The 109,544-nt window shown below is 60.7% G+C and carries 87 protein-coding genes, 7 tRNA genes and 2 pseudogenes; 13 read left to right on the top strand and 83 right to left on the bottom strand.

Features of this window, described 5'->3' with window-relative positions; all coding sequences use genetic code 11:
- Positions 1-12: 12 nt before the first annotated feature.
- The 6 genes and pseudogenes from DXC90_RS02725 to DXC90_RS09685 all read right to left on the bottom strand — a co-directional run.
- The gene (locus tag DXC90_RS02725) at positions 13-1,452 is read right to left on the bottom strand and encodes a PTS transporter subunit EIIC (RefSeq protein WP_117635881.1); all 1,440 of its coding nucleotides are present in this window, start codon (positions 1,450-1,452) and stop codon (positions 13-15) included.
- A 118-nt stretch (positions 1,453-1,570) separates the two neighbouring features.
- Positions 1,571-2,416: a PRD domain-containing protein gene (locus DXC90_RS02730; RefSeq protein WP_117563639.1), complete on the bottom strand. Its 846-nt coding sequence runs from the start codon at positions 2,414-2,416 to the stop codon at positions 1,571-1,573.
- Positions 2,417-2,664: 248 nt separating this feature from the next.
- Positions 2,665-3,249 carry a histidine phosphatase family protein gene (locus tag DXC90_RS02735; RefSeq protein WP_117563640.1) on the bottom strand — a complete coding sequence of 195 codons (585 nt, stop codon included), beginning with the start codon at positions 3,247-3,249 and terminating at the stop codon, positions 2,665-2,667.
- 242 nt (positions 3,250-3,491) lie between these two features.
- A complete protein-coding gene (gene mobB, locus DXC90_RS09810; protein ID WP_117734658.1) occupies positions 3,492-4,793 on the bottom strand; it encodes a molybdopterin-guanine dinucleotide biosynthesis protein B in 1,302 nt (433 codons plus the stop codon).
- 109 nt (positions 4,794-4,902) lie between these two features.
- A pseudogene (locus DXC90_RS09680) lies at positions 4,903-5,226 on the bottom strand (hypothetical protein); the annotation flags it as partial.
- 154 nt (positions 5,227-5,380) lie between these two features.
- A pseudogene (locus DXC90_RS09685) lies at positions 5,381-5,755 on the bottom strand (radical SAM protein); the annotation flags it as partial.
- A 363-nt stretch (positions 5,756-6,118) separates the two neighbouring features.
- Here DXC90_RS09685 and DXC90_RS02750 point away from each other — a divergent pair.
- Positions 6,119-7,465 (top strand): MATE family efflux transporter, encoded by a 1,347-nt coding sequence (locus DXC90_RS02750; protein WP_117734659.1) that lies wholly within the window; start codon positions 6,119-6,121, stop codon positions 7,463-7,465.
- A gap of 74 nt (positions 7,466-7,539) precedes the next feature.
- A complete protein-coding gene (locus tag DXC90_RS02755) occupies positions 7,540-8,388 on the top strand; it encodes a MerR family transcriptional regulator (RefSeq protein ID WP_117734660.1) in 849 nt (282 codons plus the stop codon).
- A 67-nt stretch (positions 8,389-8,455) separates the two neighbouring features.
- Here DXC90_RS02755 and ligA read toward each other — a convergent pair whose 3' ends face one another.
- From ligA to kdpA, 10 genes are all read right to left on the bottom strand, one after another.
- Complete coding sequence (gene ligA, locus DXC90_RS02760; protein ID WP_117734661.1) at positions 8,456-10,684, bottom strand: NAD-dependent DNA ligase LigA; 2,229 nt, start codon at positions 10,682-10,684, stop codon at positions 8,456-8,458.
- Positions 10,685-11,132: 448 nt separating this feature from the next.
- Positions 11,133-12,593 (bottom strand): S1C family serine protease, encoded by a 1,461-nt coding sequence (locus tag DXC90_RS02765; protein WP_117734662.1) that lies wholly within the window; start codon positions 12,591-12,593, stop codon positions 11,133-11,135.
- Between the two features lie 208 nt (positions 12,594-12,801).
- Positions 12,802-13,464: a response regulator transcription factor gene (locus DXC90_RS02770; RefSeq protein ID WP_006234733.1), complete on the bottom strand. Its 663-nt coding sequence runs from the start codon at positions 13,462-13,464 to the stop codon at positions 12,802-12,804.
- A 50-nt stretch (positions 13,465-13,514) separates the two neighbouring features.
- Positions 13,515-14,852, bottom strand: coding sequence for a glutamine synthetase family protein (locus tag DXC90_RS02775; protein ID WP_117734663.1), 1,338 nt, complete (start codon positions 14,850-14,852; stop codon positions 13,515-13,517).
- 141 nt (positions 14,853-14,993) lie between these two features.
- Entirely contained in the window at positions 14,994-16,016 is a 1,023-nt protein-coding gene (locus DXC90_RS02780; protein WP_158550209.1) for a LacI family DNA-binding transcriptional regulator, read from the bottom strand.
- Positions 16,017-16,140: 124 nt separating this feature from the next.
- Positions 16,141-16,833 carry a GntR family transcriptional regulator gene (locus DXC90_RS02785; RefSeq protein WP_117734665.1) on the bottom strand — a complete coding sequence of 231 codons (693 nt, stop codon included), beginning with the start codon at positions 16,831-16,833 and terminating at the stop codon, positions 16,141-16,143.
- A gap of 205 nt (positions 16,834-17,038) precedes the next feature.
- The gene (locus DXC90_RS02790; protein ID WP_233502117.1) at positions 17,039-19,033 is read right to left on the bottom strand and encodes an NAD(P)/FAD-dependent oxidoreductase; all 1,995 of its coding nucleotides are present in this window, start codon (positions 19,031-19,033) and stop codon (positions 17,039-17,041) included.
- Between the two features lie 203 nt (positions 19,034-19,236).
- Positions 19,237-19,827, bottom strand: coding sequence for a potassium-transporting ATPase subunit KdpC (kdpC, locus tag DXC90_RS02795; protein WP_117734667.1), 591 nt, complete (start codon positions 19,825-19,827; stop codon positions 19,237-19,239).
- A 12-nt stretch (positions 19,828-19,839) separates the two neighbouring features.
- Positions 19,840-21,894: a potassium-transporting ATPase subunit KdpB gene (gene kdpB, locus DXC90_RS02800; protein ID WP_117734668.1), complete on the bottom strand. Its 2,055-nt coding sequence runs from the start codon at positions 21,892-21,894 to the stop codon at positions 19,840-19,842.
- Between the two features lie 15 nt (positions 21,895-21,909).
- On the bottom strand, positions 21,910-23,733 hold the full coding sequence (kdpA, locus tag DXC90_RS02805) for a potassium-transporting ATPase subunit KdpA (RefSeq protein WP_117734669.1): 1,824 nt from the start codon (positions 23,731-23,733) through the stop codon (positions 21,910-21,912).
- A 333-nt stretch (positions 23,734-24,066) separates the two neighbouring features.
- On the opposite strand from kdpA, the gene DXC90_RS02810 reads away from it, so the two are divergent.
- Both DXC90_RS02810 and DXC90_RS02815 read left to right on the top strand, forming a co-directional pair.
- Positions 24,067-26,802: a sensor histidine kinase KdpD gene (locus DXC90_RS02810; RefSeq protein WP_117734670.1), complete on the top strand. Its 2,736-nt coding sequence runs from the start codon at positions 24,067-24,069 to the stop codon at positions 26,800-26,802.
- Positions 26,795-27,499 carry a response regulator gene (locus DXC90_RS02815; protein ID WP_117583373.1) on the top strand — a complete coding sequence of 235 codons (705 nt, stop codon included), beginning with the start codon at positions 26,795-26,797 and terminating at the stop codon, positions 27,497-27,499. Before DXC90_RS02810 ends, DXC90_RS02815 begins: the two co-directional genes overlap by 8 nt.
- Before the next feature lie 298 nt (positions 27,500-27,797).
- On the opposite strand, the gene DXC90_RS02820 is transcribed toward DXC90_RS02815, so the two are convergent.
- From DXC90_RS02820 to aspS, 6 genes are all read right to left on the bottom strand, one after another.
- On the bottom strand, positions 27,798-27,998 hold the full coding sequence (locus tag DXC90_RS02820; RefSeq protein WP_117637971.1) for a hypothetical protein: 201 nt from the start codon (positions 27,996-27,998) through the stop codon (positions 27,798-27,800).
- 205 nt (positions 27,999-28,203) lie between these two features.
- Positions 28,204-30,534: a ferrous iron transporter B gene (locus DXC90_RS02825; RefSeq protein ID WP_117734671.1), complete on the bottom strand. Its 2,331-nt coding sequence runs from the start codon at positions 30,532-30,534 to the stop codon at positions 28,204-28,206.
- Positions 30,535-30,657: 123 nt separating this feature from the next.
- Complete coding sequence (locus tag DXC90_RS02830) at positions 30,658-30,879, bottom strand: FeoA family protein (RefSeq protein ID WP_006234774.1); 222 nt, start codon at positions 30,877-30,879, stop codon at positions 30,658-30,660.
- Between the two features lie 39 nt (positions 30,880-30,918).
- Positions 30,919-31,161 (bottom strand): FeoA family protein, encoded by a 243-nt coding sequence (locus tag DXC90_RS02835; RefSeq protein ID WP_040358815.1) that lies wholly within the window; start codon positions 31,159-31,161, stop codon positions 30,919-30,921.
- 213 nt (positions 31,162-31,374) lie between these two features.
- A complete protein-coding gene (locus DXC90_RS02840) occupies positions 31,375-31,623 on the bottom strand; it encodes an HPr family phosphocarrier protein (protein ID WP_035136856.1) in 249 nt (82 codons plus the stop codon).
- Between the two features lie 305 nt (positions 31,624-31,928).
- Complete coding sequence (gene aspS, locus DXC90_RS02845) at positions 31,929-33,716, bottom strand: aspartate--tRNA ligase (RefSeq protein ID WP_117734673.1); 1,788 nt, start codon at positions 33,714-33,716, stop codon at positions 31,929-31,931.
- A 256-nt stretch (positions 33,717-33,972) separates the two neighbouring features.
- On the opposite strand from aspS, the gene serB reads away from it, so the two are divergent.
- From serB to DXC90_RS02865, 4 genes are all read left to right on the top strand, one after another.
- A complete protein-coding gene (gene serB, locus DXC90_RS02850) occupies positions 33,973-34,608 on the top strand; it encodes a phosphoserine phosphatase SerB (protein WP_117734674.1) in 636 nt (211 codons plus the stop codon).
- Between the two features lie 116 nt (positions 34,609-34,724).
- Complete coding sequence (gene larB / locus DXC90_RS02855) at positions 34,725-35,507, top strand: nickel pincer cofactor biosynthesis protein LarB (protein WP_117734675.1); 783 nt, start codon at positions 34,725-34,727, stop codon at positions 35,505-35,507.
- 10 nt (positions 35,508-35,517) lie between these two features.
- Complete coding sequence (locus tag DXC90_RS02860; protein ID WP_117734676.1) at positions 35,518-36,429, top strand: LarC family nickel insertion protein; 912 nt, start codon at positions 35,518-35,520, stop codon at positions 36,427-36,429.
- A 2-nt stretch (positions 36,430-36,431) separates the two neighbouring features.
- Positions 36,432-37,013: a TetR/AcrR family transcriptional regulator gene (locus tag DXC90_RS02865; RefSeq protein ID WP_117734677.1), complete on the top strand. Its 582-nt coding sequence runs from the start codon at positions 36,432-36,434 to the stop codon at positions 37,011-37,013.
- A gap of 307 nt (positions 37,014-37,320) precedes the next feature.
- Here the strand turns inward: DXC90_RS02865 and larD are convergent, their stop codons facing one another.
- The 21 genes from larD to DXC90_RS02970 all read right to left on the bottom strand — a co-directional run bounded on the left by larD (position 37,321) and on the right by DXC90_RS02970 (position 65,832).
- Positions 37,321-38,052 carry a D/L-lactic acid transporter LarD gene (gene larD, locus DXC90_RS02870; RefSeq protein WP_117734678.1) on the bottom strand — a complete coding sequence of 244 codons (732 nt, stop codon included), beginning with the start codon at positions 38,050-38,052 and terminating at the stop codon, positions 37,321-37,323.
- 49 nt (positions 38,053-38,101) lie between these two features.
- Entirely contained in the window at positions 38,102-39,379 is a 1,278-nt protein-coding gene (gene larA / locus DXC90_RS02875) for a nickel-dependent lactate racemase (RefSeq protein WP_117734679.1), read from the bottom strand.
- 459 nt (positions 39,380-39,838) lie between these two features.
- Complete coding sequence (locus DXC90_RS02880; protein ID WP_117734680.1) at positions 39,839-40,483, bottom strand: ATP-binding protein; 645 nt, start codon at positions 40,481-40,483, stop codon at positions 39,839-39,841.
- Between the two features lie 180 nt (positions 40,484-40,663).
- A complete protein-coding gene (gene istA / locus DXC90_RS02885; protein ID WP_233502118.1) occupies positions 40,664-41,971 on the bottom strand; it encodes an IS21 family transposase in 1,308 nt (435 codons plus the stop codon).
- 364 nt (positions 41,972-42,335) lie between these two features.
- Entirely contained in the window at positions 42,336-45,149 is a 2,814-nt protein-coding gene (locus DXC90_RS02890; RefSeq protein ID WP_370446326.1) for a phosphoenolpyruvate carboxylase, read from the bottom strand.
- Positions 45,150-45,406: 257 nt separating this feature from the next.
- Positions 45,407-46,720 carry a histidine--tRNA ligase gene (gene hisS / locus DXC90_RS02895; protein WP_117734682.1) on the bottom strand — a complete coding sequence of 438 codons (1,314 nt, stop codon included), beginning with the start codon at positions 46,718-46,720 and terminating at the stop codon, positions 45,407-45,409.
- Between the two features lie 304 nt (positions 46,721-47,024).
- Positions 47,025-47,240 carry a hypothetical protein gene (locus tag DXC90_RS02900; protein ID WP_117734683.1) on the bottom strand — a complete coding sequence of 72 codons (216 nt, stop codon included), beginning with the start codon at positions 47,238-47,240 and terminating at the stop codon, positions 47,025-47,027.
- Positions 47,241-47,436: 196 nt separating this feature from the next.
- Entirely contained in the window at positions 47,437-48,738 is a 1,302-nt protein-coding gene (locus tag DXC90_RS02905; RefSeq protein ID WP_117734684.1) for a M20 family metallopeptidase, read from the bottom strand.
- Between the two features lie 116 nt (positions 48,739-48,854).
- A complete protein-coding gene (locus tag DXC90_RS02910) occupies positions 48,855-49,838 on the bottom strand; it encodes a DMT family transporter (protein WP_117734685.1) in 984 nt (327 codons plus the stop codon).
- A gap of 339 nt (positions 49,839-50,177) precedes the next feature.
- The gene (locus DXC90_RS02915) at positions 50,178-52,367 is read right to left on the bottom strand and encodes a YhgE/Pip domain-containing protein (RefSeq protein WP_117734686.1); all 2,190 of its coding nucleotides are present in this window, start codon (positions 52,365-52,367) and stop codon (positions 50,178-50,180) included.
- A complete protein-coding gene (locus tag DXC90_RS02920; protein WP_233502119.1) occupies positions 52,368-55,133 on the bottom strand; it encodes a YhgE/Pip domain-containing protein in 2,766 nt (921 codons plus the stop codon).
- A 508-nt stretch (positions 55,134-55,641) separates the two neighbouring features.
- Positions 55,642-57,666 carry a molecular chaperone HtpG gene (htpG, locus tag DXC90_RS02925; protein ID WP_117734688.1) on the bottom strand — a complete coding sequence of 675 codons (2,025 nt, stop codon included), beginning with the start codon at positions 57,664-57,666 and terminating at the stop codon, positions 55,642-55,644.
- Between the two features lie 202 nt (positions 57,667-57,868).
- Positions 57,869-58,372, bottom strand: coding sequence for a GNAT family N-acetyltransferase (locus tag DXC90_RS02930; protein ID WP_117734689.1), 504 nt, complete (start codon positions 58,370-58,372; stop codon positions 57,869-57,871).
- Positions 58,373-58,412: 40 nt separating this feature from the next.
- On the bottom strand, positions 58,413-59,063 hold the full coding sequence (locus DXC90_RS02935; RefSeq protein ID WP_022094060.1) for a tyrosine-protein phosphatase: 651 nt from the start codon (positions 59,061-59,063) through the stop codon (positions 58,413-58,415).
- 17 nt (positions 59,064-59,080) lie between these two features.
- Positions 59,081-59,818, bottom strand: coding sequence for a CpsD/CapB family tyrosine-protein kinase (locus DXC90_RS02940; RefSeq protein ID WP_117734690.1), 738 nt, complete (start codon positions 59,816-59,818; stop codon positions 59,081-59,083).
- A gap of 2 nt (positions 59,819-59,820) precedes the next feature.
- Positions 59,821-60,477 carry a YveK family protein gene (locus DXC90_RS02945; protein ID WP_117734691.1) on the bottom strand — a complete coding sequence of 219 codons (657 nt, stop codon included), beginning with the start codon at positions 60,475-60,477 and terminating at the stop codon, positions 59,821-59,823.
- Between the two features lie 195 nt (positions 60,478-60,672).
- On the bottom strand, positions 60,673-62,097 hold the full coding sequence (locus DXC90_RS02950) for a cell wall metabolism sensor histidine kinase WalK (protein ID WP_117734692.1): 1,425 nt from the start codon (positions 62,095-62,097) through the stop codon (positions 60,673-60,675).
- A gap of 3 nt (positions 62,098-62,100) precedes the next feature.
- A complete protein-coding gene (locus DXC90_RS02955; RefSeq protein ID WP_089572665.1) occupies positions 62,101-62,829 on the bottom strand; it encodes a response regulator transcription factor in 729 nt (242 codons plus the stop codon).
- A gap of 64 nt (positions 62,830-62,893) precedes the next feature.
- Positions 62,894-63,769, bottom strand: a complete 876-nt coding sequence (gene pstB / locus DXC90_RS02960) for a phosphate ABC transporter ATP-binding protein PstB (protein ID WP_117734741.1) — start codon at positions 63,767-63,769, stop codon at positions 62,894-62,896.
- Between the two features lie 103 nt (positions 63,770-63,872).
- Entirely contained in the window at positions 63,873-65,111 is a 1,239-nt protein-coding gene (locus tag DXC90_RS02965) for a sensor histidine kinase KdpD (protein ID WP_117734693.1), read from the bottom strand.
- 25 nt (positions 65,112-65,136) lie between these two features.
- Positions 65,137-65,832 carry a response regulator transcription factor gene (locus DXC90_RS02970; RefSeq protein WP_117734694.1) on the bottom strand — a complete coding sequence of 232 codons (696 nt, stop codon included), beginning with the start codon at positions 65,830-65,832 and terminating at the stop codon, positions 65,137-65,139.
- Between the two features lie 197 nt (positions 65,833-66,029).
- On the opposite strand from DXC90_RS02970, the gene DXC90_RS02975 reads away from it, so the two are divergent.
- Positions 66,030-67,370 carry a D-alanyl-D-alanine carboxypeptidase family protein gene (locus DXC90_RS02975; protein ID WP_117734695.1) on the top strand — a complete coding sequence of 447 codons (1,341 nt, stop codon included), beginning with the start codon at positions 66,030-66,032 and terminating at the stop codon, positions 67,368-67,370.
- A 323-nt stretch (positions 67,371-67,693) separates the two neighbouring features.
- On the opposite strand, the gene DXC90_RS02980 is transcribed toward DXC90_RS02975, so the two are convergent.
- From DXC90_RS02980 to serS, 8 genes are all read right to left on the bottom strand, one after another.
- Positions 67,694-67,784: transfer RNA gene (locus DXC90_RS02980), tRNA-Ser, on the bottom strand.
- A 92-nt stretch (positions 67,785-67,876) separates the two neighbouring features.
- Positions 67,877-70,318 (bottom strand): lipopolysaccharide assembly protein LapB, encoded by a 2,442-nt coding sequence (locus tag DXC90_RS02985; protein WP_117734696.1) that lies wholly within the window; start codon positions 70,316-70,318, stop codon positions 67,877-67,879.
- A 352-nt stretch (positions 70,319-70,670) separates the two neighbouring features.
- Positions 70,671-70,747 (bottom strand) — tRNA-Arg (locus DXC90_RS02990).
- 347 nt (positions 70,748-71,094) lie between these two features.
- Positions 71,095-71,171 (bottom strand) — tRNA-Arg (locus DXC90_RS02995).
- Positions 71,172-71,709: 538 nt separating this feature from the next.
- Positions 71,710-71,786: transfer RNA gene (locus DXC90_RS03000), tRNA-Arg, on the bottom strand.
- Positions 71,787-72,141: 355 nt separating this feature from the next.
- Positions 72,142-72,218, bottom strand: a tRNA-Arg gene (locus tag DXC90_RS03005).
- Positions 72,219-72,295: 77 nt separating this feature from the next.
- A complete protein-coding gene (locus tag DXC90_RS03010; RefSeq protein WP_117734697.1) occupies positions 72,296-72,673 on the bottom strand; it encodes a hypothetical protein in 378 nt (125 codons plus the stop codon).
- 173 nt (positions 72,674-72,846) lie between these two features.
- Positions 72,847-74,130, bottom strand: coding sequence for a serine--tRNA ligase (serS, locus tag DXC90_RS03015; protein ID WP_117734698.1), 1,284 nt, complete (start codon positions 74,128-74,130; stop codon positions 72,847-72,849).
- A 111-nt stretch (positions 74,131-74,241) separates the two neighbouring features.
- Here serS and DXC90_RS09575 point away from each other — a divergent pair, with 111 nt between their 5' ends.
- Positions 74,242-74,415 carry a DUF6724 family protein gene (locus DXC90_RS09575; RefSeq protein ID WP_199406594.1) on the top strand — a complete coding sequence of 58 codons (174 nt, stop codon included), beginning with the start codon at positions 74,242-74,244 and terminating at the stop codon, positions 74,413-74,415.
- 156 nt (positions 74,416-74,571) lie between these two features.
- On the opposite strand, the gene proC is transcribed toward DXC90_RS09575, so the two are convergent.
- From proC to DXC90_RS03145, 26 genes are all read right to left on the bottom strand, one after another.
- Complete coding sequence (gene proC, locus DXC90_RS03020; protein ID WP_117734699.1) at positions 74,572-75,342, bottom strand: pyrroline-5-carboxylate reductase; 771 nt, start codon at positions 75,340-75,342, stop codon at positions 74,572-74,574.
- A gap of 73 nt (positions 75,343-75,415) precedes the next feature.
- Complete coding sequence (gene rlmH / locus DXC90_RS03025) at positions 75,416-75,886, bottom strand: 23S rRNA (pseudouridine(1915)-N(3))-methyltransferase RlmH (RefSeq protein ID WP_117734700.1); 471 nt, start codon at positions 75,884-75,886, stop codon at positions 75,416-75,418.
- A 6-nt stretch (positions 75,887-75,892) separates the two neighbouring features.
- Complete coding sequence (locus DXC90_RS03030; RefSeq protein ID WP_117734701.1) at positions 75,893-76,831, bottom strand: SPFH domain-containing protein; 939 nt, start codon at positions 76,829-76,831, stop codon at positions 75,893-75,895.
- A 577-nt stretch (positions 76,832-77,408) separates the two neighbouring features.
- Positions 77,409-77,495 (bottom strand) — tRNA-Leu (locus DXC90_RS03035).
- Between the two features lie 43 nt (positions 77,496-77,538).
- Positions 77,539-78,456 carry a TatD family hydrolase gene (locus tag DXC90_RS03040; RefSeq protein ID WP_117734702.1) on the bottom strand — a complete coding sequence of 306 codons (918 nt, stop codon included), beginning with the start codon at positions 78,454-78,456 and terminating at the stop codon, positions 77,539-77,541.
- Complete coding sequence (gene rsmA / locus DXC90_RS03045; RefSeq protein WP_117734703.1) at positions 78,446-79,306, bottom strand: 16S rRNA (adenine(1518)-N(6)/adenine(1519)-N(6))-dimethyltransferase RsmA; 861 nt, start codon at positions 79,304-79,306, stop codon at positions 78,446-78,448. The genes DXC90_RS03040 and rsmA overlap by 11 nt, the downstream gene beginning before the upstream one ends.
- Before the next feature lie 107 nt (positions 79,307-79,413).
- Positions 79,414-81,015: a methionine--tRNA ligase gene (gene metG / locus DXC90_RS03050; protein ID WP_117734704.1), complete on the bottom strand. Its 1,602-nt coding sequence runs from the start codon at positions 81,013-81,015 to the stop codon at positions 79,414-79,416.
- 69 nt (positions 81,016-81,084) lie between these two features.
- Complete coding sequence (gene rsmI, locus DXC90_RS03055) at positions 81,085-81,963, bottom strand: 16S rRNA (cytidine(1402)-2'-O)-methyltransferase (RefSeq protein WP_117734705.1); 879 nt, start codon at positions 81,961-81,963, stop codon at positions 81,085-81,087.
- Between the two features lie 6 nt (positions 81,964-81,969).
- Positions 81,970-83,031, bottom strand: coding sequence for a glycoside hydrolase family 5 protein (locus DXC90_RS03060; protein ID WP_117634285.1), 1,062 nt, complete (start codon positions 83,029-83,031; stop codon positions 81,970-81,972).
- Between the two features lie 391 nt (positions 83,032-83,422).
- Positions 83,423-83,495 (bottom strand) — tRNA-Phe (locus DXC90_RS03065).
- Between the two features lie 123 nt (positions 83,496-83,618).
- Complete coding sequence (locus DXC90_RS03070) at positions 83,619-83,903, bottom strand: ribbon-helix-helix domain-containing protein (RefSeq protein ID WP_117634287.1); 285 nt, start codon at positions 83,901-83,903, stop codon at positions 83,619-83,621.
- Positions 83,903-84,169, bottom strand: coding sequence for a hypothetical protein (locus tag DXC90_RS03075; protein WP_117734706.1), 267 nt, complete (start codon positions 84,167-84,169; stop codon positions 83,903-83,905). The genes DXC90_RS03070 and DXC90_RS03075 overlap by 1 nt, the downstream gene beginning before the upstream one ends.
- A 58-nt stretch (positions 84,170-84,227) precedes the next feature.
- Positions 84,228-84,587 carry a DUF192 domain-containing protein gene (locus tag DXC90_RS03080; protein WP_233502120.1) on the bottom strand — a complete coding sequence of 120 codons (360 nt, stop codon included), beginning with the start codon at positions 84,585-84,587 and terminating at the stop codon, positions 84,228-84,230.
- Positions 84,584-85,060: a TadE/TadG family type IV pilus assembly protein gene (locus DXC90_RS03085; protein ID WP_117734708.1), complete on the bottom strand. Its 477-nt coding sequence runs from the start codon at positions 85,058-85,060 to the stop codon at positions 84,584-84,586. Before DXC90_RS03085 ends, DXC90_RS03080 begins: the two co-directional genes overlap by 4 nt.
- A complete protein-coding gene (locus DXC90_RS03090) occupies positions 85,060-87,120 on the bottom strand; it encodes a hypothetical protein (RefSeq protein WP_117734709.1) in 2,061 nt (686 codons plus the stop codon). The genes DXC90_RS03085 and DXC90_RS03090 overlap by 1 nt, the downstream gene beginning before the upstream one ends.
- 64 nt (positions 87,121-87,184) lie before the next feature.
- Positions 87,185-87,721 carry a TadE/TadG family type IV pilus assembly protein gene (locus DXC90_RS03095; protein WP_117734710.1) on the bottom strand — a complete coding sequence of 179 codons (537 nt, stop codon included), beginning with the start codon at positions 87,719-87,721 and terminating at the stop codon, positions 87,185-87,187.
- On the bottom strand, positions 87,657-87,875 hold the full coding sequence (locus tag DXC90_RS03100; RefSeq protein ID WP_117734711.1) for a hypothetical protein: 219 nt from the start codon (positions 87,873-87,875) through the stop codon (positions 87,657-87,659). The genes DXC90_RS03095 and DXC90_RS03100 overlap by 65 nt, the downstream gene beginning before the upstream one ends.
- 1 nt (position 87,876) lies before the next feature.
- Positions 87,877-88,107: a hypothetical protein gene (locus DXC90_RS03105; protein WP_117734712.1), complete on the bottom strand. Its 231-nt coding sequence runs from the start codon at positions 88,105-88,107 to the stop codon at positions 87,877-87,879.
- A gap of 296 nt (positions 88,108-88,403) precedes the next feature.
- The gene (locus DXC90_RS03110; RefSeq protein ID WP_117734713.1) at positions 88,404-88,637 is read right to left on the bottom strand and encodes a hypothetical protein; all 234 of its coding nucleotides are present in this window, start codon (positions 88,635-88,637) and stop codon (positions 88,404-88,406) included.
- A 10-nt stretch (positions 88,638-88,647) separates the two neighbouring features.
- A complete protein-coding gene (locus DXC90_RS03115; protein ID WP_117734714.1) occupies positions 88,648-89,289 on the bottom strand; it encodes a type II secretion system F family protein in 642 nt (213 codons plus the stop codon).
- The gene (locus tag DXC90_RS03120) at positions 89,286-90,212 is read right to left on the bottom strand and encodes a type II secretion system F family protein (RefSeq protein WP_117734715.1); all 927 of its coding nucleotides are present in this window, start codon (positions 90,210-90,212) and stop codon (positions 89,286-89,288) included. The genes DXC90_RS03115 and DXC90_RS03120 overlap by 4 nt, the downstream gene beginning before the upstream one ends.
- Positions 90,185-91,513 (bottom strand): CpaF family protein, encoded by a 1,329-nt coding sequence (locus DXC90_RS03125; RefSeq protein ID WP_117734716.1) that lies wholly within the window; start codon positions 91,511-91,513, stop codon positions 90,185-90,187. The genes DXC90_RS03120 and DXC90_RS03125 overlap by 28 nt, the downstream gene beginning before the upstream one ends.
- Positions 91,510-93,159, bottom strand: coding sequence for a P-loop NTPase (locus DXC90_RS03130; protein ID WP_117734717.1), 1,650 nt, complete (start codon positions 93,157-93,159; stop codon positions 91,510-91,512). Before DXC90_RS03130 ends, DXC90_RS03125 begins: the two co-directional genes overlap by 4 nt.
- Entirely contained in the window at positions 93,159-93,818 is a 660-nt protein-coding gene (gene cpaB, locus DXC90_RS03135; RefSeq protein WP_233502122.1) for a Flp pilus assembly protein CpaB, read from the bottom strand. The genes DXC90_RS03130 and cpaB overlap by 1 nt, the downstream gene beginning before the upstream one ends.
- Before the next feature lie 252 nt (positions 93,819-94,070).
- Complete coding sequence (gene rsgA, locus DXC90_RS03140) at positions 94,071-95,024, bottom strand: ribosome small subunit-dependent GTPase A (protein ID WP_199406598.1); 954 nt, start codon at positions 95,022-95,024, stop codon at positions 94,071-94,073.
- Between the two features lie 471 nt (positions 95,025-95,495).
- Positions 95,496-98,177 (bottom strand): cation-translocating P-type ATPase, encoded by a 2,682-nt coding sequence (locus tag DXC90_RS03145; RefSeq protein WP_117734719.1) that lies wholly within the window; start codon positions 98,175-98,177, stop codon positions 95,496-95,498.
- A 441-nt stretch (positions 98,178-98,618) separates the two neighbouring features.
- Here DXC90_RS03145 and pyk point away from each other — a divergent pair, with 441 nt between their 5' ends.
- Together pyk and DXC90_RS03155 are read left to right on the top strand one after the other, a co-directional pair.
- Complete coding sequence (gene pyk / locus DXC90_RS03150; RefSeq protein WP_089572705.1) at positions 98,619-100,079, top strand: pyruvate kinase; 1,461 nt, start codon at positions 98,619-98,621, stop codon at positions 100,077-100,079.
- A gap of 420 nt (positions 100,080-100,499) precedes the next feature.
- The gene (locus DXC90_RS03155; RefSeq protein WP_117734720.1) at positions 100,500-101,573 is read left to right on the top strand and encodes a hypothetical protein; all 1,074 of its coding nucleotides are present in this window, start codon (positions 100,500-100,502) and stop codon (positions 101,571-101,573) included.
- Here the strand turns inward: DXC90_RS03155 and DXC90_RS03160 are convergent.
- The 6 genes from DXC90_RS03160 to pheS all read right to left on the bottom strand — a co-directional run bounded on the left by DXC90_RS03160 (position 101,570) and on the right by pheS (position 109,064).
- Positions 101,570-102,418, bottom strand: a complete 849-nt coding sequence (locus DXC90_RS03160) for a hypothetical protein (RefSeq protein WP_117734721.1) — start codon at positions 102,416-102,418, stop codon at positions 101,570-101,572. The genes DXC90_RS03155 and DXC90_RS03160 overlap by 4 nt on opposite strands.
- An 80-nt stretch (positions 102,419-102,498) precedes the next feature.
- Positions 102,499-103,266 carry an energy-coupling factor ABC transporter ATP-binding protein gene (locus tag DXC90_RS03165; protein ID WP_117734722.1) on the bottom strand — a complete coding sequence of 256 codons (768 nt, stop codon included), beginning with the start codon at positions 103,264-103,266 and terminating at the stop codon, positions 102,499-102,501.
- A 44-nt stretch (positions 103,267-103,310) separates the two neighbouring features.
- Complete coding sequence (locus DXC90_RS03170) at positions 103,311-104,147, bottom strand: energy-coupling factor transporter transmembrane protein EcfT (protein ID WP_117734723.1); 837 nt, start codon at positions 104,145-104,147, stop codon at positions 103,311-103,313.
- Entirely contained in the window at positions 104,125-105,207 is a 1,083-nt protein-coding gene (cbiM, locus tag DXC90_RS03175; protein WP_117734724.1) for a cobalt transporter CbiM, read from the bottom strand. Before cbiM ends, DXC90_RS03170 begins: the two co-directional genes overlap by 23 nt.
- Before the next feature lie 166 nt (positions 105,208-105,373).
- A complete protein-coding gene (gene pheT / locus DXC90_RS03180; RefSeq protein ID WP_117734725.1) occupies positions 105,374-107,827 on the bottom strand; it encodes a phenylalanine--tRNA ligase subunit beta in 2,454 nt (817 codons plus the stop codon).
- Between the two features lie 160 nt (positions 107,828-107,987).
- Positions 107,988-109,064 (bottom strand): phenylalanine--tRNA ligase subunit alpha, encoded by a 1,077-nt coding sequence (pheS, locus tag DXC90_RS03185; protein ID WP_117734726.1) that lies wholly within the window; start codon positions 109,062-109,064, stop codon positions 107,988-107,990.
- Between the two features lie 278 nt (positions 109,065-109,342).
- On the opposite strand from pheS, the gene DXC90_RS09690 reads away from it, so the two are divergent.
- Positions 109,343-109,544: hypothetical protein (locus DXC90_RS09690; RefSeq protein WP_233502123.1), on the top strand; the 202-nt coding region annotated here is incomplete at its 3' end.

Below are 109,544 nucleotides of genomic sequence, written 5' to 3' on the forward strand. Positions count from 1 at the left end.
TTGTCGTTTGGGCTACTTGGCAGCCTCGGGCTTGTAGGTGGCAAACTCGATCGCAAAGCCCACGGCAGCACCCACGAAAGAGGCAACGATAGCCCAGATCATGTGGTTGATGCCGTTAACACCGGAGGGGTCGATGAAGGACAGCCAGTTGAAGACGCCCAGACCACCGGACATGTACACCACGGCGCCGGAGAGACCAATGATGAGGCCGCCCACAGCAGAACCGATGCTGGCGTTGATGAAGGCCTTCTTATCGGGCAGGGCGACACCGTAGATAGCGGGCTCGGTGACACCAAAGAAGAAGGCGGAGATCATGGCCGGCAGCGCGATACCGCGGAACTTCTCGTCCTTGTTCTTGAGATACATGGCGAAGAGCACGGCGCCCAGCGAGAAGGAGTGGGCGATAACGGAGCCCAGGATGTAGTCGTGGCCCAGAGTGGACAGGTTGACCAGCGCGATGGGCACGAGCGACCAGTGGAAGCCAAAGATGACCAGGCACATCCAGAAGGCACCGACGAGGGTGCAGCCCAGGAGGGAGCCGATCATGGGCAGGCCAAACAGCAGCGCGAAGAACTCACCAAGCAGGTTGGTGATGAGCGTGGCGATGGGGCCAATGACCAGATAGCCAAGGGTGACGGTAACGGTGACGACGATCAGCGGGGTGAAGAACATCTTCATAGAAGCGGGCATCCACTTCTTAACCCAGTGCTCGAGGGTGGAGCCAAACCAGACCATGAGCAGGATGGGGATAACGGAGCTGGTGTAACCCGAGGCAGGCATGATGAGCGGCAGGCCCAGGAACGTGGTGTACCAAGAGAAGGTGCCAGCAAAGCCGAGCTCGACGGAGCCGACAACCTCGCCCGAGGTCAGGGCAACCATGGTGGGATACACCAGGGCAAAGGCGATGGCCATGCCGTTGAACTCGCTCATCTTGAACTTCTTGGCCGCGGTAAAGCCAAGCACCACGGGCAGGAAGTAGAACATGCCGTCAGCGACGGTGTAGAGCAGCGTGTAGGCGCCGTCGTTGGCAAAGCTCGGGACCAGGAAGGTAGCGAGCGCCAGCAGGCCCTTCATGATACCGGCAGCGGCGAAGGTGCCGAGCATGGGGGCGAAGATGCCCGAGATGAGGTCGATGATCACATCGGTAACGCCCTTGGGAGCGGCATCGTCGTCATCGGCGTCGACGGCGCCGCCGTCGCTAAAACCGCCGGCCTTGAGAACGGCGTCGTAGACGTCCTCGACGATGTTGCCCACAACAACCTGGTACTGGCCGTTGGCGTGCATGACCTTGATGACGTTGGGCAGCTCGGAGATTGCCTCGTCATTGGCCTTCGACTCGTCCTTGAGCTTAAAACGAACACGGGTAATGCAGTGTGCGACGCATTTGACGTTGGACTTGCCGCCAACCAGCTCTACGATCTGGGCAGCAAGATCGTCATATTTACCTGCCATGATCTGTCCTCTCTTTTCCAAATTTCGACAAAAATATCCCCTACCGCGAGCCGGTACCTTGCCCGCAGTTAGAAACCAAAAAGAATTGTTGCGATTGCCGCCGGGCTGGCGGCTTTACTCACTCGGTCTGCGAAGCCGATCGCAGACGGTTGATATGCATCATCAGATACAAGAGCTCCTCGTCCGAGCAGCTCTGCTTGAACTCTTTCTCGAACACGCGGTTGATGGCGTACGCACACTGGTAGGCCTCGGGAAAATCGCGGGCGGCCTGCATAAACAGTGAGGAGTTCTCGGTCTGCGTGCAGCTGCCCTTAACAAGGCGGCGAACCAAAAAGCGCAGGTGCGCAAGAAAGCGAATGTAGCAGTACGACGCCGTGTCGAGCGAGCAGCCGAGCTGCTTTTCCACGGAATGGGTTACCTCGTCAAGCACGCGGGTGCTCTTCATGATGAAGTCCATGTCCTTGGCGCGGCCCATGCCGTCGACCTCGGCGTTAACGATGTGGAGCGCGATGCTCGTGGCCTCGTTCTGACCCAGCTTGGCGCCGGTGTGCTTTTGCACGATGGCGAGCGCGGCCTGACCGATTTCGAGCTCACGCGGGTAGATGAAAGCCACCTCATGCTCGAGCGGGTTGGGAGCGCTGATCTGGTCGTCGTCGCGCTGAACGGCAAACTGCAGGTGATCTGCCAGGATAAAGGGCAGGCCACCGGACAGCTTGCAACCAAGCTGCTGGGATGCGAAGCAGGCAATGTCGCTTGCCGCGAGCAGAACGTCGTCGGGAAGTGTGCCGACCATATCCTGCAGGCTCTCGGGAACGTTATAGAATTTGCGCTGGATGAGCGACTCATCGGCAAGCTCGTAGGGCATCTCGTGAAAACCGATGCCCTTGCCAAAGACAACAACCTCTCGGCCGTCATCGCTGGCGGCGAGAGCAACGTTATTGTTGATCTTCTTTAAAATGAGCATGAAAAAACTCCTCGGACATCGGCGCTAGACGACGGGGCGATATTCCTCGTCTTCTATTATGCGCAAGTGATGCCTCCCGAGGAGTAACAAACTTGTGAGCACGTGGGCGATTGTAGGATGAAACTTGCATGCAGCGTAAGCCCCATTGGTGCGAAAGTCCGCTGAACGGTAGGAAATCGCCTGTAAACGGCAAAACCACCACAAAGGTGCCTGGCCCCTTTGTGGTGGTTTTGGCTGATGCCCCGATGTTACTCGCGCGGGGTGCCGTAGGGGTTGTACAAATCTGCAAGAGCAAATGTGCCGGTAGTAGCATCAAAGTCGAGTTCGAGCACACAGCAGTTGCCAATGCGGTGCTTCATCTTGAGCGGCTCCACGCCCACGCCGCGCATGACCTGAGCCGCTGCGGCGCCATGGCTCACGCACAACACGCTCTCATGTCCAGGGCGCTGCATGAACTCGGTGATGGTCGCCATCATACGCTCGCGAAACTCGACTTCGCCCTCGCCGTCATACTGCTTGTAAAAATCGCCGTACGGCAGGCGCGGATTCAAATCCTCGCTCGCGCCCTCAAATTTGCCAAAGTTCCACTCCTTAAGGCCCTTGACGCGCTCGTAAGGCTGACCGGGGAACGCAAGCTCAAGCGTGTCGCACGCACGCTCGGACGTCGAACTGTACGCATGGTCAAACGTAAGGCCACGCCCTCGCAGGGTCGCACCGACAGTTTTAGCCTGCTCGATTCCCAGCTCGGTGAGCGGCGAGTCACACCAGCCCTGCTTGCGACGAAGCAAGTTAAAGAGCGTTTGACCGTGACGCATAAAGTACAGTTTTGACATGAGGCCTCCGTGATCGCAATCGTTTGTCAGCGATTATGACACCTTGAGCTAACTTTAAGTCAAAGCTTTTTTGCAAAAACCACCACAAAGATGCCTGTCCCTTTTTGGCATGTTATGGCAGCGCAGCGAGCCGGTTCCAAGTGCCCCAGGTCGCCCCGAAAGAGGAGCGACGCGTACTTTGGTACGCGAGCGACGGCTTGAGGGGCGAGATGGGGTGCTTGGGGCCGGCGCAGCGTCAAGCCTTAAAGGTGATCTTGGATGAGGTCGCAGATGGCCCGGGCGTCGTTTATGTTGATGGCTCGGGTTGCAAAGCCCGCATCGAAGGCCTGACGCGCCAGGGCCTCGTTGCAGGCGAGCGCCAGCGTGCGGCCGTCGACCAGGTCGAGCGAGCTCTTGCCGCGCAGGCGATCGACGCCGGAGCGCGCGACCACGATGTTGTCGAAGCCCTCGGTCTTGTAGCCCTCGATGATCACCACGTCAACATCGCCGTAGCGCAACAGCAGCTCGCGCGCGGGCATCTCGTCCTCCTCGCGCGTATCGGCATACTCCGCCCAGCGCGTGGCGCAGATGAGCCCCACGTGCTTGGATCCGGCCTGGTGATGGCGCCACGTATCCTTAGCGGGAACATCGATATCAAAGCCATGATGCCCGTGATGCTTGAGCGAGCCCACGCGCAGGCCGCGGCGGGTGAGCTCGGCGATAACCTTCTCGACGAGCGTGGTCTTGCCCGAGTTCTGGTAGCCGATAAATGCGATCGCGGGGACGGCCGGGGCCGGAACTGCGGACGCGATGGCAACGGATGCGCTCGCGGGTGCAGCGCTGTCGGCGGTCACGGACTCAACAGCAGCGGCCTGACGCTCGGCGCGATCCCACACGCCCGAGTGGCCGCCTTCCTTGTGCAGCAGGCGTACGTCGACGATCTCCATGCCGCGGTCGACGGCTTTGCACATGTCATAGATCGCCAGGCACGCGGCGCTCACGCCAGTCAGGGCCTCCATCTCAATACCGGTCTTGCCCGTCACACCGGCTGTGACCAGCACGTGAAAGCCGACCTGCCCGTCTGCGCGTGACGGCGCCCAGCCCTCGGGCACGTCCTCGACGGGCGTCCCCGCCGGCGCGATAGGCTCGATATCGCACTTACTCTTGGTAACGAGCAGCGGATGGCACATGGGGATGATGTCACTCGTGCGCTTGATGGCCATGATGCCCGCTACGCGCGCGCAGGCAAGCACATCGCCCTTTTTGGCGCGATCCTGCAGCACCATGGCCTGCGTCTCGGGATGCATGAGGATGGTGCCCTCGGCGATGGCGATGCGATGGGTCTCGGCCTTGTCGGACACGTCGACCATACGAACCTCGCCCTTGGCATCCACATGCGTTAGCTCGTCGCGGCGGGCGTCGCGAGCGGGCTCGGCAGCAGCGCCGGCAGACGGCTGTGCGGTCGCGTCGGCGTTGCCAGCATTCGCCGCAGCCGTGACTTTGTGGGCAGACATCGCGGCCCTGCGAGCGGCCTTGGTGGCATCGGCGTACCTGCTCTTGGCCATATGATCCTCCTCCGATTTGGGACATAAATCGTTGCGTGCCCTCAATTATCGCGTGTTCCTGCGGTTTGTGGGCCACGGCATCGCGCCAAATCGAAAGCACCTGCATATCATCACCACGGCGCAGCGCCTCACGCACCGAATACTCGGCATCGCCGAACAGGCACGGACGCACGTTGCCGTCGGCCGTCAGGCGCAGGCGGTTGCAGCTCGCGCAAAATGGTTGGACATGGCGCTGATAAAGCCGACCGTTCCCGCCGCACCCGGAAAGCGCCAATAGCGCGCGGGACCCGTGCCGGCAGGAGCGTCGGTGATGTCGAGCGGCTCGAGCTCGCCCAGGCCCACCGTGGCGGCCCCGCATTGACGCGCGCCCGTAGCTCGTCGCTCGGCACGGTGTCGCTCGCATCCCACAGCGCCGGATTGAGCGTGGGCGCATGAGGGTCCACGGCGCAATGCGAGCTCGTACGCTCGTCGCCGATGGGCATGTATTCGATGAAGCGCAGGTGAATGGGACGGTCGACGGTCAGGCGCGCGAGGGCCGCCACATCTTGGTTGAGCCTGCGCACAACAACGCAGTTGACCTTGACGGGCTCAAAGCCCCAGGCCAGCGCCGCGTCGATGCCGGCCATGGTCTGCTCGAGCCAGCCCAGGCGGGTGATCTCTTCAAACAGCACGGGGTCGAGCGTATCGAGTGAAATGTTGACGCGGTTAAGCCCGGCGTCTTTGAGCTGCGACGCCAGCTTGGGCAGCAGGGCGCCATTGGTGGTAAGCGAGATGTCCTCGATCTGCGGAATCGCGCGGATGTCGCGAATGAGCGGGATGATACGGCGGCTGACCAGCGGCTCGCCACCCGTCAGGCGCACGCGGCGAATGCCCTCCCCCGCCACCAAGCGCACAAAGTGGGCAATTTCCTCGGCACTGAGCAGCTCGTCGTGCGCGCGGGGTGCCACGCCATCGGCCGGCATGCAGTAAATGCAGCGGAAATTGCACTTGTCGGTAACGGCAATGCGCAGGTAGTTGATATCGCGGCCAAAGCCGTCATGTTGCACGTGCCCGTCCACGCAGCCCTCCCCTCACGCTGGTCTTTATTCTTTAGGGAATATAGTACCGCACGGGAAGAATAGGTCGACATGCGTACGACACGACGCAGGGCGAATGGCGTTTTCTAGCGTGAACTCGACATGGTTCAACGCACCTGCATTCAATTGGAAATGCCTACGCACGCAACTTTTTCGCCCGGTCCTCAACTCAAACCTTGACTCTACAATCGTTGTAGGGTTTTCACTACACTGGTAGCTAAACGACCAAAGCCAGAAAGTGCCCCGCCCATGGAACACGACCTCACACGCGGCAATGTCCTTAAGACCATTGCGGTCTTTGCCCTGCCCTATATGCTCTCGTACTTTTTGCAGATGCTCTACGGCATGGCCGACCTGTACATGATGGGACAGTTTAGCGGCGCGGCCGGCATCACCGCCGTGGGCAATGGCGCGCAGACGCTCTATATCATTACCGTGACGCTCGTGGGCCTGGCCATGGGAACGACAGTCATCGTCGGCCACGCCGTGGGTTCGCGCCGCTTTGACCGCGCCGAGGCCGCCATCGGCAACACCATCACGCTCTTTATGGGCGTCTCGGTGGTGCTGGCCGCCGTCTTATTTGCGTTGTGCCCGCAGATCGTGGCGCTCATTGGCACGCCGGCCGAGGCGGTCGAAGGCACCGCTGCCTACCTGCGCATCTGCTTTGTCGGCATTCCGTTTATCGCCGCGTACAACATCCTCTCGGCCATCTTTCGCGGCCTGGGCGATTCGCGCTCGCCCATGTACGTGATCGGCGTGGCGTGCATCATTAACATCGCGCTCGATTTTTTGTTTATCGGCCACATGGGACTCGGCCCCGTGGGCGCGGCGCTCGGCACGGTAACCGCCCAGACGGCAAGCGTTGCCCTCGCGCTCGTGTGGCTCAAGAGCCGCCGCACGCACATTCACCTCAAGCGCAGCGACCTGCGTCCCCAGCCCGAGGTGCTCAGCAGCATTCTTAAGATCGGCGTGCCCGTGGCCGTGCAGGACGGCTGCATCCAGGTGGCGTTTATGTTCATCACCGTCATCGCCAACCACCGAGGGCTCGTCGACGCCGCCGCCGTGGGCTTGGTCGAAAAGATGATCAGTTTTTTGTTTATCGTGCCGAGTTCCATGGGCGCCACCGTCAGCGCGCTCACGGCGCAAAACGCCGGCGCGGGCAAGGGCGACCGCGCGCGTCAGGTGCTCAAAGATGCCATGACCATCTCGGTGATATATGGCTGCCTGATCACGGTGCTGATGTGGCTGGTGGCACCGGCGTTTCTCGGCTTTTTTGCCAAGGACGCCGCGGTCGTTGCGGCCGGCACCGGCTATATGCGCAGTTATATTTTTGACGCGATCTTTGCCGGCATCCACATTTGCTTTAGCGGTTTTTTCGCTGCGTATGGCAAGAGCTACATCGGCTTTGCGCACAACGTGCTGGCAGTGGTGCTCATTCGCGTGCCCGGCGCGTGGCTGCTGTCGAACGCCTACTCCGACACGCTGTTCCCCATGGGCATCGCCTCGCCGTGCGGGTCGATTCTGTCGGTGATTATTTGCGTGGTGGCATTTACCGTACTCAACCGTCGCGGAGCTTTTGACAAGCTGATGGCGTAGCGGCTCGTTCGTGTCATACGACGGCCGCGCTGCATGGCCCCAGCGTTCCCCCGCCCACCGAAAGGAGCGGTCCCATGACCGACACGCCAACTGAACATACCGAGGGCCTGCTCCGCATTGGCGAAGTGGCGCGCATGTTTAACCTGAGCGTGGGCACGCTGCGCCATTACGAGCAGATGGGCTTGCTGGACCCGGCGCACATCGATCCGGCGAGCGGGTACCGCTACTACGGATCACGGCAGCTCTCCACCCTTAACACCATCAGCCACCTGCGCGTTCTCGACTTGCCGCTCGCACAAATCCGTGAGTTTGTGACCACGCGCGATGTGAACCTTATGCAGCGGCAGCTGGCTCAGCAGCAGGAGCTCATCGAACGCAAGCGCCGCGAACTAGAGCGCGTGTCGCGCAAGATTGACAACCGGCTTGCCCTGCTTCACGATGCCTTGAACACCGAGCTCGATACCATTTGCGCAATCGATGCACCCGAGCTTCGCTGCGCCGTGCTGCGCGAACGCGTCAACCCCACCGACGCCTATGCGCTGGAGTGGCAGATTCGTCAACTGCAGAAGGGGCAGCACGAGACCTTTGTCTTTCTGGGCAACTTGGGCGTCGGGATTGGCGCCGAGCGCCTCGCCGCCGGTGATTTTGATGGCTACGACGAGGTCTTTCTGCTGCTCGATGACACCGATGATTACTTGGGCAACGTCGAGACGCGACCTGCCGCGCGTTGCCTGACCATCAGCTTCCGCGGCACGCACGGGCAAGCGGGCCCGCGCTACGAGCGGTTGCTCGGCTATATGCACGAGCACGGCATAGTACCCGCCGGCTCCTCGCGCGAGATCGCGCTCATCGACGACATTATCAGCGACGACCCAGCAACCTACGTGACGCAGATCACGGTGCCAGTTGCCGTGGCCGAATAAAAACCTCCCGGATAGCATCGGGCCATCCGGGAGGCTCTTTAATTTGATTAATTTGGCTATCGGCGCCTTAAGCCTGGGGCACCTCACCAGTCGCAAGAATCTGCTCGAGTGCGTCCTCATCCAATACAGGCACGCCCAGCTGCTCGGCTTTGGTGAGCTTGGAGCCCGCTTTGGGGCCGGCGACCAGATAGCTCGTCTTCTTTGACACGCTGCCCGAAACCTTGGCACCGAGCACCTTGAGCGCCGCGCCCGCCTCGTCGCGGGTGCGGTTGACGAGCGTGCCGGTGAGCACGAAGGTCAGACCCGCAAGCGGCTGTGCGTCAGCAAGCTCACCCGCCACGCCAGCGTCGGCTGCGGCCTGCGCGTGCGCGGCGCCCAAGTCGACCTCGAGCGACAGGCCCGCCTGGCGCAGGCGCTCCAGCACGGCAAGGTTCTCGGGCACGGCCAGGAACTGTTCGATGCTCGCCGCAATCTTGGGACCGATGCCCTCGCACTCGGCGATGTCCTCTTCGCTTGCCAAGATGAGCTTGTCAATCGACAGGAATCGTTCGGCGATGACCTCGCCCACACTCTTGCCCACGTGGCGGATACCCAGGGCAAACAGTACGCGACCGAGCGGCCGGCTCTTGGACTTGTTGAGCTCGGCGATGATTTTCTCGGCCGTCTTGAGGCCCACCGGGATGGGGTCACCCTTCTTGACGCCCTTTTTGCTGTTGGAGCTGGCATACACGCGACCCGTGTCTAGGCCGGCGATGTCGTCGACCGTGAGCTGGTAGAAGTCGGCGACATCGTGGATCAGGCCAGCAGCGATCATCTTGTCGACAATCTCGTCGCCCAGGCCGTCCACGTCCATGCAGCCGCGGCTCACCCAGTGGAGCAGGCGCTCCTTGAGCTGCGCCGGGCAGTCGATGGACACGCAGCGATATGCCACCTCGCCATCCTCGTGGACCACGGGGCTGCCGCACACGGGACAGACCTCTGGCATGTGCCAGTCGACCGAATCGGCCGGGCGTTTGTCGAGCACCGGCCCCACGACCTCGGGAATCACGTCGCCCGCCTTGTGCACGATGATGGTATCGCCCTCGCGCACGTTTTTGCGGCGGATCTCGTCGATGTTGTGCAGCGTGGCGCGCGCGATGGTGGAACCGGCGACCGTCACCGGGTCGAACTCGGCGACCGGCGTGAGCACACCGGTGCGGCCCACCTGGATGCGAATCTCGCGCAGGATGGTCTGCTTTTCCTCGGGCGGGAACTTAAAGGCAATGGCCCAGCGCGGTGCGCGGGCGGTAAAACCTAGGTCGAGCTGCTGCTGGAAGCTGTCAACCTTTACGACCACGCCGTCGATGTCGTAGTCCAGGTCGCCGCGGTGCTCGAGCGCCTGGGCACAGAACTCGTGGACCTCGGCCGGCGCGGCGCAACGAGCCACGTTGGGGTTGACGCTAAAGCCGGCGTTGCGCAGCCAGTCGAGAAATTCGCGCTGGCTGTGGACGTGCAACGGGTCGGTATCGGCAATGGCATAGATAAAGGTGGCCAAGTCGCGACGCGCCGTGACCTTGGGGTCTTTTTGGCGCAAGGATCCTGCAGCGGCGTTGCGCGGGTTGGCGAAGGGGTCGCGGCCCTCGGCATCGGCCTCTTCATTCAGACGTACAAAGCTGCCTTTGGGCATATAGACCTCGCCGCGTACCTCAATGGTGCGCTCGCGGTCGGCGCCCATGTGGGCGAGCGCCGGCTCGGACAGGTGCATGGGCACATCCTTGATGGTACGGACGTTGAGCGATACGTCCTCGCCCGTGGTGCCATCGCCACGTGTGGCCGCGCGCACAAAGGTGCCGTTTTGATAGGTAAGCGCCACGCCCAGACCGTCGATCTTAAGCTCGCAGGTATAGGTGACGCTGCCGGCACCGAGCGCATCCTCGGTGCGTTGGAGCCATGCGTCGAGCTCGTCCAGATCCATGGCATCGTCCATGGAATACATGCGCGCCATGTGCGTTACCGGCGTAAACTGCTCGCTCACGTAGCCGCCCACGCGCTGGGTATAGCTGTCGGGCGTCACCAGGTCAGGATAGGCCGCCTCGATCTCCTGCAGCTCAACGAGCATTTTGTCAAAGGCGGCGTCCGTGATCTCGGGCGCATCGAGCATGTAGTAGCGATAGGCATGGTAGTCGAGCTCGTGGCGCAGCTCGGCCGCGCGTGTTGCCGCTTGGGCACGGACATCGGTCGGTGCGGTGGCTTCCGCGGTCGTGGGCGTTTCGGTATCGATGTCCACGCCGTCACCAAACAGGCTCGATTGCTCCATAGCGGCACTCCTTCGCTCGATTTCAAACGGATACTAGAGTACCACCGGTCGCAATGAGGCCGAATAGCGGTCTCGCACCGCACCGAATCGGCAGCCGCCAGACTGGGGTGGACAGTTAGTTCAGATACGTATAAATCCTAGAGCTGGATCAGGCACGAACACCCCTGTTTCAACTAATTTGGGCTCCCTGAGACCATGTAAACGTCCCGCTCTCCCTCCCAAACGCCCATTCAAGCCCCATCCCAATCAAAAATTGCTCAAAACGCATCCCAAGCTGCCCCAGATTTATACGTATCTGAACTAACTGTCCAGGCCATTCCGAACCAAGTCTCTTACCAGCCACAAGTGATCCGTTTTCCTCGTCCCCAAGGGATCATCGCGAAAAGAGGGGGCTGCCCCGCGTTGGCGGGACAGCCCCCTCTGGCTTCGATATGTGTGGAGTGGCTCGTTAGTAACCCTGACCGTAGCCCTGGCCCTGGCCCTGCTGGCCTAGCAGCTCCTCCAGGTACTGGCGCAGCTGTTCGTCGGTAATACCGCCGTTGCCGGTGTCGGTCGCGCTGTCGTCCTGCTGCTGGTTCTGCAGCTCCTCGTCGGAGCCCAGTTCAACCGTGACCTTCTTCTCTTCCTTGCCGCGCATGAGCGTGATCTCGACCTTCTCGCCCACCTCGTGGCTGCGCAGTGCGATGATCAGGCCATCGGCGCTCGTGATCTCATCGTCGCCCAGCTTGGTGATGACATCGCCCTCCTGAATGCCGGCCTTGGCAGCAGGACCATCCTCAACGACGCTCGCCACATACGCGCCGCTATCGGTGCTCAGCTTGTTGGTGCGGGCGTTGAGCGCGTTGACGCTCGAAAGCGTAGCGCCCATGTACGGATGCACCGGCGTCTTGCCGTCGATGATCTGGTCGGCAATGTTCTTGGCATAGTTGACCGGAATGGCAAAGCCCACGCCCGAGCTGGAGCCCGAATAGCTCTCGATGAGCGAGTTGATACCCACGAGCTCACCATTGTCGTTGACGAGCGCGCCGCCGGAGTTGCCCGGGTTGATAGCGGCGTCGGTCTGAATCATGTTGGCATAGATGGTATTGCCGCTGGTAGAGCTCATGGCCGTGGAGCGATACAGCGCCGACACGATACCCGTGGAGACAGACTGCTCGTTGCCAAACGGCGAACCGATCGCCATGACCCACTCGCCCACGTTGAGCTTGGAGGAGTCACCGATCTCGATCGGGGTGAGCTTGGAGGCATCGGCATCCTTGAGCTTGATGACGGCGAGGTCGCTCGAGGCATCGCTGCCCACGAACTCGGCCTCATAGGTGGTGCCGTCGTCCATGGTCACCACGTACTGGTCGTAACCATCGACCACGTGGTTGTTGGTGAGGATGTGGCCCTCGGTATCGAGCACCACGCCCGAACCGACGCTGCCCGAGCTATCCGACTCGTCGGCAGACTGCGAAAGCGAGCCATTCTGGCTGCCGCTCGAAGTTGCGGTGATGGAAACGACGGAGGGCAGCGCCTTGGCAGAGACGGCCTCGGCCAGCGTGGTGTCCTCGGAGTCGATGGTGATCTTTTGCGTCGACGAACCCGAAGCGCCCGCCGTCACGGCATTCTTACCGCCGCCGATATCGAGCGTGCCACTCATAATGAGCGCAATGACCAGCAAGGCTCCGCAGGCACAGCCGGCGAGTGCCGTAATAAAGATCGGCAGCTTTTTGGTCTTGGTCTTGACCACCGTATGCTTGTTCACGACCTGCGCACCGCCCAGCGGCTTGCCGGTCTGCGTGTCGTAGGCCTGCACGTAGGGAATGTTGCTGTCGGCAGGCGTCGACTCTACCTGCACGCGCGGCTGCTGCTGGGTCTCGCCGGCATTGCCCGCATCCTGAGGACGCTGGGAATCGTTCTCGCTCATGGCTGCGATCCTTTCGTCAAATAACCAAAGGCCCGCCAAACATGTGGCGGGCCATCATTGTTCACGTTGAGTTGTACCCCAATATGCGGGCGAACGTGTATGAGAACGCAATCCTTTAGGAAGGCTTAAGTTCTGTTGCAGACCCGAAAGGGACCCCCACCTGTGGCAAAGCCACCACAAAGGCGCCTGCCCCCTTTGTGGTGGAAATCTAGTCCTTAAACAGATAGCCCACGCCGCGGACGGTGGTGATGTGCGCCGCGATCTGCGGGCCCACCTTGGAGCGGATGCGTCGGATATGCACATCGACGGTACGCGTACCGCCGCAGTACTCAAAGCCCCACACGCGGTGCAGCAGCACCTCGCGGCTGTAGGCGCGGTTGGGGTGCGTGGCCAAAAAGCTCAGCAGCGAGTACTCCATCAACGTCAGGTCGATGGGCTCGTTATCGAGCGTCACCTGGTAGGTAGCCAGGTTGATCTCGAGGTTATCGATGTTGAGCACATCGTCGGCGGTGACGGTCTCCTCCTCGCCCATCAGGCGCTGCGCGCGAGCCTTGAGCTCGTTGGGCGTCGCCGTGGGGCATACAAAGTCGGCATGCGCGTGATTGGGCAGGCGCAGGGTGCCGAGCGCCTCGTCGTCGACGATCACCAGCATGGGGACGCCACCGCGGTCGTCAAGCCACTTGGCAATCTGATCGATGCGGTCGCTGCGGATGCCATCGGAATCGAGGATCAGCAGGTCAAAGTCGTGCGCCGCAGTCGGCGAATCGGGGGTGGCCAGGCTCACCTCGACACCCAGGGTGGTCGTCAAGCTGCGGGCAAACTCGTGGAAGCGCGTCGTGCGCGCCATGAACAGGGCACTCTTTTCGGACATATCGGCCTCCATAAAAATGAGCTCAATCGTACTGGGACAAGCCAGCGCGATTAGGAGTTCGCCAGGTAGTGCTTGATCTCCCATTCGGTGATCGTGGATTCGAACTTATGCCACTCGTCACGCTTCTTTTTGAGGAAGAAGCCGTGGATGTGATCGCCGAGGGCATCCTTCATAAACTGCGAGTCCTCAAAGACGTCGAGTGCCTCTTTAAGCGAGCGCGGCAGCGGCGTGTAACCGGCCTCGAGCATCTGGCGGTCGTTGAGCTTAAGCGTCTCGGCCGTGGCCTCGGGCGGGAGCTCCAGCTTGCGCTCAATGCCGTCGAGACCAGCCGCCAGCGTGACGGCGTTGACCAGATACGGGTTGGCCATGGGATCGGGGCTACGAAGCTCGATGCGCGTGGACAGCTGCTTGCCGGGCTTGTAGACCGGGATGCGAACCATGCTTGCGCGGTTGCGCAAGCCCCACGTGGCGTACTGCGGCACGGAGTCGCCGCTCGTGGTGATGCGCTTGTACGAGTTGACGGTGGGGTTGGTGATGGCGCTGATCTCGCGCGCGTGCGCCAGGATGCCGGCCATGTAATGCTTGGCAATATCGGAGAGGTGGTACTTCTCGTCGTCCTCGCCCCAAAAGACGTTGTTGCCGTCGTGGTCGAACAGCGACTGATGCAAAAACATGGCGCTGCCGTCCTCGCCCGCCAACGGCTTGGGCATAAAGGAGGCGTGGCAGCCGCTCTCGTAAGCCTGCTGCTTAATGATGAGCTTGGCCGTGGTAATGGCGTCGGACATGCTCAGGGCCTCGGCGTGGCGCAGGCTCATGCCGTGCTGCGAGCGACCGGCGGCATGGAAGGTGTACTCCACGGGCACGGACATCTTCTCGAGCGTAAGGACCGTGTTGCGGCGCAGATCGCGAGCGGCATCGCTCACCGAAAGATCGAAGTAGCCCACGTTGTCGAGAGGCTCGGGCGTGTGCTCGTCGGGGAAGTAGTAATACTCCAGCTCGGCGCCCACGTTGAGCAGATAGCCGGCTTTCTCGGCCTTGCGGAACATGCGACGCAACGCATCGCGCGGATCGCCGGCGAAGGGCTTGCGGTCGGGGGTGCACACATCGCAGAACACGCGGGCAACGCCGTTATGGCTCGGACGCCACGGCAGGATCTGGAAGGTCGAAGCATCGGGAAACGCCAGCATATCGGCTTCCTCGGGCGTGGCAAAACCCTCGATGGCGGAGCCGTCAAAGCCAATGCCCTCCTCAAATGCGACCTCGAGGTCCTCGGGGCTAATGGCAAAGTTTTTGAGGCGGCCGAGAATGTCGACAAACCACAGACGCACAAAGCGGATGTCACGCTGCTCTACGGAGCGGAGTACGTAATCGATGTTCTGCTGGTTCATGTCGCTCCCCTTTCTTTCGGGCGGGTTTCGACTGGTCTATACCGCAGATACTATCGCAGAAAAATGTTTCCGCAGGGTTAAAGCGTATCAAGCGCTCAAAAAACGTGCGCGAGCAGGCGGGTGCCAAGCACGAACGAATGGTTAGCGCGAGGTCGAAGCGCGGTGTTCAATGTGACCGGGGATCTCGATGCGCTTGGGGGCGAGCCTTGCGGCCTCGCCCACCGTGGTGGTGACCACATCGATGCGATCGGACAGACGCTCGACTACGCGCTTGGCAATGGTGACGGTGTCCTGCGCGGCCGTGGTCACGCCGCCAAAGAGCACGTGGTTCCAGGGATAGTCGTCAAACGTTGCGATCTTGAGACCCGCCGGCAACGAGGGTCCCAACTGTGCCAGCGCCTCGGTCAGACGCAGAAAGACCAGGCCGTTGACGGCGATAAGGCCGAGCTTTTTGCCCGCATAGTCGCGGATGGCCTCGTCCAGGCGGCCGACACCCGCGGCGCCACCGTCGGCCAGGGTGACGACCTCGCCGGTCAGGCCGAGACGCGAGAGCTCGTCGGCAAAGGCCTCGGCGCGCTCGCGACGCACGGGGCTGTCGTCGCTTGCCTCGGTGAGCAGGCACAGGTGCTCGCTGCCCGCGGCGACCAAGGCGTCTACCAGGCCGGCGACCAACTCGCGGTTGTTAGAGGTCACCAGATCGATGCCGCCATTGGCAACATCGCGGTCGAGCAGAACGACAGGCAGGCGCCCCGCGGCCGCGGCGATCGCCTTGTCGTTGCCACCACAGGTGTTGACGATCAGGCCGTCCACGCCGGCATCGATAAGTCTGGTGAGCGACTCTGCCTCCTTGGCGGGGTCGTTGCCGCTAATGGCCGTCATGAGCGAGCTGCCGCGCGCGGCGGCGCTGGCGGAAAGCCCTTCGAGCATGGCGCTGGAGAACGGGTTAGCAATGTCGGCCAAGATCACGCCGATGAGGTTGGTACGCGAGCTGCGCAGATTGCGCGCGGCGGCACGTGGACGATAGCCGGTGCGCTCGATAACCGCCGCGATGCGAGCGCGGGTTTCCTCGGTCATCTGCCCGGGACGGTTGTTGAGATAGCGCGAGACCGTGGCCGGGCTCACGCCCGCCTCGGCGGCAATGTCCTTGATTCTCATCTGCGCCATAGCGCACCCCGTTTCCCAATTGTCGGCAGTCTGAGCCATTTTAGGCATTTTTTAAAAATCTCGCTTGCAAAACGCTGTAGGTGGGCAGCATCGTTTTTACGTCTTGAGCAGATGCGGTGATGGGCTAGATATTCGAGTCTTTAGGCAGCTCAAAGTAGTCGGGATGCAAGGCGATAACCGGGCCCTGCTCCTCGGGCATCAGATGCAGATGTGTCTCTGCCAGGTAGCTCGCCGTGTCGGTATCGCCCCTCTTAATGGCCTCGAGAATCCGGCGATGCTGCCGACGAATCGGCTCCCAATCCAGATCCTGCGACACCATACGCAACCAGTTGTAGCGCTCAAAATGTGTGTTGACGCTCTTCATCCAATCCCACAACATGTGGCGACCGGCAATCTCAAAACACGTCTCATGGAACAGATTGTCCAGATCGAAAAAGCGACGCGTTTCGCTATGGTCGAGCGACTCGGACTCGGCAAGAATCTGCTCGAGCCGCTGCTTTTGCTCGGGCGTGGCGGCAGAGCAGCATTTAATGAGCACGCTTCTCTCGAGTTTCTCTCGCAAGAAACAGGCGTTTTCGGCGCGCTCCATGCTGATTTTTGAGACATAGGTGCCGCTTTTGGGACGCGTTTCCACCAGCTCCTGCTCACGCAAGCGCACAAAGGACTCGCGAATGGGCGTGCGCCCGATTCCCGTCTCCTTTTCCAGACCAATCGCCGAAAGGCGCGTGCCGGGCTTGAGCTCGGCATAGATGATCTTGGAGCGCAATGCGTTGTATGCCTGATCTTGCAGGCTCTGATAATGCTGGTGCTGTTCCATAAAGCCCTCGAATGAAGCTCACGGTTTGTCGAATATCACCACGTAATACTATCGCATCCCCCATTCCCTCAGTTGCGGTGAAATAGGGCGCGCTCACGTCGCCAGGATCACAAGAACAAGCGGCGGCATCCCGAAACCCGGGACACCACCGCTGTTTTGCTATCGGATGGCGCAGAGACGCCCCCCTCATGCGCCAGGGGATTGATTAGAGCTCGCAGGCGACCTTGTAGCCATCGCCGATGGCGTCGCGGATGTTGCCGCACTTCTGGGCATCGCCCAGCACGTGGGTGACAACGCCGGCAGCGGCAAGGTCATCGGCAAGCTTGGTATTGGGGCGGTAGCCCATGGCAAGCACCAGCGTATCGGCATCGGCGATGGTGTGGATCTGGCCATCCTTTTCGTAACTGATGGTGTCCTCGGTAATCTCGGTCACCTTGGCCTCGGTCAGCACGTGAACGCCCTTGGAGAGCATGCGCGTGATGAGCACCGCGCGACCGGCACCGCCCTCGTTGGCGGCGAGCGTCTTGGTCATCTCAATGACGGTGACATCGCGATTGGCCGGCGACAGGTCGTTGACCAACGGGGCCAGGTAATCGGCCGTCTCGCAGCCGACGGTGCCGCCGCCCACGATGACGATCTTCTTGCCCGGGAAGGCCTTGCCGCCCAGCAGGTCGTCAGCCGTCATAACCTGCTTAAAGCCCTGCATAAAGGCTGGAGCGATGGGCTCGGCGCCATAAGCCAGGACAACCTCGTAGCCCGCGTAATCGCGCTGAATGTCCTCGGCCGAAAGCTCGGTACCAAAGACGCACGTGACGCCGGCCTCGGTCAGGCGACGGTACTGATACTTGATCACGCGGGTGAGTTCCTGCTTTGCCGGCGGAACGGCTGCGATGCGCATTTCGCCGCCCGGCTCATCCTGCTTGTCCACGAGCACCACGTTATGACCGCGCTTGGCGGCAATGTAGGCCGCCTCCATGCCCGCGGGGCCGGCGCCCACGACGAGCACGTTCTTAGCCTCGGCGGCAGGCTCGTAGCCGGCCTCGTCGCGCTCCACGTCCGGGTTGACGGTGCAGGAGATGCGCTTGCCGAACATGATGCCGTTCAGGCAGCGCAGGCAGCCGATGCAGGGACGAATCTCGTCGGCGTTGCCGGCAGCCGCCTTGTTGCAGAACTCGGCATCGCACAGATTGGCGCGGCCCATCATGCAGATGTCGGCAGCGCCGTCCTCGATCAGCTCCTCGGCAATCCATGCCTCGTTGATGCGGCCCACGGTGGCAACGGGAATGTTCACATGCTTTTTGATCTCGCGCGAGCAAGCGGCGTGCGAAGCCTGCTGCGTGCCAGCGGCGGGAATTGCAGAGCCGCGCTTGATGGTGGTACCGCCCGACACGTGAATCATGTCGACGCCGGCCTTCTCCAGGCGACGCGAGACGTAGATCATGTCGTTGAGGGTCAGGCCGCCATCGGTGTACTCGTCGCCCGAGATACGGACGTCGATGATGAAGTCCTTGCCGCAACGCTCGCGAATCTCGGCGATGACCTCGAGCAAGAAGCGCATGCGGGCGTCGAGCGAGCCACCGTACTCGTCGGTACGCTTGTTATAGAGCGGGGTCAAAAAGCCGCCGAGCATGCCATGGGCGTGCGCCGCATGGACCTCGACGCCATCGACGCCGGCCTTCTGCATACGCACGGCGGCGTCGCCGAACTGATGCGTGAGCTCGTGGATCTCATCGACCGTGATGGGGCGCGGCGCCTCGCGGGCATAGGAGGGGCCCACAAAGGACGGAGCGATCAGGCGCGGCGTGCCCGGAATGTTAAAGGCCATGTAGGCGGGGTGGAAGAGCTGCGGCATGATCTTGCAGCCGTACTCGTGGACGGCCGCGGCGAGCTTTTCCCAGCCGGGGATAAACGAGTCGTCGTAGCAGCACATATCACCCGGCAGATAGGTATAGGTGGGCTCGACCGTCACGACCTCGGTGATGATCAGGCCCACGCCGCCCTTGGCACGGGCGCGGTAATGATCGACCAAGTCTTCGGTCACATAGCCATGATCGGCCAGGTTGGTAGACACCGGCGGCATAAAGACGCGGTTCTTGACCTCGGTCGTACCGACCTTGATCGGGCTAAAGAGCATCGGATAGGCGGAGGACTCCATGCAGGCTTCCTTTCGTTTGAGCCGCTCGGCGGCAGTTGCTGACATATCTATCGTATCAGCAACCGCCATATCTGCACTCGCTCGCATTCCTCACCTTCAATCCCAACCCTCACAAAAAAGTTGCGGTGGAATACGGAGTAGATGAGGCTTCTGACAGCCAAAACGGTCCGTATTTCACCGCAACTGATGGGCGGGGTGGAATTGAGGGCTCAGATAGTCAGTCATGCCCTCATCCGCCACTCCCTCACCTACAGCACGCCGTCCAGCATAAGGTTCACCTTAAGCACGTTGACCGTGGGCTCGCCGAACACGCCGAGGAAACGGCCCTTGGTGCACGCGGCGATGATGTCGCGCACCTCGTCCTCACTTTTGCCCGTGGCCTTGGCAAGGCGCGGAACCTGGTACTCGGCGGCATCCGGAGAGATTTCCGGATCAAGGCCTGAACCCGAGCACGTCACCAGGTCGACGGGCACGGCGTCCATATCGGCATCGGGGTTGGAGGCGCGGATCTTCTTCACACGCGCATCTATCAGCTGCCGATACTCCTCACTCGCCGGGGACAGGTTGGACGGGGCACCATACGCCATGAGCTCGCCGTCTTCGCCTTCGACAATTGACACGTTCTGGATACGACCCCACATGTGGGCTTCGTCATCGAAGTTCTGGCCGATGAGCTCGGAACCCACAACCTTGCCGCCGACCGTAATGAGCGATCCGTTCGCCTGGTACGGAAACGCAAGCTGAGCGATGCCGGTCACGACGAGCGTGTATCCCAGGCCGCAGACGATGGTAAACAGCGCGAACACGCCAAGTGCGCGCGATGCGATACCTTTGAACATACAAACCTCCACTTACATAATGCCGCAGAACGCGAGCAGCATGTCGATGAGCTTGATGAATACGAACGGGGCAACGATGCCGCCCAGACCCCACACGAGCAGGTTGTGGGTCAGCAGCTGTCCGGACGGGACCTCGCGGTATTTAACGCCCTTCAGCGCGGCCGGGATTAGCGCGACGATAACGAGCGCGTTATAGATGATGGCCGAAAGAACCGCGGACAGCGGGCTTGTCAGACCGAGGATGTTGAGTGCGCCAAGGCCCGGGTAGATCGGCGAGAACAGCGCCGGGATGATGGCGAAATACTTGGCGACGTCGTTGGCGACCGAGAAGGTCGTGAGCGAGCCGCGGGTCATGAGCAGTTGCTTGCCGATACGCACGACCTCGATGAGCTTGGTGGGGCTGGAGTCGAGGTCGACCATGTTGCCGGCCTCCTTGGCGGCCTGAGTGCCGGTGTTCATGGCCACGGCGACGTCCGCCTGGGCGAGCGCCGGCGCATCGTTGGTGCCATCGCCGGTCATGGCGACCAGGTGGCCCTCACGCTGGAACTCGCGGATCTTCTCGAGCTTGCCTTCAGGGGTGGCCTCGGCCAGGAAGTCGTCCACGCCCGCCTCGGCGGCGATGGCGGCCGCCGTGAGCGGGTTATCGCCCGTCACCATGATGGTCTTGATACCCATGCGGCGCAGGTCGGCGAACTTCTCCTTCACGCCGGACTTGATGATGTCCTTAAGGTAGACGACACCCAGCACACGTCGGTCCTTTGCCACGACCAACGGGGTGCCGCCCACCTTCGCAATGCGTTCGACGGCCTCGTCGCACTCCTTCGAGAACACTCCTCCGGCAGCCTCCACATAAGCGCGAACGGAATCGGCCGCACCCTTGCGAATCTCGCTGCCGGCGTAGTTCACACCGGACATGCGGGTCGCCGCGGTGAAGGGGATGAACTCCATGCCCTTATCCTCGAGCGTGCGGCCGCGCAGCCCAAACTGCTCCTTGGCGAGCACGACGATGGAGCGGCCCTCGGGGGTCTCATCCGCCAGAGAGGACAGCTGCGCGGCATCGGCGAGTTCTGCCGGATCGACACCGTCGACCGGAATGAACTCAGCGGCCTGTCGGTTGCCCAAGGTGATGGTACCGGTCTTATCGAGCATGAGGATGTCGACGTCGCCGGCGGCCTCGATGGCGCGGCCGGACATGGCCAGCACGTTGGCCTCGTTCAGTCGGCTCATGCCGGCGATGCCAATGGCGGACAGCAGCGCACCAATGGTGGTGGGCGCCAGACAGACGAGCAAGGCAACGAGCGTGGTCACAGCGGTGGGGTTCGCCATACCGTTGAGCCCTGCAGAGAAACTCGAGTAGCAGTACAGTGCGAGCGTCACGAGGATGAAGATGACGGACAGAGCAACCAGAAAGATCTCGAGCGCGACCTCGTTGGGGGTCTTCTTGCGGGCGGCGCCCTCGACCATGGCGATCATCTTATCCAGGAAGCTCTGGCCAGGCTCGCTGGTGATTTTCACCACAATCCAATCGGAAAGCACGGTAGTGCCGCCAGTGACGGCAGAACGGTCGCCGCCAGCCTCGCGAACCACGGGTGCAGACTCGCCGGTGATGGCCGACTCATCAACCGAGGCGGCACCCTCGATGACATCGCCGTCTCCCGGAATCTGCTCGCCGGCGCGCACGACCACCAGATCCCCGCGTGAGAGCTCGGTACCGGGAACGACCGTGAAGCGGTCCTTATCCTCGACGGACTCGATGCGATGGGCCTCGACGTCCTTTTTCGCCGCGCGCAGGGAGTCTGCCTGCGCCTTACCGCGGCCCTCGGCAAGTGCCTCGGCAAAATTTGAAAAGAGGTCGGTCAGCCAGAGAATGACGGCAATGGCGATCACATAGTACGTGGGGACGCCGGCGTCCTGTACCCCAAAAATAGAGGCGATGGCCAGAATGGAGGTCATGGCGGCCGAAAGCCACACCAGGAACATAACCGGGTTTTGGACCTGGACACGGGGGTCAAGCTTGGCAAATGAATCGCGCACCGCGCGGCTCATCATGTCTTTTTGCATAGCCATAAATCTGCGACTCCTTTACGCAACCATCTGGAAGAATTCGGCAACGGGACCAAGCGCCAATGCCGGGAAGAAGCTCAGGGCGCCAATCAGCAGAACGACGAATACCAGCAGAAACACGAACATGGCATTGGTGGTGGAAAGCGTGCCGGCGCTCTCGGCGACCTTGCCCTTCCCGGCCAGCGAGCCCGCAATGGCGAGCGTGCCCACAATCGGCAGGAACCGCGCGAACAGCATCTCGATACCCAGCAGCACATTGATCCACGGGGTGTTGCAGTTCATGCCTGCAAACGCCGAGCCGTTGTTGCCGCCGCATGAGGTGAAGGCATACAGCACCTCGGAGAAGCCATGCGCCCCGCCGTTGTTGAGTTGGTCGACAAGACCGGGCACTATGCAGGCGATAGCGGAGCTCACCAGAATGGCGAACGGAGTGGCGAGACACAGAACCACCGCCCAGCGCATCTCGGTCGGCTCGATCTTCTTGCCCAGGAACTCGGGCGTGCGGCCGACCATAAGGCCGGCGATAAACACCGTGAGGATGGCGAAGCCGATCATGCCGTACAGGCCGCAGCCCACGCCGCCGAACACCACCTCGCCCAGCGCTATCTGGAGCATCTGGACAAACCCGCCGAGCGGGGTGTAGGAGTCGTGCATGGAGTTGACCGAGCCGTTGGAAGCAGCCGTCGTGAAAGCGGACCAGGTGGAAGAGGAGGCGATGCCAAAGCGGCTCTCCTTGCCCTCCATGTTGCCGCCGGCCTGGCCGTCGGTCATCTCGATATTGACCGCTCCGCCATCGGCCAGCTGCGGGGTGCCCGCATGTTCGTTGACGGCGATGATGCCGGTGAAGATCACCAGCAGGATGAACATGGCGGCAAAGATAGCCTTGCCCTGCTTGGTGTTCTTGACGCCGATACCGAAGGTGAAGCAGCAGGCGGCCGGGATCAGCAGCAGGATGGTCATCTCGATGATGTTGGTGAAGGCACTGGGGTTCTCATACGGATGGGCGGAGTTCACGCCGAAGAAGCCGCCGCCGTTGGTGCCGGACTGCTTGATGGCGACCTGAGGAGCCGCGGGACCCTGGGGCAGGAACTGCTCGGTGACCACGCGCGCGCCCTCGACAACCTTGCCGTCGACCTTGACCGTGTCGCCCTCGATCTGGGCGCCGTCGATGACGCTCCAGCCGCCGTCTGCATTAGGCTGGACAGCGACGGGCTCTACGAGCTCAGCCTTCTGAGCCGGCTGGAAGTTGGAGATGACGCCACCGGCAGCCAGGCAGATGCCGAACACGAGGTTCAGCGGGATGAGCACATACAGGACGGTGCGGGTGAGGTCGACCCAGAAGGAACCCAGACCCTGCTCCTTGACCTGACGGAAGCCGCGGATCAGCGCGAACATGACCGCGATACCGGTGCCAGCGGAAACGAAGTTCTGCACGGTGAGGCCCATGAACTGCACAAAGTAGGACAGGGTGGTCTCACCGGAATAGGATTGCCAATTGGTGTTGGTTATGAAGGAAGCGGCCGTATTGAACGACAGATCCCACGGCACACCCGGCAGGTGCTGGGGATTGCCTGGCAAGAAGGACTGAAGCGCCTGGAGTGCCACAAGAGCCACGAGGCCGATCCCCGAAAAGACCAGCACGCTCGCCAGATAGCGCCTACACCCCATCTGCTCTGCCGCGTCGATGCGAAGCAGACGATAGACGCCACGCTCCACAGGAGCAATCACAGGCGACAGGAACGTATGCTCACCATCCATGATATGGGCCATGAATCGACCGAGCGGAACGGCCAGGACGACGAGCACGGCAAAGTACAAGATGTACTGAATCGCAGCGTCCATAGTTTACGAATCACTCCTCATCAGAATGTAGATGTCATAGATAAAGAGTCCAATGCAGACGACTCCGATAATGGGAATGAGGATGTCCATTACCGCCCCTTTCACGCGCGGTCCGATGTCTCGGACGCCTGCTCTCGCAAGCGTCTGGGGACAGTAAACGCTTCTAGGGATTAAAGAGGCGTGAGGGCTGGGGCTCACGACCTTAAGATGCCGTAAAGATGCAGGTAGAAAGCACTATTGCGGCTGCAGTGCGCCTATACTCGACCTCGCGAGCATACAGTGGCGCCCTCGCCGCGTATGCACGCATGGACAACGCTTCAGAAAGGCTACGCTATGCAGCGCGACGCATCGGACACTCGCGTCAATCCAGACCTCATCCTAAAGGCAATTGAGAAAGACGAGGTCGCCGATGACGCTCGAACCAGCCGGGGACACCTCAAGATTTTCTTTGGCTACGCTGCTGGCGCAGGCAAAACCTATGCGATGCTTCAAGCCGCCCACGCCGCCAAGCGGCGAGGTGTCGACGTCGTCGCGGGATACATCGAGCCGCACGAACGTCCGGCAACTGCCCATCTTGCACAAGGGCTTGAGAACGTGCCCTGTAAACTCATCGAGCACAACGGCATTGCGCTCAGCGAGTTCGACCTAGATGCGGCTATCGAACGCGCCCCTCAGCTCATCCTTGTCGACGAGCTCGCCCATACGGATGCACCGGGGTCTCGCCACGACAAACGCTATCAAGACGTCGAGGAACTTCTACATGCGGGCATCGACGTCTATACGACCGTGAACGTTCAGCATATCGAGAGCCTAAACGACATGGTTGCATCCATCACCGGCGTTGTCGTGAGCGAACGAATCCCCGACCGTATCTTCGATGATGCCGACCAGGTCGAGCTCGTCGACATAGAGCCCGAAGATCTACTTGAGCGCCTTCGCGCCGGCCTCGTCTACCGTCCCGCACAAGCCGACCGAGCGCAACAGCATTTTTTTACCGTCGAGAACCTCACCGCACTCCGAGAAATCGCGCTGCGCCGCTGCGCCGATCGCACCGGCTACCTCACAGACGCCGCACGCGTACTGGGAAACCGTGACTACTACACCAGGGAGCGTATCTTAGTCTGTGTCTCCCCGGCGCCGACCAATCCCCGCATCGTCCGTGCCGCCGCACGCATGGCGAAAGCGTTTCGCAGCGAGCTCGTCGCCCTGTTCGTAGAGAGCCCGCGCGCGCAGGCCATGAGCGATAATGAGCGCGCCAAGCTTGCAGCCAATATCGCCCTGGCCGAACAGCTCGGAGCACATATGGAAACCGTCTATGGCGACGACATCGCGTTTCAGATCTCCGAGTTCGCGCGCCTGTCGGGTATTTCGAAGATCGTCATGGGGCGCACGGGCGAGCGTAGCAGCGTCCGTCAGGCCCTCTTCGGCCGCAAATCTCTCGTAGAACAGCTCATAACATTCGCCCCGAACCTCGACATTTACATCATTCCAGACCAGTCGACTCCGCCCTCCCGGCCCGAAGAACGCCGCCGTGCGCTCGCCCTGCAGCCGCCCAGCAGCCGTGACGTGCTTCGCACGCTGGCCCTCTCTCTTGTCGCCACGGCGATCGGCACGGCTTTCCGCCATCTGGGTTTTGCCGATTCCAGCATCATATCCCTCTATATCCTCACGGCCCTGCTGACCGCCGTCACCACGACGGGGCGCATCTGCACGATCGTATCGAGCGTGCTCTCTGTAGTGCTTTACAACTTCTGCTTCGTCACGCCTCTGTTTTCGCTCGCCAGCTACGACCGAAGCTATCTGGTCACGTTCGGCATCATGTTCGCTACCGCTATGGTCGCCGGCGAGTTAACTGCGCGCATCGCCGACAACGCCCGGACCTCCGCCGAGAACGCATTCAAAACGCGCGTACTCCTCGAAACGAACCAGCTCTTGCAGCAAGCCCATAGCGCGGAGGAGTGCGCCCGCGTCGCCATGAACCAACTCATCAAACTGCTAAAACTCGACGTGGTCTTCTACACCGCCGAACACGGCACGCTCGGCAAGACGCTCTATGAGTCCGCTGGCACCGAAAACCGATCCGCGTCGCTGCTCACCGACTACGAGCGCGCCGTTGCAACCTGGACCTACACCAACAACAAGCGCGCGGGCGCAAGCACGCGGACCCTGCCTGAGGCGCGCTGTCTCTACCTCGCGGTTCGCACCGGCGACAAGGTATTCGGTGTCATCGGCATCGCCCTGGAGGGGCGCGAGATCGAAGCCTTCGAGCATTCGATCGTCCTATCTATCGTAGGTGAATGCGCCTTGGCGCTCGAAAGCGACCGAGCAGCGCAAGAGCGCGAAGAAGCTGCGGTCTTGGCGAAAAACGAGCAGCTGCGCGCCAACCTTTTGCGCTCCATCGGCCACGATTTGAGGACACCCCTCACGGCTATATCCGGATCTGCGGCAATCCTTCGGAAGAGCGACGAGAAGCTCAGCCTCGAACAACGCTGCGATCTTGCCGATGCCATCTACGACGACTCCCTCTGGCTTATCGATACCGTGGAGAACCTCCTCGCCATCACACGCGTCGAGGACGGCACCATTCGCCTCAACTTCACGTCCGAGCTCATCGACGAGGTCATCGAGGCCGCCCTCAGCCATGTCGCCCAAGCATCGCATGGACGTACCGTCACCATCGAGCACACTGACGACATCCTGCTGGTACGCATCGACGTCCATCTCATCATGCAGGTGCTTACGAATCTCATCATGAACGCCTTCAAATACACGCCCGAGGACTCGACTGTCACCATCAGCGCACGTCGCGAGGGCGCGTTCGTCGTGGTGGACGTCGCAGACGATGGGCCGGGTGTGGCAGACTGCGACAAGCCTCATATCTTTGAGCGCTTCTTCACCTCAAGCAATACGCAGCCCGTGGATTCGCGTCGAAGCATCGGCCTTGGGCTGTCGCTTTGCCGCTCCATCGTGGAGGCGCATGGCGGCGTCATCGAAGCTCGCGACAACCACCCCCATGGGGCCGTCTTCCGTTTTACCCTGCCCGCCGAGGAGATCGAGATTCATGAATAATGCCGCTAAGCCACGCATCCTCCTGGTCGAAGATGACCTGACCGTTCAAAACCTCGTTTCGACCGCGCTTGACCTCCACGGCTACGTCGTGAGCAAAGTTTGCAACGGCCAGGCCGCCATCATGGATGCGGTGTCGCACGGCCCCAGCCTCATCATGCTCGACCTCGGCCTTCCCGACATTGACGGTATCGAGGTCATCACGAAGATCCGAAGCTGGTCGGCAGTCCCCATTATCGTCATTTCGGCGCGCACCGAAGATTCCGACAAGATTGCAGCACTTGACGCAGGGGCAGACGACTACCTCACCAAGCCCTTTTCTGTGGATGAGTTGCTCGCGCGCGTCCGTGCGAATTTGAGGCGCTCCTCGATGGCGTCGAGCGAGTCGACAGAAGCGAGCACGTTCGACAACGGTCCGCTGCATATCGACTACGCCGCGGGATACGCGACGAAAGACGGACGCGAGCTCTCGCTCACCCCAACCGAGTACAAATTGCTTGTCCTTCTGGCGAAAAACGTCGACAAGGTGCTCACCCACACCTTCATCACCCGCGAGATATGGGGCACGAGCTGGGACAGCGATCTGGCGAGCCTGCGCGTGTTCATGCGCACCCTGCGCAAGAAGATCGAGGCAGACCCCTCTCACCCCAAGATGATTCAGACGCACATGGGTGTCGGGTACCGCATGCAGCGTCTCTAGCCCACCCCACAAAAAGTTGCGGTGGAATACGGAGTAGATAAGGCCTTTGACAGCAAAAACAGTCCGTATTCCACCGCAACTGATGGGCGGGATGGAGTTAGAGGCCTAGGTAGCTGGTCATGCCTTCGACGGCGAGCTTGGCGCCCGCTACGGCATGGACCACGGTGAGCGGACCGTTGACCACATAGTTAGCGATACCCCAAAATCACTCTTTAACTCACCGCGCTCGCCCCCATATGTGCAAAGCGCCCTGCGAACGGATACTCGCGAGGCGCCTGGATGCCTGGATGTCCGGGCCTTATTTGATCCCGCGGCCCAAGTCTTCGGCAATTTTGTCTACGCCCTTAAGTGCGGCGCAGGTCTTTTTGTTGGAGCAATGTCCCGTGCAAACGCCACCTTGAGCGCAGTCGGCGCAGGTGCCCTTGCGATAAATGCGCACGCACACGGCGACAAACGCAATGGCGATAACGGCCAGCACAACAATATCGATAGGTGCCATAGAAAGCCTCCTCTAGTTAACCACCACTTACTTTACCCCATTCTCCACCTGCCAAAAAGGGACAGGTTTATTTTGGTCGGTTTTATCTGCGGAAACGTCACATCTTAACTTCTGGAGCAAAGCAATCTGTCCCCCATTGCACCAAAAAGCCCGAGTGTCGCTGGGACACCCGGGCTCGTGAAAAGGGGCTAATCCTTATTCGGACTTAGGCGGAAACCGTGGCAGAAGCGGTGTTGGTCTCGTCCTCGTCGGTCCATGCATGCTTGGGCATGGGACGGAAGATCTGGAAGAGCATCGCAGCCAGCAGCACGATGGCCACAACCGTCCAGATACCAAACTGCCCAAGAACAAGCAGGTTATAGAACTGGTTGATGAACAGGCCGATGACCCAAGCAAAGGCACACTCGTAGCCGATGGCAATCGCGGTCCACTTACCGGAGTTCATCTGGTTACGGATGGTGCCGATAGCGGCAAAGCACGGAGCGCACAGCAGGTTGAAGGCACCAAAGGCGACGCAAGCGCCCATGGTCGGGAACATAGCCGCAAACGCGGTCCACAGGCTCGGGTCGGTCTCGCCGGCGTCGGCAACGGACAGCAGCGAGCCGGCGGTGGCGACAACGTTCTCCTTGGCGACGAGGCCAGAGACGGTCAGTGCGGTGGCCTGCCAGGTGCTAAAGCCGAGCGGGGCGAAGATCCAAGCGACCAGGTTGCCGAACATGGCAAGCACGGAGTAATCCATGAACTCCTCGGGGATGCCCTCCATGGAAGGCAGGTAGCCAAAGGCGCCGTTGTAGCTACCAAAGTTGGAGAGGAACCAAACGACGACGGTGGACGCAAAGATGACCGTGCCGGCCTTCTTGATAAAGGCGAAGCAGCGCTCCCACACGTGCAGCGCCCAAGAGCGGATCGCCGGGAAGTGGTAAGCGGGGAGCTCCATAACGAACGGCGTCGGGCGGCCGGCGAAGAGCTTGGTCTTCTTGAGCATGAGGCCCGAAGCGATGACGGCAAAGACGCCCAGGAAGTAGAAGAGCGGGCTGATCCACGCGGCGGTGGTGGAAGAATCGCCGATGATGGAACCCATGAGCAGGGCAATGATCGGCAGCTTGGCGCCACAGGGAATGAACGTGGTGGTCATGACCGTCATGCGGCGGTCCTTCTCGTTCTCGATGGTCTTGGTGGCCATGACGCCGGGGACGCCGCAGCCCGAGGACACGAGCATGGGGATAAAGGACTTACCGGACAGGCCAAAGCGGCGGAACACGCGGTCCATGATGAAGGCGACGCGGGCCATATAGCCGCAATCCTCCAGGAAGGACAACATCACAAAGAGCAGGAACATCTGCGGCACGAAGCCGAAGATGGCGCCCAGGCCGCCGACGATACCGTCGCAGACCAGCGAATCGACCAGGCCACCGTCCTCGGTGCCGCCCGCCACGAGGGCATCGTGCACCATGGTGGTAATACCCGGAACATACGGGCCGTACTGTGCCGGGTCGATCGAATCGGCAGCGTCCTCGCCCACGGCCTCGACGGCCGCATCGTAGGCGTCGCGGCCCTGACCGAGCACGTACCAACCGTCGGTGCCAAAGAGCTGGTCGTTGGTGAAGTCGGTCACCGTACCGCCCAGGGTGGAAACGGCGATGTAGTACACGCAGAACATAATGACTACGAAGATCGGCAGGCCCAGAATGCGGTTGGTAACCACACGGTCGATCTTCTCGGAAGTGCTCATCTTGGCCGGAGCCTTGGTGAGGCACTCATCGACGATGTGCGCGATCACACCATAGCGCTCACCGGTGATGATGGACTCGGCATCGTCATCGCAATCCTGCTCGCACTGGGCGACCAGCTGCTCCACACGAGCCGCCTTCTCCTTGGTGAGGTTGATGAGTTTGCAGGCATCCGTATCGCGCTCGAACAGCTTGACGGCGTAGTAGCGACGCTTGCTGGCGGAAACGCTCGCAGGCAGGTTATTCTCGATGTGGTCCAGAACGTCCTCGATGGAGGAATCGAACTTGTGCTCCGGCACCTGGCCCTTGGAAGCAGCGGACTTCTTGACCTGCTCGAACAGTTCCTTGATGCCCTTGTTCTTGAGGGCCGAGATCATCACGACCGGGCAACCGAGCTTCTTGGAGAGCTTGTCCGTGTCGATCTTATCGCCGTTCTTCTCGACCAAGTCGGCCATGTTGAGGGCGACGACCACGGGCAGACCGGTCTCAATGACCTGAAGTGCCAGATACAGGTTGCGCTCGAGGTTGGTGGCGTCGACGACCTGGACGACGACATCGGGCTCGCCGCTCATGAGGTAATCGCGCGAGCATTGCTCCTCGGGGCTGTAGGGGGAAAGCGAGTAGATGCCAGGGAGGTCCGTGATGGTAACGTTCTTGTCGCTTAGGAGCTTGGCTTCCTTTTTCTCAACCGTGACGCCGGGCCAGTTGCCAACGTAGCCGTTGGCGCCGGTGATCAGGTTGAAAAGCGTGGTCTTGCCGCAGTTGGGGTTACCCGCAAGCGCGACATGGATCTGAGAATCCGCCATTCAATCCTTCTTCCTTGTGTGCCCGCGCTGTCATCTCCGCGCAGGTTGGATAATGTGCTTCAAAGATGCTGCATTAAGTTAGAAAAACCTAACTTTATATGCAGAAATACACGCCGCGAGCCCTTACTGAACCTCGACGACGGCCGCTTCCTCCTTGCGGATGGAAAGCTCGTAGCCGCGCACGTTGATCTCGACCGGATCACCGAGCGGCGCAACCTTTACGACCTTGAACGAAGTGCCCTTGATGAGCCCCAGGTCCATAAGGTGGCGGCGCAGCGCGCCCTCACCGTGAAGCTTGACGATGGTAGAGCTCTCGCCTACCTTAACGTCACCCAACGTCTTCATCCTCTTGTCCCCCTTTCGGTTTTAATGAAATGCTGCGGACTAACCGACGGTCATGATGTGCATGGCAACCTTGGAATCGATGCCAAAACGTGCGCCCAGCACGGTGACGATGATATTGGCACCACTCGAGCTCACCACGTGAATCTCGCTGCCCTCGACAAAGCCAAGGTCCTTGAGGTGGTGCTTCATGTCCTCATTGCCCTTTACCCGAGACACGCGCACGGTTTCGCCCGCCTTTACCATCGAAAGCGGCATGGCCGGCATCTGCGGTCCGCAAGACATGAGTGAGCTCCTAACGTCGGTTCGTCCTCAACATCGACGCGGTAAAAGTTAACCACGTCTATGTTCGCTTTAGTAAACTAACATGTGGTTAACTTTTTTGAAAGGGTCTCTATTCAGTTTTCGAAAAAGTTTCCCATACGAAACAAAAGAGGCACCGCAAAGAGCGCCTCCTAGAGATGTGACAAAGGGACTGTCCGCAGTCCCTTGTTGCGTTTAGAGCGAGAGGTTTCTGATCGACGTGACGCACGAGGCCTCGTCTACGCCCGAAACGCGAAAGACGATATCCTCGCCACATTCGCCGTAAAGCGCCATGAGGCCCATCACGTCACGGCCATCGGTATGGCGGTCGCCGATGCTGACCGACACGTCGCTACGATGCTTGGCGATAATGTCGTAGAGTAGCGCGACCGGGCGGGCATGCAGTCCCAACGGATCTTTAATCGTCTTTGTAAACTCGACCATGTCCCCTCCCGCGGTATCGCTCATTCGGCTGGCAAACCCAGACACGTGGTAGCTATTGTACCGTTAGATAGTTATTGCGGCTCGCCAAAAGCTCGACCGGAAACTGCGTCCCATTATTTGGCTGGATTCTGGGTTGCGGCTTCCCAAGGGGCCCTGTTTGGGAAACTGCAACCCGTTCTGGACGCAAATTCCGGGTCGCAGTTTCCGCGACGCCCGGTCATCCCGGGCCACTGCAGCATCGGCGCATAAAAAGCGAGGGAAGGCACACGTCCTTCCCTCGTTACGGGCAATATGTAGCCGCTCGCCTACATCAGGCGCAGGCTGACGTCCTTGAGCTGGGCGCCGGAAACGGCACTCGGGGCGCCCGACATGAGATCGGAGCCGCTGGCCGTCTTGGGGAACGCCATGACGTCGCGGATGGAGTCGGAGCCGGTGAGCAGCATGCACACGCGATCCAGGCCCAGAGCGAAGCCGCCCATCGGGGGCGCACCAAACTTGAGGGCCTCCATGAGGAAGCCAAACTGAGACTCGGCGCGCTCCTCGGTAAAGCCCAGAAGCTTGAGCATGGACATCTGCATCTCGGCGTTGTGGATACGCATACCGCCGCCACCGGCCTCAAAGCCGTCCATGACAAAGTCGTAGGTGCAGGAGCCGGCTGCCAGCGGGTCAGCCTCGATCTTGGCGATGTCAGTCTCGGTCGGCAGGGTAAAGGGCTGATGCTCGGCTGCATAGGCCTTGCGGTCCTCGTCCCAGTGGAACAGCGGGAAGTTGACGACCCACAGGAAGTCGTGACCCTCGCGCTTGATCTCGAGCGCGTTGGCCATGTGGGAGCGCATGCCGCCCAGGATCTCGTCGGAAAGCAGGCGCGGGCCGGCGGCGAACATCACGAGGTCGCCGGGCTCGACGTCCATGCGCTCGCGCAGAGCGGCCATCTCCTCGTCCGAGAAGAACTTGACGATGGGGCTGTTGATGGAACCGTCCTCGCGGAAGGCGATCCAAGCCAGGCCCTTAGCGCCAAACGTGGAAGCCACACCGGCGAGCTTATCGATCTTGGCACGCGCCCAGGCACCGGCACCCTTGGCGTTGATGGCCTTGACGACAGAGCCCTCCTCGTTTGCGGCAGTCGCAAAGACCTTGAACCTGGAGTTGGCAAAGATGTCGGTCAGGTCGACCAGGTGCATGCCATAGCGGGTATCGGGCTTGTCGGAGCCATAGGTGTCCATGGCCTCCCAGTAATCCATGCGGCGCAGCGGCGTGGGCATCTCGACACCCATGCGGCCGAAGGCATCGGCCAGGACCTCTTCGAGCGCGCTCATGACATCGTTCTGGTCCACGAAAGACATCTCGATATCGACCTGGGTGAACTCGGGCTGACGGTCGGCGCGCAGGTCCTCGTCGCGGAAGCACTTGGCAACCTGGTAGTAGCGCTCGACGCCGCCGACCATGAGCAGCTGCTTCAGAAGCTGCGGGGACTGCGGCAGAGCGTAGAAGTTGCCCGGCTGGATGCGGCTGGGAACGATGAAGTCGCGGGCGCCCTCGGGCGTGGACTTAAACAGGGAGGGCGTCTCAACCTCCATGAACTCACGGTTGTGCAGTGCCTCGCGAATGGCAAAGGTGAAGTCGGAGCGCAGCTTGAGGTTGGCCATCATCTCGGGACGACGGAGGTCCAGATAGCGATAGCGCAGACGGGTGTCCTCGCTGGTCTCGATGCCATCCTCGATCTGGAACGGCGGGGTGACGGACGTATTGAGCACCTCGGCATGGTCGGTCAGGACCTCGATCTCGCCGGTGGCGAGCTTGGTGTTGGTGGTCTCGTCGCCACGGGCGCGCACGACGCCGTGAATCTTGATGGGCCACTCGGGACGCATGGTCTCGGCGATCTTAAAGGCATCGCCGTCAGAATGCTCAGGGTCGAAGGTGAGTTGCGTAATGCCCTCACGGTCGCGAAGGTCGCAGAAAATAAGGCCACCGTGGTCGCGGCGACGGCTCACCCAACCGGTGAGGGTGACCTCTTCGCCCACGTTCTCGCGGCGAAGCTCGCCGCAGGTACGGGTGTGCATGGAATGCTCGTCGGTGGGACGGGTCTGGCTCATACCAGTGATCCTCCTTTATGGATCTGTGCCGCCCCGTGTCGTTCCGGGCGGCGTCGTACAGATTCGCCCGGCCTGCGTAAACCGCGCAGCCGGACATGGCGTTCTATCTTATCGCACCCGCGTCGATGTGCCGCGAAAAAGTAGCTCCTGCCCAAAGACTTGACGGAGACGAAACAATTGGCGCACCGCGACTGTCGCCGAGGCGCGCCGCGTGCGACAATGTGCCCCAATACAACTGCACCCGGAAAGGCCCAACATGTCTGCACGCCTCATCGTTATGGATATCGACTCCACCCTCATCAACCAGGAGGTCATCGATCTTTTGGGTGAGGAGGCAGGCGTGGGCGAGCAGGTAGCGCAAATTACCGAGCGCGCCATGCGCGGCGAGCTCGACTTTAAGCAAGCGCTCGAGGAGCGCGTGGGGCTGCTTGCGGGCCTGGACGAGAGCGTGTTCGAGCGCACCTTTGAGCGTGTGACGTTTACCCCCGGCGCGCTGGAGCTTGTGCGCTCGGCGCACAGCAAGGGCTGGAAGGTCGGCGTGGTAAGCGGCGGTTTCCACGAGGTTGCCGATAAGATCGTGGCTGCCGCGGGCATCGACTTTTGCCTGGCTAACCGCCTGGAGGTCGTAGACGGCAAGCTCACCGGCAAGCTGGCGGCAGACATCGTGACCAAGGAGTCCAAGCTTATCCAGATGCTGGATTGGGCAGTTGAGTGCGGCGTCGATATGGCCCATACCGTCGCGATCGGCGACGGCGCCAACGACATCCCCATGATTCAGGCCGCGGGCACGGGCATCGCGTTTTGCGCCAAGCCCAAGACGCGCGAGGCCGCCCCGTTTGCCATCGACGAGCGCAACCTGATGCTCGCCATGGACATCATCCTGCGTGACTAGCCGATTCGTCTAACAATTGAATCAGTCTGTCCTATAGTTTCCGAACAATTTTATCTTAGTGTTCGGAAATATACCCTTTGAGTGCTAGACTTTGCGCCGTCGAAGGGAACATATATATGGATAAGCGAGATCTTGAGCAATTGCTGAGCGATGTTGCCGGCGGGGCAGTCACCCCTGCCGACGCCCTCACGCGCATCCAGACGGCTCCGACCGCCGATCTGGGTTTTGCGCAGCTCGATCTTTCACGCGGGGTACGCCAGGGAGCCGGCGAGGTTATCTACGGCGCCGGTAAAACCGCCGGGCAGATTGCCGCCATTATCGAAGCGCTGCGCGATGCAGGCCAGGAGCGCATCCTGGTCACGCGCTTGGACGCCAAAAAGGCCGCCCGTACCTCGGAATTTCTCGGCAACGGCATCGACCTGGGATATGTCCCGGACGCACAGCTCGCCCTCGTGGGCGGCAAGCCCTCCCCCACCGGCAACGGACGCATCGTCGTCGCCTGCGCCGGTACGAGCGACCTGCCCGTCGCCGAAGAGGCGGCACTGACGGCCGAGTTCTACGGCAACGAAGTCGATCGCCTCTACGACGTAGGTGTCGCCGGCTTGCACCGCCTGCTCGCTCATGCTGAGGAACTTGCCCAGGCGCAGGTGGTCATCGCCATCGCCGGCATGGAAGGCGCCCTGGCAAGCGTCATCGGCGGCCTGGTGAGTTGCCCGGTCATCGCCGTTCCCACCAGCGTGGGCTACGGCGCGAACTTTGGTGGCGTGGCCGCGCTGCTCGCCATGCTCAACTCCTGCGCCAGCGGCGTCTCGGTCGTCAATATCGACAACGGCTTTGGCGCCGCCTATCAGGCAAGTCTTATCAATCATCTGAGCGCCGGCACGCCCTGCGCCCGCTAAGGAGCATTCCATGTCCAACCACCAGCACACGCTTATCATCGACGGAACCTCGGGCATCAGCGGCGATATGACCGTCGCGGCTCTGCTCGACCTGGGCGCCAGCGAGGAGCACCTGCGCGAACAGCTCGCCACGCTGCCGGTCGACGGCTTTACGATCGCCGTGACGCGCGTAAACAAGCATGGCATCGACGCCTGCGATTTCGACGTCCAGCTTGCAGAGGAGCTCGAGAACCACGATCACGATATGGCCTGGCTCTACGGCAACGAAGCAGCTGTCGAGCATATGCATGAGCACCACCATCATGACCATGACGAGCACGAGCACGAACACTGCCACGAGCATGGCCATGAGGCTCACGGTCATGGCCACGAGGGCCACCATCACGCCCACCACCATCACCACCGTTCTTTGACAGACGTCACCGCCATCATCGACGGCTCGCAGCTGAGTGGCGGTGCCAAGCGCCGCGCTCTCGCCATCTTTACCGCGCTGGCTGCCGCCGAGGCCAAGGCACACGGCAAAACGCCCGAGACCGTCATGTTCCACGAGGTGGGCGCCGTCGACTCCATCGTCGATGTCTGCTCGGTCGCCATCTGCCTCGACGACCTGAGCATTGAAGACATCGTGGTTGAGTCGCTCTCCGAGGGTCACGGTACCATCCACTGCGCCCACGGCCTTATGCCCATCCCGGTGCCCGCCGTCGTCAACCTATGCCAAGCAGGCAATATCGCCCTCACGCCCGCACCGGTCGCCGGCGAGCTCGTGACGCCCACGGGCGCCGCCATCGTCGCCGCACTGCGCACGTCCGAGCACCTGCCGGCCCGCTACCGCATCGAGGCCGTCGGCTACGGCGCCGGTAAGCGCCCCTACGAGGGTTGCTCCGGTACGCTTCGCTGCCTGCTCGTTCACGCAGACGCATAGCCATGGATGCCCGCAAGGCCAAAAGCCGTGCCGCGATCGTCGCGGCGTTCTCCGAGCTCCTGTGCGAGGAAGATTACGGCAAGATCACTGTCGGCGACATCATCGCGCGCGCTCACGTAGGCCGCGCGACATTCTACGGCCTCTTTAAGAGCAAAGACGACCTACTGTCCGAGCTCGTGAGCGACATCTGTACCCACGCCCTCGACGACGATGGCACACCGCTCGACGACGATGGCACACCGCTCGACGACGATGGCACACCGCTCGACGACCCATTCGTGCAGGTCGAGCATATCCTTAGCAACCTGTGGGAACGCCGTCAGGGCGTGAGGGCCCTTGTAGCCGGCGCCGGCTCACGCGTCTTCGCCGACAGCCTCCGCAAGACCATCATGTCGCTCGCGGCCGAAACCGTCCCCATCGATCCCACAGGCCCAGCCGGCACCATGGACCGCAGCTTCCTCCTCCATCACATAGCCTCAAGCTTCGTAGCCACCGTCCAATGGTGGGCCTGGCACAACTTCCAATCCAACAAAGCCGACGTAGCCAAAGACTACCTCTCAGCCATACAGCCCCTCTTCAGCTAAGTAAGACGCCACCCCAAAGCGCCATCCCAACAAAGCGCCCACCCCATCCCCAAGTTACGCTTTCTTGTAAGAGCACCCAAAAAACAAAGCGCCCCTAACATCCAAATTCAGATATATATGTTGGGTTGCTTGTTCCAATCCAACTGGATTCCCGCAGGGTCCGGCATAGGTTAACTTTCCGCCGCATTCCGCAGGACGCAAGAAGCTCCCGCCGCACGAAGTGCGCAGCGGGAGCTTCTTGCATGTCCGAGGACGCGGCGGAAAGTTAACCTATGCCGGACCCGGACGTTATATCAATTGCCTTCGACTAGAACATACCCAAGAAGCCATGCACAAACAGCGCGGCCACAATAGCACCGACAAACGGCGCAATGCCAGGAACAAGCAGGCCATACTTCCAGTTGTTGTCAGCCTTGTTCTTAATCGGCAGCAACTGATAGGCCATGCGAGGACCAAGGTCACGTGCCTGGTTCATGGCGAAGCCGGTGATGCCGCCCATGCCCATGCCAACGGCCCAAACGATCAGGCCGACGCAGATAGCGAGCATCAGAACGTTCTCACCAGCGCGGCTAGCGGCAGCAAGGATGGCGCTGATGAACACAAAGGTGCAGATGGCCTCGCAGAAGAAGTTGCGGGCATAGTTCGTACCCTCGGTGGTGGGGTTGGTCGAGAAGATGTTGCGCTGAGCAATGGGATCGACGACGCCTTCGGAAGCCTTGAACTCATCGGCATACATAAACCAAGCGATCACAGCACCCACAAAGCCGCCGAGCATATCGGCAAGCATGAAGGGGATGCAGTTGCCCCACGGCACCAGACCGACGATGCACTGGGCAAGCACCATAGCGGGGTTCATGCACACGGCGCCGCCAAAGACAAACAGGCAGACCGAGATGCCAAAAGACCAAGTGGTGATAGCAAACATATGGCCAGAGCCCTGATACTTGGTGCCTTTGAGCACGGTATCGCAGTGCACGCCCACGCCAAAGACGATCATGAGGGCCGTCGCGCCGAATTCGCAGAGGAGTTTGGTAAGCATAAAACCTTATCTTTCTTATTGGTTACAAACGATTCGTTTAAGCTGCGCGCTAGTGCTGGGCGACGACAACACCCAGGCCATCGGGGATGACGGCGACCTTGGCGTCGGCACCCTTCATCTCAAAGGCGAGCTTGAGCGCCTCCTCGAGGGTGTTAACCGGCGTCATGTGCATATCCTTGAGCATCTGGTGGTCGCACAGGTCGGTAACCATGATCACAGGGTGATGTGCCAGGATGCGAGCAAAAATCTGGCTCGTCCACTGATCGGGCAGGGTCTCGTCCTTGGGGCGATCGATGCAGGCACGCTCAAACTCCGCCGGATCGTTGTCGGCGATGTTGTGATAGAAGCCCTCGCCGCCGTGACCGTCGGCGCAGCCGGCGACATCGATGATCACGCCGCCCTCGGGAAGCGTGGCCTCGGCAGCGCACATGCCCTTCACGGCCTGGTAGATGTTCTGGTCGAGCGGGTAACCACCGTTGGTGGTGATGGCAATCTCGCACTCGACGGGCTCAACGCCGGCAAGGCTCTTCACGAACTCGCAGCCAGCCTCGTGTGCCTTGTGGATGTCACCGGCAAAGGAGCCAATGACCTCGTGCTTGCCGTTGAGCACCACGTTAAGCACAAAGGCAAGGTGAGCCATCTCGGCAGCGGCGAACATATCCTCGCTCACGTGGTTGTGGCACAGGTTGCCGGCACGCGAATGGGAGTCGTTCACAAACTGACCGTTGTGGTTGTACATGATGGTCTTATAGCTGGCGATGCCGGGCAGGACAGACTTTCGGCTGCCAGAGAAGCCGGCAAAGAAGTGCGGCTCAATGAAGCCCTCGGCAAGAAGCAGGTCGCAATCGGCAGCGATCTTGTTGATGATGCACTCGCCACCAGAAGGCAGGGTGCCGATCTTCTTCATCATGCTGTCGTCGGTTGCGACATGCATAACGATTTCCTCGTTGGCAACGATGTCCTCGCCATACTTGTTGACGAGCTCCTCGTGCGTCGACGGACGGTGCATACCCGTAGCAACCAAAATACGCACACGAGCCTCGGGCGCAGCGGCATGAATGTGATGCAGCAGAATAGGCATCGTCACACGCGAGGGAACGGGACGCGTATGGTCGGAGCTGATGATGACGATGTTCTTTTTACCAGCACAAAGCTCCTCGAGCGAAGGTGAGCCATAAGGGTTGGCAAGCGACTCCTCTACCAGTTTTTCCTGCGATTTCGTAGTCTTAAACTCGTTTTGATGACCTTCCATCACACCCGCGAAGTTCTTGTCCTCGAGCTCCAGATGCAACGTCTTGTGGTCAAACGGCAGTTCACATTCAAACATTGACGAGCGCCCTCTTCCTTTCAACTGACACACTAGTCAAACCGTTGGAAGGATACGCCGTTCACCGATAAACACCACCGTCCACCGACTCATTAACACAACGTTCATATTTGACCTACAACAAAACGGCCGCGATCCCAAAGGGAACCGCGGCCGCTACAGTCGTAAGGCGAGAAGCGCCAAATGCATCTCGATCCCATTCGATAAGACGCGAGGCGCGAAGCGCCAAACGCGCCGCCGGGACAGGCCCCATCCAAAACGCGCGAAGCGCGCCATTCTTCTCCTCAGCTTTAATTCCAGAAGACCGAGGACGAAGGGACCCGATGGGTTTCCCTCTGAATGCATTCCGCAGTGTTAGCGTCGGATTATTTTAGCCAAATATAGTCGGCCGAGATTGACCAATCCCGGCCGACCCATTTTAGCCAACACGCCCGCATCTATGACTTTCCTATCGCATTCCTACATCCCCTCGGGCTGGATCCCCCTCACCTTCACCGCCTGGGGGACGGCCTCCACCGAGTAGGTGTCAAGCTCCCTGCCGCGGTAGCTCGGGCCCCGCATCACGAACACCGACGCTTTGTCGAACAGCCTGTCGAGGGCGCAGAGGAGCGTGTCGTCGCCCGTGAAGAACTCATCCCACCCGCTCGGGGCGATGTTGCTCGTGAGGACCATCGCGTTCGGCCCCTCCTTCTCGTAGCGCCTGTCGACGACATCGAAGAACAGGTCGGTGCACGGCCTGTCGTAGACGCATCTTCCCACCTCGTCAACGATGAGGCACGACGGCTTGACGAGCGAGGAGACGACCCGCGAGGTGTTTCCCCGCTGGACGGCCTTCTGGAACCTGTCCCTGAGCTCGGTCGCCTTTATGTAGTAGGTCTTGAGCCCCCGCATGCAGCACTCGCGCCCGTAGGCCTGCGCGAGGTGCGTCTTCCCTATGCCGCCGGGCCCGACGAAGGCGACGTTGCGGTGCGCGTAGAGGTCGGCCAGCGACGGGAGCTTGCCCAGCGCGGCCGCGTCCCGGCCCTGGATCCTGGAGAAGTCGAAGCCCTCGAAGGTCTTGGGCTCGCGCCTGGGCAGCCTGCTCAGCCTCAGCAGCGTCTCGATGGAGGCGAGCCTCCTCTTCTCCGCAAGGTAGGAGAAAGGTGGCGGCCACGGCGGCCATCTCCCCGTCGCCGAGGTCGAGGTCCGAGGCGAGGGTCGCGAGCTCCTCCGCCCCGACGGCGATCCCGAGCCTCGACGCGGCGTCGCTCGCGAGCTCGTAGGGGCTCGCCCCCGCGCCCGCCATCATTCGGCCCTCCCGAAGTCGAACCTCTCGAAACCGGGTTTCGTCCTGGGCGGGGCGATTTGCTCGACCACGGTCCCCACCGGCTGGGTCGGCAGCTCCTCGGGCTGCGCCGGCGATGTCTCCCACTGCCCCTCGCACCAGCTGTCGGCGCCGGTGCCGACAGCGTGGGCGACGAGCTCGCGGGAGAGGTCGTCGCTGTATATGTGCACCACGCGCCCCTCCCGGTTCACCCTGCACTCGCGGCGGACGTACCAGTAGGGCACGCCGTAGCGGTGCCCCTCGAAGCTCACGAAGCCGTCGAAGGAGATCTTCCGGCGCGGGCACAGGTACCGCTCGACCTCGGCCGTGACCTCGAGCGGCCTGGTGTTCGCCGAGCACGCCGCCTCGTGCTCGCGCATCGGGACGCATGCCGCCGCGCGCCGCCAGCGGCCTCCCTGCTCGGCGCACCAGAGGGCGGCCTCCCGGTTGAGGGCGTCAAGGTCGGTAAAGGACCTTCCCGCGAGGAAGTTCCCCTTCACGAAGCGGACGAGCCTCTCCACCTTGCCCTTCGTATAGGGGTGGCGCGGCCTGCACAACCTGGTGCGGAAGCCGACGACGCCCATGAACTCGGCGTAGTCGGCCTGCCAGACGGGCCGGCCGTCGGCATCGCGGCGGACGACCACGCTCTTCATGTTGTCGGTGAGCACGGTCGCGGGCACGCCCAGCGCCGAGAACGCGTGCAGCATCCCGATGAGGAGGTTCTCCTGGCGCGCGTTCGGGAAGAACTCGACGTGGGCGCCCCCGCAATGGTGGCAGACCATGGCGAAGCAGGCGATCCGCGCCCGCTCCCCGCCAGGGCGCTCGACCGCGACGAAGCCCCAGTCCATCTGGTAGGCCTCTCCGGGCGCCGTCCTGAAGCGCTGGCCGCGGCAGCCCTGCGGGGCCGCCTGCCGCCTCTTCGCGGGCACGAGGTCCCGGTGCGCGGCGATGTAGGTCTTCACCGTTGTGAGGCCGCCGGCGTAGCCCTGGCCGAGCAGCCGCTCGAATATCACCTGCGAGTTGGTGACGCCCTTCCGCAGGAGGTCGTCCACCAGGCCGGTGTGGCCGGCGAGCACGCCCGGCGCGGCCCTCCTCCCGCTGTTCCCGTGGGGCAGGGCCCTGAACCCGTGGGCCCTGACCGTCCACGCGCGGGAGCGGGTGAGCCCCGTCCTCCTGCAGAACTCAGCGAGGTTGCATGCCTGCGGGTCGAACCCGTCGCCCTCCTCCGCGGCCATCTCCCGGAGCGCCGCGTCTATAATCTCCTGTAGGTCATCGTGTCTCTCGTTCACCTCAATGGTCCTCCTAACGCCGGCGTGTTGGCACCACCAGCGTAGTGGCGGCGGGGAGGCACGGTGGCCATTATTCGGTGACCGGGATTGGTCAAAATCGTTTGACTATTAGCGGCTAAAATCGCCCGGCGCTAACAGCAGCACGAAACCCCATCAAAGTGCGCGAAGCGCGCTATCTTTTCCCCAGCAGTAATCCGCCGAAGACCGGACATCGTAGGGCCCGCCATTAGTTTACTTTTAGGCACACTCCGCAGGACGCGAGAAGCCCTCGCCGCACGAAGTGCGCAGCGAGGGCTTCTTGCATGTCCGAGGACGTGCCTAAAAGTAAACTAATGGCGGGCCCGGACGACTACAGGGCTATCGATTACCCCGTGTTTTGGAGTCCTGCCGAGACGCCGGTCACAGTCGAAAGAATCAGGCTCATGTACTCGGCCTTCTTCTCCTCGGCCATCTCGTCCTGGTTCATACGCACCTCGCGAAGGGCGCGGACCTGGGCGATGGACAGGGCATCAACATAGGGGTTGCGCACGCGAACGGCGCAGCCGAGCACGCGACGACGCTGCAGCGGCCACTCGTCACCGACGATGGCAAGGACCCACTTACGGGTGAGCTGCATCTCGGTAAAGACCTTCTCGGACAGATCCTGGCGATCGCCCAGGTGCAGATACATCTTGGCGATGCGCTGGTCGGTCTTGGCGATCGACATCTCGATGTTGTCGATAAAGGTGCGGAAGAACGGCCACTCCTGGTAGGCAGCCTTAAGCTGGTCAAGGTCGCCCAGCTGCTCGCAGGCGGTGCCCAGGCCGTACCAAGCGGCCAGATTGATGCGCGCCTGGCTCCAGCTAAAGATCCACGGAATGGTACGCAGGTCGTCAAGCGACTTGGCACCCAAGCCGCGCTTGGCGGGACGCGAGCCGATCGGCAGCAGACCGACCTCGGTTAGCGGCGTCACGGTCGAGAACCACGGTGTAAAGTCCTCGGTGTTCAGCAGGTCAAGATAGCGCTCATGGCTTACTGCGTTGAGTTTCTCGGCCATATTCCAGAACTTCTGCGTGGTCTCGGTGTTGGTCTTCTCGACACTCGGGGCCGACTGCAAAAGCGTTGCGGCAGCAACGGACTCAACATGGCGCTGAGCCAGCGTGCGGTTGCCGTAACGGGCAAAGATGACTTCGCCCTGCTCGGTGAGCTTAAAGAAGCAGTTGACCGAACCCTTGGGCTGCGCCAGCACGGCCTTGTTGGCCGGGCCGCCGCCACGGCCCACGGCACCGCCGCGACCGTGCATGAGCACCAGGTCGATATCGTTCTTCTCGGCCCACTTGGCGATGCGCTCCTGCGCGGAGTGCAGCGCGAGCATGGCCGTGGTAGGACCGGCATCCTTGGAGGAGTCGGAATAGCCCAGCATGACCTCCATGCGGCGGTTGGTCTGGGCAAGGCGCTTTTGCACCACGGGCAGCGTGAGCATCTGATCGAGCACGTCAACACAGCCCTCGAGGTCCTCGAGCTGCTCGAACAGCGGGATCACGTCGAGCTCGGGGACATCCTCCTCGTGTGCAAAGGACAGGTGGGCAAGCTCAAAGACGTCGGCCACATGCTGGGCGCTCTTGGTGAACGAGATGATGTAGCGATGCGCCATCTTCTTGCCGTAGCGCTTCTGGATGGAGCCGATAGCGCGGAAGGTATCGATGACCTCGCGCGTCATGGGCTGCAGGTCGCCATGGATACCGTTCTCGTAGATATCCTTGAGGGCGCGGGCGTGCACCACGGAGTGCTGACGGAACTCCATCTCGACCATATGGAAGCCGAAGGACTCGACCTGCCAGATGATGGTCTGGACCGGGCCGTAGGCAGCACGGACGGCACCGCAGGCGGCCAGCGAGCGCTGGACGACACGCAGGTCCTCCAGGAACTCATCGGCGCTGTGGTACATGGTGTCGGTGATGCGACGCACGGTGGCGTTCAGACGGTCGGCCATGACGAGCATGACGGCGCGATGCGGCTCGTGCTCGGAGATCAGTTCAGCACGTGCGGTGTACTGGGCGCTCATCTCGACCTGATGGTTCCACAGGTTGATGAGCTCGGCAGACGGCTTGCTGTAGGTGGCCTCGAGCGTGAGGTTGCGGCCGATGCGGCGGCACTTGTCCTCGAGCTTGAGCACCATGTGGGTGAAGTACTTGGCGGCGACCTCACGGCTCACCTTGGCGGTGACGTTGGGGTTACCGTCGCGGTCGGAACCAATCCAGCTGCCGGGATGGAAGAACGCCGGGCACAGCGGCGGCACGGTACCGGCCTTGTCGCCCAGCACCCAGTCGTCAAAGCGACGATAGATGACGGGGATAACGTCGAACAGCGTGTTATCGAAGATGTCGATGATGGTATCGGCTTCCTCGACCGGCGTGGGCTTCTTGAGCGCGATGGGGCTCGTACGCACCAGGGCGTCGATCTCCTGCAGCATATGGCGCTCGTTCTCCACCAGGTCGGAGCCGCCCAGGCGCGGACGCTCCTCCAGCAGGTTGGAGATACGGCGAATCTTGCCCTCGACGGCCTTGCGACGGGCCTCGGTGGGATGCGCGGTAAAGACGGGATGGAACTCAAGCTTGCCGAGCAGCCCGTTGGCGCCCTCGACACCCAGCTCATTCACCAGCTGGTGATAGGCGACGGTGAGCTCGTTGGCGGGATCGACCTCGGTATCGGTCGACGCACCGGCCTCGCGCTCGCGCAGCTGCGCCACACGGTAGTTCTCCTCCGACAGGTTTGCCAAGTGGAAGAAGCTCGTAAAGGCGCGAACGATGACCTGCTGCTTATCGAGCGGCAGACTGTCGATCAGATCGACGACCTCGCGAAACGCCACGGCGGTGGGCTCGTCGGCGGTGGGCACGCCCTGCTCGTCGACGGCCTCGTCGGCAGCGCGGGTACCGGGGTTGCCGGCATTGGCCACAATCTCGGCCGACAGGATTTTGTCGAACAGGTCCGCGATCTCGGGATCATACTCGCTAAGCACACGACGCTCCAGGCGTAGGAACAACGCCAAATTGTCGCGCAGCTCCTCGGGGATCTCGATCTCGGCGAGACGCTCCCTGGACTCGGCATTCGAGCCGATTCGGTTAACGAGGCGGTTGACCACGGCAGCGACGCGCGCCGCGGCTTCGGGTACAGACTGGTTGCTTAGGTTCTCAGCCACGTTTCCTCCCATTCCTCCTTCTATGCACGTAACATGCGGTATTCATTATAGGCGCTTGAGAAATACTTTCGACACTGATTGCGCTTTACCACACAAAAGTATTTTCTGCATTGCAAGGGTTTTTGCCCTAAATGGTCGTATTTCTCGGTGGACGGCATACACAAACGGGGGCATTCCGCATAAATGCGAAACACCCCCGTAACAATCGCTCGCAATGAACGGGACACTCAAGCGGGTCCGCAGCTCAAAAAGATGCGCTACAGGCGCTCACGAACCGCCTCGACGACGTTGGCCAGATCGACCAGTACCTCGTCATGGCTCTCCATGTCGCGCAGCTTGACCTTGCCGGCGGCAAGCTCGTCGCCGCCCAGGACCAGGATGAGCTTGGCGCCCACCTTATCGGCCTGCTTAAACTGGGCCTTGAGCGAACGGCCCTGATAGTCGGCCTCGGTCACGATGCCTGCGGCGCGAAGCTCCTGCGTAATGGCAAAGACGTTCTGGCGCAGCTCCTTGCCGGCGTTGGCGACATAAACACACGGGGCCTCATCGGCACCCAGGTCGCTGCCAAAGGCCTGCAAGGCCAGCAGGGCGCGCTCAAAACCGACGGCGAAGCCGACGCCGGCCGTAGGCTTGCCGCCCTCGAGCTCAACCAGGCCGTCGTAGCGGCCGCCGCCGCCGATGGAGCCGACGCCGGCGCCAGGGGCCTCGACCTCAAAGACGGTACGGGTGTAGTAGTCCAGGCCGCGCACCAAGGTGGGATCCTCGACATACTCGATACCGGCGGCATCCAGATAGCGCTTGACCTGCTCGTAGTGCTCGCGGCACTCGTCGCACAGGTTGTCACCCATCAGCGGGGCCTCGGCCATGATCTCGCGGCAATGGTCGTTCTTGCAGTCGAAGGCACGCAGCGGGTTGAGCTCGGCGCGCTCACGGCACTCATCGCACATCTCGTCGGCGTGATCGAGGATGAACTGCTTAACCTGCTCGCGGTAAGCCGGACGGCACTGGGCGTCACCCATCGAGTTGATGAGCAGACGAAGCTTGGAAAGATCGAAGCCCAGGCGCTTGTAGAACTCCATGAGCATGATGATGCACTCGGCGTCTGCCGCCGGATCGGGAGCGCCGAGCCACTCGATGCCCACCTGGTGGAACTGGCGCAGACGACCCTTCTGGGGACGCTCGCCACGGAACATGGCCTCGGCGTAGTACGCCTTAAACGGCGTGGAGCCCTGGGGCACCAGATTGTTCTCGACGACGGCGCGCACCACGCCGGCCGTGCCCTCGGGGCGAAGTGCCAGGCGCTGCTTGGGCTTGAGTTTGGTGTCGGTGCCCTCGGTAAAGACGCGCTCCAGGTTGGCACCGCTGAACACGCGGAACATCTCCTTGCGCACGACGTCGGTCGACTGGCCGATACCGTGGACAAACACATCCACCTGCTCGATCGCGGGCGTCTCGATGGGTTTAAAACCAAACGGCTCGAACACGCCGGCCGCAATCTGCTGCATCTTTTGCCAGGCGCGCATCTCGGCGCCGATAAGGTCGCGGGTTCCCTCCGCCTTCTGTGCCTGCATGGGCAAACACCTTTCTTTTGTATCGCGTCATAGGTAACGGTCATTATACGGCACAAACGCAAACAGCGACGGCGCGTCTGGCCGAACGAGGGTATGGGGACTCGTTCGGCCAGACGCGCCGTCGCTGTTTGTGATCCCTTTTCCTCCGTCCCCTTCGGGTCACGTGATCTGTTGGGGACGGAGGAAAAGGGACCATTTCGTAGGCCCGTAGCCGCCTTGGAAAGCGAATGATGGTACGAGCTTCCATTCGGCTTCCAAGGCAGCCACGGGCAGAACGGGGCGAACAGAAAAGAACGACGGACGTCTACTCCCCCGCCACGCTTGCGCGCAGCTTGGCGGCGATAGGCTCCGAGGCCAGCAGGAATACGAGCATGACCACAGAACACACCAGGCACACGATCCAGGTGCTCGCAAAGGAGCCCGTGGCATCGAACAGCACGCCCGAGACGATAGCGCCTACGGTGCCGCCGACCATCTCGAGCGAGGTAATGGTGCCCGTGACCTTGCCGAGGTCGGCCATGCCAAACTGCTTGGACGCGGCGATCGTGGGCGTTGGAGATGGTGTACTGCGCAAGGGAAATGCCCAGGTCGCTGACGATGAGCGGCTGGAACAGGCTCATGCAGTTGACGAAAATTGTGTAGCACGTGGCCCTGATCACAAAGCCGGAGGCCACCACGAGCCAGCCAGGGAAGAATTTACGTTGCTGAGACATGGATTACTCCTTGTGGTCCGCAATGTATCCGAGAGCGACGGCGGCATAAGCCGCGGCGCCGAGGGGAAGCTCGGCATCGTTAAAGCGCGCCTTGGGATGATGCTGGGCAAAATGCTCGTCCGTGTCGGTTACGGCCGCGCCCACCGTAAAGTACGCACTTGGGATCTCGCTCGAGATAAGCGCGAAGTCCTCACTCGCCATGGCATGGAACAGCGGCAAGAAGGCGGCCTTGGGCAGCACTGCGCCCACGTAACCAAGCGACGCCTGAGTCATATCGCTGTCGAGTACGAGCGGGGGAACATCCGAGAGTGTCTCGATAGTCGCCGGCGTACGATAGGTCGTAGCAACACCTTTGACGACCTCCGCGATGCGGGTCTTGAGGTGCTCCATGAGCTCAACGTCGAAGCCGCGCAGCGTGCCTTCCAGCACGCAGGTATCTGGGATGACGTTGGCAGCCTGACCGCCGGCGAACTTACCCACGGTAAGTGCGACCTCCTTGGCCGCCGGCACCTCGCGGGAGATAAGCTCCTGGAGCGCCAGGTGCACATGCACGCCCGCCGTGATGGGGTCGATGCAAATCTCGGGGCTCGAGCCGTGACCACCCTTGCCCTGGAGCGTGATGCGAAAACCGTATACACCCGAAAGTGCAGGGCTGCCATAGAGCACCAGGCCAAGCGGCGACTGGCTGTTAACGTGCATGGCAAAGGCGGCCTGGGGACGCGGGTTCTGCAGCAGGCCATCGGCGATGGCAGCGCGGACGCCCTCAAAGGTCTCCTCGCCCGGCTGGAACAGCAACTTAACCGTGGCGTTGGCATCAACAAGCTCTGCCTCGCGGGCCTTGAGCAGGCGCGCCGCACCAAGCAGCGCCGTCGCGTGCATATCGTGGCCACAAGCGTGCATGCAGCCGTTGGTGGAAGCGAAAGGCTCGCCCGATTCCTCGGCAACGGGCAGGGCATCCATGTCGCCGCGAAGCATGATAACCGTACCGGACTGCTCATCCGTGCACGCACCATTGCCCTGAGCAGCCGCGGCCGCACCGGCACCGATCAGGCCAACAACACAGGAGCCGTCGACAAGCGTGGTATAGGGAATGTCCATCTCGTCCAGACGTGCCTGGATATAGGCAGACGTCTGCGGAAGATTGTTACCGAGCTCGGGCATCTGATGGAGATCGTGGCGCCATGCGGCAAGCTCACCGGCAAATGCCTGGGCTTCTTTGACCAGGCCATCGTCGATAGCGGTCTGCGCCGCTGTGGTAGCCTGAGGAGCTGATTGCGGTTGAAGATCGGACAGAGCTGGTGCCATAGATGCCCTCCAGTAACGTTTTTGCAGCACGCACTTTGACAGCATAAAGTGCAAGGCACAACTGTAAGGGCATGACACAAAAAATGCCGCCCTGGAAGGGCGGCGCAACAAGTTGTTTACAATTGCGGGCGAGATTTTCGGCGCAAGAAATCGAAATGCGTCTCGCTCAAGATAATCGACAAAAAGATGAGCGCAAAGCCGGCAAGCAGGCGCGAGGTGAGCGCCTCCCCCATCAGCAGCACCGAGAACAGCACGCCCGAGGGGGACTCCATCGAAAGAAGCAGCGAGCCCGTCGAGGCGGGGACATGCGCCAGACCGACGTTTTGGACGAGCAGGGCCACGCACGTACAACCCACCGAGAGAAAGGCCACCACGCCGATAAAGCTCGGCGTCCACACGGACAGAGGCGCCTGAGTCTCGAATAGTAGCGACGTGATTAAGCTCAAAACGCCATTGCCCACAAACATCCAAAACGTGATGACGTTGATATCCATCTTGCGGCCATACTTGGCGGTCACCGCCATCTGGATAGCAAAGAAGACCGCGCCGCCCAACGTGATGACATCTCCGGCATTGAACTCGACGCTATCGAGTGCCACCAGGCCAATGCCCGCCAGGCACAGCAATGCGGCGCCCAAGTTGTAACGGGTAAGCTTTTCTCCGCCCAGGACATAGCTCGCAAACGGCACGAGGATGCAATAGGTACCCGTCAAAAATGCACTCTTGCCCGCCGTGGTCTGTGCCAGGCCAATCGTCTGCAAACCGTACGCGCCCCACATAAGTGCGCCCATACCAAGCCCGACGATAAGGTTGCGAGCATTAAAGTGCGCGATGATTCGTTTGTGGAAAATGGCAAACATAACCAGTGATGCCGGGAGAAAGCGAACGTAGACCAGCTCGAACACCGGAACGGTATCGAGCGCATCTTTCATGGTGGTAAAGGAATAGCCCCAGATGACCGCCACCGAAAACAGCAAGGCCTTCCAGAAGAACGGAGAACGCGCTCCGGCGCCACGGGAGGTGCCGCCGGCGCCCAGGTCCTCCCGTGCGACAGGGCTATCGGGCATGTTTTCGATTTCATCAACGGCATTCTGGGCCATAGGGCATCCTCGCGCTCAGTCTGGGCGTGGTGTCCGCACGCGCGTGACCGCGTGCCGCCTCATGGTCAAATAAAAACAGGGCGCACCGGACCCCCGGTACGCCCCGCTACTGTAGCAACAACCAGTGCCGCATCGCAATCCAGCCCACTAAAGCGTTTTGTTCCGCCGTTCTACCGAACGGCGGACCGGCCGACGCTGCGCGAGCCGCATTCACGCCAATCTGACGTTCAATTTCAAGGGCGCGACCAGAAGGTCAGCGCCCTTTCATTTCACGTCACCTTGGCGTGAATGCGGCTCGCTCGCTGGCATTAGCGCTGCATCGGCGTTAACGTTGCTGTACTAGATAAGCTTTGTTGATTCCAGCTTTTCGATAATCCAGTCGTTGGCTTTGATGACCGGGCGACGGAATACGACGCCCAGGGCCAGCGACGGAATCAGATAGCTCGCCAGAATGCCTAGCTCAATCCAGTACTCCATATGGTAGGCACCGGCCATGGCGGCATGCATGGCGTTGATGCCGTGAGTAAACGGCAGGAACGGATAGATCGCCTGGAACACGGGGCCAGTCATCTCGATGGGGAACGTGCCGCCCGAACCGCCGACCTGCATGACCAGCAGCACGACGGCGAGCGCCTTGCCGATATCGCCAAACGAAACCGTAAGCGTGTAGACGATATTGGAGAACACGAGACTCGCGACCCAGCCCGCCAGCACAAACTGCAGTGGGTTGTCGCACTGGATGCCAAAGAACAGGATGTCGCCCGCGCACACGAGCGTTGCCTGCAGCAGGGCCAGACCGCCAAAGAACAGGTAACGACCCAGGTAGATCTCGTGCAGGCGCACGGGGATCAGCTCGTTGATGAGTTCATCGTCAACCGACACCTTCATCATGGCTGCCAGCACGATCGAGCCCACCCACAGCGACAGGATCGTATAGAACGGCGCCATGGCCGAACCGTAATTGCGGATCGGATAGACCGGCTTGCGGTCGAGCGCGACGGGGCCTGAAAGCGACACAGCCAAACCCTCGGGATCGTTGCCAATCATCGTCTTGATCGTGGCAAGGTCGTCCGACATCAGGGCGCCATCGAGCTCGTCCTTAAAGGCGCTGATCTTATCGGACGCTTCACCTAGCTGATCGGAAGCCTTGTTGACCAGCTTGGCGGCCTTGGAGAGGCCCTTCGCCAACGAGCCGGATGCATCGGTGAGGCCGCTCACGGCACTATCCAGATTGCTCGAAATACCGTTCAGCGAATCCAAAACGCCCGAGATGGTCTTCTTGAGCTCCTTTGCCTTGACCGAGAATGTGGAGTCGTAATCGATCTTGGCACCCGAGACACCCGCCTTGGCGTCGGCGATCGCCTGGTCGGTTTCGGCGCGGACATCGTTAACCTTTGTCATGCTGTCCGAGAGCGACGTTGCGATGCCCGTCAGCTCCTTGGCATTGTTGCGGTACTCAGTCGCGGTTTTGCCAAGCTCAGCAGCCGCGTCCTCAAGCCCTGCCTTGAGCTTTTCGTTACTCACCTGGCCAGCAAGACTACGGAGCTTATCCGCCGTGGCATCAATCTCGTCGGCACGCGCATTGAGTGACGCGGCACCATCGTTGAGCTGTGACACCGTCAGATCGACATGCTGTTTCGCGGCGTCAAAGGCCTTTGCGAGCTCGGTGGACACGTTGTCGAACGACCCGGCACTTCCATCAATCGCCGCATCGATGGCATCGCTAGCTGCCTTGAGCGCCTGCTCGGAATCAGCAATACCGCTCTCGGCATGCTCCATCAGCTGCTTCACCGACTGCTCGGTAGTTCCGGTCTGCTTGAGCAGGCCGCCCGCCGACGTCAGCGAATCGGACGTGGAGCTCAAGATGCCCGCAAGCGAAGTCGCACTGGCCTTGATGTCCTGCAGGTCCTCGACCGAATCGCCCAGCGTCGAGGACAGGTTGGCGATAAAGTTGCTCAGTTGGTCGGTGCTCATGTAATCGAGCAGGCTGGACACTGTCTTAAGGCCGATTGTCGTGATGGTCTTGGTAAAGGTCTCGTTGACCTGGCTCTGGACGGCGCTCGAGCCCTTCTCGGTCACGATCTGGGCGATGGCGTTGGCCTTCTGGTTCTCATAGAACTCGATATCGGCGTGTTTCACGTCGGTCGAGAAGAGCGTCATCATGTCGGAGCTAAAGCTCTTGGGGATTACGACGGCCGCATAGTAAGCGCCCGACTTAACACCGTCAATAGCCTTATCGCGATCGTTGAGCACAATCCAGTCAAAGTTCTCGTTACCACGCAGAGCGGCGGTAACGTTTTCGCCCACGTTGATCTCGACGGGAATCAGATCACTCTCGTAACCCTCATCGGTGTTGACCACAGCGATCTTGAGGTTTCCGGTGTTGCCGTACGGATCCCAGCTGCCGGCGATGTTAAACCATGCGTAGAGGCACGGCACGATGATCAGACCCATCACGACAATCATGCCGATCACGGAGTGAGACACGTTTTGGACGTCGCGCTTAAACAGATGCAGGATGTTCTTCATTTATGCCTCACCTCCTTTTGAGTGCTTGCCAAGCGGGGCGCTATCCTCATTCATCACAAATGTGTCGTCCCCGTTCGCGGGCACATGGTGCATATCGTGGTGAATGGACTGGCCGGCAGCCTGATCCTTGGATTTAGAGCCTCGCCCGCTGGCATTCAGGCCAAACATGCGACGGGCGGCAGGGATCGCCGCTGTGTGCTCGCGCATCTCACGGCGCAGGTCCTCGTCCGAAAGCGCCGAGATGCGCATTTGGGTGTTGAGGCTCGAGCGGATGTACTCGATGTTGATGAGCCAGCCGCAGATGGCGATGACCGAGACAATCCAGATGACCAGCAGGATGATCTTGCCGTTGTTGTCCAGGTCGAGAACCGTCGACAGCACAAAGAGCAGCACCTGCACGCCCACCACGGCGGCAAATCCGCCCTTGATGTAGTACGGGTAACGATGCTCAAAAGCCACTGCATGTTCGAGCAGCTCACGACGGTATGAATCGGAATCGAGCATGACGCGCATTGCTGTACGCAGCGAATAGCGCTGGCGCGGCAGGTCATTGGACTCGCAGATCATAAGGCCTGTCGTGGAAAGCTGCTTGTCAAAGAGCAGGTTGAGGTTGAGCAGCAGCGGACGCAGCTGCAAGCCAATAAAGAGTGCGATGGCAAGGAACACGCCCAAGATGCACAGGTTGAACAGGTAGCTGAACGAGTACATGCCGCCGACGGTCTCGCGCAGCAGATTGATGCCGTAGGTAAAAGGCAGCAGCGGATGCAGCCATTGGAAGAAGCCGGGCATCATCTCGATAGGATACATGCCCGACGAACCGGGAATCTGCACGATAACTAGGATGACGCCAATCGCCTTGCCGATATGTTTAAACGTAGTGGACAGCGCGTAGATGATATTGACGTACGTGAACGAGATAGCGATGCCGCCCAGCACAAAGAGCAGCGGATTGACGCACTGAACGCCAATGACCAGATCGCCCACCGTAACGATGATGGCCTGGAACGCGCCCAGGATCACCAGGAGCAACCAGCGACCAAAGTAGCCCTGACGCGCGGTAAAGCTGCCGATGCCTTCACGGTCAACCTCGAGCTTGTAGATGGCGATGAGCACATAGCCGCCCACCCACAGTGCCAGATTGGTGTAGAAAGGAGCAATGCCCGAGCCGAAGCTCTTGACCGGATAAATTGACTTTGAGGTCAGCTCGACCGGAGATGCCATAAAATCTGCGACGTCATTGACATCGACGCCCATCAGATCAGCCAGCTCGCCCATGGACTCGGAAGTCTGCAGGGCCGCGATGTCGTTGGCAGCGGTTGCGAGCCTGTCCTGGACCTTGGCAAGAGAGTCGTCGGTCTGGGACAGTGTGGTCTTGGCCTGTTTGAGCGTCGCATCGAGTTGGGCCAGCGTGCCACGCGCGCTCGCAATCGTGGGCGTAAGACCCGATACGATGCCGGTCAGGTCGCCCGAAACGGCGGCGAAGGAGTCCAGAGCGCTCGAAGCCTTCGGCAGCGCGTTCTGCCCCAGATCCGTCTGAGCCTGATTCATGTTGGTCGTACCGGTTTTGATCGCAATGTTGATAGCATCGCTGGCGACCGAAACAGCCGTAGCGTCATTCTCAATATCGTTTAACTGAGCGGAGAGATTATTCTTGACGGCCTGAAGGCTCTCATTTTGCCCTCGAAGCATAGCAACCGCAGACGCAATCAGCTTATTAACTTCTTCCGAGCCCGTCGGCGCACTGTCAGCCAGCCCCTGCAGATGGTCGATAAGAATATTGTTATGGTCAATCGTCATCTGAAGCGATTCGAGCGAGTTGTCGATGCGAGTGGTCGTTGACGTCAAGGCGCCCGCCATCTTTCCGACCGCGGCGTTCGCAGAAGCCGACGTCTTGCTCAACGCGGCGCTGCCCTCCGAGAGCGCCTTGGAAAGCGAGGTGATGGACTTACCCGCTGTGGTGCGAGCCTCGCCCAGCAGGTCGTTGCCCTGGGAGATCGCCTGCGTCAGCGACGGCGCCCGACCCTGCAAGCCCGCCAACGCGGCATCGGCCGATGCGATCGAGCCGCTCGTCTTGTCGATGGCGGCGTTCATGTCGCCAATCGAATCACGCACCTCGCCCAAGGTGTCGGATGCCTCGGACACCGAGGCTGCCAACGAATCCTGGGCCTGGGTCGTTTTGTCCTTTAAATCGACTCCGGCATCCTTGGCAATACTGGCAACGGTCTCGCCCGCCGTGGAGACAAATTCCGAGTTGATCTGCTCCTCGATGGTGTTTGCGCCGGTGTCGGTAACCTTGGGCGCAATAGCGCTCTTCTTCTCATTGACGTAGTACGTAAGCTTGGGCTGATGGTAGTTGCCGTCGAGCATCGAAACCAGGTTATCCGAGAAGTTCTTGGGGATTACGATGGCCGCATAGTACTCACCGCTCTCGACGCCCTCTTTAGCATCGGCCGCCGAATCGACGAAGGTCCAGCCCAGCCGATCGTTCTCCTTGAGCTGATCGACGACCTTATCGCCCGCGTTGAGCTCGCCCACCAAGTCGTTTTGGGTGCCCTGATCGTTGTTGGCGATGGCAATCTTGATACCCTGGGTGTTTCCGTACGGATCCCAGTTGGCCACGATGTTGTACCAGGCATACAGCGAGGGAATAACGCACACGCCGAGGGTAACCACCAGGGCGACGGGGTTCACGATCAATCGCTTGATGTCGCGTTTAAAGATTGCAAAGGAAACCTTTGCATCGGATAGTTTGCTGCCGAGACTCACGCTTGGACCATCCATCCTGTCGTTGAATCGAATCGTACTATCGATAACCATTGTACGAAGGCGTTTTAACGTCTCGATGCACAATGGTATTGAGTTTTGCGGGTAGCAATATACTACGAAGATGAGTTAACGTACAGTTGTACAGTATCTTTAATTTCAGCAGGTCACAAAACCACAACCCGCACAAATTAGCAACCCAACTAGTCATTGGGGACGTTCTTAAACGACTAGTCAAACAAAAACGTCCCCAATGACCGCTTTTTCCTCCGTCCCCAAGGGATCATTATTGGACCGCCGATGTTTTGGTAATGCCAGCGAGCGAGCACCAGAGCGAACAAATTGGCATGAAAAGAGGACGGCATAGACCTTCTGGTCATGCCGTCCTCTTTGAATGACAAGTTGTCGCTCTGGTGCCCGCGCAGCGTCGGCTGGTCCGCCGTTCGTTAGAACGGCGGAACGAAGGGCAGCGTCGAGCCGTTACGCCGTTCGGTAGAACGGCGTAACTAAGTTACATCAGGTCGCAGACAGCTGCGGCGAAGGCCACGGGGTCCTCGGGCAGAATGCCCTCGACCAGCAGGGCCTGATCGTAGAGCAGACCGGAGTACTGCTTGATCTTGTCGGCATCGCCTGCCTTCTGAGCAGCAACGAGCTTGGCAAAGACCGGGTGCTTGGCGTTGAGCTCGAGCACGCGCTGGCTCTTGGGCATGCCGTCGGGCGCGCCCTCGGGACCCTTCTGGAGCACCTTCTCCATCTCGAGCGAAAGCGGGCCCTCGGTGGTAATGCACGCGGGGGCATCGGTCAGGCGCGCAGAAACGGCAACCTTCTCGACCTTGTCGCCGAGTGCCTCCTTCATAGCGCCAAAGAGGTCCTCGTTCTCCTTGGTAGCGTCCTCGGCCTCCTTCTTCTCATCCTCGGTTGCCAAGTCAAGATCGCCGGTAGCGACGTTCTTGAGCTCCAGGTGACGATCCTCGACCTCGGGCTCGGCACCGTCGGCAACGGCCTTCTCGGCAGCCTCGCGAGCAGCATCGTCCTCATAGATCTTGGGCATATCGCGCGCCACGTACTCACGCATGGCCTGGAACGTGAACTCGTCCACATCCTGCGTCAGCAGCAGCACGTCATAGCCGCGGTCGAGCACGCCCTTTACCACGGGCATCTTGGCCAAGCGCTCACGCGAGTCGCCGGCGGCGTAGTAGATGGCCTTCTGATCCTCGGGCATGCCCTTGGCATACTCGGCCAGGGTAATCATCTTCTGTTCCTTGGCAGACCAGAACAGCAACAGGTCGGCGAGCTCATCGGCCTTCATGCCATAGCTCGAGTAGATGCCGTACTTAAGACCGCGGCCAAAGTTTTCGAAGAACTTCTCGTAGGCCTCGCGGTCGTTGTCGCGCATATCCTCAAGGTCGGCGGTGATCTTCTTCTCGACACGCTTGGCGATGGCCTTGAGTTGACGGTTCTGCTGCAGTGTCTCACGCGAGATGTTAAGCGACACGTCGGCAGAATCCACAACGCCACGGACAAAGTTGTAGTAGTCGGGCAGCAGGTCGTCGCACTTCTCCATAATCAGCACGTTGGAGCTGTAGAGCGCCAGGCCCTTCTCGTAGTCCTTGCTGTACAGATCGAACGGGGCGCGGCCCGGCACAAACAGCAGGGCGTCGTACTCGAGCGTACCCTCGGCATGGAAGCTGATAGTGCGTGCCGGATCGTCAAAGTCGTGGAACGTGGACTTGTAGAACTCGTTGTAATCCTTCTGCTCAACGTCGGAGCTGCGCTTTTTCCAGATCGGCGTCATGGAGTTGACGGTCTCGAGCTCCTGGTAGTCCTCGTACTCGGGCTTATAATCGTCGCCAGCATCCTCGGGCTTGGGCTTCTGGCGGCTCTTGGACACCATCATCTGGATCGGGTAACGCACATAGTTGCTGTACTGCTGAATCAGGCTCTTGAGGCCCCACTCGGTCAGGAAGCGATCGTAGGTCTCGGCCTCGCCGTCGGCGTCGAGCTTCTCGTTCTCGCGCAGCGTCAGGACGACATCGGTACCGTGCTCGGCGCGCTCGCCGTCTTCGATGGTGTAACCCTCAAGACCATCAGACTCCCACACGTGAGCGGTGTCCTCGCCATAGGCGCGGCTGACCACCTTCACATGGCTGGCAACCATAAAGGCAGAGTAGAAGCCCACGCCAAACTGACCGATGATATCGACATCCGAACCCTGCTGCTCGGCGTTCTCGGTCTTAAACTCCTCGGAGCCGGAATGGGCGATGGTGCCCAGATTGCGCTCGAGCTCCTCGGCGGTCATGCCAATGCCGTTATCCGAGATGGTAATGGTGCGGGCATCTTTATCAAAGGAGACGCGAATAGCCAAGTCGCCCTGGTCGAGCTTGACGCTCGGATCCTGCAGGCTCTTAAAGTTGAGCTTGTCAACGGCGTCGCTCGCGTTAGAGATAAGCTCGCGCAGGAAGATTTCCTTATTGGTGTAGATGGAGTTGATCATGAGGTCGAGCAGTTTTTTGCTCTCGGTCTTAAATTGACGCATGTGCAGTCCTTTCGCGCTACCCCCGTCCGCAAAAACGGCCCGGTTGCCCGAGCCGCATCGCAGACCTGCTATGTTCAGACTTAGATTTTATAACCCATTAGCGCGCATATATACACACGGTATCGAAAAACTGTATGTCCGAGCGTTCCAATGCGCCAATTGCCAAGGAGTGTCCCCAACTGCCGGCAGAAAAGGAACGTCCCTATCTGCCGCCCTCGACCCGTTTGGCCATCCAGGCATGGGGCTGGCCCTCGTCTTCGTAGTCTACCGGGGCAATTTGCGTGTAGCCCGCCTTGGCATAGAGCGGCAGCACGTATTCCTGCGCATGCAGCTTAATAAGCTTAGCGCCGGCATCGCGTGCACACGCACCACTGGCCTCAACGATCGCACTCGCCAGTCCACGACGACGCATAGCCGGCAGCACGGCCACGCGCCCCATAATGTAGGTCTCCCCCGCCGCGGCGCCTTCGTCCAAGTCGCACGTCGGCGACACCGGAGCCTCTGCGTCAGTCGCGCGCTCAAGCTCTTCGGGAAACACGCGCGAGCAACCGGCAAGCTCGCCGTCTACATAGAGCGTCACATGAATGCAGTTCGGATCCTCGTCGATAGCGTCGAACTCATTCTCGTAGCCCTGCTCGTCCATAAAAACGACGCGGCGCACCAGCGCCGCGTCCTCAAAGCATCCCGTCTTAAGTTGGATATCCATGACGGCCCCCTTCATTCAGCACGAACGTTAGGGACAGATTTTAGCGAAAATGAGCTCCGCGCACGCTAAACTTCGCGCGAGCCTTCGCCAGGCAGTCGTAATGACCCACGTTATGGGCATCGCTCGCGATGAAGCTGTACAGGTTTTGATCGAACAGGCGCTGGGCCGGCTTTTTCTCGCGACCAAAGCGACCACCGGCAATAAAGTCCGCCGAAGCCTGCAGCTTGCAGCCCATATCGACTAGGCGCTCCGCCACGCTTACATCCTTTTGAACCGCACGATAGCGCTCAGGATGAGCGATGATCACCTGGTAGCCACGGCACTGCAAATCGTAAATCGTGTTCTCGTACTCTCTAAACGCATACGCATCGGCATGCGTCGAAAGCTCGAGCAGGAACTCGTTGGTCCCATCGAAATGCAGGTGCTCCGCGGCATCGATACCAAGCTCAACGAGCTTTCGATGGTTGACCTCGAAGCCCATCTGGAGCGGAAAACCGTCAGCGTTATCGCGCAGCAGCTCAAAGGCATCCCACATCTTGTCGTAATCAAAATAGGGATCACGGCAGTGAGGAGTGCAAACGATTCTGGTTACACCGGCCCGCTTGGCGGCCTCGAGCATCGCCAAGCTCTCATCGAGATCGGCGGCGCCGTCGTCTACACCCGGCAAGATATGGCAATGAATGTCACGCATAGATCAGCCCTAATTAACTAAACGTTTGCACGGTTGGTGAAGATGCCCTTTTTGGAAGTCCCCTGATCGCCGGAGCCCTTCTTCACCTTCTTACCGTCCTTGGTGTAGTAAGAGTAGTAGTACTCGCTGGTCTCGGTCTCGCAGTAGTTCATAACGGTACCGATAAGCTTGACTTTCTCAGACTTCTTAAGCTGACCGATGGCGTTGAGCGCCTCCTCACGCTTGGTGAAATCCTCGCGCACGACAAAAAGCGCGCCGTCGGTCAGGCTCGCGATCTCGGCAGCATCGATAAAAGTACCGACCGGAGGAGCATCAAAGATGACGTACTGGAACTTGGCGGACAGTGCCTTTACCAGCTTTGCAAAGCGGTGAGAGACGATGATATCGGCAGGATTGGGAATGTGCGGCTCGGCATCGAGGAAGTAGAAATTCTTCTGGCCGGTCTCGACGATCGCCTGGTCGATAGACACCTGCTCAGACAGGACCGAATAGAGTCCGCCACGGGAGCGGACACCGAGCATATCGGCAAGGGACCTGCGGCGCATATCGGCCTCGACCAGCAGGACACTCTTGCCGCTGGTGGCGATAGCCTGGGCAAGGTTGATGGAAACCGTGGACTTGCCCTCGTTGGGAATCGAGGACGTGACGGTAATGGTGCGAATGGGATCGTCTACGCTCGCAAAGCGAATATTGGCCAAAAGGGTCTTGGCGGCATTCTGCACAACAAGCTTGTCGGTGTTTTTCGCCTTAGCCATGCCTATTTACCACCTTTCATAGCCGGAATTCGGCCAACAACGGGAATACCCAGGAGCTCTTCTGCCTCTTCGGCACCGCGGATGCGGGTGTTGAGCATGTCTGCCAAAACGACATAGGCAACTGCGATAAAGATACCGGCGAGGAACGCGACGGCAATATACAGCGCGCGCTTGGGGCCACTGGGGGCTTCGGGGGTCTTAGCCTCGTCGATAACGTTGATGCTCTGGGCAGCGCCGACGTTCTGAGCGACCGTACTCACCGAGCTGGCCATGGCCTTTGCGACCTCAGCCGTCTCCTTGGCATCGGTGCCGGTAACCGAAAGCGTAATGACACGCGTGGTGGTCTCGGAGGAAACAGACACCTTGTAGTCATCCAGATCGGTGAGGCCCAGTTCTTTGGCGGCGCCGCTCTTAACGCTATCGCTATCCAGCAGCGTGGCGATATCGTTGGAAAGCATCTGGCTCGCCGAGAGATCGTTGTAGCTCATCTGACCGCTATCGTCGGTCTTGGCGAGAATGTACATGCTCGTCGTCGCGGTGTAGGTGTTGTCCATCGCAGCGAAGGACACGATGCCCATGGCGATCGCGCAGACCACCGGAAGGGTGATGACCAGCTTGAGGTGCTTCTTCAGCAGCTGGAACAGTTCGAGAAGGGTCATGCAGCTTGCCTTTCATTTCCCCAGTTCGGATTGACAAAACTGTCCGTATGTTATCGCATCTTTTTACCGAGACCAAACTCTATACATAAGAAACAGGCTCTCCTGTAAAAATGACGGAAACAATCGTAAAATTGCACAACAACGCCGCACCCGAAAGTCCGATGCGGCGTCTACATCATTATCTATGTTGTATCGCTATGCGAATGGCTCGTCCTGCTGTATGGGAAACGTCACCGTAATGGTGGTTCCCACGCCCAACTCGCTCGATAGATCGATCGTGGCGTGATGATACAGGGCCGCATGCTTGACAATGGCAAGCCCCAGACCGGTTCCGCCGCGTGCCTTGGACCTACTCTTGTCCACGCGATAGAACCGCTCAAATACCTTGCCCTGTTCTTCAGGCGCGATACCGATTCCCGTGTCGGCGACCGCGAGGAACGGATGGCCTTCGTCGTTGGTGCCGCACTGCAGCGTAACCGTACCGCCGGGTCGATTGTAGCGGATGGCGTTGCTTGCCAGATTGTAGATGAGCTCGTCAATCAAGCGCGACACGCCTTCGATGACCACAGGCTTGGTCTCATGACTTATCGTCACATTCGCCTGACGGGCGACCTGTTCAAGACGCTGCTCAACCGTGTAGATGGCACGCGAGAGCTCAATAGGCTCCGTGGACCCAATGGGCACCGCCTCGCCCTCAGTTGCACGCTCGGCCTCGTCCAAGTTAGACAGCGTAAGGATATCGTTGACAAGCGCTGCCAAGCGGCCCGCCTCACGATAGATGCGACCGCCAAAGTTGCGCAGGTCATCCTCGCCCTCAACCATGCCGTTTGCGATGAGCTCGGCATAGCCCGAAATCGCCGTAAGCGGCGTCTTGAGCTCATGGGTGATATTCGCCGTGAATTCGCGGCGCATACGGTCGTTGTCCGCTAGCACCGCCATTTGGCGCTTGAGTTCCTGGCGCTGCGACTCGATACGCTCAAGCATGGGGACCATCTCGGCATAGGCGTGCTCATAGCTACGGCGCGGGTGGTCCAAATCCACCTCTTGCAACGGCGCGATGATGGCACGGGACTCGCGGCGCGCCATGAAAAACGAGAGTACCGCACCCGCTGCTGCGATAAGCAGCATCGGCGCCACCATCGACAGCAAAATCGCCGCAACGCCAGGCTGGGCCTGCGCCAAGCGGACAACCTGGCCGTTATCAAGGGCGACGGCGCGATACAGCATAATCTCGTCGAGCGTAGAGCTTGCGCGCTCCGCGGAACCCAAACCACTCTCAAAGGCCTCGATGACCTCGGGGCGATCGCCATGGTTGGGCAGTGTGGAAGGCGATGCCTCGTTGTCGTAGGCAACCGATCCATCCTTGTTAATCAGCGTGATGCGCAAGTCCTCGCGATCGAGGCTACGCAAGAACGGGATGGGCTCCTGCTGCTCGTCGAGGGCGGCAGCAATGAGCTCGGTTTCCTGCGCTAGATTGGCACTCGTGGCATCCGCCAAGGTGTTTTGCAAAAAAAACGCACCCAGCACCGTAAACGCCACGATAACCGCCATGGCGCAGACAAAGATCGTCACAAAAACGCGGTGCGACAGCGTTTGTTTTCCCTGGGGGGCGAAGACCACGGGTTACTCCTCCGATGCGGTGGCCGCGGTGTCGTCACCTTCGGCACCATCACCGGCAGAAGGCTCGGCCAAGCGGTAGCCCACGCCGCGCACGGTCTCGATGGCGCTGGCATGCTCGCCCAGTTTTTGGCGAAGCGTCTGCACGTGCACGTCAACGGTGCGCGAACCGCCGTCGAAGTCCCAGCCCCACACGCTCTGCAGCAACGACTCGCGGGTAAAGACCACGCCAGGCTTGCGCATGAGATACTCAAGCAGGTCGAACTCGCGCAGGGTAAGCTTAAGCGGCTCGCCGGCAACGGTCACCTCGCGATGGCTGGGCGAGAGCACGATGTCGCCCACACTGAGCACATCGCTCGCCTGCTTGACCATGCCGCCGCGACGCAGCAGTGCGCGGCAACGGCTCGCAAGCTCCATGAGCGAAAACGGCTTAGTCAGGTAATCGTCGGCACCGCCATCGAGCGCCATCACCTTGTCGAGCTCGGTGTCCTTGGCGGTAAGCATCATGATGGGCACCGTCGCCGTCAGGCGGTCGGCACGCAGGCGACGCATAATTGCCAGGCCATCGGTATCGGGCAGCATGATGTCGAGCAGGACAGCATCGGGCACCCGTCGCGCCACGGCAGCTTTAAACTCGCCATCGCACGAAAAGCCCTCGGCCTCGATCCCCTGCTTGCGCAGCGCATAGACCGTCAAATCCCTGATGTTGTCATCGTCCTCGACGTAATAGATCATGTTGAACCCCTTTGCGGCCGGCATGACCGCATCTTAACCCTAAAGGTACCTTTACGAGATGGTATCAGCCAAAACGTCCCGTCAAATAATCCGCTGTGCGCGGGTCGGTCGGATTCTTGAAGAGCTGAGCGGTGGGCGCGTGCTCCACCAGCTCGCCCAGCAAGAAAAACGCGACCGAGTCGGAGATGCGCGCCGCCTGCTGCATATTGTGCGTAACGACCACCAACGTGCAGGTCTCCTTGAGCTCGCAGGCAAGCTGCTCCACCACCAGCGTCGACACGGGATCGAGGGCGCTCGTGGGCTCGTCCATCAGCAAGATGTCGGGTTGCACGGCAAGCGCACGGGCGATGCACAGGCGCTGCTGCTGTCCGCCCGAAAGGCCCAGCCCCGACTCCTTGAGCTTGTCCTTGACCTCATCCCACAGAGCGGCTCGACGAAGAGAATCCTCGACCAGCTCATCCAGCACGGCGCGATCGCGCACGCCCATGCCACGGGGGCCGTACGCGACGTTGTCGTAAATACTCATGGGAAACGGGTTAGGGCGCTGGAACACCATGCCCACGCGCTGGCGCAGACGGCAGATGTCGTAGTCGCCCAGGATATCCTGGCCATCGAGCGCGATCTTGCCCTCGATGCGACAGTCCTTGATGCCGTCGTTCATGCGGTTAAAACAACGTAGCAGCGTCGACTTGCCGCAGCCCGAAGGACCGATAAACGAGGTGATCTGCTTGTCGCGGATCTTGATGGACACGTCCTTGAGTGCGCGGTGGTCGCCATAGAACAAATCGAGGCCCTCGACGTCGATGCGCGTCGGCGAGGCGGCAAGGTCCTGCGCCGTGGGGCGCGTCGCGTCTCCGACTTCGCGCTCGTGCGCAGCCTCGGCTCGCGCTTCCATGAGTTCTTCAAGCTCCGTGGGCTCCACAGCCGCAGCAGCCGTCATACCGCATACCTCCATATCGATATCAATCCAGCAGTATCGATAGTAGGAATCGCGGCTCATACGCACGTGATCGCATTGTCAAGTGTTTGTAAGGGCTCCTACGCTACGCGGCGGGCAGCTCGATGGTAAAAACGGTATGCTCGGGCGTCGATTCGCACGCGATGGTACCGCCATGCGCGCATACAATCTCCTTGGCGATGGCGAGACCCAGCCCAGCGCCGCCGCGATTGGTCGCACGCGCCGCATCCAGGCGATAGAACTTATCAAAGATCACCTTGAGCTTTGGCTCAGGGATCGGATCGCCTTGGTTTATAAATCGTACGCGCACGCCGCCGTTACCCAAACGTCTGGCCTCAATCGTGATCATCGAGCCTTCATAGCTATAGGCAACAGCGTTTTTCATGATGTTGTTGAATACGCGAGCCATCTTGTCGCCGTCCACGAGCACCGTCAGATCCTCGCAGATATCAACCTGGGCTTCTTTATGCTGTTCGTTGAGAATGGGATAGAACTCGTCGGCCACCTGTGCCAGTAAGAGCCCCAAATCGACGTAGCTGCGGGTAAGCACGATATCGTGGAAATCAAAACGCGTGATGTCGAAGAACTCCTCGATGAGCGCATCGAGCCGGTGGGCCTTGTCGATTGCCACGCCCGTAAAACGCGCGCGCTGCTCAAGCGGCAAATCGGGGGCCTCCTGCAAGAGCGAAAGGTAGCCCACCACGCTGGCGAGCGGCGTGCGCAGGTCGTGCGCCAGGTACGTCACCAGGTCATCTTTGCGGTGGGATTCGTCACGCAGGGCTTGTTGAACCCTACGCTCGCAATCGCGCGCCCGGTTGAGCGCACCCTCGGCCTCGAGGAAGTCGCCGTCAATGTTGTCCCATGTGTCGGGGTTATCGATCAGACGGTCCTGAATGCGGGCGGCAATCACGCGGTCTGCGTGCAGCTCGCCCTGCTCGTAACCCTGGTAGTACAGGGCGCGTCCGCAGAAGAACAGGACGCACACGGCAAGCGCCAGCACAAATCCAAGCATGTTGAACACAAAGCCGGCGTCAAAGAATACGGGCTCGCCAATACCGCCAAGCGCCATGGACCCGATCGCCAACGTAATTGTCCACGCGGCGCCGCCGATCACCACACAGCGGCGAACGATTTCGAATCGATCAATCAGCAAAATGCCAATGAGTAGAACTGCCAGGATGCCAACGATATTGTCAATGCCGATGAGCAGCAGACTCAGCAAAAAGAGCAGCACCGTCGCTAACGCACGGTTGTCAACGACCGCCCTTACGTATTCAAAGAGTCGATCGGGCACCTCGAATGCCCGCCTATCGTCTTTTGTCATATCTACTCCCCCACCATCAAAGGCGTTATTCGATTATGTAGCCGACGCCCCAGACGTTTTTGATAAAGCGCGGCTTCTGGGCATCGTCGCCAATCTTTTCGCGCAGATGGCGAATGTGCACCATCACCGTATTGTTGGAGCCGGGCATAAAGTCCTCGTTCCACACCGCGCGGAACAGGTCCTCCACGGGCACTACGCTGCCGCGATGCTCGGCCAGATACAGCAAGATGGAATACTCGATGGGCGTGAGGCGCACCGGCGCACCGTCCACCGTCACGGAGCGAGCGTCACGGTTGATCTCGAGGCCGTCGAGCTGGAGGGTCGGCAACTCGGTCGCCTGCGCGCGGCTGCCGTAGCTGGTATAACGACGAAGCTGAGCATGAACGCGCGCGATGAGCTCCAGCGGGCGGAACGGCTTGACCACGTAATCGTCCGCGCCAAGCGAAAGGCCTTCGATCTTATCCTGCTGGGCATCGCGTGCCGTCAACATAATTACGGGATAGGTATGGCTGACACGGATGGTACGCAGCAGCTCAAAGCCATCGATGTCGGGCAGCATGACATCGAGCAGTGCCAGGTCAAACTTTTGTTCCAGAATTGCCTTGGCCGCATCGGCCCCGCTGTAGGCGATCTGGACGTCAAAGCCCTCTTTTGTAAGGTAGATACCAACCAGGTCGGCGATGGCCTTCTCGTCATCAACTACCAGTATGCGCTCGTTCATGCGTGCTCCTCTCGCGCTCCATTATGCCCGAGGCGGCGCCCGCCACACACAACAAGCGTGGGCGATTAAGTCGACCTTAAGCACCCTTGCGCCCATTCGAGCACGAATGCGGGCCATGCGCGCACGCAACGATCGTCGTCGCCGGCTAACGATATACTCTAGTGCCAGAAGAGACCATCCCGTCGAAAGCGAAATCTGTGAAGTCCCTCACCTCTTTTGCAAAACGCTCCGCCCAGCTTGCCGCCGGCTTTGCCTGCGCCATCGCCCTTGTTGCCGGCGCGCCCGCTGTTGCCGGCGCCCAAGTGCTCACGACCGACGACGTCTGCGGCAAGACCGCCGACGTCCGCGGCATCACGACAGAAAACCTGCCCGATATCGAGGCAACTAATGCCCTTGTTATGGGCAAGGACGGCACCGTCTACTATGGACGCGGCGCCGATGAGCAGGTCAAGATTGCCTCGATCACCAAGGTCATGACCGCAATCCTGACCGTCGAAAACTGCAAGATGGACGAGAAGGTCACGGTGAGCAACGCTGCCGCCACCGTAGGCAACTCGACTGCCGGCCTGCTCGAAGGCGACGAGCTCACCGTGGAGCAGGCACTACGCGGCCTGATGACCCCCTCGGGCAACGACGCCGCCATCGTGCTTGCCGAGTACGTGGGCAAAAAGATCGACCCCAAGACCAAAGACGCCGAGGCAACCTTTGTGAAGGCCATGAACGAGCGCGCCAAAAAGCTCGGCTGCACCGGCACGGTCTTTGAGAACCCACACGGTCTGGACTTTGATGAGTGGGCCGGCGACATGCACTCAACCGCACACGACGTGGCACTGATGATGCAGGAGGCCATGAAAGACGATACGATTCGTGAAGTCGTCGCGAGCGAGGATTCTTGGATTGAGGTCACGGGCGCCGATGGCTCAGACCATTCGCATTCCATGGACACGCACAACGTTTTGCTCGGTCAGGACGGAAACATTGGTGGCAAGACCGGCACCACCGACGACGCGGGCTATTGCTTTACGAGCGCCTACAACCGCGACGGCGACGAGATCTACACTGTTATTTTGAACTCCACCACCACCGACCAGCGCTTTACCGATACCGCCACCCTTGCCAACTGGTACTACGGCCACAAGGTCACGGTCGCGATCGCCAACACGCAGGAGAAGACCGCCAACGGCAACCCGCTCATGGCGCGCATTAGCCAGACAGATTGGACGGACAAGACGATCGACGCCACGCTCGCCGATCCTACGGCGCAAGCGACCGTGTTTTCCCTTGCCGGCGAGGTGACCGAAAAGGTTAGCTACGACGATCTTTCGGGCACGGTGCATGTGGGCGACAAGGTGGGCAGCATTACGCTCAAGCAGGACGGTACCAAGATCGCCGTCATGGATTTGGTTGCCGACGAGGAAGGCTCGGGGCCGAATCCCATTGAGTGGCTACTCGTGAAGCTCGACCGCCTGGGCCGTCGCATCGACAACCGCCCACTCATGGCAGAAAGCGAGACCGTCGCCAAGGCGCCCGAGGTGTAGGGCGCAAAAAATAATAAGCCCATTAAAAGGAGGCGTCCGAAAGGATGCCTCTTTTTTTGAGGGTTCGAATCCCCAGCCGCCATTCTTGATAATAAAAAAGGGCCCCAAATGGGACCCTTCTTTCAATTCATACTGGCGGAGAGCTGGGGATGTCCGGGCATGCTACGCATGCCCTCCGGCTTCAAAGCCTGGCGGCTTTTCGCCCACGGGCTACAAACGCTTTCGCGTTTGCTTAACGCCCGTGCCCTCTCGGGTTCGAATCCCCAGCTAACGTGGTTCAACTAAAAAAGGGTCCCTTTCGGAACCCTTCTTTAAAGTCTTACTGGCGGAGAGCTGGGGATTCGAACCCCAGATGCCCTTTTGGGGCATACTCGCTTAGCAGGCGAGCACCTTCGGCCTCTCGGTCAGCTCTCCGTAACAGCCGTTCTATAGTAACCAAACAGCCGAAGTTGGGCAAGAGGAAATTTTCTAATTGCCTAGCAGCCTTTCCTCCTTGAAAGCTTCGCCTACCCCAGCGAGCGGTTGAGGGAGCCGAGCTCGTCGTTGCCCATGGTGCGCCACATTTGGAAGATACAACCGCGTGCCAGGAAAAAGAAACCGTTGTCGACCAGTTGCACAGCGGCATCTGCAAGCTGATTCGTCACGGCGGACACTGGCGGCAGCTCGAGTCCAGCCTTGCGGATGGTCTCGACCGCTTCCTCGAACGTCGGAGGCTCGCTGACGCCCATCTCGTTCATAAGGCCCTGCATTTCTTCCAGCGCGCTGCTGCCCGACTCCTCGCCGCGCGGCACCAGGCGGTAGCACGCCAACGCGAGCTCGAGCTGGTCGCAGTTCCAATAGGCAAACGCCAGGCGATAAAACAGGTAGCCGATTGAAGTACGGTCGCTTGCAATGCGCAGGCCATGGCGCGCTACCTCGATAATCTCGTCAAAGCGCTCCAGACGTGCCAACACGTTGATGAGCGCGAAGTGAGACTGCATGGACGAACGCGCCAGATCGTAAAGATGGCGCACCTCGGGCAGTGCTCGTTCAAAGTCCTCTTGCTCGGCGTAAAAGCTGCAGATCTCGTGCTGGGCAAAGTACAGCGCATCGGGCGCACGAAGGATTCGCACAGAGCGGTCTTCTTCCAACACCGGTAGCACCATGCGCACCAGCTGGTTATCACAAAACTGCGTTTGAACCGGACCTGTCGCCAAAAGCTCGGCGACGGCGCACTTAGCCTCCAACTCCTCGACAAGACGGGAAAAACCTTCAAAAGCACCTGTACGGTCGACTTTTGCCTGCTCGCGCAATTCAACAACACGGGCCACGTATGGATCATCGTCCTCTTCCATGACCTCCAACTCGTCAGCCTTATCGGCAAGCAGCAGATCGCGCAGCGCCGGCGGCAGCGTGCGATGGTCATCACGCGGACGAGCATGAACCTCCGCTGGTTCAATCGTCTCCGGAGCAGTTGACTCATACGCCTCAAGCACACGCTTGCACGGCATATCGTCCATGTCCATGCTCTCAAGATCCTTGGCGACAGGCACGCAATCGGCCAGATAGGCCGCGCGCCCAAAGAAATACGTTGCGACAACGCGCTCGCCCTGCTCACTGTCGGGAGCGGCAATCTGCACATAGCAGCGCGTGATGCAGGTGCCCGCGGCAAAACACGCCGCCGCAAGCGTGAGCGCCACGCGCGCATCGTGCTCCGCAGCCCAGATCGCACGCGTGTCCTCTTCCAGCTCGCGCCAGGCGTCATCTTGAGCGTCGTATTCACGTTGCGGCATGGCATCCACGACAGAGTGCCCAAACCGAACGAGCATAATCCCCTCGGCAACATTTACTCGATAGGTATAGTCGAGCCGTGTGACCACGTTGAGCGCTTCTACGATACGTGCAAAGCGGGTGCGAACGTCCCACTCACCGCCCGGCTGGCAAGCCACCGTACCCGGTTTGCCCCACGGGTTATCGCTTGAGGCCGTATCGAGCAGACGGGGGACATCGTTGGTCGTCTTGGCGATATGCCACGAATCAAAAAGCGCACAGCCCTCAAAGCTCGGCGAGGACGCGACGGGGCCTAATCCGGCCCCGATGCGCTCAAGGATGCCAGAGAGGCGGTTGAGACGGCACTCGATGGCAAGCAGGGCATCGATCTCGGCCTGATCGAGAAGACTGCGATCAAAATTGAGATAGAAAAGCTTTGAGCGGTCGATGCGCGCAAGGCTCATTTCAGTTTTTGCCGCGATGGTGCGCAGACGTGGCAGATTGACCTCGCTCATCAAGGCCGCGGCATAACGCTCGATACCACTCGGATTCTCGGTATGGTCAACGCGGTAGAGCAGCGTCTCGATAGCATCGGGGAGCGGTGCCGTGTTAAAGCCCAAAAACACCTCGACCGGCTCGGGTAACTTTACGAGCTTGATCTTGTCGACAACGTTTTGCATGTCATCATCGAGACCGTCGACGCCCGCCGTGTTCGCAATAGCGCTTTCGGAGTTGGCAAATATCACGTAGCGCAAGAACATCGAGGCCATGAACTCGCCGTAAGGAAGAGCGCGGGTCGAATTCCACGTCTCGCGGTCGGACTGCTCGCGCATGGGGCCTTCGGGAGATCCGGCAGTTCGCGCGCACGCGCGCATGGCGCCGTTGGCCGCCCTCACCATAATCTCGCCAATACTGGAATCGGACTCGTCAAGGACCAGTTCCATGTCGGGATCGTTGGGCAGCGGAGCCTCGCTAACGGGGCGGTCCACCTTGTACACCTCACCCGAAACGCTTACGTAGCCCAAAAGCGACACATGACTTTTGCCAACGAATTCGACGACATAACAAGATTCATGTTGATCCTCGCCAAAGAGTTTCCAGACCACGCCATATGAGCGTCCCGCAGGCTGCTCGGGCATCGCCGGAAAGCGCTTCTTGGGATCGAGAAACCTGAGCTTGTATGTCGGACGCTCTGCCACGAAATATCACCCTGATCGGTCGCTTGAGAAGGAGTGGTCGCGAATAAGTCGCGACATCTACTCGGAATCTTACACGAGTCGACAGGAAATCGTCCCTTTGGACGAAAGCACTCAAGCTGGCGCAAAAGAAAAGCCCCCGTTGCCGGGAGCTTTAATCTCAAATGGTGCGGCGTATAGGATTCCGCGCATCCGCTGCGCGGATCCGCACCGGCTTCGCCCGCCCGCCGGCGTGCTCGCCCGCGGGCTAAAAACGCTCCGCGTTTTCTTTACGCCCGAGCCTCGACCGAGGTTCGAATCCATGCGGTGTTTACGTAAAAGAAAAGCCCCCGTTGCCGGGAGCTTTAATCTCAAATGGTGCGGCGTATAGGATTCGAACCTATGACGTTCTGATTCGTAGTCAGACCCTCTATCCAGCTGAGGTAACGCCGCGACTTGTTGATTATTATGCACATGGACTGAATAATCGTCAAGCGTTTTTCAAAAAAAGTTATTGAATTTGATTTTTACTCATTTTGACCCCTTGATGCGATCTTCGACGCATCGCGATATAAGAAAAGCTCCCGTTGCCGGGAGCTTTAAAGTCAATTGGTGCGGCGTATAGGATTCCGCGCATCCGCTGCGCGGATCCGCACCGGCTTCGCCCGCCCGCCGGCGTGCTCGCCCGCGGGCTAAAAACGCTCCGCGTTTTCTTTACGCCCGAGCCTCGACCGAGGTTCGAATCCATGCGGTGTTTACGTAAAAGAAAAGCCCCCGTTGCCGGGAGCTTTAATCTCAAATGGTGCGGCGTATAGGATTCGAACCTATGACGTTCTGATTCGTAGTCAGACCCTCTATCCAGCTGAGGTAACGCCGCGACTTGTTGATTATTATGCACATGGACTGAATAATCGTCAAGCGTTTTTCAAAAAAAGTTATTGAATTTGATTTTTACTCATTTTGACCCCTTGATGCGATCTTCGACGCATCGCGATATAAGAAAAGCTCCCGTTGCCGGGAGCTTTAAAGTCAATTGGTGCGGCGTATAGGATTCCGCGCATCCGCTGCGCGGATCCGCACCGGCTCCCCCCGCCTGCCGGCGGACTCGCCCGCTCGCTACGGACGCTCCGCGTCCGCTTCACGCTCGCGCCTCGACCGAGGTTCGAATCCATGCGGCGTCCGCCTAAAAGAAAAGCCCCCGTCACCGGAGGCTTTCAATTTCAATTGGTGCGGCGTATAGGATTCCGCGCATCCGCTGCGCGGATCCGCACCGGCTTCGCCCGCCTGCCGGCGGACTCGCCCGCTCGCTAAAAACGCTCCGCGTTTTCTTAACGCTCGCGCCTCGACCGAGGTTCGAATCTCCGCAATGCCCCCGTAAAGGAAAAGCCCCCGTTGCCGGGAGCTTTAAAGTCAATTGGTGCGGCGTATAGGATTCGAACCTATGACGTTCTGATTCGTAGTCAGACCCTCTATCCAGCTGAGGTAACGCCGCAACGCACGGATTATTATGCACGTGACCCCTCGATGGGTCAAGCGACAATTTGGAAAAATTTTACGAAATGATGATTAAGACGATCGCGCCTCGACCGAGGTTCGAATCCATGCGGCGTCCGCCTAAAAGAAAAGCCCCCGTCACCGGGGGCTTTCAATTTCAATTGGTGCGGCGTATAGGATTCCGCGCATCCGCTGCGCGGATCCGCACCGGCTTCGCCCGCCTGCCGGCGGACTCGCCCGCTCGCTACGGACGCTCCGCGTCCGCTTCACGCTCGCGCCTCGACCGAGGTTCGAATCCATGCGGCGTCCGCCTAAAAGAAAAGCCCCCGTCACCGGAGGCTTTCAATTTCAATTGGTGCGGCGTATAGGATTCGAACCTATGACGTTCTGATTCGTAGTCAGACCCTCTATCCAGCTGAGGTAACGCCGCAGCGCAAGACATATAAAACCACTTTAGCTTATTGGAGTCAAGCACAATCTCAAACTTTTTTGTGGAACGCAGTTTTGTCACGCTGCTCCGCATATACCACCGTTCCCCGTACGATCGATTGGCTTTTCGATCACGTCAAACTTAGCATCAAGTTCCCTCAGGAGCGATCTCACCCGCTGGGCACAATCATAATCGGCAAACGAGATGCTCAGCATGCGCGCAGCCTGGTTAGATGTCCGGACCCCATAGAAATGCTCCAGGGCCACAAGTCCCTCATGCGTCACAAAGGTCTCGACCACATGCGGCGACTCCTCAAAGCACCATTGGGTCAACGGACCCTCGCTCGTCTGTCGAACCACCAGGCCACCCATGCCAGACGGCTCACACGTTACAAGCAGGTACTCCCCGCCCTCGTCGCTCTCAAACAAAACCACCCGATCATCAAACAGCTCCATCGCGTCCCCTTTCTCTCGCTCTTATTTAGCAAAAGCATAGCAGGTAGATGGCTGTATACAGAACAGTTGTTCGTGTGTTTTCTATTGAGCTGTCCGCACGGCATGGTATGGACCTGCGCACGAAATAGGGCGCCCCCGAAGGAGCGCCCTTGCATATCCCCTATGCAGCCAAGTTACGCGACCGGCTCGATCTTCTCGAGACCGCCCATGTAAGGACGCAGAACCTCGGGGATCGTAATGGTGCCGTCGGCGTTCTGGTAGTTCTCCAGAATGGCGGCCATGGTGCGGCCGGCCGGCAGGCCGGAACCGTTGAGAGTGTGCAGGTAGCGCGAACCCTTGAAGTTCTCGGGGTCACGATACTTGATGTTGGCGCGGCGAGCCTGGAAGTCACCGCAGTTGGAGCAGGAGCTGATCTCCTTGTAGGCGTTGTAGCTCGGCAGCCAGACCTCGACGTCGTAGGTCTGACGGGCAGAGAAGCCCAAGTCGCCGGTGCACAGGCTAATCACGCGATACGGAAGGCCCAGCTGCTGCAGCAGGTACTCGGCCTCGGCGGTCATGCTCTCGAGCTCCTCGTCGGACTCCTCCGGCTTAGCGAACTTGACCATCTCGACCTTGTCGAACTCGTGCTGACGGATGATGCCGCGGGTGTCGCGACCGGCGGAACCGGCCTCCTCGCGAAAGCAGGGGGTGAAGGCGGTGTAGCGGCGCGGCAGGGTGTCGGCGTCGAGCACCTCGCCGGCGTGCAGGTTGGTGAGCACAACCTCGGCGGTAGGGATCAGGAAGTTGTCGCCCGAGACGTGATAAGCGTCGTCCTCGAACTTGGGCAGCTGCCCCGTACCGAACATGGTCTGACGCTTGACGACGATGGGCGGCCACCACTCCTTGAAGCCACGACTCGTGTGCGTGTCCAAGAAGAAGTTGATGAGGGCGCGCTCAAGACGGGCGCCGGCGCCACCGAGAACGGTAAAACGGCTGCCGGAGAGCTTGTTGCCGCGCTCGAAGTCGAGGATGTCCAGATCGGTGCCCAGATCCCAGTGCGGCTTAAAGTCGAAGTCGAACTCGCGCGGGGTGCCCCAACGACGGCGCTCAATGTTCTCGTCCTCGTCCTTGCCGTACGGCGTGGCCTCACAAGGGATGTTGGGCAGGTGAGCCATGAAGTCATACTGCTCCTGCTCGAGAGCGCCTCGGCGCTCGGCCAGACCGTCAATCTTCTCGTTGACGGCGCGCACGGCCTCCTTGGCGGCCTCTGCCTCGTCCTTCTTGCCCTCCTTCATCAGGGCGCCGATCTTCTTGGACTCGGCGTTGCGCGTAGCCTGGAGCTCCTCGACCTCGGTGATGACGGCACGGCGCTCGTCGTCGAGCTCAAAGAACTTCTCGCGATCCCAAGATGTCTGGCGGTTAGCCATGGCGACATCGATGGCATCGGGGTTCTCGCGAACAAACTTGATATCAAGCATTAGATCCTCCGGCGATATACATTCCATTTAGGTTGCAACCTTGTACATGTATGGGCAAGTATATACTTATGAGCGTTTACGACCCAACCCAACTACGCAAGAAGGCACCCAATGGACGCAGTTTTTTCCTTTTTGTTTGGCACCCGCACCGGTTTTGCCATCCTTTTCGCCGGCGGCATCCTGCTGTTTGCGATTCTTGCCTTTGTAATGGAGAAGCGCACTCACAAGCTCTACGTCGACCGCGGACCCAAATCCGAGGACGAAGAAGGCGGCTTTTTCGACTAACCTGCCATTTAGGGACAGGTTTATTTTGGTCGGTTTTATCTGGACAAACGCAAGCGCCCCGCAACTGGAATTGAGCCAGTTGCGGGGCGCTTTTTCCACACAAGACAAAACCGCAGGAAAAACCTGCCAAAATAAACCTGTCCCTAAATGGCAGGTTTACTGGAGGGTGGCGTCGATGGCCTTGACCAGGGCGCTGCGCATGCCGGCGTCCTCGAGCGCGACGACGCCCTTGATGGTGGCGCCGCCGGGCGAGCATACGGCATCCTTCATCGCCGCAGGATGCTGGCCGCCTACAAGCTGCAGTTTTGCCGTACCCAACACCATCTGGCTCACGATGCGGTAGGCATCGGCGCGCGGGATACCGTGCTTGACGGCCGCGTCGCCCAAGGCCTCAATCGCCATGGCGACAAATGCCGGTGCGCAACCGCCCACGGTACCGCCCACAAACAGCAGGCTCGTGTCGAGCTCGACGACGGCGCCAAGCTTACCGAGCAGGTCGAGCACAACAGCACGTTGCTCGTCGTTGAGCGTAGAGGACTTCTCGCAGGCGATAACGCCCTCGCCCACTGAAACCGGCGTGTTGGGCACCGTCGAGATGTGCGCGACACCCGGCAGGACCTGTTCCCACTTGGCGCTGTCCCAAGTCCAGGCGACCGAAAGGACAACCTTGTCGGCAAGAATGTCCTTGAGCGGAGCGAAGACCTTCTCGATCATGTACGGCTTGACCGCAGCAACCACGATATCAGATGCGGCGACAACCTCCGCCGCATCATGGCAGGCGACCATCCCACGCGCCTCGCAGCGCTCAACCAAGGCGTCGTAGCGGCCCGCGCAGGCGCATATGTCGCTCGCAGTCACACCGGCGGCAATCCAGCCATCGGCCATGGCGCTCGCCATATTGCCAAAACCGACAAATCCGATTTTCATATCACATAGTCCTCTCAGACACATTCCTCAAAACGAAAGGTATTGTCCCACGTCATTGTTTCGTATTGCCGACCTATTTGTGATACGGCTCGCCACGGCTGATCTTGCAGGCACGGTAAATCTGCTCTAGCAGCACTACACGCGCCAGGTTATGCGGCAAGGTAATGCGTCCAAAGCTGAGCATCTCGTCGGCTCGTGCGCGCACGTCATCGCTCACGCCGTCCGAACCGCCGATTACAAAGGCAATGTCGCTACTGCCTCGCAGCATAAGATCGTCGAGCCTCGCCGAGAGCTCCTCACTCGAACGCTCCTTGCCCTCGATAGCCAGCAGGATCACATGCGCTCGAGACGGCAAGGCAGCAAGAATCGCCGCCCCCTCCTTGTCACGCGCGGCATCCACGCCGCCCGCCTTGGCAGGGTCGATATCGGCCGCCTCGCGGATATCCACCTTGGCATAGGCGCCCAGGCGCTTGGTGTACTCGGCACACGCGTCCTTCCAAAAGCGCTCTTTGAGCTTGCCAACACAAACGACGGTGTATTTCACGCGTGCCTACTCCTTCGAACCGTTTTGAACTTTGCCGGCGGTCAGCATCTGCTCGAACATAGAGGCCGACTGCGAGAAGTCGCTCGGCAGCACGACCGTCGAGGTTTTACCCGTGCGAGCAAACTCCGTCATCATCTCGGACCACTGCGTAAACATGAACAGCTGGTTGGCCTCATCGTTGCCAACACCTGTCTCCTGGATAATCTCGAGCGAGTCCTTAATGCCCAGAGCGATCGCCTTGCGCTGGTTGGCGATGCCCTCGCCCGCCTTTTCCATGGCCTCGGCTTCGGCGGTCGCCTCGGTGACGCGCTTGATGCGGTCGGCCTCGGCGAGCTCCTGCGCCGCAGCGCGCTTGCGCTGGGCGGCGTTAATGTCGTTCATGGAGTTCTCGACCTCAGTCGGCAGTGCGATCTTGGTGATGAGCGTCGACACGAGGGTGAAGCCGTAGGCGGCCATCTGCTCGGAAACGGTAGCGTTAACATCCTTGGCGATGTCATCCTTCTTGGCAAAGACCTCATCGAGTGTGTAGACGGGAATCGAAGAGCGCAGGGCGTCGGTGATGAAGTCACGCATCTGGTCGACGGGCTCCTGCAGCATATAGTAGCTCTTGTAGATGCCCGAATCCGCCGGGCCAGCACCCATGTCATAGCTCACGTGATACTGAGCGGAGACCTCAAGGCCGATGGTCACGTTGTCCTGGGTCTTAACGTCGATGCCAAATCCGTTTTTCATGGTGCGTAGACTCACCGTGGCGGCCTTGCGGTCGATCACGGGTACCTTCATGTGAAAGCCCGCGTTGACGATGCGGTTGAACTTGCCCAGGCGCTCGATGATCACAGCATGCTGCTGTTCAACGACATAGCAGGCGCTGGGAAGCAGCAGCAACAGGATGATGGTGGGAATCAAAAGGCTGGTAAGGGCGGCGATGATACCGGAAAACAGCATGGTCTCTCCTCTGATAGGCACACGTTGTGACTAGGATACCCGCACGAAGTAGCTGTGTAACACCAACAAGAGGGCCCGTGGTCAAAAAAGACCAAATATGAGTACTGTTACCAGTTTAGTAACAGCGTATTTGGGTCAAAATCGCCTCTTTGAACCCGAAGTCTATCGAAATTACTTCATTTCGTCTCATGATTGAGTCAAATTAGCATACATCTGTTGCGTAAAATGAGCAAAAATGGCTTCGTGAAATGTCTCTATTTTCGTGCCAGTACTCATATTTGCCACTTTTTGACCGCAGGGGCATCTACCGCGCGAAATCGATAGGTCAAATCTGCAAAAAACGGCCCGTAACAAAAAAGCTCCCATTGCTGGGAGCTTTCTCAATCAATGGTGCGGGCGAAAGGACGTCCGCGTATCCGCTTCGCGGATCCGCACCGGCTTCGCCCGCCTGCCGGCGTACTCGCCAGCTCGCTAAAAACGTTCCGCGTTTTCGTTACGCTCGCTCCTTCGCAGGTTCAAGCCCCCGCGATGAGCACATAACAAAAAAGCTCCCATTGCTGGGAGCTTTCTCAATCAATGGTGCGGGCGAAAGGACTTGAACCTTCATGGGGTTGCCCCCATACGGACCTGAACCGTACGCGTCTGCCAATTCCGCCACGCCCGCGTGCAGAAATTAGAATAACGGAGCGCCACCGTGAACGCAAGAACTATTTTTGAAAAAGTTTGCAAGCATTTTCCCAAGCAGCTTGCACGATTGTTTCGGCGTCCTCACCAGTGCGATCGACACGGTCGTTAACCAGCGCGTTTGCCGTAATGGAGATCATTGCCGGCTCGCATTCCAGACCTCGAATGGGCTCCGGCGCCATATACGGGCAATCCGTCTCGAACAAAATGCGATCGAGCGGGGTCGCCGCAAATGCCTCGCGCACGTCGTCGTTGCGCTTAAAGGTGGCCGCACCACCATAGGCGATATAGCAGCCCAGCTCCACAAAGCGCTCCATCGTGGCGCGGTCCTCGCCAAAGCAGTGCAGCACACAACCGGCCTGGGGCACGCCCACCTCACGAAGCACGTTGTAGGCGTCCACGTGCGAGGTACGCTCCGGGTCCGTGTCCTCGTGACGCAGATGCAGCTCCACCGGCACGTTACGGCACACGGCAAGCTCGAGCTGGCGCGCCATACAGTCAATCTGCACGTTATGGGGCGCCGGCGCGATATCGTCGTCATAGTCCATGTGGTAGTCCAGGCCGATTTCGCCAATACCGGCGCATAAGGGGTCATCGAGTGCGGCAACGACCTGTGCGTGAACATCGTCGGTATAGTCCGGCGCGCCATACGGATGCACGCCGGCAAGATACTTGATCTGCGGGATATCCTGCATCGGCAGAATCTCGCGCGTCAGCCAGTCGCTATAGTCCGTCACGCTGCGCTTATCGGCAATAGGGTCGAAGACCGTCACCAACAGGTCGACGCCCGCCGCTTTGGCACGCATGAGCGTCTCGGGCACATCCTTGCCCCAGAACGAAAGCAGATGCGCGTGCGTGTCGGCAAGCGGCGCCAAGGGCTCCGGACAGGCGACCGTTTTCTTTTTCTTGGTAAACGTCACACGTTCGGCATTAGGCATCATGGATGAGCTCCTGGGCCAGACGGACAAAGTCGGCAACATCGAGTGTCTCGGCTCGCGTGGTCGGCGCGATACCGCAAACCTCAAAGACGGCATCGAGCACGTCCTTGGCAAAGCCGTTAGCACTCATGGAATTGCGGATAGTCTTGCGACGCTGAGCAAATGCGGCGTCAATCACACGGGCTACAAACTCACGATCGAGTCCTTCGGGCACCACGCCTTCAACGCGGTCGATGCGCACGACGGCTGAGTCCACATGCGGCGCCGGCATAAAGCAGCGCGGCGGCACCTCAAAGCGACCCGTCACCTGCGTATACAGGCCGAGCTTTGCCGTATAGCCGCCATAGGTCTTGTTGCCCGGCGTCGCGGCAATGCGATCGGCAACCTCCTTTTGCACCATGACGACGGCACGCTTGAGCGCGGGCATCGTCTGGAAAAATTGCAAAATGATCGTCGCCGCCACGTTATAGGGCAAGTTCGCGACAAATACCGTGGGCTCGCCGCCAGCAGCCTGCTCAATCTGCTCCGGGCCCACCTTGAGCGCATCGCCCATAATAAAGCGGAAGTTGGCATAGTCGGCAGCATGGGCATCGAGCACCGGCTCGAGCTCGGGATCGGCCTCGATCGACGTGACGCACGCAGCCTCCTGCAGCAGCGCAAGCGTGAGCGTGCCAACACCCGGACCCACCTCGAGTACGCGCTCGTCACCTGCAAGCTCGGCAAGCTCGCAGATACGCTCAATCACATGGTTGTCGATTAGAAAGTTCTGGCCCAGGCGATGCTTGGTCGCAAGGCCAAACTCCTCCAGCAGCTCCCTTGTTGCCGTGGGGTTTGCCAAAGGCGAAGTTGTCATAGTTGCCTCCTTAGCATGGTGGCGACGTCTTGAAACAAAAGGGCATGGACCGTTGCGGCCATGCCCTTACACCTAAACTGCGAATTGCCGATATGGCGCGCGGCGTCTTAACCCAGACGCGGGAACAGCGGCTCGCCCTTCTCGACGGGAGCGCCGCCGGCAAGCAGACCCCAAGCGCAAATACCCTTGAGATCGTCGCTTGCGGCCTCGTCCTCGCAGGACAGACGGCGCAGAGCCTCGGCAGAAGTCTGAGGCATGAGCGGCATCAGCAGGTGGGCGGCGATGCGGATGGCTTCGAGCAGGCTGTAGATCACAAACGCGAGCTCGTCAGCCTTGGCCTCGTCCTTGGCAAGCGCCCAAGGCTCGGAGTCCTCGATGTAATGGTTGGCGGCATGGACAAGCTCCATGACCTCGTCCTTGGCTCCACCGTAATCGAGCACGTCCATCTTGGCCATATAGCGCTCGACCAGGCCATCGGCAATCTTTGCCAGCGGACTGTCGAACGCATCGAACGATGCGGGCTTGGCGGGCGCGCAGCCGTCAAAGTACTTGCCGCTCATGTTGAGCGAACGCGAGATAAGGTTGCCCCAGCTGTTGGCCAGGTCGGCGTTGTAGACCTGCTCCATGCGATCGAAGCTGATGGCGCCGTCGGTGCCGGGCACCACGTCGGTCATGAAGTAATAGCGATAGCCCTCGACACCCAGCATGTCGATGACGTCCTGCGGAGCGATGGCGTTGCCGCGGCTCTTGGACATCTTCTCGGCCTTGCCGGTCTCGGCGTTGCGCACGGTCAGGAAGCCGTGGGCAAAGACATGCTCGGGCAGGGCCTCGCCGATGGCCATGAGCATGGCGGGCCAAATGACGCAGTGGAAGCGGATGATGTCCTTGCCCACGATGTGGAACTGCGCGGGCCAGCGATAGGCCAGCTCGGCACGGGCCTCGTCGGTGTCGACACCGTAGCCGACAGCCGTCATATAGTTGAGCAGGGCGTCGAACCACACGTAGGTCACGTGGCCCTCATCAAACGGAACCTGAATGCCCCAGTCAAAGCTCGTGCGGCTCACGGAAAGATCGTTGAGGCCGCCCTCGACAAAGCTGCGCACCTCGTTCATGCGGAACGCAGGCTCAACAAAGTCGGGGTGCTCGTCATAGAGCTTGAGCAGCTTGTCCTGGAAGGCGGAAAGCTTAAAGAAGTAAGACTCCTCCTGCACGCGCTCAAGCGGACGGTGGCAATCGGGGCACAGGTGCTGACCGACGCTGCCGTACTCCTCGTCACCCTTCTGGACCTGCGTATCGGTGAAGTAGGTCTCGTCGGGCACGCAATACCAACCATCATAGCTGCCCTTATACAGGTAGCCGGACTCCTTCATGCGCTCCCACAGGTACTGTACAGCATGATGCTGGCGCGGCTCGGTGGTGCGGATGAAGTCGTCGTTGGAGATCTCGAGCTTGCTCCACAACTCCTTGAAGTGCGGAGCCTGGCTGTCGGTCCACTCCTGCGGCGTCATGTTGTGCTTGGCTGCGGCCTCGGCGACCTTCTCGCCATGCTCGTCCATGCCGGTCAGGAACTTGACGTTGTAGCCGGCAGAGCGGCGATAACGAGCCTGGACGTCGGCGATGATGGTGGAATAAGCCGTGCCCAGGTGCGGATCGGCGTTGACGTAGTAGATGGGCGTCGTGATAAAGAACGAAGGCTTGCTTTGATCCATGGGGTTAGTCCTCCAGAAAAACGTTGCATACAGGGGATGATTCTAGCGCAAGGGCTGGATATCCTCCATCTATTGCATATCGAGCACCATGGCATAGACATCGCGCTTGCGGCGCGAATACTTCTGAGACAGGCGCTTGGCCACCGCAGAAGCGGGCTCCCCCTCCTCGAGCGCGGCGCGGATATCCTCGCGCAGGGCCTCGTCGGGATCTGCCGCCGCAGCGCCAGCCGGCACGATGCCGGCCTCCTCGTCCTCACTCGGCGGCGCGATGACCAGCGCAATCTCGCCCTTTACCTCGCCACGAGCACGCAGCTCCTCGGCAAGCTGGGCGGCGGGCCCACGCAAGACCTCCTCATGTAGCTTGGTGAGTTCGCGGCAGACGGCAACCTCACGCTGGGGAAAGACCTCGGCCACAGCCTCGAGCGTCGCCACGATGCGATGTGGAGACTCGTAGAAGATGAGCGCGCCGGGCACCACGGCAAGGCGCTGCAGACGGCGCACGCGGTCACCGTGCTTGCGGCCCAAAAAGCCCTCGAAGAAAAATTGCTCGCAGGGAATGCCGGACGAAACGAGCGCCGTGACGCAAGCAGAGGGCCCGGGGATAACTTCGACGGGTACATCGGCCTCACGCGCTGCCTCGACCAGCGCCTGGCCGGGATCGGACACGCTCGGCATGCCGGCGTCCGAGGCAAAGGCGAGGGTTTCCCCCGCCAGCAGACGGTCGACCAGGCCGGCGGCGCGGCTGGCGATCACATTCTCGTCGCAACGGACAAGCGGCTTGGAGATACCCAGGTGCATTAGCAGCTTTGACGTCACACGCGTGTCTTCGCAGCAGATGGCATCGGAGGCGGCAAACGCCTCGCCAACGCGCGGGGACAGGTCTCCCAAGTTGCCGATGGGTGTGCCGACCACATAGAGTTTGCCCGTATGGGCGCTGTTTTGCGTCATATCAACCTATTCAATCATGCCGCGCTCGAGCGTACCGAGCGCCGCGCGGGCATCCCATGCCGCAATACGCTTCTCGGTCTTCCACGTTTGGAAGAACCAACCGGCAGCCGGCGCAAACGATGCCAGCTGATTGGCGATGAACACGCGCTCGTAGGCATTGCGGCCCTCGGGCGTAACCGACGAGTTGGCAAAGATCGCCGCACCCGACCATTCGCCCACCAGCACGGGGAACCCCGTCGAAATCGCTTCTTTAAGCTCGCGCTTGTTACGCGAAATCGCCGTCGTCAGCCCGCGGGGGCTCGTGATGTCGAGTGCATACTCGTCACGGTAATGGTACAGGTGAAGGTCCATGTAGACGTTCTTGTACTTGGTGCCGCGCATAAAATGCTTCCACTCGCTGGGATACCCCGAAGACGAGAAGACGACGATTTTATCCTCGGGCATATACGAACGGACGAGCTCGTAAGCATCGCGATAGAAGTTGCGCAGGTAGTGAGCAGGAATGCCATCCGTCATGGTAAAGAGGCTCTTGCGGACGCTCATCTGCGGCGTGTCAAGCAGCTCAATGCCCAGCAGGCTCTCGGCCTCACCGTAGCGATCGGCCAAACGCTCGAGCACGTCGAGTGCGACATGGCGGCCGTTAGTGGACGAATGCCACTCGGCAACAGCCTCCGGCGTGGTGGGCGAATCGTTGGAATCGCCCTGACCACCGGGCACAGTTGCCAGGTCAAGCAGCACGCGAATGTTGTACTTGGCAGCCCACTCAATCGCGCGGTCGATGTAGTCGACAACCGAGATGTAGGAGGCATCGGACTCCTGTGAGCCAAAGGCATACCAAGGCACCGGCAGGCGCACGGCGTTGAGGCCGATCTGCGCCATACGGCGAAAATCATCCTCGCTCACAAACGTCTCGTAATGACGACGCATGCGCTCGTTATAGGCGGCGGTGCCCATGGCCTCCTGCAGCTCGGCCGCGTTGGATGCACCGGTCGCCGCGTACAGCGACGGGGTCACCCAAGGCTCGGGAATAAACCAGCCAGAGAGATTAACGCCGAGTATCCTCTCCATCACTGCCCCCTTCGGATCGTGCAGGTCGAGCCCGCATCGTATTGCATAGGAAAAGTATCGTTTTGAGTATACCCGCGCGTGCGGGCAGGCGACCGAATGGTCTGAAAAGTGACGCAAAAGCGGGAGGAATGTCTGGGATGCGCTTTCCGCAGGGGACTACATAAAAGAAAAGGACCCCTTTGCAGAGGTCCTAGTCAATTCAAGGTGGCGGGGAAGGGAATCGCGTCCGCGCGCTGCGCGGACGGACCGCTGCGGCGCTTGCGCGCCTTGCGAGCTGCGCTGGCAAACGCTTACGCGTTTACTCAGCTCCGCGCCCTCACGGGGTTCGATTCCATGTGGGGTCTGCATAAAAGAAAAGGACCCCTTTGCAGAGGTCCTGGTCAATTCAAGGTGGCGGGGAAGGGAATCGAACCCCTGACACGAGGATTTTCAGTCCTCTGCTCTACCAACTGAGCTACCCAGCCATTTGAGGTGTGCCTTGTTTCAAGGCTTGATTAGTATAACCAAGGACGCGTTCCGGTCAACCGAGAATTTTAAAAAAGTTTTTGAGCACAGCCTCGGTTCTATAAATCGGCACGTCAGGGGCATCAGCCGGCAGCAAGAAGTTTTTCACTCAGAGCCGCACGGGCAAACTCACTTGGCGTCATCCCCTCGGCAGCCGCCCGTCGACGAATGGCCTCCTTCATTCCCAGAGGAATCTTGACCGACAGCGTTGCCGTCCCCTCACCTGAGAGTGGGGGCCGTCCATGCACAATCCCACCAACGGTGTGTTCGCCATCCGGAAACTCTCCGCGCTCGTACGACTTGCACCACGCGTCAATCATTTCATCCGTTACAACCTGACCATTAGCGGCCGTATACGTCTTGCCCATCATCGACCCCTTTGCCGAGTCTGTTCAATCTTCTGCCAAAATTTCTTCTGGACTGGAGACAAGGCATGAATGATAAGCCACCCACGGACAAGCTCGACCGCGACAAGCTCCACGCTTCGTCCGTCTGGGAGCCATCCAATCGCAAGCCATCTCGGCGGCTCGTCCTTCGACTCGCGACGAATGCACTCAGTAACCGCAAGCCAGGCGCTAAGCACCTGCTTTTCCGTCAGGTGCTTTTTAGCGTTGGGATGGATCTCAACATCCATGCATCTTCTCCTCCATCTTACCCAATTTCGTATGACGAAAGTCCGCTGTCGCCAATTCTTACGCCGGCACTTGTTGGAGGGCAGGGAGCGAGGCGAGGATTGAGGGACGTTCCAGTACGGCCCAGGCGCACGGGTGAGAGCACATGCGCCACGGACGGACGTTTTCATAGCGTGCGAGGATGTTGCCGTTGCGGTCGATAAAGGCGATATCGATGGGATAGGCCATAAAACACGTGTGGACCGAGGAACAGTGCGGAAACGCCATGACGAGCGGCAGGCCGTTGGCGGCAACCGGACGCCGTCCCAGCATGCCGAGCAGGCGCACGACGAACGACTCCGCCACCGCAAACTCGGCCGGCGTCCAACCCAGCCTGTTGAGTGCCCGCGCGTAAGCGATGTAGGACGAGACCGCGGTCACATAACCACCCCCGGACGCCATGGATCGACCGTCACCGCGCGCTCGTGCGACAACGTTGTCGGCGCCCCCAGCGGAACGCCAGCGATGCTGAGAGAAGTCGGCCACGGCTCATAGTGCATGGTGCAGGTGTAGGTCCTAAACGTACCGGATAGGGAGAGCAGGCCACCATCCGATGCCTCCGCGCCTTGCTCGCTCGACACTTCGATCTGCAAGTCATAGCCTTCCATGGCATTCAGAATTTGAGTCTGAACCGTCGCCGAGGCATCGGCAGAGCTTTCGCCGCCCTCCCCCTCCGACGCCACGGCGTGCGCCAACACGATGTCGGGCACCACGCGGTCGAAGCGCGCGACAGCGCTGGCAAAGATCATGACGTTGTACACGATGAGTGCCAGCACCAGCAAAACGGGCGTAACCACTGCCATCTCCACCGTCGCTTGGGCGCGCTCCTCGCGCAGACGCATGCGGATACTCATTACGACCCACCGCCCAGAGCGCCAACCAGCGTGGCGACATCGACGGTGAGTGGGATGGAGCCGCCGCCGGGCAGAGGAATCTCCGCAAGCGTGAACACCGTGCCGCCAATGGTGCGTTCGACTTGATATTCCAACGCCTCGCAAAGCGCCTTGGGATCGGTCACGCCCAACGGAATACCTCGCAGCTTGTCTTGCGCTTGAGAGAAACCAGCAATGTCAGACCCCGGACTCTTAATGACGTTGGCGGAATCGGTCAGCACCGGCTTTCGCAGGCGCAAGTCGCACGGTTCCAAACCCAGCGCCGCCACGGACGCCGAAACGGTATCGCCGAGCCACGATGCGATGGAGCCCAACGCGCCGCCGCCCCCTCCTAGGTCTTTAATCATCTCGTCCATAAGTTCGTCGGCCGAACCTTGGATATCACCGTATCCTACGAGCAGCCGTCCCCAAACATCCATGACGCCGTCGAGCACGCCGGCAACGCCGCCCGAGCGTTCCTTCAATGTCGAGAAAAATCGCGAAAGCACGTTGTTTTGCGCCGTCGCCTCATCGGGCGCCAGCACCGCGGCAGAGATGGCACCGCGACTGCCAAGCTCAACCGCCGTGTTAAACGAGGAGTTAAGTTGATCGGGGCTGGTCATATCGCCCGAAACCGCAAGGGCGACCACGCCGTTGCGACCGGGCGGCGCGATACGCGGACGCTCACCCGAAAGCGCTTGAATGGCCTGATCGAATGCGCTTCCCGCGCGATCTGCCTCGCCTTCGGTCTGTCGCTCGAGCTCAAGCTCTTTGTTGCGGCATTCGGCGTAGTCTTCCATGGCGTCTTTGAACTTGTCAAAGTGATACTCGAAGCCGTTTTCGATCGATGTAGAAGGAGCGGCGACGGCACCCAGTGTCTTGACTCCAAAATGGCAGCGGTCGCATGCTTCTCTCCCGTCAAAGTCAGCAACCGATGACAGTCCTCCCGGCGCTCCCTTTTTATAGTTTGGGCAGCCAGTTCCATAATGGATGTACGTCTTGCCGTCATTGCTGCTCGTCGGCCACGCGGCATCGGTATAAAGATCGCTCGCCCTGACCTCGTCCGCATTGCGCGGCAGCAGCGGCAGGTCCGCGACGACGCTCGTGCCGTCGTCCACGATGGAGGCACGCCCGAGCTCTTCACCGGCATACCGATAGAACGCCTTTCGAGCGGCAGACTCCGCCTGCATCTCGACACCGCTTCCAAGCGGCTTTTCGTTAGCCAAGCGCTGACGGTAATATGTTCTCGCTCGGTCAAGCGCCACCTGGGGCTCCCACGTGACGCTCGATGCGTAATGTGGGTTGAGCTCGCCCGGCAGCGACGCCAGCTTCTTCGCGCGCTCCCACATGCACGAACGGCTACCAATCGTGCCCTTGTCCGACCCGCCGCAGTCCGCAAGCCAGGCGCGCTCTTTTGCTTTCGCCGTATCCTCAGAAGCCTCCTTCAACTTTTTGGCTGCGAGCTCTAAATCATCTGACGTGTCTTTAATAGCATCGGGCGAGATCTCGGACCCCTCGAGCGCAACGAAATCGGACTCGGACGTCCTGGGCACGGCAAGCGCCGTACCGGTATAGCTCACGCTATCGGTATCCTGCGCCGACACCGCCTGTGTAGCTCGCGCGGCAACCAGATACGGCAGAGCCGTCTCGATTTTCTGTAAGCCTTCCGATGCGCTTTTGGCAAACTTGTTGCGCGTTTTAATGATCCCAATCCCGGTGTCGACCATATTGCCGGCAACCGGCTCGGCACCCGGGATGAGGATGGCGACCAGGCCCGTCCCGATCGTGGCAAACCCCGCCAGCCCCAGACTCAAGATGCTCGCATCAACCACCGTGGCAGCCGTGTGATAGGACGACACTACGTTGGCACCCGCCAGCGCGCCGCTATCGGCCGCCACCTGGGTATCCCCGGCACGCGACATGCTCCATATCGCCGCGGTTGACGAAAACAACAACGTAAGCACCACTAGGATGACCACGGCAGAGGAAAGCGTGGTGTAGGCACCGTCTTCGATAAACAGGTCGATACCGGCTCGACCCATAAAGCCTCCTCGTTTGCGATGGCAGCTCGGACGGCGCGTCAAAACGCGCCTAGACCAGAAACGCTTAATCCCATGCAGCAATCCACGAATCATAATCTCCCTCCAGCCATTCGGGACGCGATTGATACGAGACATTGACCTTGAGCTCAACGTAGTCGCCCTCGGCGGTACCACCCATAGCCTGCGCAAACGCACCGATCACAGGCAACGGCTTGACCTCGCCGGAAACGGACACGGACGAGACGCCACCCGCACCGGCCCGGCCAAGCTCGATATCCCACGACAACGGCCCGCCGGCATGAAAGATCGAAACGTTGGGCACTGCGGCAAGCCGGCGGCGGGTGAACTCCTTAAGATCATCGTCCTCCGCCGTCGTCGTGGTCATGAGCCGCGCGGTCTCGGCGGCGGCAGACTCCATGACCGCGCGCGTATAGAGCAGGCACACCGGTTGCAGTGCGAGAAGGATGAGCGTCAGAAACGTCGGCAGCAAAAAAGCGGCCTCGACCGTAGACTGCGCCCGGTCCTCACGCGCGATATCAATACAACGCGATGTCCTTAGCGCCCGCAGCGGCGTCGATAACCGACGTCGAGGCAACGCCATGGGATGCCGCCCGCTCGACCAGCGCCGCCAAGCGCCCATCGGTGCCAGCACGCCAAAGTCCCGCGATCGCCAGCACGATGGAAAGCAGCGCCACCGTGACGATGGCGTATTCGACCGTCGCCTGGGCAGATTCCTCGCGCAGGACGTCATGCATTTCACGACCCCTCCTTTGAGTTCGATGCCTGCGGGCTCAGGCGGATCACGCGCAGGCGGCACGAAGCATCGCCGACATCCGCAGCAACCGTCACCATATCGACCCAGCCGCGTCCATCGCGCACGATGGCGCCCCATACGTTGCCCTTAATATCGAGATAGCCGCTCAGGGCGAGCTGGGCCGTTGGCACCTCGCGGTAGGCGCGTAACATATCCGCCGCTGCCTCGGTCATCGGTCGGTCCTCGGACCATGCAAGCCGGACCGCAATCGCGTTGCCCTCAGGCGAATCCGTCGCAGTGGCAGACCGCTTGTCGAGCGTCCGCAGAAAGGTTTGCGCCGTGACAGCGACATCCGAATCGTCCGCATCTCGCGTCTCATCTTTTTGAGACGCCACCGCCGAATCTGAGCCCGAGTCGAAGGCGGCCCCAGGACGCTGCTGCCGCGCGGAGTTAAGCCCCCAAAGCACCGCCGCTATCGCCACGATCAGGCAAGCAAACACCAGCAGCACCCCGATGGGGCGCTCGCCCTCTACAGGCTGTTGATGCCCTCGCTGATCGCATCCCATAGCTCTTTAACCTTGCCTTTAAATGCAACGATGGCAATAATCGCGATCACCACAAGCACGCCCACCAAAATGGCGTACTCGGTGGTACCCTGCGCGCTCTCCTCCTGCAACAGTTCCTTGGCATGCTGGCGAGCGCGGATCGCCCGGCAAAAAGCCCAGTTCCAAGCCTTGTCAGCAACTTCGACCATCGTGTTCATGTATTCCTCCCTACATCATCCCGCCTGCTCCCAGCAGCGGGCCCAATATGGACAGAAGCAACGCCGGCAAGATGAGCGTGCCGGTGGGAATCAGCAGCTTGACGGGCGCACGCTCGATCTCGCGCTCAACCGCGGCGCGATGAGCTGCACGGATCTCGCGACTTTGAGCGGCCAGCGTCTCGGCAAGTGGGGCACCCAGGGCGAGCGCCTGCCCCACCGTGATGGCAAAGGTCTCGAGCGCTCGCACGTCCAGGTCGCGCGCGGCGGCCAACAACTCGTCCTCACGCGTGCCCACGCCCACCTGCCACGCCATGCGGGCCCGCTCAAGGCGAAGAGCCAGCACTGACCGGCGGTTGGCGCAGAAAATCTCAAGCGCCGCATCAAACGAAAGACCGGCCGAAAGACCCAAGCGAACAACATCGATCATCTCGGACACTTCGCCGAGCGACACTCGCGCCGGGCCGCCCGCCCCAACCGCGCCCTTCACTCGCGCGGTCAGGGCATCGGCCACCGAGCGACCCGCAGCAGCGACCAGCACTGCCTCGCGCTTGCAGGTACCTGCGATCTTGCGTGCATCCGCCCGATCCAAACCCGTCGCGACAAATACACTCAGAGCGCACAGGCAAGCCGCAACTGCAACCAGGGCGCTCATAGCTCCACCCTCATAATGCGCCGGATAACCACCAGGGCAACGGCGTTGAGGGCAAGACCCAGCACCACAGCGCCCGCACCGGCAGGCGTCACAAGACCGCGACGAAAATCTGCCGAAAGCAGCGCCAACACCGCGCACATGCCCGCCGGCATCGCCGCGACCATATGCGCCGACATGCGGGCCTGCGACGTCTTGACATCCAGGCGGCGCTTGAGCTCAATGCGCTCCCCCACCATGCTCGACGCCTCGGCCAGCAGGTCGGCAAGCGGGGCACCGGTTCGCTGCGACACCTTGAGCGCCAACGCGACAAGCGAAAGCCCGGGGGCGTCGATACGGACAAGCAGGTCGTCGAGCGCATCGGTCGCCGAGATGCCGCAATCGATCGCCGCCGCCACCCGCAAAAACTCGGTATGCACCGGCTCTTGCGCATGAGCGCCCACAAAGCGCATGCCCTGGGCCAGCGAATGTCCCGAGGCAAGCGACATGGAAAGTGCGGTAAACGCCTCGGGCATGGCCTCCTCCACATCGTGTTGCTCGCGCCGGCTCTCAAAGCCATCCCGGGCGACGCCAACGGCAAACGGGGCAACAAGTCCCAAGGCAAATCCGAGGGGCGATAACGACACCATCGTTAGCAAAACACAACAGACACCGCTCGATAGCAGCAGAAATGCTAGGCGAGTCGCGTTATCCTCAATAGCAAGCCCAAAGCGATCTGTGGGGACCAACGATGCCCACGAACGGGCGATCTTTTTCAGCAGATCGTTTTCCACCAGCTCACGCGGCAGCTTCTCTGCCACCGTCTCGAGCGCCTGACGTGCCAGCTCCGCCGGCGGTACCCGCGGCACACGAGGCTCCGCCCCACACACCGTCGCGACAGAAAGCCCTGCCAAGCCCCCTACGACGAGGGGCATAGCGATCTCCATTCGTCCACCTCCTCTTGTGTAAGCGTCCCCGACCGCAGGCCTTCTGCGATAAACGGCGGCTCGCGGTCGAGCGTCCAGGTGCGCTCGGCGGCATCGAAAGTCACGTAGCGTTCGAGCTCAACACCGCCCGACACGCCGCGGCGAACCCCCGAATATGAGGCCACAAAGCGCCTGCCATCGGCGTGGCGCTCGGACATCACGATGCCGTCGAGCGCCATGGCAATCTGCTCCTCGATGAGCTCGCTCGGCAGATCGATGCCATAACGTGCAAGCAACGTCAGGCGCACCACGGTCTCCTGTTCTGAACCCGCATGAAGTGTGGTGAGCGACCCGTCGTGGCCCGTGTTCATGGCCTGCAACATGTCGCAGCACTCGGCACCGCGCACCTCGCCCACCACGATGCGGTCGGGGCGCATGCGCAGGGCATTAGTTACCAGGTCGCGGATCGTCACCGCGCCCTCACCCTCAATTGAAGCCTCGCGCGCCTCTAGGCGCACCACGTGCGGATGATGCGCAAACTTGAGCTCGGCAGAGTCCTCGATCGTCACGATGCGCTCGCCGGTGGAAATCTCGCATGACAACGCGTTGAGCAGGGTGGTCTTACCAGATCCCGTGCCTCCCGCAACCGCCAGGTCCTGTCGCAGCGACACCGCGCACGACAGCAGCTGCGCATACCAAAGCGGCAGCGATCCCAACCCCACGAGCTCATCCAGTGAGCAGATGCGGTCCGAGAACTTTCGGATGGTGAGAATCGGTCCGTCAATCGCCACAGGCGGAATCACCGCGTTGACGCGATAGCCCGTTTTGAGGCGGGCGTTGACAATGGGGCTGCGCTCGTCGATACGGCGGCCAAGTGGCGAGATGATGCGGTCGATGAGCACACGGATCTGTTCGTCGTCCTCAAACGCGTGCTCGATGGGATACAAAACGCCGCCGCGTTCAAAGAAAGCCGAGCGGCAGCCGTTGATCATGATCTCGGTAACGGTGTCGTCCTCGATGAGCGGCTGCAACGGCCCCAAGCCCACCACATCATCCAAAATCTCGTCGATGATGGTCTCGCGCTCGGGCGTCGCGAGATCGGTCGGCTCCTCAACATTGAGCGCCGCCTCCACCGCGGGACGCAATTCCGAGCGGGCAAGCGCCGGGTCGATATAGGCGCTGATACGCGCCACTTCGTCGTAACCCATGCGGTCCATTACGGCGCGCTTGGTGCGTCGTTTCACCGCGCGGCGACGCCCTGTATCTACAGGCGCTGCCGTCGCTGCAGCGCCGGCAGCCTTAATCCTCGTTTGCAGGCTCATCGCTGATCACCCTCGCGCGACCAGGGAAGGCGAATACGCGGGCGTTCGGTGCGTGTTGCACGGTCGGCGACCATATCGCTCCAAGGGCCGACGGCGCACCCCAGTTCCACGAGCATCTCGCGCGTGGCCTCGCGCACGCTGGTCGCAAAAGCGCTGGTCTGCCCCACTGCCTCGTCAGCGCGCCCAAACGCCATGAGCGCGGCGAGATCCTGTCCGCCATCGGCGATACGAATCTTGGAGCTCAACGCACAGGCAATCTCAAAGCGCATGGCGACGTCCTCGTCTGCCCCGCGCGCACCGAACCGGTTGAACACAGCGCTCATGCGCGTGCGCGGCACACCTACTCGACTTGCCAGTTCAATGACGCGCGACGCCGATGTCGCGGACGACACCGCCGCATCGCCAACGACCAGACAACGGTCGCTCGCCGCCACCGCAGCCGCCACGGCGTCGCCCCAAAAGACCGAGGTATCGATAAAGACCACGTCGGATTCGCGACGCAGAACATCAAGCAGTAGCTCCACCGGACGTGCCATGAGCTCGGCTTGCTCGGGCGCCGCGACGGGACCCCAGAGCGTAACGCCCGGCGCCACGCGCATCGATGCGGCTACGATATCCGGCTCGGTGAGCGCGCCCGCCGCCGACGGCTCGATAAGTGCCGCTATATCGCGCGGAGCATCGACGCCTAACAAGTCGTAAAGGTTTCCAAACATCAGGTCCAGGTCGAGCACGGCGGCACGCAAGCCCAACAGCGACGATGTGTGTGCCATGGTGGCAACAATCGTCGACTTGCCGCAACCGCCCGAACCCGAAATGGCGCAGATGACCGGAGCTCGATGCGGCGGAGCGGCGGCGTCTGCCGGCGGCATCTGAAGCGGCGGGGCGGGCGTCGGTGACAGCGTCCCCGTCTCCCCCGCCGCAACCACACGCTGCGTCCAAGCCGGCATGGCAGCTTGTTCGGTCTGCGAGGCAGGCTCGTTCTGTGCAATCTGCTCATGCTGCATCGGCGACAACTCGCCGCACCCGGCAAAGCCCTCAACTTCGTCCAGTTCATCCGCCAGATTCACGCCGTGCACGTATCCCATATCTACAGCCGGGGAGTCGCCAGCATGCTGTGCCGGCCCTCTAGCGTCATCGTATACAAGGGGGTTCCGGGGGCGCCGACCATGCTCGGCTTCCGCTTTTCCATAATCATCAACACGCGGGCCTCTTGTAGCGCGAGGCGCCCCGGGTTCCCTATCAACAAAAGCATCGGGCTCAATCGTCATGCGCCGATCGGAATCAACCACTCCCTCGCCCGCCTGCCCGTTGCCGCATATACTGTGCGCAGCGATGACCTCGGTCGCCCCCGCGCGAAACAGCCCCTCGATATCCGACGGATCGAGCGCTTCTATCAACACGACCACGCGACTCACGCGGCCTTCGGCCGTCAGGCGCGCAACAGTCTTGCGCACATCTTCGGTATCAAACAGAGACGCCGCGATGATGGCAGCCCCGCGGCGCGACGGAAACGCCCGCGCCATGGAAACCAGCCCGTCCAGGTCACCCACGCGAAGCACCTGTGCACCCGCATCACGGCCCTCGACTTCCCGCTGCAACAGCCCGTAATCGCCGCACGCGCAGCACGCAAGCCAGATCGCCTTCATCACTCGTCGCCTCCGCTCTTTCTGCCGCGCGCCGTGGCGGGAATCGTCAAGCTGACCGTTCCCTTGCCCGAGGCGCCCAGCAGTTCCTTGACGTCTTCGGGGTCAGCCGCCAGCGTCACCCATTCGATCTTGCCCTCGCGCGTGGCACCGGAATCCTCACTGGTATCGATCACGTACGCGCCGCACAGCCGATCGGTTACGCCGTCTTTTTGCACATACACATCCACGTAGCTGCCCACGCCCGTGGCGCCGCCGACCGAGTGCTCGGCATCGACCGCCACCGAAACGGCGACCTTGCCCTTAGGCACCTCGAGCTTGTGGCTCTCGGCCTTGGTGTAGACATTACAGATCACGGCGTTTTTGGGAATACGCGAAGTCGTCACGTCGCCGCGCACCTGGCGCAGCTCGGTCGCCGCGTCACGCGGCAGCAGGCTCGTCAGCCATTCCTGGGTTATGACATTGGTCTCATCGAGGGTCTCGCCCACATCGATATCGCGCGCCGCAACGCATACCTCGACGCGATCGCCCCCGTACTTGGCCAAGGTCTCAGCCTGGACCTGTTCGGCTTGCGAGCGGATCGACGAGCCGTAAACCATGCAGAGCAGAGCAGCGAGCACGCCTGCGACCAGACTGATGGCGATGCGCTTGCTCTTGTTCACGGCCGCTCCTCTCATGGCAGTGCCGGGCGAATGCCCGTACCACCATTGTCTGGGCGGTCAGAGTGCAAAGCGGCGCAATCGCGATCTTGGTTTTCGATGTCAAACCAATCGCTGACCAAAAACTGACCAGCCCGTCAAGCTCGTGGCAAGGTTTTGGTCAGCACGTCAGCAAACTGCATGTTTCGAGGCTTTTCCGCAGCAAAAAAGCCGTCTCCCGAACAGTTGGGAGACGGCTGCCATAGGAAAAATCAATTACAAATGGACATCGGGATCGAGCATTTGAGCGCTCACGCGCATGGATGACGCCAGGTTTTGGAACGTTTCCAGACGCAGGCCGTCGATCTGCCCGGCGTCCTCGGCCTCGCGAACGGCGCAACCCGGCTCATGGGTATGTGTGCAATCGCCAAACCGGCACGCGCGCGATGCCTCGACAATCTCGGGGAAGGCGCGCGCCAGACCCCGCTCGTGACCCACGAGCGGTAGGCTGCGCAGGCCCGGGGCATCGGCGATCACGCCGGCGTCGCCCGGCAGCGCCACCATCACGCGCGCGACGGTAGTGTGACGGCCCTGATCGTCGCGTTCGCGCACACCGCCGGTCGCCAACGTATCGTGGCCCAGCAGTGCATTGAGCAGCGTCGACTTGCCGGCACCCGACTCGCCCAGAATCATGGCGCAGCTCCCAGCAGGCACGCAGGAACGGACCTCGTCCAGGCCGCGGCCCTCGGCAGAGGACGTCACGATCACGCGCACGTCCGGACCCACCAGGCGGCGCGCGCGGTCCAGATCGCGCTCGAGCTCCTCGGCATCGCAGCGGTCAGCTTTGGTGAGCACCACCACCGGTTCGGCATCGCAGTCGAGCGCCAACACCAGCGAGCGCGCCACGCGGTCGAGCAGCACCTCGCCAGCACCGAGCGCCTGCACGATTAGCACGCTATCCACGTTGGAGCAGAGCACCTGGCGCTCTCCGCGGGCACGGCCGCGCCAACGTTCAAAGCTCGTACGGCGCGGCAGTACGCACTCGATCACGCCCATGTCGTGCCCGGGAGCACGGCGAACCGCCACGCGGTCGCCCACAGCGGGCAGCAAGACCTCGTCCTCGCCACGCGACTTGGCAAACCCTACGGCATGCTCGGCACGAAACGTGTCGTCGGCAGTTGCCACCAGCGGAAATCCGCGGTCCAGGCGCACCACGGCACCGAGCTGCATCTGCTCGGGTTCCTCAGCCTGTGCGCAAAAGTCGTCAAATGCAGCCTGCTGAGCCGCATCGACCGGCAGGTCATCGAACGCCGGAACATCCTGCAACGCGTCAAGCCCCGGCACGCTTGCCAGCAACTCCTCAGCAGATGCAGGGGCTTCGGTCGCGAGCTTCCGACGACGATCGCGCTTAGCCCGCGCCCCCGTCGTCTTTTTCTTCGCCTTAGCCTTAGCCTTGCCCACAAGCGCCTCCCAGCACAAAACCACACAACTGAGCAGGTATTTTAAAACAAAAAGAGCTGGCCGGGCAAAGCCCGACCAGCTCACAAACTTTCCCTCAGCTTATGGTCCTGAGAGGTTATCCGAAGGCCCGCCCGCCGGGAGGGGTTTCCCAAGGGCACATCCCGCAGCCGCAAAGCGGCGAGGACGTGCCCGTGGAAACCCCGCAGGCGGTCGGGCCGGTGGGAAGGATGGCCTTTCGACCTACTCCTTCTCCACGGCGCGCATGATCGCCTTGTAGATCTCCATCAGCGGGATGATCAGGAAGGCCAGGCCCAGCGCGGCGATAACGCCCTTAAGCTCAAGCGTCACGGGGCCAAAGAACATCTCGGCAAGCGTCGGCTGCACGGTTACGATCACCGTCAGCACCAGCGCCAGCGCGGCCGAAGCCCACAGCCACTTGTTCTGCTTCTTCATGCTAAACAGCGACGCACGACGGCTGCGCATATTAAAGCAGTGGAAGATCTCGACCATGTTGAGCGTGATGAATGCCATCATCACGCCTTCCTCGTCGGCATTACCGGCGATCATATCGGCGATGTGGATGTAGCCCATGTCAAAGTACACGCCCACAAAGAAGCTCGCCAGCACCAGCACGGTGATGATTAGGCCCTGGACCACGCAGTCCAGACCCATATGTCCGGCAAAGACACCGTCCTTGGCGTTGCGCGGCTTGCGCTTCATGATGTCGCCCTCGGCATCCTCCATGCCCAGCGCGAGCGCGGGGAAGCAGTCGGTGACCAGGTTCACCCACAGCAGCTGCACCGGCTGGAAGATGGTAAAGCCGATGAGCGTGGCAATGAACACCGAGAAGACCTCGGCAAGGTTGGCCGAAAGCAAGAACTGGATGACCTTGCGGATGTTGTCGTAGATGCGACGGCCCTCTTCGCAGGCGCCGATGATGGTGGCGAAGTTGTCGTCTGCAAGCACCATGTCGGCGACGTTCTTAGTGACGTCGGTACCAGTGATGCCCATACCCACGCCGATGTCGGCGCGCTTGATGGACGGGGCATCGTTGACGCCGTCGCCCGTCATGGCCACGATCTGGTCGCGCGACTTCCAAGCCTCTACGATACGGGTCTTGTGCTCGGGCTGGACGCGGGCGTACACGCCGTAGTCCTCGATATGCGCGTCGAGCTCCTCGTCGCTCATGCGATCGAGGTCGGCACCGGTGATGGCATGGCTGCGATCGGTGACGATTCCCAGCTGCTTGGCAATGGCCACGGCGGTATCGATATGGTCGCCCGTGATCATCACGGTGCGAATACCGGCATCGTGGGCCTCGCGGATGGCGTCGGCGACCTCGGGGCGAACGGGATCGATCATGCCGGACAGGCCGCAGAAGACCAGGTCGTGCTCGAGTGCAGCAGGGCTGCAGTCGGCGGGAACCTCGGTGTAGGTGCGGCTCGCCAGCGCCAGCACGCGCAGGGCCTCGTCGGCCATGGCTTTGTTGGCCGCCACGAGCTCGGCACGACGCTCCTCGGTCAGGGGGACGACCTTATCGCCCTCGTAGATGTGGGTGCACAGGCCGATCACCACGTCGGGCGCGCCTTTGGTGTACTGCTCATACTCGCCGTCCAGGGTCTCGACGACCACGGACATCATCTTACGACCCGAGTCGAACGGGGCCTCGCCCACACGCGGATGCTCGGCAGTCAGGCCGGTGAGGCCCGCCTTGCCGGCGTCGTTGACAAGCGCGCACTCGGTCGGCTCGCCCACGGCCTCGCCTAAATCCTCGTCCCACTGGGCATCGGAGCACAGCGCCATACCGGCCAGGAACTTCTCCTTAGGCGCAGCAAGCTCGTGCTTGACGACGGTCATCTTGTTTTGAGTAAGGGTACCGGTCTTGTCGGAGCAGATGGTCTGCGTGCAGCCGAGGGTCTCGACGGCAGAAAGCTTGCGGATAATCGCCTGGCGCTTGGCCATCTTGGTCACGCCAAGCGACAGCACGATGGTCACAACGGCGACCAGGCCCTCGGGGATGGCAGCGACGGCGAGCGAGACGGCGACCATAAAGGTGTCGAGCAAAGCGGTCGGGTCGGTAAGGACGTTGCCCACGCCGTGGCGGAGGATATCGACGCCAAAGATGACGACGCAGATGACGATAACCATGATGGTAAGGATGCGGCTGAGCTCGGCGAGCTTCACCTGCAGCGGCGTGAGCTCTTCCTTAGCCTCGGCCAGGGCGCCGGCAATCTTGCCCATCTCGGTGTTCATACCGGTGCCGACCACAACGGCGCGGCCACGGCCGTACACAACGGTGGAGCCCATGTAGCACATGTTCTTGCGGTCGCCGAGCGGCACGTCATCGGTGCCCGCAGCAAGCTCGATCACGTTGGCGTGCTTCTCGACCGGCACGGACTCGCCGGTGAGTGCGGCCTCTTCGATCTTCATCGTGGCGCTCTCGAGCACGCGGCAGTCGGCCGGGACGGAGTCGCCCGCCTCGAGCATGATCACGTCACCGGGCACGAGCTCGGCGCTCGGCAGGTGCACGAGCTTGCCGTCGCGCAGTACCTTGGACTGCGCCGCGCTCATCTCTTGCAGGGCTTCGAGGGCCTCCTCGCTCTTGGCCTCTTGGACTACGCCCAGCACCGAGTTGACGATAACGACGAACATGATGATGGCGACATCAGCAAAGTCGGGCTCGCCCTTGACCATGCCCGTGAGCGCGCTGATAACCGCGGCCGCGATCAACATGATGACCATGGGGTCGGCCATCTGCTCAAAGAAACGCTTCCAAAGCGGCGTTTTCTCGGCTTCCTCAAGCTTGTTAGGGCCTGTCTTGGCAAGACGCGACGACGCCTCGCCGTTGCTCAGGCCGAGGTTCTCATCGACACCTTGGTCGCTGAGCACCTCCGCCGCGGCGGACAGGTATTCCTTTTGCATATAGAGTCCCCTCCTGGGATTCGGGCCACTCAGCAGATTGATGCCCGATCATAATTCCCAGGAGAAGGGCAAGGGCTCATCAAGGCTGCCGTGCTGAGCGGCAGTTGATAGTGGAGCTATGGTACCCCAAAGCGACGCGTCTAGCCAAAACATTCCATCTGGAAACACGGCACAGGCGCAACGGTGCAGACAGTGTGATGCTCGAGATTGATAAAACGTTTTTTCTTCAGCGCATCGGCAAACTGAAATATCGCCCAGATAGCAGCGGTAAGACCGCTTGGTAAAAGTTTTTCTTTAGTCTTTTTTGACTAAAGAATGAACTTCTAAATCGGCATACGGTCGATTTTTTGGGGTATTCGGTCGTCATTTCGTTATAATCAACTCAGTTTTATTTCTTATGCTTTATCTATCAGCGCAAGACGATGTCAGATGGAGGTCTGAATGTACAAGCGCACTAAGATTGTATGCACCATGGGTCCCGCCTGCGATAGCGACGAGACCATCCGCGAGATGATCAAGGCGGGCATGAACGTCGCCCGTTTCAACTTCTCGCACGGCTCTTACGACGAGCACCACGGTCGCATCGAGCGCGTCCGTCGTATTTCCAAGGAGCTCGGTCTGCCCGTCGGCATCCTGCTCGACACCAAGGGCCCCGAGGTCCGCACCGGCCTTTTGGTCGACGGCAAGAAGGTTGCCGTCAAGACCGGCGACAAGATCGTCGTCACCGCTCAGCCCACGTCCGAGGATTTCCACGGCACCGCTGAGCACATCTCCCTCGACTACCTGGCTCTGCCCTCCGAGGTCGAGAAGGGCTCCCTCATCCTGATTGACGACGGCCTGGTTGCCCTCGAGGTCGAGTCCGTCGACGGTCAGGACATGACCTGCGTCGTCAAGAACGACGGCCTAATCGGCGAGCGCAAGGGCGTCAACATGCCCAACGTCAACATCTCGCTGCCCGCCATCACCGAGCGCGATCGTCAGGACATCCTCTTTGGCCTGACCGAGAACATCGACTACATCGCCGCTTCCTTCATCCGTGACGGCGAGTCCGTCCGTGGCATCCGCAAGCTTTGCCGCGAGAACGGTGGCGAGCACGTGACGATCTTCCCGAAGATCGAGTGCGCCCTTGGCGTCGAGAACTTCGACGAGATCCTCGAGGCTTCCGACGGCATCATGGTCGCCCGTGGCGACCTGGGCATCGAGATCAAGCCCGAGCTCGTTCCCCACATCCAGAAGGAGATCATCGCCAAGTGCAACGCGGCCTACAAGCCCGTCATCACCGCTACGCAGATGCTCGACTCCATGCAGCAGAACCCGCGCCCGACGCGCGCCGAGGTTGCCGACGTTGCTAACGCCATTTACGACGGCACCGACGCCGTCATGCTGTCCGGCGAGTCCGCTGCCGGTAAGTACCCGGTCGAGGCCGTTAAGATGCAGGCCAGCATCGCTCTCGAGACCGAGAAGTACCTCCCGGCCCACGCTCCGCTCGAGGTTCCGGCTGACGCTCACGGCACCCGCGTCGTCAACAACGTTGTGGGTATGTCCGCTGTGAACATGGCCACCACCGTTGGCGCCAAGTGCATCACCGTGCCGACGACCACCGGTCGTACCGCTCGCCTGATCTCACACTTCCGTCCCAACATGCCGATCTGCGCGTTCTCCCGCCACGAGTGGGCCGTCCAGCAGATGATCATGTACTGGGGCGTCATCCCGCACCAGGCAGAGATTACCCAGGGCACCGTCAACGGCACGATCGTCAAGGCGATCGAGACCGCCAAGGAGCTCGGCTACGTCGAGGCCGGCGATCTGACCGTCGCCACCGCCGGCGATCCCCGCATGAGCGTCCAGCTCGAGGACAAGGTTTCCTCGACCAACGTCGCTTACGTCGCTCAGGTGCGCTAAATCGCACTTGCAAGCAGATTTGCATTGCAAAGGGCCCGGAAGGCTTCGCCTTCCGGGCCCTTTTTCTGTGTGCCAATACCTGCACACGGCAAAACACGCACTCATTTCTTTACCAAAAGCGCGAAATCCACCCTTCAGGGCCCAAATAATAAAGTCCCAAGCGCTAAAAGTGTTCGCCCGGTGGCAAACCCACACCTTAACCGACGCTGCTAAATCGTTTTAGCAAGGTCAAAAATGACTATGTTTTCGGAAGTGCGGGGAAAAATTGCTCACCCCCAAGCACAAGCCCTTTTATTTCAACAAAACCCCTGATAAAGTTGGCTCAAATACTCCTTGTGCTTTGCCTGCTTCTCTTTTTCCCCGCACTTCCGAAACCGATAGCCTTTCTAGCCCAAACAACGCTCAAACGATCGGATTGCTATGTCATTTCTCGCTTGCGGACCCTCGGCTTTCCAGTACTATCGCATCCCGCCCCAGATACTGGGACTCTATCCGGCAATCCTGCCGCCCGACCATGACCATCGCTTGGTGCATTACTCAAAACAGCCAGTATTTGAGGATCTACTCGACAAGCCGGTCTGGAGATTCGTGGGCGAAAAGGGTCGCCGCGCGAACGGCAAGCTTTTTCGCAGCCGCCTGCTGACCCAGGAACCACCTCCCGGGTCGTTTAGGCAAACTGAACATGGATTTGATGTCACATCGCCCGAGTTCACACTGCTCAACCTTGCTACGCAGGTCTCACGCAACCAGCTGCTCATGGCGTGTTATGAGATGTGCAGCTCATTTGCAGTATTTACGCCCTGCGAGCGTGCGCAAAAGCAACTTGATGAGGCAATATCCCTTAAGCTCATTCCACCCGACTGTGGCTGGGAGCGCGTTGTTGACACCAAGGGCAATGGCACCAATTTGTGGAAACGCGCGCCGCTCCTCAGCGCGGCGGATATCGCCGCGTTCGCCAAGCAGGCCGCAGGCCTGCGCAGCGTCAAGCAACTCCGTTGGGCCGCCAAACGCATGACAGGACAGACTGCCTCACCCTTCGAGGTCCAAACATCCATGCTCATCTCACTCCCCCGCGACGAAGGCGGCCTGGGCATAGACATCACCAATAACGCGCGCATCCCGCTCAGCGAAGCCGCACGTTCGCTGTATGACAAAACCTGCTGTTACGCCGACATCCTCATCGAAAGTTTCACCGACAGCATGGGTGTCATTCTGGAATGCCAAGGCCGCTCCGCTCATGACAGCGAAGCCGCGAGCTTCTCCGATGCCGAGCGCGCCACCGCACTCACAAGCATGGGCTACGACGTCATCCAACTTACCTATGACCAGATCAAAGACAAAAGGAGCTTTGGCAACCTTGCCGAACTCATCCATAAAAAGGCCGGGCTTCCCTACACCCCAAAGACCAAACAGGAGTGCGACGCCGAAGACGCTCTGCGACAAGAGCTGCTTGTCGATTGGGATGAACTATTCGCTGCCAGGCAGGCCAGCTAGCAGCTAGCAATCAGGGGCAGTGCGGGTGTGCCGGGAGCGGCTACGCGCTCGGCAAAGCCTGCCTCGGTTAGCTCGATGACATCGGTAAACGTTGCATCGAAAAATTCCTCGGTTAGCAGGCGATACGGCGGATGATCGGGCTCACCGGGGTTTTCGCGTACAATCTCGTGCATGACGCCGATAGTCTTGAGCACATACTCCTTATGGATGGGATACTGCCCAAAACGCGTCGCCGCGGTATACAGGCGATTGGTCGCACGCGGAATCGAAACAATGCCCAGCGTCTTGCCAAACCAGTCAAAGTCGCCTTGCTTTTTAATGCGGAACTCCTCACACGGCTTGCCGCCGTGCGCCTCCAGATACTGGTTCACACGCGTGTTCCATACCGTGTCGGCCACCAGATGCGACCAGACGCCCAGCGTTAAATCGAGCAGCGACTGCGCCACGTCTTCGGACGCAAGCGAGAACTCACTAGCGCCGGGACCGGCAACCGGCTCGGCATACTTGTAGCGCTGGGGATAGTGCACGCGGTTCAGTCGCTCGCGTTCCTCGATAATCGAGGTCGCCGCGGCCGGCGCACCGGTGGGCGAACTTTTAAGCAACGGTGCCACATAAGTATCCCAGAACTCATGCTCACGAGGCTTAGGGATGGGCTCAGGCTTGGCAAAGTGCGTAATGCGGTACGGGATGGGATCGGCGATGCCAGGGACCATATAGCCCACGAAGATATCCGGAACCACGCAGCCAAACAAAAAGGCATTGCGGTCGCGCACACTATCGGCAAGCACACTGGTGCGATCCAGCAAACGCTCCGTCTGAGCGATATGAATGTTCCAGCTTGGCATAGCCACCCCCATAAAAAACCTGGATAACTATACCATCACGGCAAAGCCGCGCAGGCGGCTACGCACGCTTTACGCAGCAACTAGTCCGTAGCACCGCTTTCGGTTCCATACGACGGCGAAGACGCCTCGACCACATGGTGATATCGATCGATATAGATGGCGCGGGCACCCAGGCGTCGCACCAGATCCTGGTGATGCGTACTCATCAAAACCGTCTTACCCGCCGCGACGTAGGCCAGCAAGAAGTTGACCACGATGTCGCATGAATCTTCGTCGAGTCCATTGGTAGGTTCATCAAGGACCAAGATATCCGGGTTCATCGACACGACGGCCGCCAGCGCCACACGCTTCTTTTGCCCGCCCGAGAGCTGATAGGGAGAGGCGTCGGCAAGGTCGGCAACCTGGAACAGCCCCATGGCATCGCGCACGCGGCGCTCGAGCTCGTCTGCCGGCAGCCCCATCTGGGCGGGGCCAAACGCGACCTCCTCGCCAACCGTGGCGCAAAAGAGCTGCGCATCGGCATTCTGGAACACAAAGCCCACGCGCTGATGGAACCGCTGGGCCGTCGCGGAATCCTTGAGATATGCCGCATCGACCGCATGCCCGTCGAACAGGTACGCACCCGCGTCCGCGAGTTCAAGACCGTTAATAAGGCGCATGATCGTCGTCTTGCCGCAGCCATTCGGACCAAGCAGGGCAACGAGCTCGCCACGATCGACCTGCAGCGACACACCATCGACAACCGTATGCCCCGCATAGGAAAACACCACGTCGCGTAGCTCGATGAGCGGCGCGACCTCGGCGCCCGCACCGTTCGTGCCCGCCGCATTATTCATATCGATCGTCAAAACGCCGCCCTTCCCTACTCACATCGACAGTTCGACCGTCCGCGCTACAACACCGCGCACAACACGAGGAGCAACGCCACAACGGCCGCGTAAACGGCATCGCGCCAGCCAAACCCGGCGCGCGCGGGCGCCGGATACGCACCGGCAAAGCCGCGACAAAGCATAGCCTCGTCCATCGCGCGGCTGCATTCCATCGCCTTGATAAACGTCATGCCCATGATACCCGCCAGCGAGTCGGTGCGCGAAAAACCCGCAGGCGCGGATCCGACGCTGCGCAGCATGACCGATTCGCACAGATCGTGCGCCGTGCGTCCCAGCACCTCGATATGCTTGAGCGCCATATCAAACGTAAAGATAACTTCGTCGGGCAGATGCAGCATTTTGAGCGCCGCCGACATGCGGCTCCAGGTAAGCGTCCACGAAACGCCCAGTACCAGCGACACATTAATGAAGGTCTTGAGCGCGATCTTGAGCATGGCGCCCGTGGCAGAAGCGCCCAGCAGCAGAGCAGGCAGCGCCAGAACCACTGCGAGTCCCGCGGCGCCGAGCGCCGGCACAAAGGTCGCGCGCAGCCCGCGTACAGGGCGCACGGCAACGAGCACCAGCGCGATAGCCGCCATCAACATGAGATACAGCGGGCTTTGCGTCAGACACACGCACAGGACGCAAACGAACATCCCCACCAGGCGCACCGGAGCCGAAACGCAAGAAAGGGCGCGGTCGACCATCGACCCGCCCTCGTGCGCGCCTCCACCCAGGCGAACCCGCTCAAGCAGGCTCGCCAGGTGCAGGACATTCTTTTGCATCACACGATGCCGAGCCCCCACGGGCTCATATCGCTCCTCGGCCGCAAGCCAGCTAGGCAGCTCGGCTATTGCCATGAGCACCGCTTTCCTTGACCGTCAGCGAGACCAGGCGGAATGCGATGGTAAGCACCGCCACGCCAATCACGCCCGAAAGAATATACATCGCGGCCTGGCCGGCAAAGCCAAGGCCCTGCTCCTCGGAATAGACCTGCAGGTAGTCGCCCGTGGGCAGCGCATCGGCAAAGGTCGGAGCATCGAGGCCGACCGAAGCCTGCAGACTGTCGTCACCAGCCTCCTGAACGGCGGTCGCGGCGCCCTCAGCGTCCCACTCGCCCCAGGCGTCACCCGTGGCCAGCAAGCCCAGCGGCGTGGCCACGATAAGCACGGCGACCAGGATAAGCGTGGGGATTAGGGAAGTCTTCTTGGCGGTACCATCGGCAGCAAGCTGGCCATCGACGGCCTCGGGCCCGACGATAACGCTCGGCGCCGTCTTCTTAATGAAACCGTAGATGGCGGCCGTCGCCACGCCCTCGATCACGCCGGCAACCAGCATATGCGGAATCAACATGGCCGGAATAGCCACGGACAGTGGGAAGGGGCAGTACAGCGGCGCGCCCGAAACGTTGGCAAAGAGCATCGGCTGAATACCAAACTCGATTGCCGCGCACAGGGCCGCCAGGCACAGGCCGACCCAACCGCTCACGACGGCAGAAACCGAGGTGCCCCAGCTCTTGTCGTGCAGACGACTGTTGAGCGCGCGGAACACGATGACGGCGGCAAACGGCAGCACAAAGGCCATGTTAAAGCAGTTGGCGCCAAACGACAGAACGCCGCCGTCGCCAAACAGCAGCGCCTGCAGCGCCAGCGCAACCGAGACAGCGATAGCCGCGGCCTCGGGGCCCAGCAGCAGCGCGATGAGCGCACCGCCGACGGCGTGACCCGTGGTGCCGCCGGGCAGCGGCACGTTGAACATCATGAGCAAAAAGGAGAACGCGGCGCAGATGCCCAGAAAAGCCATGTGCTCGCGATCGAGCGTGGCGCGCACCTTCTTGATGCAGTGGACCCAAACGGGCACCATCGCCACCGCCATGACGACATCGGTCTGCGGGGACAGATAATTATCTGGAATGTGCATAGCGCCTCCCGGTTGTCGGCACGCGATCGCAGTGCCGTTTGAATCACCTTGCCAGTGTTACGTATTGCTAGGTTCGTAACACGCCGCCGGCTATCATAGCAAACGGCGCACTGCCAACAAAGCAGTGCGCCGTTTTGCAATACATTTGTCACAGACGCAAGCGATCCTATCCGCGAACCTCGCCGTTTACGCCCTTGCACACCTTGGTGACGATCTTCTGGTGCGCCTTCTCGACCTCTTCGCTGGTGAGCGTGTGGTCGTCGGAGCGATACGTAAGCGCAAAGGCCATGGACTTTTTGCCCTTGCCGATGCGAACCGGATCGCGGTAGACGTCGAACAGGCGCACGCCCTCGAGCAGCTTACCGCCGGCACTGGTAATGCGGCGCTCAAGATCCTCGCAGGTCACAGCGTTGTCGACCACAATTGCCAGGTCGTGCTCAACAGCCGGGTACTGCGAGAACTCGCGGTAGTTCTCCTGGTTGCGGGCACCCTTGATCAGCTTGTCCAGGTCGAGCTCAAAGGCAACGACGACCTCATCTATGCCGCAGGCCTCGCGCGCCTCGGGGTGGATCTCGCCGACCCAGCCCAGCACGGTACCGCCAGACAGAACCTCGGCGGCACGGCCCGGCTGCAAGAAGGCGTAGCCCTCGCCCACGGCGGGACGGAAGCGAACCTTCTCGATGCGCAGCTGGGCGAGCAGCTCCTCGACAATGCCCTTACCAAAGAAGAAGCGCAGCTTGCGGTACTTCATGTTCCAGGACTGCTCGCTCCACTGGCCCGAGAGCACACCCGCCACGGACTTGGTCTCCTTGGGCAGGCTGGCGTTCTCGCGACCGTGGAACAGGCTGCCGACCTCGTACAGGTGCACGTTGGGCGTGCCGTGGGCCTCGTTATAGGCCACGGATTGCAGCAGGCCCGGCAGCAGCGAACGACGCATCTCGGTCTGCTCGGCTACCAGCGGATTCATGAGCACCACGGGGCAACCGCGGCCCTCGGTGGACATACCGATCTTCTCCAGGTCGCCCGGGGCGGCAAAGCCAAAGGTCGTGGTCTCGTTGAGGCCGCAGGCGCGCAGGATCTCGCCGACCTTGCGGGTGAGCTTCTGCTCGCGCGTCAGACCGCCGATGTGGTTCTTGGCAGCCGGGATGGTCGCCGTCACACGGCCCATGCCCCACAGGCGCAGGACCTCCTCGATCAGGTCGATCTCGCGCGGCAGGTCGGGACGGAAGCTCGGCGGAGTGACCATGAAGTCCTCGCCGTCGCGCTCAACGGTGCAGCCCAAGCGGGTGAGCGAACGCTCGATAAAGTCGGGCTCGATGTCGGCGCCGCAGATGGCATGCACGCGGGCCAGGCGCAGCTTGATGCTGTCGATGGTCTTGGGCGCGGGGAAAACGTCAACGTAGCCGGGAGCGACCTCGCCGCCGGCGATCTGCTCGATGAGCGCGCAGGTAACGTTGGCGACATCCACGCAGCCGGTCTCGTCGACCTGGCGCTCAAAGCGGATGGAGGCGTCGGAGATCAGCGACAGGTCGCGGCTGGTGTGCGAGGTACGACCGGCGTTGAAGCAGGCACTCTCGACCATCACGTCGACGGTGTCGTCCTCGATCTCGGAATCCATGCCGCCCATAACGCCGGCCAGCGCCACGGGACGCTCGCCGTCGGTGATGAGGCCCATGCCGGCGTCGAGCGTGCGCTCCTCGCCGTCGAGGGTCGTGAACTTCTCGTCCTGCTGGGCGGCGCGAACCACCACGCGGCGATGGCCCTCGCGCTCGGCAAAGGTTGACAGGTCAAAGGCGTGCAGCGGCTGACCGGTGAGCATCATCACGTAGTTGGTGATATCGACGATGTTGTTGTGCGGACGCACGCCCAGGGCGTTGAGGCGCTTGACCATCCAGTCGGGCGACGGGCCGACCTTCACGTTGCGCACGATGCGGGCGACATAGCGGTCGCACAGGCCCTCGTCGGCAATCTCGACCGAAAGCTCGTCGTCGGTCGCGCGGCCGGTCTCGGCCTTGATGGCGGGCAGCTCAACGTGAAAATCGCGGTCGAAGATGGCGCCGGTCTCGCGGGCCATGCCGATCATGGACAGGCAGTCGGGGCGGTTGGGCGTGATCTCGCAGTCGAGCACGGTATCGCTCGAGCCCACATACTCGGCAAACGGCATGCCGCAGGGCGTATCCTCAGGCAGAATCATGATGCCGGAGTGGTCGCCGCCCAGACCGAGCTCGCGCGCAGAGCAGTTCATGCCCATGGACACGACGCCGCGAAGCTTGCTCTTCTTGATCTTGACGTCGCCGGGCAGAACTGCGCCGATCATGGCCGTGACGATGTGGTCGCCGGCCTCGAAGTTCTGCGCGCCGCAGACAATCTGCAGCGGGGCGGGGTTGCCGTCGGCGTCGAGGTTCTTGTCACCCACGTCAACCGAGCACACATACATATGGTCGCTATCGGGGTGCGGGGTCTTGGTGAGCACCTTGGCGGTCACCACGTGGTCGAAGGACTCGCCCACGGTGTCAATCGCCTCAACCTCGGTGCCGGTGCGGATATACTCGTCCGAAAGGGTCTTAGGATCTTCCGGAATATCAATCATGGTCTTGAGCCAGTCGTAAGAAACGCGCATCTAACTGGTCTCCTTTCATAAATGCGGCTTTGAGCCAAAAACTGCAACGGAGACGGGTTTTCCAAGTGCCGCAGATTGCCTTGAAAGAGGAGGGCCGCGTACTTAGGTACGCAACCGACGATTGAAAGGCAAGGTGCGGTGCTTGGGAAAGCCGCCGGGCCTAGAACTGATTTAAGAAGCGCATATCGCCCGTCATGAGCGTTCGCAGGTCGGGCAGGTCGTAGCGCAGGGCCGCGACGCGCTCGGCGCCAATGCCAAAGGCAAAGCCGGTGTACTTCTCGGGGTCGATGCCGCAGTTGATGAGCACGTTGGGATCGACCATGCCGCAGCCCAGGATCTCGATCCAGCCGCTGTGCTTGCAGAAGTTGCAGCCCTTGCCGCCGCACACGTGGCAGCTCACGTCCACCTCGCAGGAAGGCTCGGTGAAGGGGAAGAAGTGCGGGCGGTAGCGCGTCTTGCGGTCCTCGCCAAACATGCACTTAACAAAGTAGTCGAGCGTGCCCTTGAGGTCGCCAAAGGTGATGTCCTCGTCGACGACCAGGCCCTCGATCTGGTTGAACTGCGGCAGGTGGCAGGCGTCGGCCGTATCGGGACGATAGACGGTGCCCGGACAGATCATGTAGATGGGCGGCTTCTGCGACTCCATGGTGTGGATCTGCACGCCCGAAGTCTGGGTGCGCAGCAGTACGTCGGACTCGCCATGGGCGTGAGCCTCGGGGTGCGCGACGCTGCCGGGGTTGTTGTCGACCACGTAGAAGGTATCGCGGGCCGAGCGGCTCGGGTGATCCATGGGCGCGTTGAGCGCGGTGAAGTTGTAGTAGGAGGTATCGACCATGGGGCCGGACTCGACGGTGTAGCCGATGCCGCAGAAGATGTCCTCGGCCTCCTCGATAATCTGCTTGATCAGGTGCTGGTGACCGATCTGCGGACGGATGCCCGGCAGCGTAATGTCGACGGCCTCGTGCTCGAGTGCGTGCTTGAGGGCGGCGGCCTTCATCTCGGTGGCGCGCTCGTCGAGCATGCCCTCGATCAGCTGGCGCATCTCGTTGGCGCGCTTGCCCATGACGGGACGATCCTCGGGGGCGAGCTTGCCCATCATACGCATCAGGCCGGTGATGCGGCCCTTGCGGCCGAGCAGCTCAACGCGCGCAGCCTCGAGCTTTGCGGCGTCGTCGGCGCCTGCGACGAGCTCCTTGGCCTCTTCCTCGAGTTTGACCAGATCATCAATCAGACTCATGTCTTCCCTTTCGTCTCTCGCGTATCCGCGCTCCGGGACGGCTGACGCCGCCCGATGCTGCGGATGCGCGGCCCGGTTCGGTAACAAAAAAACCGCCCTCGGGCATGTGCATTGCCCAAGGACGGTTAAATTCCGCGGTACCACCTTGTTTGACCCGGCGGATGTCTGGCCCGCCGCGCCCACTCTGCGCCTCTTGTCGCGAGGCTCACGGCTTCCCTACTGGGGCTTTGCTGCCACTGGCCGCGCGCCCGTTGAGGTCGCTGCTCGGGAGTGAACGCTTGGCCCTTGCCACCGCAGGAAGGCTTGCAGCCCATGACCTTCCCTCTCTTGCCGGCGACGCGGCGGGCAAAACCCTCTCCGTCAACGCAATGGGCTATAGGATAACACATTCTGCAAGCATATCGCCGCGTTCCGTTTTGTTCGCGCTGGGTACAAAGCAGGCCTTGATTATCAACTTTATCCGAACACCTCCCACATTCA

The sequence above is a fragment of the Collinsella sp. TF09-1AT genome (assembly GCF_003436895.1).
Lineage (GTDB): Bacteria > Actinomycetota > Coriobacteriia > Coriobacteriales > Coriobacteriaceae > Collinsella.

Bases quoted from the DNA above. Each gene is read 5' to 3' on its own strand.
- DXC90_RS02725 (WP_117635881.1), bottom strand. From the start codon at position 1,452: ATGGCAGGTAAATATGACGATCTTGCTGCCCAGATCGTAGAGCTGGTT.
- DXC90_RS02730 (WP_117563639.1), bottom strand. From the start codon at position 2,416: ATGCTCATTTTAAAGAAGATCAACAATAACGTTGCTCTCGCCGCCAGC.
- DXC90_RS02735 (WP_117563640.1), bottom strand. From the start codon at position 3,249: ATGTCAAAACTGTACTTTATGCGTCACGGTCAAACGCTCTTTAACTTG.
- mobB (WP_117734658.1), bottom strand. From the start codon at position 4,793: ATGGCCAAGAGCAGGTACGCCGATGCCACCAAGGCCGCTCGCAGGGCC.
- DXC90_RS02750 (WP_117734659.1), top strand. From the start codon at position 6,119: ATGGAACACGACCTCACACGCGGCAATGTCCTTAAGACCATTGCGGTC.
- DXC90_RS02755 (WP_117734660.1), top strand. From the start codon at position 7,540: ATGACCGACACGCCAACTGAACATACCGAGGGCCTGCTCCGCATTGGC.
- ligA (WP_117734661.1), bottom strand. From the start codon at position 10,684: ATGGAGCAATCGAGCCTGTTTGGTGACGGCGTGGACATCGATACCGAA.
- DXC90_RS02765 (WP_117734662.1), bottom strand. From the start codon at position 12,593: ATGAGCGAGAACGATTCCCAGCGTCCTCAGGATGCGGGCAATGCCGGC.
- DXC90_RS02770 (WP_006234733.1), bottom strand. From the start codon at position 13,464: ATGTCCGAAAAGAGTGCCCTGTTCATGGCGCGCACGACGCGCTTCCAC.
- DXC90_RS02775 (WP_117734663.1), bottom strand. From the start codon at position 14,852: ATGAACCAGCAGAACATCGATTACGTACTCCGCTCCGTAGAGCAGCGT.
- DXC90_RS02780 (WP_158550209.1), bottom strand. From the start codon at position 16,016: ATGGCGCAGATGAGAATCAAGGACATTGCCGCCGAGGCGGGCGTGAGC.
- DXC90_RS02785 (WP_117734665.1), bottom strand. From the start codon at position 16,833: ATGGAACAGCACCAGCATTATCAGAGCCTGCAAGATCAGGCATACAAC.
- DXC90_RS02790 (WP_233502117.1), bottom strand. From the start codon at position 19,033: ATGTCAGCAACTGCCGCCGAGCGGCTCAAACGAAAGGAAGCCTGCATG.
- kdpC (WP_117734667.1), bottom strand. From the start codon at position 19,827: ATGTTCAAAGGTATCGCATCGCGCGCACTTGGCGTGTTCGCGCTGTTT.
- kdpB (WP_117734668.1), bottom strand. From the start codon at position 21,894: ATGGCTATGCAAAAAGACATGATGAGCCGCGCGGTGCGCGATTCATTT.
- kdpA (WP_117734669.1), bottom strand. From the start codon at position 23,733: ATGGACGCTGCGATTCAGTACATCTTGTACTTTGCCGTGCTCGTCGTC.
- DXC90_RS02810 (WP_117734670.1), top strand. From the start codon at position 24,067: ATGCAGCGCGACGCATCGGACACTCGCGTCAATCCAGACCTCATCCTA.
- DXC90_RS02815 (WP_117583373.1), top strand. From the start codon at position 26,795: ATGAATAATGCCGCTAAGCCACGCATCCTCCTGGTCGAAGATGACCTG.
- DXC90_RS02820 (WP_117637971.1), bottom strand. From the start codon at position 27,998: ATGGCACCTATCGATATTGTTGTGCTGGCCGTTATCGCCATTGCGTTT.
- DXC90_RS02825 (WP_117734671.1), bottom strand. From the start codon at position 30,534: ATGGCGGATTCTCAGATCCATGTCGCGCTTGCGGGTAACCCCAACTGC.
- DXC90_RS02830 (WP_006234774.1), bottom strand. From the start codon at position 30,879: ATGAAGACGTTGGGTGACGTTAAGGTAGGCGAGAGCTCTACCATCGTC.
- DXC90_RS02835 (WP_040358815.1), bottom strand. From the start codon at position 31,161: ATGTCTTGCGGACCGCAGATGCCGGCCATGCCGCTTTCGATGGTAAAG.
- DXC90_RS02840 (WP_035136856.1), bottom strand. From the start codon at position 31,623: ATGGTCGAGTTTACAAAGACGATTAAAGATCCGTTGGGACTGCATGCC.
- aspS (WP_117734673.1), bottom strand. From the start codon at position 33,716: ATGAGCCAGACCCGTCCCACCGACGAGCATTCCATGCACACCCGTACC.
- serB (WP_117734674.1), top strand. From the start codon at position 33,973: ATGTCTGCACGCCTCATCGTTATGGATATCGACTCCACCCTCATCAAC.
- larB (WP_117734675.1), top strand. From the start codon at position 34,725: ATGGATAAGCGAGATCTTGAGCAATTGCTGAGCGATGTTGCCGGCGGG.
- DXC90_RS02860 (WP_117734676.1), top strand. From the start codon at position 35,518: ATGTCCAACCACCAGCACACGCTTATCATCGACGGAACCTCGGGCATC.
- DXC90_RS02865 (WP_117734677.1), top strand. From the start codon at position 36,432: ATGGATGCCCGCAAGGCCAAAAGCCGTGCCGCGATCGTCGCGGCGTTC.
- larD (WP_117734678.1), bottom strand. From the start codon at position 38,052: ATGCTTACCAAACTCCTCTGCGAATTCGGCGCGACGGCCCTCATGATC.
- larA (WP_117734679.1), bottom strand. From the start codon at position 39,379: ATGTTTGAATGTGAACTGCCGTTTGACCACAAGACGTTGCATCTGGAG.
- hisS (WP_117734682.1), bottom strand. From the start codon at position 46,720: ATGCAGGCACAGAAGGCGGAGGGAACCCGCGACCTTATCGGCGCCGAG.
- DXC90_RS02900 (WP_117734683.1), bottom strand. From the start codon at position 47,240: ATGGCCGACCTCGGCAAGGTCACGGGCACCATTACCTCGCTCGAGATG.
- DXC90_RS02905 (WP_117734684.1), bottom strand. From the start codon at position 48,738: ATGGCACCAGCTCTGTCCGATCTTCAACCGCAATCAGCTCCTCAGGCT.
- DXC90_RS02910 (WP_117734685.1), bottom strand. From the start codon at position 49,838: ATGGCCCAGAATGCCGTTGATGAAATCGAAAACATGCCCGATAGCCCT.
- DXC90_RS02915 (WP_117734686.1), bottom strand. From the start codon at position 52,367: ATGAAGAACATCCTGCATCTGTTTAAGCGCGACGTCCAAAACGTGTCT.
- htpG (WP_117734688.1), bottom strand. From the start codon at position 57,666: ATGCGTCAATTTAAGACCGAGAGCAAAAAACTGCTCGACCTCATGATC.
- DXC90_RS02930 (WP_117734689.1), bottom strand. From the start codon at position 58,372: ATGGATATCCAACTTAAGACGGGATGCTTTGAGGACGCGGCGCTGGTG.
- DXC90_RS02935 (WP_022094060.1), bottom strand. From the start codon at position 59,063: ATGCGTGACATTCATTGCCATATCTTGCCGGGTGTAGACGACGGCGCC.
- DXC90_RS02940 (WP_117734690.1), bottom strand. From the start codon at position 59,818: ATGGCTAAGGCGAAAAACACCGACAAGCTTGTTGTGCAGAATGCCGCC.
- DXC90_RS02945 (WP_117734691.1), bottom strand. From the start codon at position 60,477: ATGACCCTTCTCGAACTGTTCCAGCTGCTGAAGAAGCACCTCAAGCTG.
- DXC90_RS02955 (WP_089572665.1), bottom strand. From the start codon at position 62,829: ATGATCTATTACGTCGAGGACGATGACAACATCAGGGATTTGACGGTC.
- pstB (WP_117734741.1), bottom strand. From the start codon at position 63,769: ATGACGGCTGCTGCGGCTGTGGAGCCCACGGAGCTTGAAGAACTCATG.
- DXC90_RS02965 (WP_117734693.1), bottom strand. From the start codon at position 65,111: ATGACAAAAGACGATAGGCGGGCATTCGAGGTGCCCGATCGACTCTTT.
- DXC90_RS02970 (WP_117734694.1), bottom strand. From the start codon at position 65,832: ATGAACGAGCGCATACTGGTAGTTGATGACGAGAAGGCCATCGCCGAC.
- DXC90_RS03010 (WP_117734697.1), bottom strand. From the start codon at position 72,673: ATGGAGCTGTTTGATGATCGGGTGGTTTTGTTTGAGAGCGACGAGGGC.
- serS (WP_117734698.1), bottom strand. From the start codon at position 74,130: ATGCTTGATATCAAGTTTGTTCGCGAGAACCCCGATGCCATCGATGTC.
- DXC90_RS09575 (WP_199406594.1), top strand. From the start codon at position 74,242: ATGGACGCAGTTTTTTCCTTTTTGTTTGGCACCCGCACCGGTTTTGCC.
- proC (WP_117734699.1), bottom strand. From the start codon at position 75,342: ATGAAAATCGGATTTGTCGGTTTTGGCAATATGGCGAGCGCCATGGCC.
- DXC90_RS03030 (WP_117734701.1), bottom strand. From the start codon at position 76,831: ATGCTGTTTTCCGGTATCATCGCCGCCCTTACCAGCCTTTTGATTCCC.
- DXC90_RS03040 (WP_117734702.1), bottom strand. From the start codon at position 78,456: ATGATGCCTAATGCCGAACGTGTGACGTTTACCAAGAAAAAGAAAACG.
- rsmA (WP_117734703.1), bottom strand. From the start codon at position 79,306: ATGACAACTTCGCCTTTGGCAAACCCCACGGCAACAAGGGAGCTGCTG.
- metG (WP_117734704.1), bottom strand. From the start codon at position 81,015: ATGGATCAAAGCAAGCCTTCGTTCTTTATCACGACGCCCATCTACTAC.
- rsmI (WP_117734705.1), bottom strand. From the start codon at position 81,963: ATGACGCAAAACAGCGCCCATACGGGCAAACTCTATGTGGTCGGCACA.
- DXC90_RS03060 (WP_117634285.1), bottom strand. From the start codon at position 83,031: ATGGAGAGGATACTCGGCGTTAATCTCTCTGGCTGGTTTATTCCCGAG.
- DXC90_RS03070 (WP_117634287.1), bottom strand. From the start codon at position 83,903: ATGGGCAAGACGTATACGGCCGCTAATGGTCAGGTTGTAACGGATGAA.
- DXC90_RS03075 (WP_117734706.1), bottom strand. From the start codon at position 84,169: ATGGATGTTGAGATCCATCCCAACGCTAAAAAGCACCTGACGGAAAAG.
- DXC90_RS03085 (WP_117734708.1), bottom strand. From the start codon at position 85,060: ATGAGTATCCGCATGCGTCTGCGCGAGGAGCGCGCCCAAGCGACGGTG.
- DXC90_RS03090 (WP_117734709.1), bottom strand. From the start codon at position 87,120: ATGGGTCGAGCCGGTATCGACCTGTTTATCGAAGACGGTGCCTACACC.
- DXC90_RS03095 (WP_117734710.1), bottom strand. From the start codon at position 87,721: ATGGCGTTGCCTCGACGTCGGTTATCGACGCCGCTGCGGGCGCTAAGG.
- DXC90_RS03100 (WP_117734711.1), bottom strand. From the start codon at position 87,875: ATGCATGACGTCCTGCGCGAGGAATCTGCCCAGGCGACGGTCGAATAC.
- DXC90_RS03105 (WP_117734712.1), bottom strand. From the start codon at position 88,107: ATGACCGAGGCAGCGGCGGATATGTTACGCGCCTACCGCGAGGTGCCA.
- DXC90_RS03110 (WP_117734713.1), bottom strand. From the start codon at position 88,637: ATGAACACGATGGTCGAAGTTGCTGACAAGGCTTGGAACTGGGCTTTT.
- DXC90_RS03115 (WP_117734714.1), bottom strand. From the start codon at position 89,289: ATGAGCGCCCTGGTTGCAGTTGCGGCTTGCCTGTGCGCTCTGAGTGTA.
- DXC90_RS03120 (WP_117734715.1), bottom strand. From the start codon at position 90,212: ATGGAGATCGCTATGCCCCTCGTCGTAGGGGGCTTGGCAGGGCTTTCT.
- DXC90_RS03125 (WP_117734716.1), bottom strand. From the start codon at position 91,513: ATGAGCCTGCAAACGAGGATTAAGGCTGCCGGCGCTGCAGCGACGGCA.
- DXC90_RS03130 (WP_117734717.1), bottom strand. From the start codon at position 93,159: ATGAAGGCGATCTGGCTTGCGTGCTGCGCGTGCGGCGATTACGGGCTG.
- rsgA (WP_199406598.1), bottom strand. From the start codon at position 95,024: ATGCAGCTCGGTGCCGTGGTGCGCCTGGACCGCGGATTTCCGCTGGTG.
- DXC90_RS03145 (WP_117734719.1), bottom strand. From the start codon at position 98,177: ATGCAAAAGGAATACCTGTCCGCCGCGGCGGAGGTGCTCAGCGACCAA.
- pyk (WP_089572705.1), top strand. From the start codon at position 98,619: ATGTACAAGCGCACTAAGATTGTATGCACCATGGGTCCCGCCTGCGAT.
- DXC90_RS03155 (WP_117734720.1), top strand. From the start codon at position 100,500: ATGTCATTTCTCGCTTGCGGACCCTCGGCTTTCCAGTACTATCGCATC.
- DXC90_RS03160 (WP_117734721.1), bottom strand. From the start codon at position 102,418: ATGCCAAGCTGGAACATTCATATCGCTCAGACGGAGCGTTTGCTGGAT.
- DXC90_RS03170 (WP_117734723.1), bottom strand. From the start codon at position 104,147: ATGGCAATAGCCGAGCTGCCTAGCTGGCTTGCGGCCGAGGAGCGATAT.
- cbiM (WP_117734724.1), bottom strand. From the start codon at position 105,207: ATGCACATTCCAGATAATTATCTGTCCCCGCAGACCGATGTCGTCATG.
- pheT (WP_117734725.1), bottom strand. From the start codon at position 107,827: ATGCGCGTTTCTTACGACTGGCTCAAGACCATGATTGATATTCCGGAA.
- pheS (WP_117734726.1), bottom strand. From the start codon at position 109,064: ATGAGTCTGATTGATGATCTGGTCAAACTCGAGGAAGAGGCCAAGGAG.